Source organism: Flavitalea flava, assembly GCF_054461575.1.
Map to the genome: position 1 here is coordinate 1 of NZ_JBTLQH010000014.1, position 115,343 is coordinate 115,343.

At 45.7% G+C, this 115,343-nt stretch carries 91 protein-coding genes (1 of these 91 running past the window's edge); 50 read left to right on the plus strand and 41 right to left on the minus strand.

The annotated features are described in order from the left end of the window. Positions 1-534: polyprenyl synthetase family protein (locus ACX0G9_RS14335; RefSeq protein WP_459065608.1), on the minus strand; the 534-nt coding region annotated here is incomplete at its 3' end. A gap of 208 nt (positions 535-742) precedes the next feature. Between ACX0G9_RS14335 and ACX0G9_RS14340 the strand changes: the two genes are divergently transcribed. The 8 genes from ACX0G9_RS14340 (at position 743) to ACX0G9_RS14375 (ending at position 7,982) form a co-directional block, all read left to right on the plus strand. Next, entirely contained in the window at positions 743-2,416 is a 1,674-nt protein-coding gene (locus ACX0G9_RS14340) for an OmpA family protein (protein WP_459065609.1), read from the plus strand. 208 nt (positions 2,417-2,624) lie between these two features. Next, entirely contained in the window at positions 2,625-3,440 is an 816-nt protein-coding gene (locus ACX0G9_RS14345; protein ID WP_459065610.1) for an outer membrane protein assembly factor BamD, read from the plus strand. Beyond that, positions 3,415-3,756 carry a DNA-directed RNA polymerase subunit omega gene (locus ACX0G9_RS14350; RefSeq protein ID WP_459065611.1) on the plus strand — a complete coding sequence of 114 codons (342 nt, stop codon included), beginning with the start codon at positions 3,415-3,417 and terminating at the stop codon, positions 3,754-3,756. Before ACX0G9_RS14345 ends, ACX0G9_RS14350 begins: the two co-directional genes overlap by 26 nt. A 78-nt stretch (positions 3,757-3,834) precedes the next feature. After that, the gene (gene coaBC, locus ACX0G9_RS14355; RefSeq protein ID WP_459065612.1) at positions 3,835-5,031 is read left to right on the plus strand and encodes a bifunctional phosphopantothenoylcysteine decarboxylase/phosphopantothenate--cysteine ligase CoaBC; all 1,197 of its coding nucleotides are present in this window, start codon (positions 3,835-3,837) and stop codon (positions 5,029-5,031) included. Beyond that, the gene (gene porD / locus ACX0G9_RS14360) at positions 5,024-5,965 is read left to right on the plus strand and encodes a type IX secretion system protein PorD (protein ID WP_459065613.1); all 942 of its coding nucleotides are present in this window, start codon (positions 5,024-5,026) and stop codon (positions 5,963-5,965) included. The genes coaBC and porD overlap by 8 nt, the downstream gene beginning before the upstream one ends. Further along, complete coding sequence (locus ACX0G9_RS14365; RefSeq protein ID WP_459065614.1) at positions 5,962-6,564, plus strand: DUF4296 domain-containing protein; 603 nt, start codon at positions 5,962-5,964, stop codon at positions 6,562-6,564. Before porD ends, ACX0G9_RS14365 begins: the two co-directional genes overlap by 4 nt. A 30-nt stretch (positions 6,565-6,594) precedes the next feature. Next, positions 6,595-7,293, plus strand: coding sequence for a CoA transferase subunit A (locus ACX0G9_RS14370; RefSeq protein WP_459065615.1), 699 nt, complete (start codon positions 6,595-6,597; stop codon positions 7,291-7,293). Positions 7,294-7,325: 32 nt separating this feature from the next. Continuing rightward, entirely contained in the window at positions 7,326-7,982 is a 657-nt protein-coding gene (locus ACX0G9_RS14375; RefSeq protein WP_459065616.1) for a CoA transferase subunit B, read from the plus strand. A gap of 9 nt (positions 7,983-7,991) precedes the next feature. Here the strand turns inward: ACX0G9_RS14375 and ACX0G9_RS14380 are convergent, their stop codons facing one another. From ACX0G9_RS14380 to ACX0G9_RS14400, 5 genes are all read right to left on the minus strand, one after another. Beyond that, positions 7,992-8,681 (minus strand): hypothetical protein, encoded by a 690-nt coding sequence (locus tag ACX0G9_RS14380; protein WP_459065617.1) that lies wholly within the window; start codon positions 8,679-8,681, stop codon positions 7,992-7,994. A gap of 114 nt (positions 8,682-8,795) precedes the next feature. After that, positions 8,796-9,446, minus strand: coding sequence for a response regulator (locus ACX0G9_RS14385; protein WP_459065618.1), 651 nt, complete (start codon positions 9,444-9,446; stop codon positions 8,796-8,798). A 157-nt stretch (positions 9,447-9,603) separates the two neighbouring features. Continuing rightward, complete coding sequence (locus ACX0G9_RS14390; RefSeq protein ID WP_459065619.1) at positions 9,604-10,449, minus strand: sensor histidine kinase; 846 nt, start codon at positions 10,447-10,449, stop codon at positions 9,604-9,606. Positions 10,450-10,511: 62 nt separating this feature from the next. Then, complete coding sequence (locus tag ACX0G9_RS14395) at positions 10,512-11,114, minus strand: hypothetical protein (protein ID WP_459065620.1); 603 nt, start codon at positions 11,112-11,114, stop codon at positions 10,512-10,514. A 108-nt stretch (positions 11,115-11,222) separates the two neighbouring features. Beyond that, a complete protein-coding gene (locus ACX0G9_RS14400) occupies positions 11,223-11,597 on the minus strand; it encodes a hypothetical protein (RefSeq protein ID WP_459065621.1) in 375 nt (124 codons plus the stop codon). 883 nt (positions 11,598-12,480) lie between these two features. On the opposite strand from ACX0G9_RS14400, the gene ACX0G9_RS14405 reads away from it, so the two are divergent. The 4 genes from ACX0G9_RS14405 to ACX0G9_RS14420 all read left to right on the plus strand — a co-directional run bounded on the left by ACX0G9_RS14405 (position 12,481) and on the right by ACX0G9_RS14420 (position 16,797). Then, a complete protein-coding gene (locus ACX0G9_RS14405) occupies positions 12,481-13,140 on the plus strand; it encodes a response regulator transcription factor (protein ID WP_459065622.1) in 660 nt (219 codons plus the stop codon). 699 nt (positions 13,141-13,839) lie between these two features. Next, positions 13,840-14,517, plus strand: coding sequence for a response regulator (locus ACX0G9_RS14410; protein ID WP_459065623.1), 678 nt, complete (start codon positions 13,840-13,842; stop codon positions 14,515-14,517). Further along, the gene (locus tag ACX0G9_RS14415; protein WP_459065624.1) at positions 14,489-15,364 is read left to right on the plus strand and encodes an aminotransferase class IV; all 876 of its coding nucleotides are present in this window, start codon (positions 14,489-14,491) and stop codon (positions 15,362-15,364) included. Before ACX0G9_RS14410 ends, ACX0G9_RS14415 begins: the two co-directional genes overlap by 29 nt. 71 nt (positions 15,365-15,435) lie before the next feature. Continuing rightward, positions 15,436-16,797, plus strand: a complete 1,362-nt coding sequence (locus ACX0G9_RS14420; protein ID WP_459065625.1) for a cryptochrome/photolyase family protein — start codon at positions 15,436-15,438, stop codon at positions 16,795-16,797. Here ACX0G9_RS14420 and ACX0G9_RS14425 read toward each other — a convergent pair. Next, the gene (locus ACX0G9_RS14425; protein ID WP_459065626.1) at positions 16,783-17,643 is read right to left on the minus strand and encodes a 1,4-dihydroxy-6-naphthoate synthase; all 861 of its coding nucleotides are present in this window, start codon (positions 17,641-17,643) and stop codon (positions 16,783-16,785) included. The two genes, ACX0G9_RS14420 and ACX0G9_RS14425, sit on opposite strands and share 15 nt — an antisense overlap. Before the next feature lie 24 nt (positions 17,644-17,667). Next, on the minus strand, positions 17,668-18,363 hold the full coding sequence (gene mqnB / locus ACX0G9_RS14430) for a futalosine hydrolase (RefSeq protein ID WP_459065627.1): 696 nt from the start codon (positions 18,361-18,363) through the stop codon (positions 17,668-17,670). 205 nt (positions 18,364-18,568) lie between these two features. On the opposite strand from mqnB, the gene ACX0G9_RS14435 reads away from it, so the two are divergent. From ACX0G9_RS14435 to fabD, 4 genes are all read left to right on the plus strand, one after another. Next, entirely contained in the window at positions 18,569-18,976 is a 408-nt protein-coding gene (locus tag ACX0G9_RS14435; RefSeq protein WP_459065628.1) for a 6-pyruvoyl trahydropterin synthase family protein, read from the plus strand. Between the two features lie 9 nt (positions 18,977-18,985). Next, on the plus strand, positions 18,986-19,399 hold the full coding sequence (locus tag ACX0G9_RS14440; protein WP_459065629.1) for a 6-pyruvoyl trahydropterin synthase family protein: 414 nt from the start codon (positions 18,986-18,988) through the stop codon (positions 19,397-19,399). Between the two features lie 80 nt (positions 19,400-19,479). Then, positions 19,480-20,076 carry a GTP cyclohydrolase I FolE gene (folE, locus tag ACX0G9_RS14445; RefSeq protein ID WP_459065630.1) on the plus strand — a complete coding sequence of 199 codons (597 nt, stop codon included), beginning with the start codon at positions 19,480-19,482 and terminating at the stop codon, positions 20,074-20,076. Between the two features lie 251 nt (positions 20,077-20,327). Further along, entirely contained in the window at positions 20,328-21,218 is an 891-nt protein-coding gene (fabD, locus tag ACX0G9_RS14450; protein WP_459065631.1) for an ACP S-malonyltransferase, read from the plus strand. A 10-nt stretch (positions 21,219-21,228) separates the two neighbouring features. Here fabD and ACX0G9_RS14455 read toward each other — a convergent pair whose 3' ends face one another. Genes ACX0G9_RS14455 through ACX0G9_RS14465 form a run of 3 tightly spaced genes read right to left on the minus strand, consistent with a single transcriptional unit; the run spans position 21,229 to position 23,937 of the window. Beyond that, positions 21,229-21,681, minus strand: a complete 453-nt coding sequence (locus ACX0G9_RS14455) for a GNAT family N-acetyltransferase (protein WP_459065632.1) — start codon at positions 21,679-21,681, stop codon at positions 21,229-21,231. A gap of 6 nt (positions 21,682-21,687) precedes the next feature. Further along, positions 21,688-22,929 (minus strand): trans-sulfuration enzyme family protein, encoded by a 1,242-nt coding sequence (locus ACX0G9_RS14460; RefSeq protein ID WP_459065633.1) that lies wholly within the window; start codon positions 22,927-22,929, stop codon positions 21,688-21,690. Positions 22,930-22,941: 12 nt separating this feature from the next. Next, a complete protein-coding gene (locus ACX0G9_RS14465) occupies positions 22,942-23,937 on the minus strand; it encodes a beta-ketoacyl-ACP synthase III (protein WP_459065634.1) in 996 nt (331 codons plus the stop codon). A 97-nt stretch (positions 23,938-24,034) separates the two neighbouring features. Between ACX0G9_RS14465 and ruvA the strand changes: the two genes are divergently transcribed. Next, on the plus strand, positions 24,035-24,619 hold the full coding sequence (ruvA, locus tag ACX0G9_RS14470) for a Holliday junction branch migration protein RuvA (RefSeq protein ID WP_459065635.1): 585 nt from the start codon (positions 24,035-24,037) through the stop codon (positions 24,617-24,619). 43 nt (positions 24,620-24,662) lie between these two features. Beyond that, positions 24,663-31,934, plus strand: coding sequence for a T9SS outer membrane translocon Sov/SprA (gene sov / locus ACX0G9_RS14475; protein ID WP_459065636.1), 7,272 nt, complete (start codon positions 24,663-24,665; stop codon positions 31,932-31,934). A 21-nt stretch (positions 31,935-31,955) separates the two neighbouring features. Here sov and ACX0G9_RS14480 read toward each other — a convergent pair whose 3' ends face one another. From ACX0G9_RS14480 to ACX0G9_RS14510, 7 genes are all read right to left on the minus strand, one after another. Beyond that, entirely contained in the window at positions 31,956-32,795 is an 840-nt protein-coding gene (locus tag ACX0G9_RS14480; protein WP_459065637.1) for an alpha/beta fold hydrolase, read from the minus strand. Continuing rightward, a complete protein-coding gene (gene lnt / locus ACX0G9_RS14485; protein WP_459065638.1) occupies positions 32,788-34,506 on the minus strand; it encodes an apolipoprotein N-acyltransferase in 1,719 nt (572 codons plus the stop codon). The genes ACX0G9_RS14480 and lnt overlap by 8 nt, the downstream gene beginning before the upstream one ends. Positions 34,507-34,588: 82 nt before the next feature. Next, positions 34,589-36,097: an IMP dehydrogenase gene (guaB, locus tag ACX0G9_RS14490; RefSeq protein WP_459065639.1), complete on the minus strand. Its 1,509-nt coding sequence runs from the start codon at positions 36,095-36,097 to the stop codon at positions 34,589-34,591. 272 nt (positions 36,098-36,369) lie between these two features. Further along, complete coding sequence (gene dprA / locus ACX0G9_RS14495; RefSeq protein WP_459065640.1) at positions 36,370-37,545, minus strand: DNA-processing protein DprA; 1,176 nt, start codon at positions 37,543-37,545, stop codon at positions 36,370-36,372. A gap of 85 nt (positions 37,546-37,630) precedes the next feature. Next, positions 37,631-39,562 (minus strand): OmpA family protein, encoded by a 1,932-nt coding sequence (locus ACX0G9_RS14500; protein WP_459065641.1) that lies wholly within the window; start codon positions 39,560-39,562, stop codon positions 37,631-37,633. Between the two features lie 72 nt (positions 39,563-39,634). Beyond that, on the minus strand, positions 39,635-40,261 hold the full coding sequence (locus ACX0G9_RS14505; RefSeq protein ID WP_459065642.1) for a 7-carboxy-7-deazaguanine synthase QueE: 627 nt from the start codon (positions 40,259-40,261) through the stop codon (positions 39,635-39,637). A gap of 62 nt (positions 40,262-40,323) precedes the next feature. Beyond that, the gene (locus ACX0G9_RS14510) at positions 40,324-41,208 is read right to left on the minus strand and encodes a bifunctional 5,10-methylenetetrahydrofolate dehydrogenase/5,10-methenyltetrahydrofolate cyclohydrolase (protein WP_459065643.1); all 885 of its coding nucleotides are present in this window, start codon (positions 41,206-41,208) and stop codon (positions 40,324-40,326) included. A gap of 210 nt (positions 41,209-41,418) precedes the next feature. On the opposite strand from ACX0G9_RS14510, the gene ACX0G9_RS14515 reads away from it, so the two are divergent. From ACX0G9_RS14515 to ACX0G9_RS14525, 3 genes are all read left to right on the plus strand, one after another. After that, complete coding sequence (locus tag ACX0G9_RS14515) at positions 41,419-44,478, plus strand: SusC/RagA family TonB-linked outer membrane protein (RefSeq protein WP_459065644.1); 3,060 nt, start codon at positions 41,419-41,421, stop codon at positions 44,476-44,478. A gap of 35 nt (positions 44,479-44,513) precedes the next feature. Continuing rightward, a complete protein-coding gene (locus ACX0G9_RS14520) occupies positions 44,514-45,965 on the plus strand; it encodes a SusD/RagB family nutrient-binding outer membrane lipoprotein (protein ID WP_459065645.1) in 1,452 nt (483 codons plus the stop codon). 117 nt (positions 45,966-46,082) lie between these two features. Beyond that, the gene (locus ACX0G9_RS14525; RefSeq protein WP_459065646.1) at positions 46,083-46,397 is read left to right on the plus strand and encodes a DUF3467 domain-containing protein; all 315 of its coding nucleotides are present in this window, start codon (positions 46,083-46,085) and stop codon (positions 46,395-46,397) included. Positions 46,398-46,420: 23 nt separating this feature from the next. Here ACX0G9_RS14525 and radC read toward each other — a convergent pair whose 3' ends face one another. Continuing rightward, on the minus strand, positions 46,421-47,113 hold the full coding sequence (radC, locus tag ACX0G9_RS14530; RefSeq protein ID WP_459065647.1) for a RadC family protein: 693 nt from the start codon (positions 47,111-47,113) through the stop codon (positions 46,421-46,423). A 130-nt stretch (positions 47,114-47,243) separates the two neighbouring features. On the opposite strand from radC, the gene ACX0G9_RS14535 reads away from it, so the two are divergent. From ACX0G9_RS14535 to ACX0G9_RS14565, 7 genes are all read left to right on the plus strand, one after another. After that, a complete protein-coding gene (locus tag ACX0G9_RS14535) occupies positions 47,244-47,453 on the plus strand; it encodes a hypothetical protein (RefSeq protein WP_459065648.1) in 210 nt (69 codons plus the stop codon). A 171-nt stretch (positions 47,454-47,624) separates the two neighbouring features. Next, on the plus strand, positions 47,625-48,659 hold the full coding sequence (locus ACX0G9_RS14540) for a ribose-phosphate pyrophosphokinase (RefSeq protein WP_459065649.1): 1,035 nt from the start codon (positions 47,625-47,627) through the stop codon (positions 48,657-48,659). Between the two features lie 65 nt (positions 48,660-48,724). Next, the gene (locus ACX0G9_RS14545; RefSeq protein WP_459065650.1) at positions 48,725-49,393 is read left to right on the plus strand and encodes a 50S ribosomal protein L25; all 669 of its coding nucleotides are present in this window, start codon (positions 48,725-48,727) and stop codon (positions 49,391-49,393) included. A 140-nt stretch (positions 49,394-49,533) separates the two neighbouring features. Next, entirely contained in the window at positions 49,534-50,112 is a 579-nt protein-coding gene (gene pth, locus ACX0G9_RS14550; RefSeq protein ID WP_459065651.1) for an aminoacyl-tRNA hydrolase, read from the plus strand. A 161-nt stretch (positions 50,113-50,273) separates the two neighbouring features. Beyond that, entirely contained in the window at positions 50,274-50,885 is a 612-nt protein-coding gene (locus ACX0G9_RS14555; protein WP_459065652.1) for a fumarylacetoacetate hydrolase family protein, read from the plus strand. A gap of 27 nt (positions 50,886-50,912) precedes the next feature. Next, positions 50,913-52,979: an alpha-ketoacid dehydrogenase subunit alpha/beta gene (locus ACX0G9_RS14560; protein ID WP_459065653.1), complete on the plus strand. Its 2,067-nt coding sequence runs from the start codon at positions 50,913-50,915 to the stop codon at positions 52,977-52,979. 268 nt (positions 52,980-53,247) lie between these two features. After that, positions 53,248-53,469 (plus strand): hypothetical protein, encoded by a 222-nt coding sequence (locus ACX0G9_RS14565; protein WP_459065654.1) that lies wholly within the window; start codon positions 53,248-53,250, stop codon positions 53,467-53,469. A gap of 90 nt (positions 53,470-53,559) precedes the next feature. Here ACX0G9_RS14565 and moeB read toward each other — a convergent pair whose 3' ends face one another. Genes moeB through ACX0G9_RS14580 form a run of 3 tightly spaced genes read right to left on the minus strand, consistent with a single transcriptional unit; the run spans position 53,560 to position 56,424 of the window. Continuing rightward, positions 53,560-55,011: a molybdopterin-synthase adenylyltransferase MoeB gene (gene moeB / locus ACX0G9_RS14570; protein WP_459065655.1), complete on the minus strand. Its 1,452-nt coding sequence runs from the start codon at positions 55,009-55,011 to the stop codon at positions 53,560-53,562. A gap of 5 nt (positions 55,012-55,016) precedes the next feature. After that, positions 55,017-55,484: a M67 family metallopeptidase gene (locus ACX0G9_RS14575; protein ID WP_459065656.1), complete on the minus strand. Its 468-nt coding sequence runs from the start codon at positions 55,482-55,484 to the stop codon at positions 55,017-55,019. 1 nt (position 55,485) lies between these two features. After that, complete coding sequence (locus ACX0G9_RS14580; RefSeq protein ID WP_459065657.1) at positions 55,486-56,424, minus strand: PLP-dependent cysteine synthase family protein; 939 nt, start codon at positions 56,422-56,424, stop codon at positions 55,486-55,488. Between the two features lie 344 nt (positions 56,425-56,768). On the opposite strand from ACX0G9_RS14580, the gene rpiA reads away from it, so the two are divergent. The 3 genes from rpiA (at position 56,769) to ACX0G9_RS14595 (ending at position 59,460) form a co-directional block, all read left to right on the plus strand. Further along, positions 56,769-57,455: a ribose-5-phosphate isomerase RpiA gene (gene rpiA / locus ACX0G9_RS14585; protein WP_459065658.1), complete on the plus strand. Its 687-nt coding sequence runs from the start codon at positions 56,769-56,771 to the stop codon at positions 57,453-57,455. A gap of 76 nt (positions 57,456-57,531) precedes the next feature. Then, positions 57,532-58,299, plus strand: coding sequence for a DUF3050 domain-containing protein (locus ACX0G9_RS14590; protein ID WP_459065659.1), 768 nt, complete (start codon positions 57,532-57,534; stop codon positions 58,297-58,299). Between the two features lie 15 nt (positions 58,300-58,314). After that, positions 58,315-59,460 carry a metal-dependent hydrolase gene (locus ACX0G9_RS14595; RefSeq protein ID WP_459065660.1) on the plus strand — a complete coding sequence of 382 codons (1,146 nt, stop codon included), beginning with the start codon at positions 58,315-58,317 and terminating at the stop codon, positions 59,458-59,460. A 4-nt stretch (positions 59,461-59,464) separates the two neighbouring features. On the opposite strand, the gene ACX0G9_RS14600 is transcribed toward ACX0G9_RS14595, so the two are convergent. Both ACX0G9_RS14600 and ACX0G9_RS14605 read right to left on the minus strand, forming a co-directional pair. Beyond that, positions 59,465-60,664, minus strand: a complete 1,200-nt coding sequence (locus tag ACX0G9_RS14600; protein WP_459065661.1) for a phospholipase D-like domain-containing protein — start codon at positions 60,662-60,664, stop codon at positions 59,465-59,467. A 52-nt stretch (positions 60,665-60,716) separates the two neighbouring features. After that, entirely contained in the window at positions 60,717-61,292 is a 576-nt protein-coding gene (locus ACX0G9_RS14605; protein ID WP_459065662.1) for a hypothetical protein, read from the minus strand. Between the two features lie 260 nt (positions 61,293-61,552). On the opposite strand from ACX0G9_RS14605, the gene ACX0G9_RS14610 reads away from it, so the two are divergent. Further along, positions 61,553-63,922 carry an ABC transporter permease gene (locus ACX0G9_RS14610; protein ID WP_459065663.1) on the plus strand — a complete coding sequence of 790 codons (2,370 nt, stop codon included), beginning with the start codon at positions 61,553-61,555 and terminating at the stop codon, positions 63,920-63,922. Between the two features lie 36 nt (positions 63,923-63,958). Here the strand turns inward: ACX0G9_RS14610 and ACX0G9_RS14615 are convergent, their stop codons facing one another. Both ACX0G9_RS14615 and ACX0G9_RS14620 read right to left on the minus strand, forming a co-directional pair. Continuing rightward, complete coding sequence (locus ACX0G9_RS14615; RefSeq protein WP_459065664.1) at positions 63,959-66,355, minus strand: helix-turn-helix domain-containing protein; 2,397 nt, start codon at positions 66,353-66,355, stop codon at positions 63,959-63,961. A 29-nt stretch (positions 66,356-66,384) separates the two neighbouring features. After that, a complete protein-coding gene (locus tag ACX0G9_RS14620) occupies positions 66,385-68,640 on the minus strand; it encodes a S9 family peptidase (protein WP_459065665.1) in 2,256 nt (751 codons plus the stop codon). Positions 68,641-68,736: 96 nt separating this feature from the next. Here ACX0G9_RS14620 and ACX0G9_RS14625 point away from each other — a divergent pair, with 96 nt between their 5' ends. Both ACX0G9_RS14625 and ACX0G9_RS14630 read left to right on the plus strand, forming a co-directional pair. Beyond that, positions 68,737-70,191, plus strand: coding sequence for a sialate O-acetylesterase (locus tag ACX0G9_RS14625; protein WP_459065666.1), 1,455 nt, complete (start codon positions 68,737-68,739; stop codon positions 70,189-70,191). Between the two features lie 71 nt (positions 70,192-70,262). Next, positions 70,263-71,894, plus strand: a complete 1,632-nt coding sequence (locus tag ACX0G9_RS14630) for a PKD domain-containing protein (protein WP_459065667.1) — start codon at positions 70,263-70,265, stop codon at positions 71,892-71,894. Between the two features lie 20 nt (positions 71,895-71,914). Here the strand turns inward: ACX0G9_RS14630 and ACX0G9_RS14635 are convergent, their stop codons facing one another. From ACX0G9_RS14635 to ACX0G9_RS14660, 6 genes are all read right to left on the minus strand, one after another. Then, positions 71,915-72,859, minus strand: coding sequence for a hypothetical protein (locus tag ACX0G9_RS14635; RefSeq protein ID WP_459065668.1), 945 nt, complete (start codon positions 72,857-72,859; stop codon positions 71,915-71,917). A 25-nt stretch (positions 72,860-72,884) separates the two neighbouring features. Then, positions 72,885-74,045, minus strand: coding sequence for a toxic anion resistance protein (locus tag ACX0G9_RS14640; protein ID WP_459065669.1), 1,161 nt, complete (start codon positions 74,043-74,045; stop codon positions 72,885-72,887). A gap of 80 nt (positions 74,046-74,125) precedes the next feature. After that, complete coding sequence (locus tag ACX0G9_RS14645; protein ID WP_459065670.1) at positions 74,126-74,680, minus strand: TerD family protein; 555 nt, start codon at positions 74,678-74,680, stop codon at positions 74,126-74,128. Continuing rightward, positions 74,670-75,515 carry a phosphoribosyltransferase family protein gene (locus ACX0G9_RS14650; RefSeq protein ID WP_459065671.1) on the minus strand — a complete coding sequence of 282 codons (846 nt, stop codon included), beginning with the start codon at positions 75,513-75,515 and terminating at the stop codon, positions 74,670-74,672. The genes ACX0G9_RS14645 and ACX0G9_RS14650 overlap by 11 nt, the downstream gene beginning before the upstream one ends. Beyond that, a complete protein-coding gene (locus ACX0G9_RS14655) occupies positions 75,515-76,222 on the minus strand; it encodes an HAD family hydrolase (protein ID WP_459065717.1) in 708 nt (235 codons plus the stop codon). Before ACX0G9_RS14655 ends, ACX0G9_RS14650 begins: the two co-directional genes overlap by 1 nt. Continuing rightward, on the minus strand, positions 76,213-76,887 hold the full coding sequence (locus ACX0G9_RS14660) for a TerD family protein (protein WP_459065672.1): 675 nt from the start codon (positions 76,885-76,887) through the stop codon (positions 76,213-76,215). Before ACX0G9_RS14660 ends, ACX0G9_RS14655 begins: the two co-directional genes overlap by 10 nt. A 451-nt stretch (positions 76,888-77,338) precedes the next feature. On the opposite strand from ACX0G9_RS14660, the gene ACX0G9_RS14665 reads away from it, so the two are divergent. Next, entirely contained in the window at positions 77,339-79,735 is a 2,397-nt protein-coding gene (locus ACX0G9_RS14665; RefSeq protein ID WP_459065673.1) for an ABC transporter permease, read from the plus strand. Between the two features lie 71 nt (positions 79,736-79,806). Here ACX0G9_RS14665 and ACX0G9_RS14670 read toward each other — a convergent pair whose 3' ends face one another. Continuing rightward, positions 79,807-81,393 (minus strand): Na+/H+ antiporter, encoded by a 1,587-nt coding sequence (locus tag ACX0G9_RS14670; RefSeq protein WP_459065674.1) that lies wholly within the window; start codon positions 81,391-81,393, stop codon positions 79,807-79,809. A gap of 141 nt (positions 81,394-81,534) precedes the next feature. Beyond that, positions 81,535-85,635, minus strand: a complete 4,101-nt coding sequence (locus ACX0G9_RS14675; RefSeq protein WP_459065675.1) for a two-component regulator propeller domain-containing protein — start codon at positions 85,633-85,635, stop codon at positions 81,535-81,537. Positions 85,636-85,989: 354 nt separating this feature from the next. Here ACX0G9_RS14675 and ACX0G9_RS14680 point away from each other — a divergent pair, with 354 nt between their 5' ends. Then, positions 85,990-86,412, plus strand: coding sequence for an SET domain-containing protein (locus ACX0G9_RS14680; protein WP_459065676.1), 423 nt, complete (start codon positions 85,990-85,992; stop codon positions 86,410-86,412). Between the two features lie 27 nt (positions 86,413-86,439). Here ACX0G9_RS14680 and ACX0G9_RS14685 read toward each other — a convergent pair whose 3' ends face one another. Further along, complete coding sequence (locus ACX0G9_RS14685; protein WP_459065677.1) at positions 86,440-87,576, minus strand: amidohydrolase family protein; 1,137 nt, start codon at positions 87,574-87,576, stop codon at positions 86,440-86,442. Between the two features lie 211 nt (positions 87,577-87,787). Here ACX0G9_RS14685 and ACX0G9_RS14690 point away from each other — a divergent pair, with 211 nt between their 5' ends. The 10 genes from ACX0G9_RS14690 (at position 87,788) to ACX0G9_RS14735 (ending at position 103,924) form a co-directional block, all read left to right on the plus strand. Further along, complete coding sequence (locus ACX0G9_RS14690) at positions 87,788-88,465, plus strand: M949_RS01915 family surface polysaccharide biosynthesis protein (protein ID WP_459065678.1); 678 nt, start codon at positions 87,788-87,790, stop codon at positions 88,463-88,465. A gap of 77 nt (positions 88,466-88,542) precedes the next feature. Then, positions 88,543-90,648, plus strand: a complete 2,106-nt coding sequence (locus tag ACX0G9_RS14695; RefSeq protein ID WP_459065679.1) for a carboxy terminal-processing peptidase — start codon at positions 88,543-88,545, stop codon at positions 90,646-90,648. A gap of 83 nt (positions 90,649-90,731) precedes the next feature. Beyond that, positions 90,732-91,769, plus strand: coding sequence for a thioredoxin-like domain-containing protein (locus ACX0G9_RS14700; protein WP_459065680.1), 1,038 nt, complete (start codon positions 90,732-90,734; stop codon positions 91,767-91,769). A 26-nt stretch (positions 91,770-91,795) separates the two neighbouring features. Next, entirely contained in the window at positions 91,796-92,968 is a 1,173-nt protein-coding gene (locus ACX0G9_RS14705) for a redoxin domain-containing protein (RefSeq protein ID WP_459065681.1), read from the plus strand. Between the two features lie 247 nt (positions 92,969-93,215). Next, complete coding sequence (locus ACX0G9_RS14710; protein WP_459065682.1) at positions 93,216-93,740, plus strand: RNA polymerase sigma-70 factor; 525 nt, start codon at positions 93,216-93,218, stop codon at positions 93,738-93,740. A 61-nt stretch (positions 93,741-93,801) separates the two neighbouring features. Then, positions 93,802-95,046, plus strand: coding sequence for a FecR family protein (locus ACX0G9_RS14715; protein ID WP_459065683.1), 1,245 nt, complete (start codon positions 93,802-93,804; stop codon positions 95,044-95,046). Positions 95,047-95,095: 49 nt separating this feature from the next. Continuing rightward, positions 95,096-98,716: a SusC/RagA family TonB-linked outer membrane protein gene (locus ACX0G9_RS14720; RefSeq protein ID WP_459065684.1), complete on the plus strand. Its 3,621-nt coding sequence runs from the start codon at positions 95,096-95,098 to the stop codon at positions 98,714-98,716. 19 nt (positions 98,717-98,735) lie between these two features. Further along, a complete protein-coding gene (locus ACX0G9_RS14725; RefSeq protein ID WP_459065685.1) occupies positions 98,736-100,241 on the plus strand; it encodes a RagB/SusD family nutrient uptake outer membrane protein in 1,506 nt (501 codons plus the stop codon). A 75-nt stretch (positions 100,242-100,316) separates the two neighbouring features. Continuing rightward, positions 100,317-101,222: a hypothetical protein gene (locus tag ACX0G9_RS14730; RefSeq protein ID WP_459065686.1), complete on the plus strand. Its 906-nt coding sequence runs from the start codon at positions 100,317-100,319 to the stop codon at positions 101,220-101,222. A gap of 68 nt (positions 101,223-101,290) precedes the next feature. After that, positions 101,291-103,924, plus strand: coding sequence for a M1 family aminopeptidase (locus tag ACX0G9_RS14735; RefSeq protein ID WP_459065687.1), 2,634 nt, complete (start codon positions 101,291-101,293; stop codon positions 103,922-103,924). Between the two features lie 9 nt (positions 103,925-103,933). Here the strand turns inward: ACX0G9_RS14735 and ACX0G9_RS14740 are convergent, their stop codons facing one another. The 4 genes from ACX0G9_RS14740 to ACX0G9_RS14755 form a co-directional block, all read right to left on the minus strand. Continuing rightward, the gene (locus ACX0G9_RS14740; RefSeq protein WP_459065688.1) at positions 103,934-104,437 is read right to left on the minus strand and encodes an OsmC family protein; all 504 of its coding nucleotides are present in this window, start codon (positions 104,435-104,437) and stop codon (positions 103,934-103,936) included. A gap of 60 nt (positions 104,438-104,497) precedes the next feature. Further along, positions 104,498-105,130 (minus strand): DUF4242 domain-containing protein, encoded by a 633-nt coding sequence (locus ACX0G9_RS14745; RefSeq protein ID WP_459065689.1) that lies wholly within the window; start codon positions 105,128-105,130, stop codon positions 104,498-104,500. A 135-nt stretch (positions 105,131-105,265) separates the two neighbouring features. Beyond that, positions 105,266-106,375: a nickel-binding protein gene (locus ACX0G9_RS14750; RefSeq protein ID WP_459065690.1), complete on the minus strand. Its 1,110-nt coding sequence runs from the start codon at positions 106,373-106,375 to the stop codon at positions 105,266-105,268. A 133-nt stretch (positions 106,376-106,508) separates the two neighbouring features. Beyond that, on the minus strand, positions 106,509-107,669 hold the full coding sequence (locus ACX0G9_RS14755; RefSeq protein WP_459065691.1) for an OmpA family protein: 1,161 nt from the start codon (positions 107,667-107,669) through the stop codon (positions 106,509-106,511). 137 nt (positions 107,670-107,806) lie between these two features. On the opposite strand from ACX0G9_RS14755, the gene ACX0G9_RS14760 reads away from it, so the two are divergent. After that, positions 107,807-108,019 carry a YwbE family protein gene (locus ACX0G9_RS14760; RefSeq protein ID WP_459065692.1) on the plus strand — a complete coding sequence of 71 codons (213 nt, stop codon included), beginning with the start codon at positions 107,807-107,809 and terminating at the stop codon, positions 108,017-108,019. A 36-nt stretch (positions 108,020-108,055) separates the two neighbouring features. On the opposite strand, the gene ACX0G9_RS14765 is transcribed toward ACX0G9_RS14760, so the two are convergent. Next, complete coding sequence (locus tag ACX0G9_RS14765) at positions 108,056-110,431, minus strand: ABC transporter permease (protein ID WP_459065693.1); 2,376 nt, start codon at positions 110,429-110,431, stop codon at positions 108,056-108,058. A gap of 173 nt (positions 110,432-110,604) precedes the next feature. On the opposite strand from ACX0G9_RS14765, the gene ACX0G9_RS14770 reads away from it, so the two are divergent. Together ACX0G9_RS14770 and ACX0G9_RS14775 are read left to right on the plus strand one after the other, a co-directional pair. Next, positions 110,605-110,940 (plus strand): putative quinol monooxygenase, encoded by a 336-nt coding sequence (locus ACX0G9_RS14770; RefSeq protein ID WP_459065694.1) that lies wholly within the window; start codon positions 110,605-110,607, stop codon positions 110,938-110,940. A 34-nt stretch (positions 110,941-110,974) separates the two neighbouring features. Beyond that, positions 110,975-111,790 (plus strand): helix-turn-helix domain-containing protein, encoded by an 816-nt coding sequence (locus ACX0G9_RS14775; protein ID WP_459065695.1) that lies wholly within the window; start codon positions 110,975-110,977, stop codon positions 111,788-111,790. A gap of 112 nt (positions 111,791-111,902) precedes the next feature. On the opposite strand, the gene ACX0G9_RS14780 is transcribed toward ACX0G9_RS14775, so the two are convergent. Beyond that, positions 111,903-113,324 carry an AAA family ATPase gene (locus tag ACX0G9_RS14780; protein ID WP_459065696.1) on the minus strand — a complete coding sequence of 474 codons (1,422 nt, stop codon included), beginning with the start codon at positions 113,322-113,324 and terminating at the stop codon, positions 111,903-111,905. A 412-nt stretch (positions 113,325-113,736) separates the two neighbouring features. On the opposite strand from ACX0G9_RS14780, the gene ACX0G9_RS14785 reads away from it, so the two are divergent. Further along, positions 113,737-115,343, plus strand: the 5' portion of a protein-coding gene (locus ACX0G9_RS14785) for an ABC transporter permease (RefSeq protein WP_459065697.1). The gene runs 784 nt beyond the window's last position; 1,607 of the gene's 2,391 nt are visible here — the first part of the coding sequence; it begins with the start codon at positions 113,737-113,739; its stop codon lies beyond the right edge, outside the window.

Genomic DNA, 115,343 nt, shown 5'->3' on the forward strand with positions numbered 1-115,343 from the left:
TGCACAGGAAGAGGCGAGCAGAGAGGCTGTCTTATTCCGGATGATCTCAAAATATACGGTTTCGCTCAGGTTAAGCGATCTTGATTTTTCAATTTGCAGCAGCTCTCCCTCACTCATTTTCCTTACTGCGTCTGATAGAAGCTGTAATATCCTGAAATCGTTGTGGTCCAGGGAAAGCAAAAGTCCTTTGGAAAGCAGATAATCCCCTACCAGAACGGAAATCTTGGTTTTCCATAACGCATATGTGGAGAAAAAGCCTCTTCTTTCGAGCGATTCGTCCACCACATCATCGTGTACCAGGGTTGCCGTGTGTAGTAATTCTACGAGGGAGGCTGCCCGGTAGGCAGATTCTTTGATATCGCCGCACAATTTAGCAGAAAGTAACACGAACATGGGTCTCAGTTGTTTCCCTTTACGGTTGACTATGAATCGCATGATCCTGTCCAGCAAGGGAACCTGGCTTTTTACCGCCTCTTTGAATTCTTTTTCAAAAATGAGCAGTTCTTCACGTAGTATGGCTTGTGCTATTTTCATGTAAATGTGAACAGAAGGGCAATATTACTACTTTGACAATATTTTCTACGGAAAGCATCGAATTTTAAATTTTGCTTGTCTAACGGTTGGGTTAATACAATTTTAATTTTATATGTATTGTTAAAAAAATTTGGTTTTTGCTCGCCAATCTCTAAATTTGCACTTATTCTTCTCAGGTTTAATTCATTCATTCACATAAACTTCAGTTATGGCAAGTAAAAAATTCACTCTTTTAATTGGGTTACTATGCCTGTTTCTATCATACTCGTTTGCCCAGGTGGGTAGCAGTTATGATGTGCGGGACTCCTCTCTTATTCCTACCAAACGACTCGCTCAGCACAATGAATTCCTAAACAACGCTTATCCCTTTCCTGCGAAACCACGGAATGAATGGGAGATAGGTGTTAAAGGCGGCATGGCGACCGGCTTTACGAGTGTAAGAGCCTGGGGCCCGACCGGCGGCTTTGGGTTTCATGTACGCAAAGCGTTAGGCTATGTATTTTCTATCCGGGCAGAGTATGACTGGCTGAGGCTGAAAGGTCTACAATACCAGCCAACCGACTCTTACGGAAAGAATGCCATTCTGAATGGATACTATCCCGTGAATGCGTTGGGTAACAAGCCGCAAATTTTTTATAACTACCGGTCCACCGTTCATGAGCTTTCCCTTCAGGGGGTTGCCAGCCTGAACAATATCCGGTTCCACCGGGCTAAAACCAGTTGGAATGCCTATGTTTTCGGCGGTATAGGAGCTATGACTTACAGCACGTTCTACAAAACATTGAATGATGCCGGGACTCCTTACGATTACTCTGCGATTCTGGCAAAATATGGTGTGAATTTTAACTATAAAAACAGGAAAGATATCAGGAAGGACCTGAAAAGCCTTTGGACCGGCTCCTGGGGAACCATGGCTCCCAGGGACGATACCCGAAAGATAGGTGGTGTGCCTCTTAGTGCAGTAGGGGTATTGGGTGCTGGTTTCCAGTTTAAACTCAACAACCGCGTTAACCTGGCTATCGAGGATAAATTCACGTTCACAACCACTGAATTGCTGGATGGCCAGCAATGGCAGGCAAATTATACGCCAGGGGCTACCAACAGCATCGCTGCAACGACCTCCAAGGACCGTTATAATTTCGTATCCATTGGTTTGAACTTTAATATCGGCAAACACGCAGTTGAACCTCTTTATTGGCTCAATCCCCTGGATTACGCTTACAACGAGATCAACGCTCCACGCCATATGAAACTGCCCAAGCCTGTTCTGGATGATGCAGACGGGGATGGCGTTACAGACCAATTCGACCTGGAACCAAATACACCCAAAGGTTGCCCTGTCGATACGCATGGTGTAAGCCGCGATACAGATGGTGATGGTGTACCGGATTGTAAGGATAAAGAACTTATTACTCCGACTCAATGCCAGCCTGTAGATGCCGATGGCGTTGGAAAATGCCCTGATCCTCAATGCTGTAAAGACCTGAAAGCCTACATTGATTCCAATGGCGTAGGTGGAAGAAGCAAATGTAATATCGGCGATTTGCCAAACATTGCTTTCAAGGGAAGATCGGTTACCCTCAGCAAGGATGCTAAGGCGTTGCTCGCCAGCACAGCAGAAAAACTGCGTAATAGTCCGAATTGTAAGGTAGCTGTTATCGGTTATGGTGAATCCAGCAAGGCTGCTCAGCAGTTAAGTTGGGATCGTGTTAACTCTGTAATTAACTACCTCGTTGAAAAAGAGGGCATTAGCTCTGACAGGTTCATCTTCCGCTATGGACAAAGCGGTGGTGATGAAAATACCGTGGACCTGAAAGATGGAACTGGGGAAGAAGGACCGAACACCGTTCCTGCTCCGCATCCTAACTTAAGGAAAAAATAAAGATAAGTCCTTTATTTTAAGCATATTATAAGACAAATACCGGGTTATTTAACCCGGTATTTGTCTTTTTAAGGCCGTAGGTTTTTTTAAAATGAAAATTTTTTCGGGTTTTATTAACGCTCTTTTTTTGGGTTAAATGGCAATTTCTTTCATATTTGTCCAGATTCTTGAAAAACCCTTAAAAAAAACCTTAATTTTGCAGGCGTTTATGCGAATACTTACTGTACTACTTTTTGGGATTGTTACATTTAGCTCTTGCTCAAACTTTTCAAAGGTTCTGAAAAGCAATGACTATGACTATAAGCTGCGTATGGCTGACAAGTATTATGCGGCCAAGGAGTATAATCATGCCCAGCAACTGTTCGAAGAGCTGTTCAGGGTCTTTAAAGGAAGCGAGCATTTTGAGGATATCTATTATAAATTTGCTTATTGCGCCTATTATTTAAAGGATTACGCCAATGCCGAAAACCTGTTCAAGGGTTTTGTAGAGGTGTTCCCCAATAGCGCCAAAGCGGAGGAGATGGACTATATGCGGGCCTTTACCTTCTACAGGCAATCGCCAAAGGTGGAACTGGATCAGACGAATACGACCAAAACGATTGGTTTCATGCAGGCCTTTATTAATACGCATCCGGGATCCCCCAAGGTAAAAGAGGCTACAGATATCATTGACAAATGCAGGGCTAAGCTGGAACTGAAAGATTACAAGAGCGCATCCCTGTACTTTGATCTTGGTTTGTTCAAGGCAGCCGGTGTGGCGTTGACCAGCCTAATGAACAGTTATCCGGACTCTGAAAAAAGCGATGAATACAAGTACCTGATGATCAGGTCTTATTATCAGTTTGCTTTGCAGAGTATCGAGGAAAAGAAAGAAGACCGGTTTGGCCAGGTAGTTACACAATGTAACGAGTTCATCGACCGTTTCCCGGAAGATAAACTCCTTAAGAGTGTACAGGAATATCTGAATTTATCTCAATCTAATATTAAATTGGTAAAAAATGAGCAGGTTAAGAAGGCAAGTTAATGCAAACACTACGAATGTAGTGGAAACGAAGAATCTTACCGACATCAAAGCTAAGACGGGGAATCTGTACGAGTCCATTGCCATTATTGCCAAAAGGGCTAACCAGATCAATATCTCCCTCAAGGAGGAATTGCATAATAAACTGGAAGAATTTGCCAGCCATACCGATAGCCTTGAAGAAATTCATGAGAACAAGGAACAGATTGAAATTTCCAAGGCCTACGAAAGAATGCCCAACCCGGCATTACTCGCTACAACGGAATTCATGGAAGACAAGATCTATTATCGTAAGAATGAAGATGATCTGTTTAAATAATAGGTATTGACATTTTTTGATAGGGTTTCGATAAGTATACCACCGGTTTGCTGATCGAAACCCTAATATTTTATTCTCATGTTCCAGGGAAAAAAAATTTTGCTGGGTGTTACAGGAAGCATTGCGGCTTACAAGTCCCTGTTGCTCATCAGGCAGTTGATAAAAGGAGGGGCATCCGTCAAAGTTATCCTGACCCCTTCTGCCCATGATTTTGTTACACCGCTCTCCTTAGCAACATTATCTAAAAATCCTGTTCTCACCGGTCTTTTTGAAGAAAATACCTGGGCTAACCATGTTGAACTGGGGAGGTGGGCGGATTTGATGCTGATCGCTCCTTTAAGTTGTAATACCCTGGCTAAAATGGCACAGGGACTTTGTGATAATCTTTTGCTCGCTACTTATTTATCAGCCACTTGTCCGGTGATGGTTGCCCCTGCTATGGATGAGGATATGTGGCATCATCCTGCTACCAAAGCCAATATTGATCGGCTGAAGACTTTTGGCAATATCGTAATCCCGGTTGAAAAAGGCGAATTGGCGAGTGGTCTCCACGGGGACGGGAGAATGGCGGAGCCGGAGACCATTCTTTCCTTTATAGAAGAACATATAACGCAACTTAAGGACCTTGAAGGTAAAAGAGCCCTGGTTACCGCTGGCCCAACCTATGAAGCCATTGATCCTGTACGTTTTATTGGCAATCATTCTTCAGGTAAAATGGGGCTGGCGATAGCCATTGAGCTGGCAAAAAGAGGGGCACATGTTGATCTTATATTAGGGCCAACTTCACTTGACACAAATTACCCTGGAATAAAAGTTTTCCGCGTCGTTTCGGCTGAAGAGATGTATGATGCTTGCATAGAGAGGGCCCCAAATACCGATATCGCGGTAATGTCTGCTGCTGTCGCAGATTACTCCCCTGTCCTGAAATCCAAAGAAAAGATCAAAAAGAATAACGATATCTTCCAACTGGAGCTTAAAAAAACAAAAGATATCCTCAAAACGCTCGGTGGCCAAAAGAAGCAGGGGCAGGTGCTGGTCGGGTTTGCCCTGGAGAACACCGGGGAAAGGGACTATGCCCTTGAAAAGCTGAGAACCAAACACGCTGACCTGATTGTCCTGAATTCTCTGAATGACGAAGGCGCCGGTTTCGGGTATGATACCAATAAGATCACTATTTTCGAAAAGGACGGAACAGAACTCCCTTATGAGCGTAAAAGCAAGCAACAAGTAGCCAGGGATATCGTTGATAGGGTGGTAAAAGCCTTGTATGCGTAAAATTTATCTTATGATCAGAGGTTATCTTTTGGGGATGCTTTTTTTGGGCATTGGGGTATCTTCTCTGCAGGCCCAGGATTTACAGGCGAATATTACTGTGCTGGCGGACCGGGTACCAGCTACTACTGATCGCAAGATCTTCCAAACCCTCCAGTCTGCCCTGAATAACTTTCTGAATAACCGGAAATGGGCTAACGAATCTTTTCAGACAAATGAACGGATTGCCTGTAATTTTTTATTGAATATCAGTTCGGCCGGCGATAACAATACTTTTACGGCTACGTTGACCGTTCAGGCCGGGCGACCGGTCTTTAATTCTACTTACCAGAGTCCTCTTATCAATTTTAATGACGGATCCTTTAGTTTCCGTTATGTGGAATTTCAACCGCTGGATTTTAACGAAAGCAGGGTACAGGGGTCGGAACCCTTCGCGGCCAATCTTACAGCCGAATTCGCCTATTATATTTATATCATCCTGGGTTTGAATTTTGACTCCTATTCCTTACGGGGAGGCGATCCCTATTTCCAAAAGGCATTGAATATCGTCAATAACGCTCCTGATAGCAGGGACATCTCCGGCTGGAAAGCTTTTGATGGAATCCGGAACCGGTATTGGCTGATAGAAAACCTGACAAATAGTAAATACACCCTTATTCATGATGCCTTTTACAGCTACTACCGGTCGGGACTGGACCAGATGTATGATAAGGAAGCGGATGGCAGGACTTCGGTATTAAATGCCTTGAATATGTTAAATACGATCAATACCGAAACGCCGAATACAATGATCATGCAATTCTTTTTCCAGGGAAAATCCGGCGAATTGGCGAAGATATTTCAGAAATCTCCCCCGGATGAAAAAAGCCGTGCTCTGGATCTCCTGACCAAATTGGATATCAGTAATATAAGTAAATATAAACAAAGCCTGCAATGAGGAGATTCGTCAGCCTGATATTGATTCTTTTGGCAGTGAGCTGTACGGATAAAGATAAGACCCCTTCCGGGATCATTCCCCGTGAAAAAATGGAAAAGGTCTTGTGGGATATGATACAGGCTGATCAATATTCGGCATTGTTCCTGGCAAAAGATTCTTCACATATCAATGTAAAGGCGGAGACACAAAAGTTATATCAACAGGTATTTCAATTGCATGAGGTTTCCCGGGAAGAATTCAGCAAGAGTTTTCAATATTACCTGGAACGTCCGGGCAAGGCGAGGAGTATGTTCGATAGTTTACTGGCCGAAGGAAACCGTCAGAGAGCCGAAAGTTATAAAAATCCTGCGCTCGCACCCAGGGCTCTTCCCTCCGCACCTGTTCCTTCCCCTTCCATACCCGCACAGAAACCCCTACAGAAGCCAATACAGAAGTCCCTACAAAAACCCGTACAGAAACCAGTCCTTAACCCGATAATGCCCGGAAAACTTAACAGACCTGGTATCGGACCACATATCCGGAATGGTTCCACAAGCCCTAAAACAAATCCTGCTACTCCCTCGTCTGTTCCTGCAGGGGAAAAGACGAATATTGGTTAATTGTATTTTTATAATCCTAAATCTTGCCAGATGAATAAAATCGTTAAGGGCGCCAATGAAGCCATATCGGATATCCGGGAAGATGCCGTCATAATGCTGGGCGGCTTCGGATTGTGCGGCATACCGGAAAATTGTATTGCGGCCTTAGCCAGGAAAGGCACGACCGGGCTTACTTGTATTTCCAACAATGCCGGCGTGGATGAATTTGGCCTTGGTCTGTTATTGCAAACCCGCCAGATCAGGAAGATGATCAGCTCTTATGTGGGGGAGAATGCAGAGTTTGAAAGACAATTGCTGACTGGTGAATTGGAAGTTGACCTCATACCCCAGGGAACACTCGCTACACGTATTCAAATGGCCGGGATGGGTATTCCCGCCTTTTTCACACCTGCCGGTTATGGCACTGAAATAGCCATTGGAAAGGAAATAAGAGAATTTGAAGGGAAGCCATATCTCATGGAGCACGCTCTTCATGCCGATTTCGCTATCGTCAAAGCCTGGAAGGGTGATGCTTTCGGTAATCTTGTTTTTCGCAAAACTACCCGCAACTTTTCTACATCGATGGCAAAGGCCGGAAATATTACTATAGCCGAGGTGGAACATCTTGTGGAACCAGGAGAATTGGATCCGGATCAGGTACATGTGCCCGGTATTTATGTTCACCGGATCTTCCAGGGAAGCGGGTACGAAAAACGTATCGAGCGAAAAACCATACAGTTTTCAAAATAGAACCTCATCATTTCATCATATAATAGCAAATTATGGCCTTGGACAAATTTGGTATTGCACAACGGATTGCCCGGGAATTAAAAGACGGGATGTATATCAACCTGGGAATTGGTATACCGACATTAGTGGCAAATTATATCCCTGAAGGGATCTCCATTATGCTGCAATCGGAAAATGGAATGTTGGGAATCGGCCCCTATCCTACTGAAAGCGAACTGGATGCCGATCTGATCAATGCAGGTAAGGAGACGGTGACGATATTGCCAGGCGGCGCCTTTTTTGACAGTGCGGAGAGTTTTGGAATGATAAGGGCCGGGAAAGTGGATCTGACCGTGTTAGGCGCTATGGAGGTGTCCGAGAACGGCGATATCGCCAATTGGAAAATACCAGGGAAAATGGTCAAGGGAATGGGGGGAGCGATGGATCTTGTTGCCAGCGCCAGGAATATAATTGTTGCCATGCAGCATACGAATCCCAAAGGCCAATCCAAGTTGTTGCGTGTATGTTCTTTGCCGCTGACCGGCGTAAAATGCGTTAAAAGAATAGTAACGGATCTCGCTGTTCTGGATATCACCGCTGAGGGATTCAGGCTGATTGAGCGTGCTCCGGGTGTTTCGGTTGCGGAAATTAAAGAAAAAACCGCAGGCAAATTGGTGGTGGAAGGAGATGTGCCGGAAATGCGGTTTTAAGTTTTTTTATCAGCCGCCTGTACTATCCGTCTGAATTGCTTTCTGTGGTGGAAACAGGACGGCCAGGATATAAAAAACATACCGGATTATACTGGCAATGATTAAAAGGGTCATTTTTTCGGCATTCGGAAAAGAGGTGATGGAAAAGGGGCTGGTCCATTCCAGGAGAATGAAAAGAAAAAAGTAGAATAAAGTCCCACCTGCGATCCAGAATAAGGGGGAGTCAAAAATAAACAGATCGGTGGACCGGACAAGGGGGGGGAGAATTAGCAATATCACCCCGATCAGGAAACCGTTCTGCAACGTGCTCAGCTCCATACTTTCATATCCCCATCCTTTTACCGAAAAGTAAGTTATGGTCCCTGCCAGGAGAGCTGCGCCAAGAATATTCAAGGCTTCTTTTAGTTTCCCTTTGAGTGTGGTTTTGAAAAGTTGAAAAAGGAGAATTAATTCGGCCAGGGAGAAAATATTGGTTGTAATTGTTTGATTATCATTATTTAAAGAGGGGGTGCCCCGGACAAGCCCTTCCAGGAAATTAATAAGGCAGATCACCATCAGGAAATTGAGTGGTTCCTTGCCGAAATTTTTTCGTAAAGCCAGAAGGGCTACCGGTATAAGCGGAAGGAAGGTGTTTACTATCAAAAAATAATCCGCAAAATTATTGCCGGTTTTGAACATAAAGCTTTTTTGTAGCTGCATAACCGGTCTTTCACAGAGAGGATAACCTGGGGGAAACAATTAGGAAGCCAATTTTCCTGATTGGACGTTAGTTTGGGTCTTAAGTAGGATAATGGATGAAGTGGCAGGATTATGTCAATCGATCAAATTGTTCTTTACGGCGAAAAACACTAATCCTGCCGTGTTTTTCGCGCCAAACCGTTCCATCAACCGGTCTTTGATAGCTTCAACCGTTCTGGGACTGACATCTATTTTCTGGGCAATCTCCTGAGCGGTAAATTCCATACAAATATATCTCACTACTTCTCTTTCCCTGTCATTCAGGGTGATCTCGATATTCAGACTTGGGATTATCTTTGTCCGGGTATGCGATTTTTTCAGCAAAATACGATTCACGAAATTATTCAGGTAATAGCCTTTTGTAGCTACTTCTATGATGGCTCTTTTAATTTCTGCCGGGTCCGCGCTTTTAAGCAGATAACCATTTGCTCCGATTTCCATCATATGACTTACAAAGCGTTCATCTTCGTACATCGTAAGCGCAATTATGTGGATGGATGGGTATTGTTTGGCAATGATCTTGGTCGTTTCTATTCCATCTTTGAGCGGCATCCGGAGGTCCATCAGGACGACATCCGGTTCTGAGGCTGCCAGGCCATCCAATAATTCCTGGCCATTTTCGGCTTCCTGTACAAATTTTATGGCGCTATAGGGGCGTAAAGAAAGGATGACACCCTTACGGAATATCTTGTGGTCATCGGCTATTGCAACTTTAATTACTCCCATAGGTTATTGTGGCCTTTCAAAGGAAAAAAATTCATTGGAAAATGATGAATTATTTCCTTTTAGTTTAATGTCGGATCTTCAGAAGGTAAACATTATTCGTTCAAACGAACCTGGTTCGCCGCCTAAAGATAGGGATAAATCTCATTCCTGTCGGGGCTCATTCCTGTTCGGGAAGCTTATCCTCGTCTTCTTTAGTCAGTTCAATAGTTACTTTATAATAGGTCTGGGACATATCTTTTTCAAAGAAGATCTTTCCATGCAGGACCTTTAACCTGCTTTGAATATTCTTGAGGCCGAGGCCGACATTGCTTTTATTCAGTTTGATAAAGTCTGTTTGGGTGATCCCGCGTCCATCATGATGCAAACGGATAAAAAACTTATTTCCGCTGGTGTTTTGGGTAAGGTGGATGAAGCTGGCATTACTATGCTTGAGTATATTATTCACCAATTCCTGGATCACCCGGAAGATGATCAATTCATTCTCCGCCTGCAGACGTTCCCGGTAATCATGAAAACGGGAGCTTGCATTCATGCTTCCGGACCCGCTTATCTTTTGAAAAAGGTCATTTACTGCTGATTCCAGTCCGAAATTCTTTAAAGTCGGCGGCATCAGGCTGTGGGAAATATTACGGATCAGTTGGATGGTATCGTCAATGATCTGTTTGGCGTTATAAATACTTTGCAATTGCGTCGTCTTGTCCAGGTTAACGAGGTTTTCATTTAAATAGAGTCTGGCGGTGGCGAGCAGGGGGCCCGCGTCGTCATGAAGATCGGCGGCAATACGCTGGCGCTCCTCTTCCTGAAGACGGATAGAGGCATTCAGGAGCAGTTTTTGCTGATCGTATTCCATCCTTTGCAAACGCAACTGGTAACGGATAACCTTACGTTGATGAAAGATGATAAATACGATCAGGCCGATCGTAAGTGCCAGCATGCCGATCGTGCCAAAAAAAAGCACCTGAGAAACACTGCTTCCTGGATTAGTGACTTGTAAGAGTATCATGTATGTGTCGTCCAGGGACGGTTGGGTTAGGTTTTAAGGTTTTCATGCAGTCCGGCTTTCATTTACAGTTCGCCATATAGATTGTCCATGGAATATTGGGGTTTTTTGCTTTTTTTCATGGCAAACGAAATAGTGAAAAAAGCATTTTTCAATATATTGAAAATATTGTTAATACTCCAGTAATTTGAATGTTCCTGTTTGGTAAAGGTTGCAGCGTAAAGAAAAAGAAAAAGGGTAGAAGAAAAATAGATGAGGAAGGCTATGATGATCCAGAACTTTTTTGAATAATAGATATAGAAGACCGCCGGATCCTTGATCTGTTCATACAAAAAGAAAATACAATACACGATGATCAGTATACTTTCCAAAGAGGCAGTCAGGGAATCGAAATTTTCGGTTTTTCTACCTGAAAAATTAAGGATCGCCATTATATAAAAAATCAGGGACCCCAGTATCAGTATGTATTTAAGGATCTTTTCCGAAAAGGAGGAATAAAAGAACAAGGCAAAGAGTGTGTATTCGAGAATGGTAAAGGAACCATAGATATAAAAGGGATTGATCCTGGTTTTAAGGGAAGAAAAGGTTAGGTCGGTAAAAAAAGAGACAATGCAGTAAAAAAATATTACCCATAAACCTCCATTTTTATTCCGTTTCAGGAAGGACAAATAGAAGATTATGGGTAATATCCCCGAAAATCGGCTTAACGTTTGGAGCAAGGGCCTTTAAATTTTATCAAATATAAAAGGCATTGGCCTATAATCCAAGCAAAAACTTTATCTGCCGAAGATCCAGGTTAAAAGGTCCCAACCGCCGTCTCCGGTCCTGTCAGCAACGATAGCAGGGATAGTGTTCAATGAACCGTTTTCTGCAACGACCACTTTTTTCACGATATCCTTTCCTGAAGCATCGATTCCAACATAAACCAGGGTTTTCCGACCATCTTCGTTAATGGCATTGTAGAAACGGATTCCTGCGCAATCAGGCTGGGCAAGAATCTGCTCAATAATGTTCCTACCGATATGGAAAGCAGTTACCTCGTTGGAATTGGCTGCGGCATAAGTCTTTACAAAATCCGTGGCGAGTTCAGTGCTGATTTCTTCGCCGACAGAAGCATAGTTCGTTTTAGTGAGTAACTCTTTTTGCATCATTGTAGAAAGTTTTTAGAGGTTTTAAATTTTTTAGTTTGTAGGACTAAATAACCCCTAAAAAAAAAGATAGACAACGGCCAAAATTTATGGTAAAATGCTTTAAATTGCCTGTAATTCAATTCAGTATTGTGTTTGAGGGGTTTTTACCAGGGGTTTTACTAAGTAAAAATAGAGTATTTTCACGCGATAATATTAGTATTTTTACTATCGTAAAACTAGTAAATCGCACAGAAGGAAGTTCGTAAAATTTCGATTATTCACAATTTTAGGGCCAAATGTGAATAAGTTTACCGGAAAGTGGTATATCAAAAAAAGAGCCTTAAATGGAGAAAAGGGAGTTAAAATGGAGACAAGCCGGGCTGTAAAATCCGGGTACCCGGTAAAAAGATTTTAGATCGATGGAGGGATAATACCGCAGGGTGTGGTGGAATCGTGAAATTTAATTCTTATTTTATCGTTCTAATTATCCGGTAATCCCGCAAATTCCAGAAATAATTGGTTTTTTCTATAAATGCACCTGGGCCTGTAGCTATAAAAAAAGAGGAGAAGTTGACTGATATTGGATTTTACTGTTCGGTTTTCAAGGATATCGAAATTTTTTACTGGACGGTAATTGGACATTGGATGGTTTGGGATATGATCCGAATCAATCAACTTCCTGGACAAATGTAGCAGATAAGTGTTTGTCAGACAATAGGAGAACTGCCCATTTTCATTTATTCGGAAATTACTTCCCATTTCGTAAAAATTCTAAAGATATAATTGGTAGTTTCCCGTACATTATGAAATTCCCGGTACATATTACCGGGAAATAGAAGCGATATAAATCTGATTATCAACGAAAATTGTTACCTATACCTATTAATTTTACAAACCTGCCGGCATGACTCCTGAATTAGTAATCAAAGTATCGATTGCGGATGATCATAAGATCTTTCGTGATGGTATAAAAATGGCTTTGAAAAACAAGGAATATCTACGAATCCTTTGGGAAGCTGAGGATGGCAAGGACCTGGTGCATAAGATGCAGATGAAACGGCCTGATGTTCTGCTGATGGACATCCGGATGCCTGAAGTAGACGGAATTAACGCTATCGGACTGATCAGGAAAGAATATGAAGAGGTAAAGATCATAGTGCTCACGATGTACGACGACCAGGAAATGATCTCTAAAATGATGGAAATGGGGGCGAACGCCTATTTGACCAAAACTACAGACCCGGACGAAATATACCAGGCCATTCTGACCTGTATGAATGATGACTTTTATTTCAATGACCTCGTAAATAAGGCAGTACTGTCCAAATTGCAAACCAAAAGGCAGGTCAGGCAATTTTACCCCAGCCCCATAAAATTCTCCGAAAAAGAGGTGCGCATCTTAAAACTCCTGGCCGAGGACAAAACTACCGAGGAGATATCCAAGGAGGTTTTCCTCAGCACCCGGACGATCGAAACTATTCGCCAGAATATGAAGACAAAGATCGGGGCCAAGACTATTGCAGGACTGATCATTTATGCTATGCGCAATAAACTGATCGATTGAAAAGCGCGGTTACCGGCATCATTTGAAGGGCATCATTTGAAGGAAGACCTGTCCATCAAAAAAATTGCCTGTTTTTCTGCATGCCGCTGCCCGAGGGCAAAACAGGCAAAAAAACAGGCAAACCATTTTACAAAACCATCAAAACCAGAAAGTAACCAAAGACAGCAAGGCTTTACGAGATTTGGATTTTCACAGGAACCTGGATCACTGATAAAACAGGAAACAGGAAATTCGTTTGTCACAGGTCCGGAACCGATCAAAAGCCGGAATCCATGATATATTGGATATTCGAAACGTTCAGAAAAGGAAAAGAAGTTGATTGACATTGGATTTTGCCGGGTTTCATAGAATATTGAAAATCGGTTGGACGGTTTCATGGACATTGGATGGTCTGAGGTTGCTAATCCTCGTCAATCAACTTGCATAACAAAAATAGTTTTGCCTGTTCAAGGGCGCAAGAGCACAATTGCTCAATTTTAATAATGCAGGTTTTACGGTTATATTTGGTAGAAAGGCGTTCATTTACCCAGTAGAAATACCCTTTCATTATCGTAAAAAAACGGCTTATCTTCGTTTTTCCGTATATTCCGAAATGAGGTTATTCCGTAAATACCCTATAGTAAGTATCACCCTTTTTGTTTCATTTTGCAGGGGGTTTGAGCAGGTTCTCCGACTCTTCTTTGTAAAATACAAAACCGAATGAAAAAACCAGAGTTGAATCAAACCATCAAAGTGGCCATTGCAGACGATCATGCTCTTTTCAGAGCTGGTGTGAAAACGGCTCTTGCCGTAAAAAAGGATGTTGAACTGATTGCAGAAGCGGACAACGGAATGCAGTTGCTAAACCTGCTCAAACATGTCGAACCAGATGTCATCCTTCTCGATATACAAATGCCGATCATGGATGGGATCCAGACCTTGCCGGAAATCCGCAAGGAATATCCCCATGTCAAGGTGATCATCCTGTCCATGCATAATGATCACTCCATGATATCCAAGCTAATGGAGATCGGAGCCAATTCCTATCTTACAAAAAATTCCGACAGCGAGACTATTTACCAGGCAATAAAAACTTGTTACGAGCAGGAGTTTTACTTTAATGAATTGACTAACAAAGCTTTGCTTACTGGTCTGCGAACAAGGCGACCAGAGATCGGAACACCCCAGGACGTAAATCTTACTGAAAAAGAATTAACTGTACTTAAATTGATGTGCGAAGAAAAGACCACCAAGGAAATTGCAGATATCGTAGATATCAGCCCCCGAACGGTAGAGGCCATTCGCGATAAACTCAAGACCAAGACAGGAGCGAAATCCATGGCAGGCCTTGTCATGTATGCAGTTAAAAATGGTATTATCGAACAAAGCCGGTTTTAGCGGAGTGACTACTTTTGTTGATTTTAATGGTACGCTCACCCCTTCCCAAAAGGCGATCCTCACGGCTGAAAACCGGAGTTTCCGTTATGGGGATGGTCTTTTTGAAACCATCAGGGTCAGTAATGGCCAAATCCTGCTCAAAGAATATCATTTTGAAAGATTGCTGAAAGGGGTGAAACTTCTTCAATTTAATCCCTTACCAGGATTTACACGGGAAATGCTGGCTGACCGGATATTGGAATTATGCAGGAAAAACGGGCATATTGCCGGAGCCAGGGTCCGTCTCGTGGTTTACCGGGGAGATGGGGGCTTGTACGAATTGGAAAATAATATTCCCCACTACCTTATTCAATCCTGGGAATTGCCGGCCGAAAAAAAACAGCAGGAGGCCGAAGGCTGGAAAATTACCGTTTTTTCCGAAGGACGGAAGGCCTGCGATGTTTTTTCCCATCTCAAATCCAATAATTTCCTCCTCTATGCGCTTGCGGCCATTTATGCCCAAAAAGAACAAGCCAATGATTCCCTCGTCCTGAATAGTCATGGCAGGATTGCAGATACTACCATCGCCAATCTCTTTTATATTAAAAATGGCAGGATAATCACTCCTCCTCTTTCAGAAGGATGCGTTGCGGGCGTTATGAGACGGTTCCTGGCAGAATCGATACAAAAGGAAGGAATTTACCCATTGGAAGAAAAAGAGGTGACTATTGGAGACCTGGAAGGCGCTGATGAGGTTTTCCTGACAAATGCCATACGTGGGATAATCCGGGTAAGCTCTTTCGGAGAAGTAAAATACACCCGGGAACTAACCGATGCCCTTTGCCGTAGATTTACTCCTGATTACTGATCCGATTGGTCGTTTAATTCCGGCCGATCGCTGGTAAATTTCCGGCATGTCGCTTGTAAAATAAATAGTATATGAAACCGTGGGTGAGCATTTTCTGGTTCCGCAGAGATTTGAGACTGGAGGATAATGCAGGTCTGTATCATGCCTTAAAACATGGCTCAGCAAACAAGGTTCCTGTAATTCCCCTATTCATTTTTGACCGGAATATTCTGGACAAGCTGGAGGAAAAAGCAGATAGAAGGGTAGCCTTTATCCATGCCGCTCTGGAGGATATGCAGGAAACACTTTGTCGTTCAGGTGCTTCATTACAGGTAAGTTACGGAACGCCGGAAGAGGCATTCAGGGATTTATTGTCCGAATACCAGATCGACCAGGTATTCACCAATCATGATTATGAGCCTTATGCCCGGGAAAGGGACCGGAAGATCGGTGACTTGTTGAATAGGGCAGGTATTCTGTTTCACACGTATAAAGATCAGGTTGTTTTTGAGAAAGGGGAAGTTTCGAAAGATGACGGGACACCCTATACGGTGTTTACTCCTTACAGCAAAAAGTGGAAATCCTTGTTGACTGATTTTTACCTGAAGGCCTATCCGGTCAGAAAATATTGGGATTATTTCTATCGTCAGGCAGCCCGACCCATTCCCAGCCTTTCATCAATGGGTTTTAACGCCGGATCTTTTTCCGGATCCCCGGATGGAGTTTCCTCCGGTTCTTTCTCTTTTCCTTCAAAAGAGCTAAAAAGGGACATTATAAAAAAGTATAAGGAGCAAAGGGATTTTCCCGGCATTCAGCAAGGCACATCCAGAATGGGTGTGCATTTACGTTTTGGAACCCTGAGTATCAGGGAATTGGTCAGGGAAGGATCCCGTTTAAGTGAAATATACCTGAATGAATTGATCTGGCGGGATTTTTACCATATGATCCTCTGGCATTTTCCTGCGGTTGGTCAGGGTAAAGCGTTTAAACCTGCCTACGAATGGATAAAATGGAGAAATAAAGAGGACGAGTTTGAAAAGTGGTGTAATGGGCAGACAGGCTATCCTATTGTCGATGCAGGTATGCGGGAATTAAACGCCACCGGCTTTATGCATAACCGGGTCAGGATGATCACGGCTTCTTTTCTTACCAAACATTTATTGATCGACTGGAGATGGGGCGAGGCCTATTTCGCAGCCAGATTACTGGACTTCGACCTGGCTGCCAATAATGGCGGCTGGCAATGGGCGTCCGGAAGCGGATGTGATGCCGCTCCCTATTTCAGGGTCTTTAATCCTTACCTTCAAACGCTGAAATTTGATCCGGACCTGAAATATATACGCCGGTGGGTGCCGGAATGGGAGGAGTTCGGCTATCCTCCTCCTATGGTGATACATGAAGAGGCCAGGAAAAGGGCCCTGGAGGTATATGGCATGGCGTTAAAAAAAAGATAGCCTTTTTTCCCCGGAATGGATCTCCGAATAGGTTTGAAGCAGGCGTTGAATAGCCTTTTTTCCTTCATCGCCGAGAGAAAGGGAATAATCGTTTACATAAAGATCGATATGTTGCCGCATTACGGTTTCATCCATTTCCTGGGCATGCTCCTTAACATAAGCGGGCAGCTCCGGATAATGTCCGAAGGCATATTCCAGGCTTTTGCGAATGAGCCGGTTGATTTTTTGGGATAAGCCGGGCTCCAGCCCTTTGCGTAATACGATTCCACCAAGCGGAATGGGGCAGCCTGTCTCTTCTTCCCAAAAGGCTCCGAGGTCCAGCAACTTTACCAGGCCTTTTTGTTGATAGGTGAAACGGTTTTCATGAATGATAACGCCGCAATCCACTTGTCCAGCCAATACGGCATCTTCGATAGCGGAAAATAGCATGAATTCCTTGTTTTTTGCTTCCGGAAAGGCCAGGGAGAATAAAAGATGGGCGGTAGTTTGCCTGCCGGGGATGGCGATCTTATAACCGTCCAAACCCGACTGTTGCCCGGCAGCCTGTGGAGTCGCAGGAGTCGCCAAACCTGGCAAGGGAGTCCGGGCGATCAGGAGTGGGCCCACTCCTTTACCCAAGGCTCCTCCGGCATCCAGCAACTCGTATTTATCCAATATAAGCGGTAACACCGCATAACTTATTTTTGAAATGGCCAAACGTCCTTCCGATGCCCATTCATTGAGTGTCTGAACGTCCTCCAGCAGCACTTCGAAATCAAGGCCTTCCGTATCGATCTTTTTATTCACCAGGGCATCGAAAATAAACGTATCATTCGGACAGGGGCTGAATCCCAGGGTAAATTTCATTTGTATTTTTTTAAAAAGTCAGGGTCATTTCCTCAGGGTCATTGGATCAAAATCATTTAAATCCAGGGTTTTTAACAACCGGATCAATTTCTCATTCAATTGCCGAATGGCGGTTGGAATGTCCCATTTTGATTTATCTCTCTCTCCAATATCGTTCGAGACGGCCCGTATCTGCACAAATGGAATATTTTCTTTCAGACATACAAAATGAAGTGCCGCCCCTTCCATGCTTTCAACAACCGGCCGGTTATTTTGTTGATACCACCCGATCCGGGTAGGGTCGGTCGTAATTTCATTGACGGTTATGCCCTTTACCTGCTCAAGGCCGCAAAATGCCATCAACCGGGAATATGGATTCAATAATCTTCCCCCGGAAAATGGTGGGGCGTCTTTATCTGTTAAACGAAGATCAAAAAGGGTTTTGAAGCGTTTTTCTTCCCATACCCCCAGGTCTGCCAGTTCTTCTTCTTCAATAAGGACCAGCTCTCCGGGTTTTCTGCCTGTAAAACAGCCAGCGATGCCTGCCTGTATGATCAGATCCGGACGGTTCTGATTGATTTGATTCGTAAGGGACCAGGTAGCCGGGAGAGAGCCGATCCCTGTGATGAGGACGGTTGTTTGCAGCCCATCCTGCCCCTCATGCCGGGAAGAGTTGCCTGCCAGAAAATCCATAGCAGGCTGAATTTCAAATGTTGTGGCGGCTGCCAGCAATATGTGCATAGTGCAAATATCCGGAATCATTGACATTCATGAACGAAGTATTAACTTTGCGGAAATTTTTTAGGGTTAGGGGAGGATTTTTTATAGTAGCGGACCTAACTGAGCGAAGCGAAGTTTTGCCGCTGGCTGAAAGCCCATCATAAGCCGTGCACCGGGGATGGGTTAATTTTCAGGATAAACCATTCCCGGTGCATAATTTTGGCGTATGGTGTATTTGACCCGGATAGAACATTTTAATGCAGCCCACCGGCTGTTTAATCCAGGCTGGAGTAAAGAGCAGAATGATGCCGTATTTGGTAAATGTGCCAATGAGAACTGGCATGGGCATAATTATGAATTATATGTAACGATCAAGGGAGACCCGGATCCCGACACCGGTTTTTTGTTCGATGTCAAGAAACTGAGCGAGATCATAATAGATCGTGTCATCGGGAAGCTGGATCACCGGAATTTGAATATGGATGTTGACTTCCTGACGGGACAGCTTTGTTCAACCGAAAACCTGGCTATCGGCATCTGGAAACAATTGCAACCGCATTTGCCGTCGTCAGTACAATTGCATTGCATAAAGTTGTATGAGACACCCAGAATCTATGTGGAATATTTTGGTTAAAATCTTCTTATGAACAATAAAGTAGCGGTTTTCCGGAAAGAACACTTTAATGCAGCGCATCGTCTATATAATCCTTCCTGGGACGACAATAAGAATTTTGAGGTGTTCGGAAAGTGCAGCTATCCCAATTTTCATGGGCATAATTATGAGATGATCGTAAAGGTGACCGGTGAACCCGATCCACAAACGGGTTATGTGATGGATATGAAAATTTTATCGACTTTAATAAAAGAGCAGGTACTGGAAAAATTCGACCATAAAAACCTGAACCTGGATACCATTTATTTTAAGGAGATGAACCCGACGGCAGAAAATATTGTTAAAGTGATTTATGATCTGCTTCGTAAAAGTATTGAACAGCGGTTAGATCTTCAGGTGCGTCTTTATGAGACAGAGCGCAATTTTGTGGAATATCCTGTTTAATATTGAATACACTGGCTTATAAATCGGCATCACATAAATCGGCATCATTTAAATTGGCATCATTTTTTTAAATTCCTCACATGGCTTATAAGAAGGTTGAACAGTATGATGAGCATATCACGGCAGGACTTATGGAAAATTACCGGCAATCCCTGGATTTACTCGGTGAGGATGCCCAGCGCGAAGGGTTGTTAAAAACTCCGGAACGAGTGGCAAAAGCCATGCAGTTCCTTACCCAGGGTTATGAATTGGATGCAAAAGCCATACTGGACTCCGCCAAGTTCCATGAGGATGTCAGTGAAATGATCTTAGTGAAGGATATCGAACTCTATAGCCTTTGTGAACATCATATGCTGCCATTTTTTGGTAAAGCGCATGTAGCTTATATTCCAAATGGTTGGATCACCGGATTAAGTAAGATCGCCAGGGTGGTGGATGTGTATTCGCGTCGTTTACAGGTACAGGAGAGATTGACAACTCAAATCCTGCATGCTATAAAGGACTCCCTGAATCCATTGGGAGTGGCAGTTGTCATCGAGGCCTCCCATCTTTGTATGATGATGCGGGGAGTGCAAAAACAAAACTCGGTCACCACTACTTCCGCCTTTTGGGGCGAATTTGAAAAAAACGAGACCCGAAGCGAGTTCACCAAACTTATCTCTGCAAAATTGCATTGAGTCCTTCCCTAAGGAAGTTTAGGTTTTTTGTACAGGAATTAAGAAAGATTTTCTTTGTTGAATCGGGTCTTTGTGGCATATTTGTTTAAGCGAACCAAAGGTTCGCTCCGCCGTAACCGAGCAAAGCGAAGGTTACGAGCGAGAAGGAGCGAGGAATGAAGCTCCAGCGAAGCTCCCATCATTAAATGTATACCGGGGATGGGTTTCTTTTTAGCGTAAGCCATTCCCGGTGTACATAAACCCTTATGAGTATGAAGCATGGTTATGTTTTCCCGGGACAGGGATCGCAATTCCCGGGAATGGGAAAAGGTCTTTATGAGAATAGCGCTTTTGCAAAAAAATTATTCGAACAGGCAAATGAAATTCTGGGATTCAGGATTTCAGATATATTATTTTCAGGAACTGAGGAAGATCTGAGGCAAACCAATGTGACCCAGCCTGCGGTTTTTTTACATTCGGTCATTGCTTTTAAAGGAGTTGAAAATAATAAGCCCGATATGGTTGCAGGGCATTCGCTTGGAGAATTTTCCGCGTTGGTCGCAAATGGAGTTTTAAGCTTTGAAGATGGATTGAAACTGGTATCCGTTCGTGCGAAGGCCATGCAGAAAGCATGCGAAGCCGGCCCTTCCACGATGGCTGCCGTATTAGGATTGGAAGATAGCAAGGTCGAAAGTATTTGTGCGGAAGTCCAGGCAGAAACCGGGGAAATCGTGGTTCCTGCCAATTATAATTGCCCGGGTCAACTGGTGATCAGCGGCTCGGTAAAAGGTGTGGAGACCGCATGTGAACGATTAAAAGCAGCCGGTGCCAAAAGAGCTTTATTATTACCGGTGGGAGGGGCCTTTCATTCTCCCCTGATGGCCCCGGCCAGGGAAGAATTGAAAACAGCGATCGAACAAACTACCTTTTATAGCCCAACCTGTCCGGTATATCAAAATACCGTGGCCAAAGCAGTCGTAAGTAAGGAAGATATCAAAATAAACCTGATCGATCAGTTGACAGGTGCGGTGAAATGGACGCAGAGCGTTCAGGCGATGATTGCAGACGGAGCTTCCCGTTTTACGGAAATAGGCCCTGGTAAAGTATTGCAGGGGTTGATCCTGAAGATCAATAAAGAAGTTCAGGTGGAAGGGGTCAGTTAAGCGGCGTCAGTTAAAGACCCACCGAGCAATTGATCCATTCCGGATCGAACTTTGTTGGATACTTTTTGTAAAAATTAATGGCCGGCTCGTTCCAGTCCAATACCTGCCAGGTCATTCCCTGGAAGTTTTTTTCGTTTACCTCCTCCAGCAAACGATCAAATAATAATTTACCTAATCCTTTTCCGCGCATTTTATCAGTGACCAGCAGATCTTCCAGATATATGCGTTGCCCTTTCCAGGTACTATACCGGATATAATACAAAGCGAACCCCTCCACCTTGCCGTCAACATCGGCTACAAATGCCCACCAGACAGGAGTCGGCCCGAAACCGCTATCTGTGAAATGCTCCAGGGTGACCGTTACTTCCTGTGGCGCTTTTTCATAATCGGCTAATTCCCGGATCAGCTCCAATAATCTGGGACAATCATCTTTTACGGCTTGGCGGATGAATATATTTTCCATAATTGTTTAGTCGGTAGTTAGCAAGGCCTGGTCCAGGTCAGCCAGAATATCTTCTATATTTTCCATGCCCACGCTCATACGGATCAGGCCATCGGTAATCCCATATCTTTCTCTCAGTTCTCTGGGTACGCTCTTATGCGTCATGGAAGCCGGGTGACAAAGCAGGGTATCACAGGTTCCTAATGAAACAGTGCGGGTACACATGCGTAATCTGTTCATACAGCTGATCCCAGCCCCGAGACCTCCCTTTAATTCAAAACTCATCATCGCTCCGGGATGCCGCATTTGTTTTCTGGCAACAGCATAATCAGGGTGGGAGGGCAGGCCATTGTAATTAACCCTGGCTACCGAAGGGTGTTTGTCCAGGAAACCGGCGACCTCCATGGCATTCCGGCAATGCCTTTCCATTCTTAACTCCAGGGTTTTCATCCCATTGACCAAAAGAAAGGCATCGAAAGGATTGCTATTCCCGCCCAGCGTCTTATATGTAACATAGGCCTTGGTTTTCATGAATTCCAGGTCACGGCCCAATAAAACTCCGCCAATCGCAGTCCCATGTCCGTTCAGGAATTTCGTGGTGGAGTGAATGACAAAATCCACTTCATAACGAAAAGGCTGTTGCAGATACGGGGTAGCGAAAGTATTGTCGCAGGCAACGATCAGACCGTATTTCCTGGCTATTTTACCCAGTTCTTCAATGTCTACACATTGAATAGTAGGATTAGCGGGAGTTTCCAGGTATAACATCCGGATAGAAGGATCTGCTTTGATCGCCGCCTCAGCTACTATCGGATCACGCAGATCGGTGATGACGGAAGAAATACCTAAGGCCGGCAGTAAATTCTGAAGGATCTCCTGTGTGCCGCCGTAAAGAGAATAATGGGAAAGTACCTTATCGCCCGCTTTCAGGTTCATCAACAGCAAGGTACTGATAGCCGCCATACCGGATGAATGGAGCAACGCCTTAAGGAGTAAAGGCTGGCCATCCTTATCCGTCAGGCCAAAAGCTTCCATGGCTGCTATCTTATCTTCTGCTTCCGTAAAGGTGGGGTTGCCCCATCTGGTATAAATATAACCTGGTTCTTCTCCTGAAAAACGCCGCATGCCTTGCTCGGCATCATCATATACAAAAGTACTGCTGGCATAGATCGGGGTCAGATGTGCGTAGAGTGGATCCTGCGAGTGCCCGCCATGGATGGCCAAAGAACCGAAGCCCTTAAGGGGAAGGCCGGGAAGTTTGTCAGTCATAAATAGTTTGTTTTAATACCCCCATTTCACCAGCGTCGCGCCCCAGGTAAAACCACCACCAAAGGCAGCCAATACCAGGTTGTCTCCTTTTTTCAATTTGTCCTCCCAATCCCAGAGACATAAGGGGATGGTACCGGCAGTGGTATTTCCATATCGATGTATATTCACCATAACCTTGTCTTCAGAAAGACCTATTCGGGAAGAGGTAGCGTCGATAATACGTTTGTTGGCCTGATGGGGAACCAGCCAATTGAGGTCATCTGCTGTAAGATGATTACGTTCCAGTAATTCTGCACTGACATCAGCCATCCCTTTAACGGCGAACTTAAATACGGCCTGGCCTTCCTGGTAGATAAAATGTTCTTTGGCCGCAACGGTCTCATTAGATGCCGGACGTAGCGACCCTCCGGCTTTCATATGGAGATGAACCCGTCCGCTGCCATCACTTTTCAGAATGCTGTCCAATACACCGAATCCTTCGTAGTTTGGTTCTAAAAGAACACCGCCGCCGCCATCGCCGAAAATAATGCAGGTAGCCCGGTCACTGTAATCTACGATGCTGCTCATCTTATCGGCGCCGATCACCACTACCTTTTTGAACCGGCCGCTTTCGATATACATGGCACCGGTGGTAAGGGCATATAAAAAACCCGAACAGGCAGCGCTCATATCGAATCCCCATGCATTTTTTGCGCCTACCTTATCACAAACGATATTGGCAGTGGCGGGGAATAACATATCGGCCGTTACGGTAGCAACGATCAGACAATCGATTTCTTCCGGACTGATACCTCTTTTCTTACAGATTTCCTGTACAACAGGTACACAAAGGTCGGAGGTAGCCTTGCCGTCTCCCTTCAGTATCCTTCTTTCTTCTATTCCCGTACGGCTGCGGATCCATTCGTCATTCGTGTCTACCAGTTTCTCGAGGTCGGCATTTGTCAGTCGGTCTTCGGGTACATATCCACCAATCGCGGTTATTGCAGCAGTCATTTTCTGGCTTATCATAAATTCCAATCGGGTTTGAAAATATTTTTGCAAAGGTGGGGAAAAAAGTTCATAGTTTCGGGTTTGTAGTTTGTAGTGAATCCCAAGCACGACTGTTATGATTGCATTTTTAAGAGGAGATTTTGTCTATAAAAGCCCGGCCTTGGTGCATGTTGATGTAGGAGGGGTTGGGTACGAGTTGCAGATAAGCCTGAATACCTATTCCAGGATCCAGAATCTGGAAAAGGGCATCTTATTGACCTATTTTCATGTCCGAGAAGACGCTCAGATCCTGTATGGTTTTTTCGACCTGGCAGAAAAAGAGCTGTTTATTATCCTGCTGAGTGTTTCCGGAGTGGGGGCTTCTACAGCCAGGATGATGCTTTCCTCCATGAAGCCGGAAGAGATCACCCGGGCCATTTTGCAGGGTAATGCCCGGCAATTGGAATCTATCAAAGGGATCGGGAAAAAATCCGCGGAAAGGATCATCCTCGAACTGAGGGATAAAGTAGGTAAAACCAAAGGCGAAACAAATATTTCATCCCTGATAAACAATACCTTGGAACAGGATGCGTTAAATGCCCTGATTACCCTTGGCATAGCCAGACCCGCCGCAGAACAAGCCATTAAAAAAATTATCAACGAGGGACCTGAACCCGGGAAGGTGGAGGATATTATTAAGAAAGCTTTAAAAATCTTGTAGCCTATCGGTTTTGATCTCTACTTAACTAATTCTTGAGGAAAGTTTGACTCGCTACTTGTTTCCGTTTATACTGGTAACGGTATTCATTACCGCCGCTTCAGGGGTGTTTTGCGCCCCCATAACTGCGTATGCCTACCAGACTCCACAGACCCCACAACAGGTTCCACCGCCGCAGACACAGCAGGCCTCACAGCCCCAAAAAGGGGATACAACCATACAGCCAGGCTCCGATACCACCAAAAAAACGACCGTCATTAAGAAGGATACATTGATTTTCCCCATCTATGACCGTCGTGGAGACCCCTTTTCCAACCGTAACAAAAATCCTTTTGACCTTAAAGACCCGGTAAATATCAAAGATTCCATACAGTATGATCCGGTAACCAAACAATATTATATTATTGAAAAGGTTGGTAATCAGTACTATAGGAAGCCGACCTATCTTACTTTCGAGGAGTTGATGCAAATGCAGGCCCAAAGCTCGGAAGAAGACTATTTCCGCAAGCGTGCCGATGCCCTTAGTGCTCTTAATAAAAAATTACTCCGTCCCAAACTGGCGGTAAGTAACAGCCTGTTCAACAGGATTTTCGGAAATGGGAAGATCGATATCAGACCCCAGGGGAATGTAGATATAATGGCAGGTTATCAGGGGCAGAATGTCCAGAACCCGACCTTGCCTGAAAGCGCCCGGAAGACAGGTGGCTTTGATTTTAATATGAATGCCAATCTGAATGTGATCGGGAATATCGGGGATAAACTGAAACTCCCCATTTCTTATAACACCCTGGCGAATTTTGACTTTGAGAATCAACTTAAACTGGATTATACCGGGGGGGCGGACGAGATCATCAAAAAAATCGAGGCCGGTAATGTATCTTTTACGACCAAAAGCACCCTGATCGGCGGGGCCCAGTCCTTGTTCGGGATCAAGACCCAGTTACAGTTCGGTAAACTTTCCGTCACAGCGGTTTTAGCCAATCAGCGGTCCCAGAAACAATCCGTCTCTTCACAGGGCGGGACGGCCGTTACCTCCTACTCTTTCAAGGCGGATGATTATGAAGAAAACCGCCACTTTCTCCTGGCGCAATATTTCAGGAATAATTTTAATAAGGCTATGGCCAAATTGCCCGTCGTCAATTCCCAGGTCCAGATCCTGCGGGTTGAAGTTTGGGTGACCAACCGGGCCGGCGTCGATACGGGGTCAAGGAATATTGTGGGGTTGATGGATCTGGGGGAAAGCAGTCCCTACAATCCGGGTATTAAGTCAAATACCGCCCAGCCATATCCCTTCAATGATGCCAATTCGGAGTACAGAAGTCTTATCAATGATCCTTCCAGCCGAATCCCTTCACAGGCGGCTAATAAACTGAATTCGCTGGGACTGACCCAGGTACAGGATTTTGAAATGGTGTACGCCCGCAAACTGAGCAGCAATGATTATTATTTTAATCAACAGATAGGATTTATCTCTGTAAACCAAACTCTTCAGGCCAATGATGTGCTGGCGGTTGCCTACCAATATAGTTATAACGGACGCATTTACCAGGTAGGAGAATTCTCGCAGGATGTCCCGCCCGATACGGCTGCAGGAACAGGGGCCGGTTCTCAAAAGGTCTTATACCTGAAATTATTAAAAGCCACCTCCCAGCGTACTCAACTGCCTTTGTGGAACCTGATGATGAAGAACGTGTATGGGCTAAAGACCGCCAGTGGAAGTTATCTGTCCAATATCTCCCAGGCCGGATTCCAGTTCAATATACTATATGATGAACCGAGCAAAGGGCAGAAAAGATATTTGCCGGAAGGCCCAAAGGCGGAAGTCCCCTTGTTGACTGTACTCAATCTTGACCGGCTAAATACCCGTAATGACCCTCAGCCAGATGGAGTCTTTGATTATCTGGAAGGGTTTACTGTCCTTTCACAGCAGGGAAGGATCATCTTTCCTTTGTTGGAGCCTTTTGGTAAGGATCTCGAGGCTATTGCTTTTCAAGGCGCATCACAGACGCTGAAGGATAAATATATTTATTACCGGTTGTACGATACGATCAAGGCCGTGGCTCAGACCTACGCGAATGTCGACAGGTATATCCTGAGCGGGGTGGCAAAGGGACAGGCAACCTCGAGTCTTCAATTAGGAGCGTATAATGTGCCGCAGGGGTCGGTATTGGTTACTGCCGGCGGCCAGACGCTCAGAGAGAATGTGGATTATGTGGTAGATTATAACCTGGGAACAGTTCAGATTATCAACCAGGCGATCCTGAATTCAGGGGTGCCGGTAAATGTATCCTATGAGAACAATGCCAATTTCGGTTTGCAGCAGCGGAGTTTTATGGGGCTGCGGCTGGATTACCTGGCTAAGAGCACGGCCAAAGAATCGTTGTCTATAGGAGCGACGATGGAAAGGTTGAACGAGCGCCCTTTTTTCAGCAAAACGAATTATGGCGAAGACCCCATACGCAATACCATGTACGGAGTGGATGTCAATTACCGGTCCCAGGTGCCGGAACTGACCAGGCTGCTGAACAAACTTCCTTTTTATACGACAAAGGAAATGAGTATGATCAATGCTTATGGAGAAGCGGCTATTTTAAAGCCAGGGCATCCGCCTCAGATCGGTAAAGGGAGCAGCGGGGCCGTTTATGTAGATGATTTTGAAGGCTCTACCAGCGCCATCGATCTGCGTTTCCCACTGACAAGCTGGGCCTTGGCTTCCACTCCCCAGGGCAACAACGGCCAGTTCCCTCCCTTGTTCCCGGAAGGAAGCCTGAAAGATTCCCTGGATTATGGATATAACCGGGCAAAATTAGCCTGGTACAATATCGAGCCTACGCTTCAGGACAAAAGTAATTCCAATAACCCCGACCGGTACGAGAATGCCCTGTTAGATCCCCGGATCGCTCCCATCAATGTCCAGCAACTTTTCCCGGAACAAACAGTTCAGACCGGACAAGCCCAGCTAATCACCTTCGATATGGCCTATTATCCTACCGATAAAGGACCATATAACTTTGATTTCAGGGCTGGAAGCGTTGATAATACGGGAAAGCTGCTTAATCCCAAGAAACGTTGGGGGGGTATTATGCGTGCCCTGGATCAGACGGATTTCGAAACCAGCAATATTGAAGTGCTCCAGTTCTGGATGCAGAATCCTTTTCTGACCAATCCAAGCAGTACAGGTGGGCAATTGTTTTTTAACCTGGGAAGCGTATCCGAAGATGTGTTACGTGATGGAAAAAAAGAATTCGAGAATGGCCTGAATACCCCCAACATAAATTCGGCTATCGATAGCAGTTCCGTATGGGGCAGGGTGCCCGCCAATCCGATACAGGTCACTACCGCCTTCAGTAACGATGCTTCCGACAGGCCTTTCCAGGATGTCGGTCTCGATGGTATGGACGATGCTGCGGAAAACAGAAAATTCCAAAACTACCTGGGAAGGCTTGCTGCAACCTATGGTATTGGTTCCCAAATCTATCAGAACGCCCTGGCCGATCCTTCGAACGATAATTTTACCAATTATCGGGATTCCAGATATGATGCCTCCCGAACCGGGATATTAGGTCGTTATAAGAATGTCAACAATCCGCAGGGGAATTCGCCCATTGCCACGGCCGGACAGACTACCATCACCGCCTATACCTTATATCCCGACCAGGAAGACCTGAACAGGGATAATACGATGAATGAGCTGGAAGAATATTTCGAATACAAGGTGAACCTGGTACCGGATAGCCTTAAGGTCGGTCAGAATTTTATTACGGACAGTACGAGCTTTACTCCAAGCGGGGGGGCCAGGCAGACCTGGTATCAATTCAGGATACCGATATCCGAATACTACCAGAAAGTGGGCAATATTCCGGATTTTAAGTCCATTCAGTTCATGCGGATGTATCTTACGGGATTCAGCGATTCGGTCGTATGCCGTTTTGCCAAACTCGAACTGGTCCGGAATTCGTGGAGAAGTTTTAGTTACAAGGTAGACACTACCGGTCAATATGCGCTTTTGCCGTCCAACAGCATCACCACCTTAAACGTTACGGCTGTTAATATCGAGCAGAACAGTTCGCGGACCCCTATCCGTTATGTAACCCCTCCGGGCGTCAATCGTCAGCAGGAACTAAGCAATAATAATGTAAATCTCCTGCTTAACGAGCAGGCGATGAGCCTCCAGATATGTAATTTGTTGCAGGGTGATGTCAGAGGAGTATATAAAACAACGATGCTCGATCTGCGCAGATACGGAACAATGGATATGTTCATACACGCAGAATCGGCAGGGGGGCCGGATGTGATGCAGGATGATGACCTGACTGCCATCATTCGTTTAGGGAGTGATTTCGTCAGCAACTATTATGAGATCAGGATACCCTTGAAAAAGACAAAATTCGGAGCTACCCTGGATACGGATATCTGGCCGGATTCCAATAACCTCCATCTTTCCCTTGACAGGCTGATTCAACTAAAGATCGACCGGAATAACTCAGGGGTAAGTAATTTATACTTTAAAGAAACCGACCCGAACGGAAGGACCTTTGCGATCCTGGGTAATCCAAATCTCGGGGCGATCGAGGCCCTTTTTCTGGGCGTGCAGAATACAAGGGTTCCCAATATTTGTACGGAGGTATGGTTCAACGAACTTCGTTTGACGGATATCAGCCAGAAGGGAGGATGGGCTGCAGTAGGTAAGGTCGATGTAAAACTGGCCGATCTGGGAACGCTTAATTTATCGGGGAGCAGACGAACGGCCGGTTTCGGGTCGATCGATCAAAGTACGAACCAACGTTCCCTGGATAATAATTCACAGATAGATGCAGCGGCTACCCTGGAATTAGGAAAGTTATTGCCAAAAAAAGCGGCCATGTCCATACCGGTATATGCAGGTCTTACCAAGACGACGAGTACGCCGGAATATGACCCTTTCGATCTCGATATTAAACTGAACAGCAAAATCAAAGGAGCCCAGGCGGCCCAAAAAGACTCCATCCGGGAACAGGCGGTCGATCAAACCACCGTGCAGACCTTGAACTTTACGAATGTCCACAAGAATAATACCAGCGGCAAGCAGTTGAAAGTCTGGAGTGTGGAGAACTTTAATGTCAGTTATTCCTATACCCGGTCGGAGCATCACAGCCCTCTGGCAGTGGAAGATGAACTGGTCACCAATAAGGCGACCCTGGCCTATAATTATACACACACCGCCAGGTTCTGGGAGCCATTCCGTAAAAAAATAAAATCCAAATCTCCCTGGCTGGCCCTGATCAAGGATTTTAATATCAATCCCATGCCTACGGTACTGGGCTTCCAGTTTAATATCGACCGGCAATTCGGTGCATTCCGGTCCCGGAATATCGGTGGCCCTAAAAACCTGCTGCCTGAGACCTATAATAAATTCTTTACTTTCGACCGGTCATATACGTTACGCTGGGACCTGACACGATCTCTTGCCGTTGATTTTTCCGCAACCAACAGAGCCTGGGTGGATGAAGACAGTGGTCGTTTGGATAAGTCGGCCCGCCACAGAATGTGGGACAATTTTTGGAAAGGCGGCCGGACTATCCTGTATACGCAGACGGCCAATGTAAGTTATACGCTGCCTACCAGTAAATTTCCCCTGATTGACTGGACGACGATCCGTGCGGGTTATTCTTCTTCGTATACCTGGACCGGGGCTTCCCAACTGGCAAAGACCCTGGGTAATTCCTTACAAAATACCCAGCAGCGTTCTTTGCTGGCCGAGCTGGATTTTACCCGGTTGTACAGCAAATGGAAGTTGTTGAGAGGGCTGGATCAGGCACCTGCCAGACCCAATCCCAACGGAAGAAACGGACAGGATACTGCCCGCGGCAAAAAAAGCCTGCAACCGCCTTCGGCCGGGTTGACCGGAGTTCCCAAGGCTTTAGCCAAGATCCTGACCTCTTTAAAACATATCACCTTCAACTATTCGGATAATTCTTCTTCTTCGATCTATGGATTTTTGGACAGTACGCGGGTATTGGGTATGAATTTCCGTTCTATGCAGCCAGGATGGGGTTACGTTTTTGGAGGCCGTCCCGATACGAACTTCGTGAACAGACTTGGGAAAAGGGGACTGCTGAGCATGGACACTACTTTTAACAACCAGAATACGATCAGTTATGCACAGAAGATCACGGCAACGGCGACCCTGGAACCGGTCCGCGATCTGCATATTACGATCAGTTTCGATAAGACCTTCGGTAAGAATTATTCGGAGTTATATAAGGACACTGCCGGTGGTTCGGGTCTGGCAAGGCTGAACCCCTACATGGCCGGTACCTTCAGTATCAGTTTTCTTTCGTTCCAAACCTTATTCGAAAAATCCAAACCGAACGAACTCTCCACCACCTTCCAGAAGTTTGAAAATTACCGGTCGGTCATATCCTCCCGTCTGGGTAATATCAATCCTTATACGGGCGGAGTGGCGGGAACAGATGGGTTTTCAAAAGGGTATGGCAAATATGCCCAGGACGTTCTGATCCCAGCCTTTATCGCTGCCTATACCGGCAAGAGCCCCTCTACTATTGCCCTGATCAATGAAAGCGGCGGAGGAGTGACTTCCAATCCCTTCTCGGGATACCTGCCAAAACCAAACTGGCATATTACCTATAATGGATTAAGTCATCTGCCGGGTTTTGATAAGATCTTTACCAACTTTAATATCACCAACGCTTATACGAGCACGTTAAGCATGAACAGTTTCGTCTCCCAATTTAATTATGCGGATCCTTTGGGGTATAGTCAACCAGGTTTTATCGATACTCTGAGCGGTAATTATGTTCCTTTTTTCCAGGTCCCTAATATTACTATTTCCGAACAGTTCTCCCCCCTTATCGATGTGGATATGCAGTTCGTCAATCAGATGCAGGCTAAGATCGGTTTTAGCAAGTCCCGTCAACTGAGTCTGAGCCTGATCGATTTTCAATTAAGCGAAACACGTTCGACGGAGATCACCATCGGGGCCGGATTCCGCAAACGCGGGGTGAAACTTCCCTTTAAGGTTAAAATGCCCGGGCAGAGCGAATCGTCCAAAAAGCTGCAAAACGATCTTACTCTCAGGCTGGATTTCAGCATCCGGGATGATGCTACCTCCAGCAGTTACCTGGATCAGAATGCTTCCCTGCCAACGGCCGGGCAGAAAGTAGTGACTATTTCACCGTCTATCGATTACGTATTGAATAACCGGATCAACCTGAAGCTCTATTTTGATCAACGGAGAACGAATCCAAAAATATCCACTACGCCTCCGATCGTGACTACCCGCGGAGGGTTGCAGATCCGGATATCACTGGCACCATAAATTTCATTGATACCCTAAATATTATTGGCCTTTTAAGGTCGGTTGTAAAAAATCGTCTAAAAAAAGATTGCTGGCTGTGCTCTCTTCCAGCATGCCCATATGTCCGGCATGGGTGAGAATATGAATAAATGCCAGTCCGGGCATATGACTTTGCCGGAGACTATGATCCAGCGGAACGGAATTATCTCCTTCACCGATGATGAACAGAACAGGGCCGGGGAATTCTCTTAATACAGTGGTGCGGTCCGGTCTGTAGATCATGGCTTCATAATAGGCAACCAGGGAGTCGGGGTTAAAGCCGGAATAACGATCGATCAGAGCGGTTATGATGTCTTCCTGCCGTTTGCGGGAAGCCTCTGCAAATAAATTTGGGATGGATTGCCGGATAAATGGAGCAGAGCCATTTTTTCGGATAAATTCAATTCCTTTTCGCCTGGCTGTTATTTTTTCCGGCGTGTCGGCGTAGGCAGTGGAATGAAAAAAGCCCAATGCCACTAACTGACCGGGGTATTTTTCTGCAAAAGCCAGGGCAATATAACCACCCATACTATGCCCGATCAGGATACAGGGGCCGGTATTTTCTGCGTCAAGAATGGCCTTTATTAGATCCGCCAATTCTTCCATGGAGGTTTCAGCCCCTGTCTGTGAATTTTTCACCTGTATGGGAGAGGATCGTCCGCAGCCAGGTAGATCAGGTATGAAAAGGCGGTAACGATCTTTCAGGTAATCCACCTGGTTGTCCCAGATCCGGTTATCTTCCGCAAAGCCATGAACCAGCAATACGGGAAATCCCTGTCCTTCCACACGATAGAAAAGTGTTGAGGTTGATAAGGGAGAACCATACTGAAGAGTCTTATTCATTTTTTTTATTGCCTTTGCCGTTATTACCCTTGTTTTTATTGCCCTTATTTTTATTGGCCTTATTAATGCCCTTAATCCTGATGATCAAGACCAGATTCCACCCGATGAGCAGAACCGTCAGGATTATGGCGGCCTTGGAAATAAGATCTCCAAACCGGACATAAAAAGTAAGGGATTTGTTCGCCGGAACTTCCTGTTTAATAACCGCTACCTGATCCCAGGGACGCGGATCGATCACATTGCCGGTTGGATCGATGACGCAGGAGATACCGGTATTGGCGCTTCTTACTACCCAACGATCCGTTTCGATGGCCCTCAGCCGGGCATAGTTTTTATGTTGCCGGTAACCTGGCGTATTGCCCCACCAGCCATCATTGGTAATGACAGCAATAAGGTCGGCGCCGTTGAGAATATATTTCGACATAAATTCTCCATAGATACTTTCGTAACAGACGGCTGGGGCGACCCGGTAGGAATTATTGTAGGTATTCAGTACCGTCCTTTCCGATTGTTTGGTATATCCGCTGGCGGTGCCTCCGAATTTCTCAAACAACGGCGTCATAAAGGTCAGAAAGGAGGGAAGGGTTTCTACACCCGGAACCAGTTTGGATTTATGATAGATCTGAATATTAGCGCTGTCCATCAGGGCTGCGCTATTATAAGTATCAGCATACAGAGCCGAAGTGTCCTTGTGCGGATCGTTTTCGTTGGGCGGGACCTTAAAAGAAGTTGTGGTTTTATTCCGACCGTTATAAAAACGATATCCTTCTATGCCGGTCAGCAGATTAAGACCGGGGTGTTTTTTCAGGAAAAACCAGGCCGGGGCAATGAAAAAATTACTTTTCACCTCATCCTCGTTGATGGAAACGGGAACAGCCGTTTCCGGCCAAACCACCAAGGCCGTATTACTGTCTATTTGCGATTCGCTCAGCCGGATCAGTTTTTGTAATTGAGCTTCCTGCCCGCCTGCCACAAACTTTTCATTATAAGGATCGATATTTGGCTGGACAATGACGATATTTTTGGCCGGTTGCCGAATGGAGGAATTGGCTTGATGAAGAGAAGAAGCTACCACTTCTTTTTTATTGTATAACAGCAAATAGGATAATAAAAAGGGGATGATCAGCATCGCCGCCAGCGTCCGGACAGGAAGACTGAAAAAGGGGCCGGACGATTCCCTTTCCTGTTGCCTCTTTCGTAACAAAAGGAAAACCGCGAGGTTCACCATCCATATCCAGAGTGTACCGCCACTGGTTCCTGTAAAAGCATACCACTGCACCCAGGCGGGATGGGTCGCGAAAACATTTCCCAGGGTGAGCCAGGGCCAGCTTAATTCCCAATTGAGATGGATATATTCAAAGGTCAGCCAGAAAAGGATAAGGGCCGCATAACCGGCTTTTTCACCCATTCTCTTTTTTACGTTATAGAAGCCGAGCCAGGGAATACACATCAGTAAGGAATTCGCCAGGATGGCCGCTATTCCACCCGGGACGGTGGAAATACATACCCACCAGGTCGTGGCGACATTCCAGACCAGCATGGAAAGATAGATCCATCTGAAAAACACTGCCCGTCGGGTAGTCTGCCGCTCAAGCTGCAACAGGGGAACGAAGGCGATAGAAATCAAAAAAGTTAAGGGCGAAACGGGCCAGGCAGCAAATAACAACACCCCGGACAGCAGGGACAACAACAGGGGATGATATTTTTTCAAATCTTAAATATTTGGGTAAAAATAAAATTTAATAGTCATCCTCCCTGCCGGATAGTCAATAAATCTATGTGAAATCGGGTAATTAGCGGCGGCTATAATTCGGTGCTTCTTTGGTGATTTCGATGTCATGCGCATGGCTTTCTTTCATGCCGGCATTGGTTATCTTTATAAACTGGGATTGTTGCTGAAGGGCGCGGATGTCTTTTGCCCCACAGTAACCCATACCTGCCCGAAGACCACCTACGTATTGCTGTACTACCTCGTTGAGGTTTCCTTTGAAGGCGACTCTTCCTTCGATCCCTTCCGGAACAAGTTTGCGGATATCGTCTTCCACGTCCTGGAAATAACGGTCGCTGCTGCCCTGGGCCTGGGACATGGCACCTATAGAGCCCATTCCGCGATATTGTTTGAATTTGCGGCCTTCGTAAATGATGGTTTCACCCGGGCTTTCCTGTACTCCCGCAAACACGCTGCCCATCATGACCACATTGGCGCCTGCAGACAGGGCTTTGACCATATCGCCGGTATATCGGATACCACCATCTGCGATCAGTGGGATATTTCTTGCATTTAATACTGAAGCGGCTTCCATGATCGCGGTGATTTGCGGAACTCCGGCGCCTGCAACAATGCGGGTGGTACAGATCGATCCGGGACCGATCCCGACTTTTACTGCATCGGCTCCTGCATCGGCCAGCGCTTTGGCGCCGGCTGCCGTACCGATATTCCCTGCGATGACCTGCAGATTTTTAAAGGTTTTTTTCAATGTTTTTAAGGCATTTATCACACCTATATGATGTCCGTGAGCACTGTCCAACGTTACGATGTCCACCCCGATCTGCTGCAGGGCTCCTGCCCTGTCCAGAAGGTCTTTGGTAATTCCCAAAGCCGCACCAACCAACAGCCGTCCATAAGTATCTTTTACCGCATTCGGGTAGCTGGTCAATTGTAAAATATCGCGGTAGGTGATCAGACCGATCAGCCGGCCTTGTTTGTTTACAACCGGCAATTTTTCAATCTTATACTTTTGCAGGATCTTTTCCGCCTTTTTCAGATCCGTTCCTTCGGGAGCCGTGATCAGGTTCTCCCTGGTCATTACTTCGCTTACTTTGCGGCGTTTGTTGTCTTCAAAACGAAGATCCCTGTTGGTCAGGATACCGACCAGCACCTTATTATTATCGATTATGGGAATACCGCCGATCTTATTTTCCTTCATCAGCCTGAGCGCATCTCCGATAGTTGCTTCTTCATGAAGGGTTATAGGGTCGATGATCAGACCGCTTTCGCTGCGTTTAACCTTACGCACCTGTTCCACCTGTTGTTCGATGGTCATATTCTTATGCAGGATACCGATGCCTCCTTCCCTGGCAAGTGCCATGGCCAGGGTGGCTTCCGTTACCGTATCCATGGCCGAGGACAGCATGGGAATATTCAACGTGATCTCTTTGGTGAGTTTGCTTCGTATATCCACTTCACGGGGCAATACCTGGGAAAACGCAGGTAAAAGCAGCACATCATCGAATGTGAGTCCTTCTCCAAAGAATTTTGCGGGGGATTTTGCTTTACTGACGGGGGAAATTATTCTTGCCATGTGCAAAGGTAGGGCAGAGGGTTTATTCGGTCCAAATTTTTGTTGAATCAGTGGAAGGATGGGCTGGTGGCGGGTATCGGACTGAGATTAGGAAGGAATAGGAAAAGGGGCAGAGGGGGTGGGGGGTAGGTATATGTTTTTTTGGGGGGCTGAAAAAGAAAGGTTGAGTTTTTTTCAAGTCGTTGAAAAAGAAGTTGTTATAAATTTGCCAAACCTGCCTTATTTAAATTCAGTATAACTCCCTGAGAAATTCATTTAGCTTCATGGGAAATTCATATAAGTTCCTGAGATTTATGTTTCAGACTATACATTTTTCCCGGTAGCGACCTGATCAGTTCCTTCAATTCAAGGGTAAGCAAGGCCAAGGCTGTTGCGCCATTGCTCAAGTTTCCCTGTACCAGGAGATTATCGATCGACATACTGCCTTTTTGCTGAAGCAGCCGATAAATTAGATTTTCTTCATTTGACAAAGCCGCAATTTGATCCGCCGTAGGCTCTGTATGATACCGCAAGGGCTCTGCATGATTTCGGAAGGAATCTGTTTTTTCGGAAAGGATATTGGTCCCCTCTGTCCAGTTCATTTCTTCCAGGAATTTTGGAGCGTTGATAAACATTCTTGCATTGCCCTTACCGATGAGGTCATTACAGCCGGAACTCCGGGGATCGGTAACCCTTCCGGGGAAGGCGAATATTCGTTTTTTATAGTCAATTGCATTTTGAACCGTAAGCATACTTCCGCCACGCACATTTGTTTCCACAACGATAAGCACATCACAGATACCGGCCACGATTTTGTTGCGTTGAGGGAAATGTACTTGTTCGGCATTCGTATGAAACCCGAATTGGGTCAACAATCCGCCACCTTCTTTGATCATTTTTTTTGCCAGACCCGTATGTTCCGCAGGGTAGATCTGATTAAAGCCATGTCCTAAAACTGCTACAGTAGGAATATGGCTGTCGAGGGCGGCCTGGTGCGAGGCCGCGTCAATTCCAAAAGCCAGACCGCTGACTATCAGCAAACCGGGGATCTGCAGTTCTTTTAAAAGGGATGTTATTGCCTGTTTGCCATATTCGGTGGGACTACGGGTGCCCACGACCGAGATGATCTTTTGGGTATTCAAATCGGCATCCCCTCTGAAGAATAATATAGCGGGAGCTTCTTTTATCGGTAATAATCTCCGGGGGTACTCTTTATCCGTGAAAAACAAACAACGCATCTTATATTTTTCCAAGATACGCAGTTCGTTTTCCAGGCTATGGAAATCCCTGAACGCTGCGATCGCTTTAGCCTTTGCCGGCCCCACTCCATTTATCTTTTGAATCATTTCCGGTGCTTCACGGAAAATTGCCTCCGCTTCCCCGAAATGATTAAATAATGTTTTCGCGAAGACCGGGCCAATTCCCGGAACCCGCGTTAGTGCCAAACGGTATAATAATTCCTTTTCCATACGACGGCCATAAATGTAAACCAATTGCAGGCAGTTGCAAATGAATGGGGGAAACTTTGGTGGGTGTGCTACTTTGAATGTGCTACTAACGGCTAACTACCTTCATTTCGGTACGGCGGTTTTGGGCCCGGCCCTCCGGACTGGCATTTTCTTTAATGGGCTGCGTATCCCCCCAGCCCTTGTAAGACAAACGGGCAGAAGCTATTCCTTTGGAGATAAGATAAGCTGTTACCGCTTTGGCCCTGTTCTCCGACAAACTGATATTGTCTGCGGATTTTCCTGTATTGTCCGTATGACCGTTGATCTGGATTTTAAGGGTCGGATTGTCCTTCATCAACTGAACCACCTCATTTAATTCCACCTGCGACTCGGACTTTAATTCAAATTTATTGAGGTCGTAAAAAATATTCTTCAGCACGACGGTTGCGTTGGCTTCAATAGGTTGAAGGGGAATGTCGATCGTATAAGTGGTATCGTTCTGTTGACCGCTGAGGGGAAAATTTTCGGAAAAGAACAGGTATCCTTTCCGGTTTACATTGAAGGCATAGTCTTTTCCTTTTGGAAGGGTGATCAGGTAATTGCCCGTCTCATCCGTTTGTAATTTACTGATCGTTTCCTTAGTAGAAAGATCGGTCAGTTCGACACTGGACGGAAGGCCTTTTTTATTGGATCTGTCGAATACTTTTCCTTTTACCCAAAGGGTCTGTGCGGGACGAATATCTTTACGCAATTCAAAAGAATAAAGATCCAATCCACCGCGGCTATCTGCCCGGTCACTGGCATAGTAGGCCGTTCGGCCATCAGCCGCAATGACCAGGCTGCCTTCGCTTTCGATGGTATTGATCGGGTATCCCAGGTTTTCAGGCTTGCTCCAAACTCCCTTTAATCCCTTCCTGGTTACGAACAAGTCCTCCATTCCGTAACCGGGGTGACCATCGGAAGTGAAATATAGACTCTGATTATCGGCATGTATAAAGGGTGTAGCATCATTGCCCGATGTATTGATCACCGGACCGAGGTTCTCCGGTTCAGTCCACCGCCCATTCAATTTGCGGTGACTAACATAAATATCATTACCTCCGTATCCTCCCGGACGGTTGCTGACAAAATAAAGATCTCTTTTGTCGGGGGATAAGGACGGAGCCGATTCCCAGAATTCGGTGTTGATACTATCTCCCAGGTTTTCGGGCGTGCTCCAGCCATCGGGCGTCAGATAGGATATATATAGATCGCAGCTACCAAATCCGTCGGGAAAATTACATCCGGTAAAAATAAGCCATTGGCCATCCTGGGAAATATTCTGTGCTCCTTCATTCTCATTGGTATTGATATTCCCGGGAAGACTGAAAGAACGGCTCCAATGGCCGTTTACGCGGTCGGATTCATAGAAGTCTTCATTGATATGTTTGACCCTGCGCGTATAAATCAGGTTATTGCCATCAATAGTAACGGTTGGGTAATATTCGGAAACTTCGCTGTTAATGCTATCGCCCATGTTTTGCGGCTCGAATTTATAATCCGTGGCCTTGTGGGTTTGTGCGTAATCCAGGGCAAAACGGTAACATGCCTTTCTGTACTCGCCCGATTTACGGCTGGTCTCATTCAGACGGGAGTCGGTGAGAAACACATTAATGGCCTGCAGAGCCTTTTCGAATTCGCCCAATCCTGCGAGTATAATAGAATAAGGAAGGTTAAAATCCAGAAAATACAAGCTGTCGATGGCTTTTGCTTTTTCAAAATTAACGAGGGCCTCCGGGTAGTTTTTCCGGAGCTGGTACATTCCGCCAAGTGAGAGGTATGCGTCTTCGAATGCAGGATCGATCCGGATGGCCTGTTTTAAAGCTTCGATACCCCCCTTAAAATCATCATTCTGAGCCAGTTCCAGGGCCTTCGAATGGAACTGTGCCGCCTTTTTATTCACTTTTTCAGGATCATATTGGGCGTAGGCTGTCCGGGTCATTAATAAAAGGATAACCGCCAGAACTACGCAGAACAGGATCGTGAATCGGTTTTTCATAGAAGGAAATTACAAATCAAATGCTGAAACAAATGCTAATCACTATTCTAAAACGAAGGTTATAACAATTTATTAGGGCACATGGATATACTTGTGCAACTGAAGGGAAAATTCCCACTTAGGGTTGTTTTTGATATAGTCGATGATAAGGGCTGTTGAGGTATCCGACTTGCTCCATTCCGGTTGGAGGAAAAGTTTGCAGGTTGGAGCAACGAGGGCGGCCCATTGCTCGGCCCACTGGAGATCCGATTTGTTGAAAATTACAACTTTCAGCTCATTGGCCAGGGGAAGGATCTCCGGTAAAGGAGCCTTGAATTTTTTTGGTGAGAGACAGATCCAGTCCCATTCACCGCTCAGGGGCCAGGCTCCCGAAGTTTCAATATTGGTGGTAAAGCCTGCCTGGTATAGTTGATGGGTCAGCGCCGTACAATCATGCATCAGCGGTTCCCCTCCCGTAACTACGGCAAGCCGTCCCGGGAACGCACTGGCTGCGGCCACGATATCTTCTACCTGTAATTTCGGATGTTTGGCCGCGTCCCAGCTTTCTTTTACGTCACACCAGACGCAGCCCACATCACAACCGCCAAGACGGATGAAATAAGCCGCTTTTCCCTGGTGAAAGCCTTCCCCCTGGATCGTATAAAACGCTTCCATGACAGGTAAGCTCCCAGCTTGTCGATCTGTTGAGGCGGTTTCCATGTATTAAATTCAATAATTTATAAAAAAGCATCTTTCGGTTAACATTCTACAGGAAAGATCCATCAGGCCGTTTCGTTCCTTTCCTCACAGGCCATAAAGGTATTTTTCAAGAGCGCTGCAATGGTCATAGGGCCTACGCCACCGGGAACGGGGGTGATGTAACTGCTTTTTGGAGCAACTCCTGCAAAATGAACATCTCCTTTTAAGGCAAAACCGCTTTTTTTAGTGGAATCGGGGACCCTGGTGATTCCTACATCAATGATAATGGCCCCATCTTTTACCATATCGGCGGTAACAAACTCCGGCTTGCCTAATGCAGCTACAATAATATCGGCCTGCAGGCAAAGTTCCTTGAGGTTACGGGTTTGCGAGTGGCAGACGGTTACCGTACAATTGCCGGGATTCGTATTGCCGTTGAGTAATATGCTGATCGGTCTTCCCACAATATTGCTGCGTCCCAGGACCACGGCGTTTAAACCTTTGGTGTTAATTTTATAATGTTCCAGCATCAGCATGATACCATGCGGGGTAGCGGAAACAAAACCCGGCAGTCCCTGAACCATTTTTCCTGCATTGATGGGATGGAAACCATCTACATCTTTGGTCGGATGGACGGCATTGATCACTTTTTCTTCCGAAATATGTTTGGGCAAAGGCATTTGGACCAGGATTCCATCTATGTCCGGATCATTGTTAAGGTCTTCGATGGCCTCCAGGAGCTTGTTTTCACTTATACTTTCTTCGAGCCGGACAAGGGTTGATTTATACCCTATTTCCGCGCATGCTTTTACTTTAGCACCTACATAAGTTTCACTGGCTCCGTTATTTCCTACCAGAACGGCTGCCAAATGAGGTGTTTTTTTGCCTTCTGCCACCAATTGAGCCACTTTCAGGGTTAATCCTTCCTTGATCGTCCTGGATACGAGCTGTCCGTCTAATAATTGCATGGCGCAAAGGTAGTATTCAGAGACGATTGAAAGACCAAAATCAGGATTTCAAAAATTCGTTACTGCAGGAAAAAATGCTTTTAAAGGCCAATCGTGCAGCAATTTTGGCCCTGGACCTGTCTTTTTGTTAAGTTTTCAGATTTTAACTTTTCTTTTTGAAATATGTTAAAATCGTTATTTTTGATTCTACACATAAATTCACTGTCACACATGAGAAAATTTTTAACGCTCCTAATGGGGCTGGTACTATGTACTTTATTTGCATTTTCCCAAACAAAATCAATTACGGGTAGAATTACAGATCAGCAGGGACAACCTGTTCCGTTTGCCACCGTACGTGTGAAAGGGGCCAGACAGGCTGTCAGCGCGGATGCAGATGGTAATTTTAAGATCAATGCCGCCACTGCCCAGGTCCTGGTGATCTCAGGGACCGGTTTTGTGGCCAAAGAGTTTCCGGTAGGAACCGAGGCCGTTCTTAATATCCAGATTTCCCGTCAGAATACGGCCCTGACGGAAGTGGTCGTAACCGCTTTGGGCATTAGAAAGGACAAACGTCAGATTACCTATGCCACCCAGGAGGTAAAAGGTTCGGCCCTCGTAGATGCCAAGCAGGATAACCTGGTAAATGCCTTAGCCGGTAAAGTTGCCGGTGTCCAGATCACCAATTCCAGCGGTATGCCCGGAAGTTCTGCCAGGATCACTATCCGGGGAACCAGTTCCCTGGTGGGTGAGAATCGCGCCCTTTTCGTAATCGATGGTATCCCTATGTTGGATGTAGAGGAAATGAGCCCCGACAATTCCTTGTTTGCCGGTGGCGCCACCAACAGAGCGAGCGATATCGATCCGAATATCATCGAAAGCATCACGGTGTTGAAAGGCGCAGCGGCAACAGCCTTATATGGTTCCAGTGCCGCCCGTGGAGTAGTCATGATCACCACCAAAAACGGAGGTTATGGCAAATCCGGCAAACCGAACTTTTCGGCCAGTACGAGTTATTCCATTGAAAAGCCGAATTTCCCCGAATTTCAGAGCAAATATGCGCAAGGTTCGGCCGGAGCATACATCGATGGTAATAATGGAGGTAAAGGGTCCGGTTCATGGGGTCCATTGATCGATACCCTTAAAGTCGGAGGGATTCCCGTTAAAAAAAGAGATAACGTAAAGGACTTCTTCAAGACCGGGCATACTACCGATAACAATATATCGGTTAGCGGGTTTACCGACAGGTCTAATTACCTGGTGTCTTATTCCTATGTCAAGACCGATGGTACTGAGCCCAGCACCAATTACAAAAGACACGCGTTATTTGCCAAATACACGACCAAACTGCTGAACAATTTAACCCTGTCCACACAGTTCAACTATATCCATTCGGATAATCACCGTTTGCAGGAAGGAAATGGACTGGAAAGCCCCTTATGGACCATTTATGCAGCTCCTATTTCCTGGAACCCTCTTCCTTACCTTAATCCGGATGGAACCCAGCAGCTTTACCGGGCAGCTAGGAACAATCCCTATTGGCTGGTGAACAATACCGGGATCAATGATAAGGTCGACCGTATCATTCCGGTGATCAACCTGACTTATAATCCCCTAAGCTGGTTAAGTGTAACCGAAAGGCTGGGGGGGGATATGTTTGTAAATAATACCAGTTATTATGAAAATTCAGGGGTTGTTTCCAGTTATCCGAACGGAAGGGTCTGGGCCCGCACCAACCAATACCAGCAATTCAATAATGACCTGATCGTTGAAGCCAAAAAGGATCTCAGCGACAAATTATTCATAGATGTGCTTGTGGGAAATAACATTTTCAGCAATTATAACAATACGAACTTTGTACAAGGGGTCGGATTGTCAATTCCCGGATTTTATAACATCAGCAATACCAGCAATGTTTCCTCCTCCTATAACATTTATAATACCCGGAAAATTGGATTCTATGCACAGGCAACTGCGGAATACATGAAGATGATCACGCTTAGTCTGACAGGCCGCTATGACGGAAGTTCGGTGTTATCACAGGACAAACAATTCTATCCCTATGGTTCGGTGAGCGGAGGTTTTATCTTTACGGAGGCCATGGGTATGGCAGCTAATCCGGTCCTGAATTTTGGTAAATTAAGGGTTTCCTATTCCATTGTAGGTAATGACAATGTTGCTCCTTACTCGCTGAGTAATCCATATTATCAAAGTTCCGGCACTTATTCCATCGGAAATATCAATTTCCCCGTAGCCGGGCAAAATGGATTCCTGTTGACCACCCAATATGGCTTCCCGCTTAAAAATGAGACGGTAAAAGAATTTGAAACCGGGATCGAAACCAAATGGTTCAAGAACAGGGCATCCCTGGATGTTACCTATTATGACAAGAAAAGTTTTGATCTGTTAACGCCGGGAACCCCCTTTGCGCCAGGGACCGGGTTTTCAACCGCCAATCTCAACGCCGGAGATATGTATAACCGTGGCGTTGAAGTCGTTTTGGGTGTTACGCCAATAAAGACCAGGGACATTAATTGGGAAATTACGGTGAACTGGAGCAAGGTAAAAAATATGGTGACCCGACTGGCTCCCGGAATTACGGAAATCCAGTTTGCAGGGTTTACCCATCCGGGTATTTTTGCTTTTGCGAACAAACCTTATGGTGTGATCTATGGAACTACCTTCCTTCGAGACAGTCTTGGACGCCTTTTATTAAGTGATAAATTTTATCCGCAGCAGAATACAGGTAATTTACCTATTGGAAATGTTACCCCCAAATGGATAGGTGGTTTGACCAGTATTTTTACTTACAAAGCCTTTAGCTTTGGGTTCACCCTGGATTACAAACATGGAGGAGATATCCTGAACCTGGATAATCATTACCTGTTCGCCTATGGAACACCTAAAGTAACTGAGAACCGCGGGCAGATGCATGTATTCGATGGTATCGTCGAAAGCACCGGAAAAGTAAATACTACAGCAGTCGCCCTGAACCAGAACTATTATCAGAATATTTATTCCCTGGCAGATGAGACCTCTGTAGAGGATGGATCTTACCTGAAATTACGTCAGGCATCCCTGGGCTACAATTTCGCGCCCACCTTACTGAAAAAAACTGCTTTTAAAGGATTGGCTCTTACAGTAACGGCCACCAATTTTATCCTGCATAAAAAGTATACAGGATCCGATCCTGAGGTCAGTCTGAACGGAAGCGGCAACGGCCAGGGGTTTGGTAATTTTACCATTCCTTCCAATCATAATATTATCGTAGGCTTAAAAGCATCTTTTTAAAAGCATTGTTTTACGTAATACCAAAAAAAAGTAAAATGAAAAGAATAAATATATTCTCTCTGTTATTGGCCGGTTTCCTGATCGCAGGTACCGGTTGTAAAAAATTCCTGGATGTCAATAAAGATCCTAATCATCCGTTGACCGTCAGCGAGTCATTAGTATTGGGCCCCGTTGAATTAACCACGGGTACACTGGTAGTTGGAGGGTTTGCGGGAACGACCACCGCATATTGGATGCAACAACTATCACAGAATCAGCAGGCGCCCAATGTGGAAACCTATCTGATACAGGCTATCGACCCGGATAACACCTGGAGTTTTTATCTTTACCCGAATATATTCGAGAACCTGGATGTTATGATCAAGGAAGCGGAAAGCCAGGGGCATCATGAATATGTTGTCATCGGCAAGGCTTTATTCGCCTATAATATGGCCATTACCACGGATCTTTGGGGAAGCGTACCCTTCTCACAGGCCTTACAACCAACGGCCGTCCCAAAACCAAAGTATGACAGCCAGGAAGATATTTATAAAGGCATTCAATCCATGTTGGATAGCGCCTTATATTATATCAGTCAGCCTGCAAGCGCGATCGCACCCTCGACCGATGATTTTATTTACGGAGGGGTAATGGACCAATGGAAAAAATTCATCTATACCTTAAAGGCAAGATATGCGCTGCGTTTAACCAAGGCTCCCGGTCATACAGCTGCCGCACAGGCTGACGAGGCCCTGGCTGATCTGGCTAATGGCTTTGGTTCGAATGCTGATAATGCAGCCATTTCTTACCCCGGAAGTGCCCAGGCGGAAAATCCCTGGTATGAAAATACATTACCCGGCGCAGGCGGGGTCGTTATGGCTAAATCTTTTATGGATTCTTTGATCTTCCGTAATGATCCGAGATTACCGGTCATTGCCGCCAAAGGGAAAAATGGTACGTATAATGGACGGGCATCCGGAGCAGACCCTGCTCTTTCTCCCGATCCTGATGTTTTTTCCTCGATCAATACTTTTTACGGAGGGTATCAGCCAACCGACGAGAACAATACGGATGGTACGAAGGCTCCTCTCTTCCTGGCCACCTATAGCGAAGCCTTATTCATCAAAGCTGAAGCTACCTTTATAAAGAGCGGTGCTGCAGCCGCAGCTCCCATTTACAAGGCTGCTATCGTATCTCATATGAACCTTTTGGGAATTACTAACCCGACTGTTCAGGATAATTATTATAATTCAAGACCGGCCCTGACGGATGCCAATGCCCTGCAACAGATCATTTCCGAAAAATACGTGGCAGATTTCCTATCCCTGGAAACATACAATGACTGGAGACGTACCGGTTTCCCGGTCCTGACCAAAGCGCAGAACTCTTACAATGGAACGGATATTCCCCGGAGATGGCCTTATTCCTTTACGGAATTGCTGACCAACGCTCAGCCCGAGCAAACGGGAGTTACCCTGGCAAGCCGTGTATGGTGGGATGCACAATAAGCCGGATGGACTATACTTATTAACACGATCAATATCGATCCAAAACGTTTTAGAAATACAAAAGGCGGCTGTTTGGCCGCCTTTTGTATTTGTTTTACCTTGCCCCTAAATTATTGTATGCCAGATAGCCAGCCACCCAATAGTCAGTTGAATATAGAGATCAGCGAAGAAATTGCAGAGGGAGAATATGCGAATCTTGCCATCATTACCCATTCCCATGCGGAGTTTGTGATAGATTTTGTCAATGTGATGCCGGGTACTCCCAAGAGCCGGGTGAAGTCACGGATTATACTGACCCCTCAGCATGCCAAACGGTTCATGAAGGCGTTGACAGAGAACCTCAGTCGTTTTGAAACGGCCAATGGTAAGATACAGGACCTGGAAGAAGTTCAATTGCCGCTGAATTTTGGTGGTCCCACCGCGCAGGCATAATTATTACCAGGGCAGAAGATCAGTTAAAGGACTCCTTTGTCCGCAAAACTGAAATGTCCTTCCTCACTGACGATAAAGTGATCAAGTAACCTAATATCGAAAAGATTGGCTGCGTCCCGGATCTTGATGGTTAATTCCTCATCCGCTTTACTGGGCACCAGGCTCCCGGAAGGATGATTATGGAAAAGAATAATACTGACAGCCTCTTCTTCCAGGGCTTTTTTCATGATGATCCGGGGATCTGCGACGGTAGATGTAATTCCTCCCCGGCTGAGAATCTCCAAATGTTTTACCTTGCCAGATCTGTTCAGGAAAACCACGCCAAATACTTCATAGCCGAAATCCCGTAACAGGGTTTGGAGATAGGCCGCCACTTCTTTGGTGTCCCTGATAACCGGCCGGTCAAGAAAAAGGGTGGACTGTCTTCGTCTGCCTAATTCCAGAGCTGCTGCAATGGTAATGGCCTTTGCCTCCCCAATCCCTTTGATTTTCATTAATTCCTGGAGGGAAAGTTTGCCTAGTTCCTGCAAATTATTTTTTCCAGCCCTCAACACTTCCCTGGCCAATTCAAGGGCGCTTTTTTTGGGGGTGCCCGCACGGATCAAAATGGCTAATAGTTCAGAATCACTCAGTGCCTGCGGACTTTTACTGAGTAATTTTTCGCGTGGCCGATCGTCTTTTGCCCATTCCTTTATTGAGTATTTCTCCCCTTGCATGAACCAAGATTAGGCATTATTTTCGATATTCTAAGGGGATGTTAAAATATCCTTTTAAGTGTTTCGTTAGTAGACAAAGTATAGCCTTTTTTGACAATCGTACTCTTTTGAAAACTCAATCTAAGATCCAATGAAACGTACCACTTTTAACGCAATCGGCGGCTGGCAACCTTTTCTTTTCTGCATAGGCATGTATGTTGTCGCCCTGTTCTTCTCCATTTTTGTTTGTTCCTCTATTTTTTATGTAGTTAATTCCAAATCCGCCCCTAAGGAGGCCGAGAAAGCTTCCCTGACTGTTTCGGCGGGTGCCAGACAGCAGCTGGCTTCTGTTAACCCTTAAATTGTTTCTGCCTATACGTATTAAAATTTTACTTCAAAAGCTTATTGGGGTTGACTATTATGGTCGACCCCTTTTTTGGGTCGTACTCCTTGGAACCTGTCCTTTGAACCTGTTCCCCTTTTGACCTGTTCTTCCAGGGCCCGTGCCCCATTTCTATATTTTGAATTGGACATGGTCACTATTTTTTTACCGGCCGCGGTTGCTATTCTCTTTTCCATTATATCTTCTATATCTTCGCTGCATATTTCACTTTTTATGCAGCATACCGCCAAGATTTTTTCCGGTACCGGATCTCAATATCTGGCCGAGAAAATTGCCCAGCAGTTCGGGCATCCATCGGGGAAAATTACGATACAGCATTTCAGTGACGGGGAGATCCAGCCGATCTTCGATGAAAGTATACGGGGAGATATGGTTTTCCTGATTCAAAGTACTTTCGCCCCGACAGAGAACCTGATGGAGCTATTATTAATGATAGATGCCGCCCGCAGGGCTTCCGCCTATAAAGTGGTTGCCGTAATCCCCTATTATGGCTATGCCCGGCAGGATCGAAAGGATAAACCCCGGGTAGCAATTGGTAGTAAGTTGATAGCCAATATGTTAGTCGCTGCAGGGGCAGATCGGGTCATCACGATGGACCTCCACGCTCCCCAAATCCAGGGGTACTTTGACATCCCGGTGGATCACCTGGACAGTTCGGCCATTTTTATCCCTTATATTGAACAACTTAAAGTGGAAAACCTTACCTTTGCGGCCCCCGATGTGGGAAGTGCGAATCGTATCCGGGAAATTGCCACCTATTTCAGCGCAGAAATGGTGATTTGTGACAAACACCGGAAAAGGGCAAATGAGATAGCCAGCATGGTTGTCATCGGTGATGTGACGGATAAGGATATCGTTTTGATCGATGATATCTGTGATACGGGGGGAACTCTGGCAAAATCTGCTGGTCTCCTGAAAGAAAAAGGCGCCAGAAGTGTCAGAGCTCTTTGTACGCATCCTGTGTTAAGTGGGAATGCCTATGCCAATATTGAGAATAGTGTGCTGGAAGAATTAGTAGTATGCGATACTATCCCGCTGAAACAGGCAAGTCCGAAGATCAAAGTATTAAGCGTAGCGGAACTATTCGCGGTAGCTATCCGTAATGCACATGAGAACAGAAGTATTACCGGCTTGTTTATTCACTCGCAATTGCGTAATAAATAAACAACAGGTAAAGGACATAGGGAGATAGACAGAGGAAAACGCGTCATTATTTAAACAAGCATATCATGAAAACGATTACAATCGAAGGACAACTCAGGACCGACCTAGGCAAACAAGCCGCCCGCCAAATTCGCTCTGAGGAAAAAGTGCCCGGTGTAATTTACGGGGGTGCAAAGGAAGTGAATTTTTCAGCTCCTGCGACATCTTTTAAGACACTGGTGTATACGCCGGATTTCCAGTTAGCGGAAATTAAGGTGGAAGGAAATGCCTACAGATGCATTTTAAAGGACCTGCAATTTGACAAGGTCAGCGATGCATTGATCCATGTGGATTTCCTGGAACTGGTGGAGGACAAAAAAGTGGTCGCAACCATTCCCATTAAATTTACCGGGGCTGCAAAAGGGGTGAAAGACGGCGGAAAGCTGATCACCAAGATAAATGCATTAAAGGTAAAGACCTACCCTAAGTACCTGAAGGAAAATATTGAAGTGGACCTGACCACCTTGGAATTAAATGGAAACGTACGTGTAGAGGATGTGAAAATAGAACATTTTGAGATCCTGAACTCTCCCCGTATTCCTATTGCCTCCATTGTGCTGACCCGTCAACTGAAACAGGAGGAAGCCGGAACTCCGGCTGCCGGTGGTGCTAAGGCTGCGCCTGCCGCCGCTGCCGCTGCAAAACCTGCCGCTGCAAAACCTGCCGCTGCAAAACCTGCTCCTGCAAAAAAATAAGAAATTGGTTGGCAGAAAACCCGGTTAATGTTTAACCGGGTTTTTGCTATTATTCAGGAGCAATTATGCCTGCTCCCTGCCTGATATGTGCGGCGCCTTTATTGTTAAAACCCCTCACCGGGTAATCTTAAAATCCCTTTATGGGTAAGTTCCTGATCGTTGGCCTGGGCAATATAGGATCAGAGTATACCGGAACCCGGCATAATATCGGCTTTGATGTAGCAGATGCTTTAGTGAACAAACTGGGAGGGCATTTCAGCCTGGAGCGGTTAGCCGAAATGGTGGAGGTCAGGTGGAAAGGAAGCGGGTTGATCTGCATCAAACCCACGACCTATATGAATCTTAGCGGCCGGGCCGTGAAATATTGGATGGATAGGGAAAAGATCCCAAGGGAGAATATCCTCATCGTGCTGGATGATCTGGCCCTTCCCCTTACCCGGTTCCGCCTGCGGCCCGGAGGCAGCGATGCCGGTCATAACGGGTTAAAAAGCATACAGGAGTCTCTGGGAACCGATGCTTATCCAAGGCTGCGTTTTGGCATTGGTAATGAGTTTTCCAGGGGGCGTCAGGTGGATTTTGTGTTGGGAAAATGGGAAGAACCCGAATTACCCCTGGTGAGACTAAAGATCGAAAAGTCGGTCGAATTAATCGAAAGCTTTGCCACTAGTGGAATTGAACGAACTATGAACCAATTCAATAAATTAGATTTTACACTATGATTTGTAGTTTGGAATCTTTATTTTCGCAGTAATATTGCGTTCATGCTTAATGTATGACTAATCTATTTTGATATTCGATATGCCTATGTAAGTACCCCGTTGCCTTTTCAGGCAGAATGTAACTGAATCAAGAATTTTCTATTTAAAAACCCTGATTGAATATGAAAATATTCTGTGTTGGCCGTAACTATGTGGCTCATGCCAAGGAGTTAAATAATGAAGTTCCGGACGAGCCTATCATATTTATGAAGCCTAAAAGCGCATTGCTGCAGGCACATACGCCGTTCTATTATCCGGAATTCACTAACGAATTGCACTATGAGGCTGAATTAGTGCTTCGTATCTCCAAGAATGGTAAGTATATACAAGATCGTTTTGCCAGTAAATATTACGATGCATTGACGGTCGGCATCGACTTTACTGCCCGTGATATCCAGAACGAGCTTAAGGAAAAAGGTCTTCCCTGGGAAAAAGCCAAAGCCTGGGATAATTCCGCCGCCATTGGAAAATGGATCACTATTCCCAATATTAAGAATAAAAAGGACCTGAATTTCTGTCTGTACAAGAACAAAGAATTGGTACAGCAGGGTAATTCCAGTCTGATGATCAACAGTTTTGACAAAATAGTGGCCTATATTTCCAATTATTTTTCCGTCAATATCGGGGACCTGGTATTTACCGGTACTCCGGCAGGTGTGGGAGAGTGTGTGGTTGGTGATGAGCTCGAGGGATTTATTGAAGACGATAGTTTATTGACCCTGGAAATAAAGTAACCGGCTTCCACTCATATTTGCTTGTTCATGATCACAGCTGAAATTTTATTCCGGGCCTACCGGCTCATGTGTACAGCAAAGGAAATGGCTGTCACTTATGAGAGCAACCGCAGCATTTGCAAATATGTTCATTCCACTTCAAGAGGCCATGAGGCCATACAATTAGCTACCGCTTTTCATCTTCAACCCTGTGACTGGGTAAGTCCTTATTACCGGGACGAAAGTTTGTTGCTTGGACTCGGTTTTGAGCCGTTCCAGTTAATGTGTCAATTGCTGGCCAAGGCCAGTGATATTTTCACCGGCGGCAGGGAATATTATTCGCATCCTAATTACAAAGGACCCGGAAAACCCGGTATTATTCATCAAAGCAGCGCCACCGGCATGCAGGCTATTCCAACTACCGGGATTGCCCAGGGACTGGTTTATCTGGAAACCATCGGTTCTTCTTTGGTACGGAAAAGCGAAGGAGGTGAATCTCCTGTTGTAGTCTGCTCTCTGGGTGATGCAAGTGTTACGGAAGGTGAGGTCAGCGAAGCTTTTCAATTTGCCGTTCTGAATTCTTTGCCCGTTATTTACCTGGTCCAGGATAATGACTGGGGAATCAGTGCAAGATCAGAAGAAACACGGGTGATGGATGCCTATGAATATGCAGGAGGGTTTAAGGGAATGGGGCGTTTACGGGTCAATGGCACTGATTTCCAGGAATGTTATGAGGCCATGGACCGGGTAATAAGTGATGTCAGGAGAGGAAGACGTCCATACCTGGTACAGGCTAAGGTTCCTTTGCTTGGGCATCATACCAGTGGCGTGAGGAAAGAATTTTACCGTAGCCCGGAAGAACTGCAGGAGCAATCTTTGCAAGACCCTCTTCCAAAGTTGCGTGCCCGTTTACGGGAGTTAGGAGTGGAAGAAGAGCAATTGGCAGAGGTGGAAAAGGATGCTGCTCTGTTTGTTGCGGAGCAATTCGAAAAAGCGCTCGCTGCACCCGACCCTGATCCATCGACAGTGGAAGATTTTATTTTTGTACCTACTCCGGTAACGGAAGAGAAGGGAGAGCGATGTCCTGCCAAAGGGGAAAAGGTAATGATGGTTGATGCTGCATTATTTGCCATCCGGGAGATTATGGAAGACTGTCCTGAGGCCTTATTATATGGACAGGACGTAGGCCGGCGCCTGGGGGGGGTATTCAGGGAGGCTGCGACCCTGGCCGAAAAGTTCGGTGATCACCGCGTATTTAATACCGCCATCCAGGAAGCATATATCATTGGATCCACAGTCGGAATGAGTGCTGCCGGCGCCAAACCAATCGTAGAGGTTCAGTTTGGCGATTATATCTATCCCGGCTTCAACCAGCTGGTTACGGAAATCTCCAAATCCTGTTATTTGAGTTGCGGGAAATTTCCTGTACAGACCCTGATCCGGGTGCCTGTCGGCGCATACGGCGGCGGAGGGCCCTACCATAGCGGTAGTATGGAAAGCACCCTGCTTTCGATCAAAGGAATAAAAATCGTCTATCCTTCCAATACGGCTGATATGAAAGGGCTGATGAAGGCTGCCTTTCTCGATCCCAATCCTGTAATCATGCTGGAGCATAAAGGACTTTACTGGAGTAAGGTGCCGGGGACCGAAGAGGCAAAGACCATCGAACCTTCGAGAGATTATATTTTACCCCTGGGCAAGGGAAATATTGTTTTGTTCGCAGATCCTGCCAAGGTCAGCAGCGGGGAGACCTGTTGTATTATTACCTATGGGATGGGCGTATACTGGGCCAAAACGGCAGCTAAGGAATTTCCAGGCCAGGTGGAGATCATAGATCTGCGAACCCTGTTTCCCCTGGATGAGGAATTGGTATTCAGCGTAGTTTCCCGCCATGGGAAATGTCTGGTACTTACTGAGGAACAGCAGAACAATTCGTTTGCCGAGGCATTGGCCTGGCGTATCTCCAAAAAATGTTGGTCCAATCTTGACGCACCGGTGGAAGTGGCTGGGGCCCTGAATCTTCCTGCCGTTCCCATGAGCACGATCCTCGAAAATGCCATGTTGCCTAATCCGGCAAAAGTTGCGGAAATAATCGAACGGTTACTGGATTATTAGAACAGGCAGCTTCTTTTGAACGCTGGCCCGGATTATTCAGGATTTATTTTTATAAGTCTATAAAAATAGTAGACTAATTACTTGGAAACCCGGAATCCGGTATTTATCTTTACCATAGTTCCGGAGGCTCTATATTTCAAGATATTTAATTCTCTGATACCCTGGTTGGCAGGCTCGATTTAGATGGAATGGCAGGTGGTTGTTCGTTCCTGATTGTCAGCAGTTGCCAGGGCATCAGGAATGTTTATGTAATAAAACAATTTATTTTATGCAACGCCTGGCACCTGTCTCCTTTTTTCTGATTGTGCTCCTGTTGGCCGTTTTTTCAGCAAAGTTCTCTACCGGGATTCCCGGATCGGGTCCGGGGGCGGTACAGTCATCCATCGCTATAGGCTCCGTTCACCCGCTGAGCGGCTATGATGCAGCAGGGATTGCGGATGGCAAAAAATTGTCCGGGCAATCCGGTAAACCCGAAAACATCCGCCACTAATGGGCCCTGTTTATCGATCCTGTTAATGGATCCTGTTAATGATCCTTTTAATGGACACGATTGGAGCCCGCGTCGCGGGTGATGGTGCTCCTAATATTTTGTCAATTCAGGCTGTACTTCGTCTATATAAGCCAGTATTCCTCCCTTGAGATTGTATAAATTGGTAAATCCGAATTTTTCCTCCAGTTCGCGAATGGCTTTGGCGCTGCGCCCTCCCATCTTACAATGAACAACCACTTTTTTATCTGTCTGGATCTTTTCGCTGTTGTCCGCTATCGTTGCGAGCGGAATCAGTTCTCCGTTGATATTTACGATATCATATTCATGCGGTTCGCGTACATCGATCAATTGGAATTTTTCGCCGGTGACCTGCAGGTCGTACAATTCTTTTGCCGTTATTTCTTTTAACGGTTTTTCTTCTACGGCACGCATTCCGCAGAATTGTTCGTAGTCGATCAAGCCTGTGATAGTGGGGTTCTTTCCATTGATGGGATTGTCTTCCCTCCGTTTGATCGTAAATGTGTTACTCTCGAAATTCAAGGCATCAAAAATATAAAAACGTCCGGAGAGGGTTTCTCCTACACCGGTGATCACCTTGATGACTTCCAGGGCCTGCAGGCTTCCGATAATGCCCGGTAATACGCCTAAGACTCCGCCCTCTGCACAACTGGGAACCAAACCGGGAGGTGGGGGGGTAGGGTAAAGGTCACGGTAATTAGGTCCTGTAATTCCCTGCTTATCCTTATAATTAAATACGGAAACCTGTCCTTCGAATTGAAAAATGGAAGCATATACATTCGGTTTGCCGGATAAAACCGCTGCATCGTTAACCAGGTAACGGGTAGGGAAATTATCCGTTCCATCAGCGATCACATCATATTCCCGTATGATTTCCAGTGCATTCTGAGAGTTAAGATGAGTGTTGTAGATCTGAAGACGGATATAGGGGTTTAAGGCTTCCAGCCGTCTTTTGGCTGCTTCTACCTTAGGTTTGCCAATCTCATCGATCCCGAAAAGAACTTGTCTTTGCAGGTTGCTGTCGTCGACTACATCAAAATCAACGATTCCGATGGTGCCTACGCCTGCGGCCGCCAGATATAACAATACCGGGCTGCCCAGGCCGCCGGACCCGATCACCAATACTTTTGCCGCTTTTAATTTTTGTTGCGCTTCCATGCCGAACCCCGGGATAATGATATGCCGGTTGTATCGCGCGAGTTCTTCCTTAGAGAAAACCGATTCTTTGGTTCCCGACCCATTTCCCGCAGGCGCTCCGCCCGCAATGGCCGGAACGATGCTGATCACGGTATCTTCTTTGACGATGGTATTTTCCTGTTGAAGGTCCCGGATATCGTCACTGCCGACAAAGACATTGACATAAGAACGGATTTTTCCTGCTTCATCCAGGAGATGCTTTTTCAGGTCAGGAAAGTTGTGGGTCAGTTCTTTTACTGTATCCTGGATAGTACCCGCGCTGACTGCCAGCCGGGCGGTGTTATTCGTGAATTTCCGTAAAGGAGTGGGGATGATGACAGTAGCCATTTTGATTATTCTTTTATAAGTGATGGGATCGTATTTGTGTTATTATCGATGAACAGATGTTCGGTTATTGCTTCTTCTTCAAATTGTTGCTCCTCGTTCAATAACCAGGAACGTTGGGTAATGATCTCTTTGTTCATTACCGAAATGATCAGATAAGAGAAATAGGGCTGGGCTGCCTTGCGGTCATGTTCCGAAGGTATGGCCGGATGGTTGGGATGTGAATGATATACCCCTAGTAAAGAGAGATCATTATCCAATGCCTGTTGTTCGGCACGCATATAATCGAAAGGAGAGATCTCGAAACGGCGTCTTTTATCCCCCTCTTTGGAGTTGTCCACTACCAGCATTTGGGTAATGATCCTTACCCCATTTCCATCTTCCCTTCCGAAAAGGAAACCGCAACATTCATCCGGAAAGGTATTGACGGCATCTTCGATCAGGCTTTTGTTTACAGAAGGTTCGATAATGAGCATGTTAAATTATTTTTTGAATGATTTCGCTGTATTTTTCTGCATTGTCGGGTAGCACCGTGACCAGAATGCCTTCTTCCAGTGTTTGGGCAATACGCAGGGTGCCGGCCAGATTGGCTGCTGCAGAAGGACTGAGTAGCAAACCTTCCTGTTGGTAAACGGTTTTTATCATGGCATGTGCTTCTTCCGTACTGACCTCTGTATTTTCATCCGCAACTGTTGGGTCATAGATGGCAGGAACAAGGGCCGTCTCCAGGTGTTTCCATCCTTCCAGTCCGTGCAGGGCAAAATCCGGTTGCAGGGAGATCAGCCGGATGGAAGGATTTAATTCTCTCAAACGCCGGCCTGTACCCACGAATGTGCCGGTAGTCCCTAATCCTGCCACAAAATGCGTGATACCGGGAACTTCTTCGAAGATCTCAGGGGCGGTGGAATAATAATGTGCTTTCCAGTTATATTCATTCTTATATTGATCTGCATAAAAATAACGGCCCGGATTTTCTTCTGCCAGGGCCTTTGCTACTCCCTGCGCTCCGTCCGTACCTTCAAAACGGGAGGTCAGTATCAACTGTACCCCAAGGGATTGAAGTATTTCCTTACGTTCCCGGGACGCGTTCTCCGGAAGGCATAAGGCTACGGGAATATTCAGTTCTTTTGCGATATAAGCATAGGCGATGCCGGTATTACCACTGGTGGCATCTAATAAGGTCTGACCGGCATCCAGTTCACCCTCTTCAATCGCATGACGGATAATATTATAAGCAGCCCTCGCCTTAACACTTCCTGATAATTGCATCCATTCTTTTTTGGCATAGATCTGTATCTTCTTTTTTTGCGCCAGCCAGGTAAATGAGTGCAAAGGAGTATGGCCGATCCTGGCTCCAAGAGATCGGACGGCTGCGATCAGGTCGTTACTCACTCTACTTTCTGTTGTTGTTTGCATCTCTGATTTTAAATAAAAAAAGCTCCACTGGTGGTGGAGCTTTTAAATATGTTTACACATTTTTTTTATTCAGCTTATAAGAGGTCATCCTCCACCAAAATAACCATGGTTGGCTTACAACAACAACAACAATTTCTATGGAGGTATACCTGGTTCATTTGATAGATAATATTACAAATATAGGATATTCCGTCTTATTTCCTACCGGACCAGTGGGAAATACCCCAAAAATGGGCCCCGGCCCTTCCGGAATAAGAGGAAAAAGACGCCCGGATCGCGCATAAATAATTGATTGTTATTTATATTGCTGCTTTATTTTGAACCACCTCAACTTTTAAAAAATTATGGAAAATTCAGCCCTAAACGGTAAGAAAATAGCCGCAGGAAAAGCCATAGAATATATCCGCGGAGGCATGACCCTTGGTCTGGGTACAGGTTCCACGGCATACTGGGCGATCCAGGGAATCGGGGAGATGGTAAAGAATGGCCTGGAAACAAGAGCGATAGCTACTTCCATGCAATCGGAAGCACTGGCAAGGGAGGTGGGTATACCGCTGGTGACATTCCCGGAGATCGATCATCTGGATATTACCATTGACGGGGCAGACGAAGTAGACGAAGAGCTTAATCTGATAAAAGGAGGAGGGGGTGCCCTTTTGCGGGAAAAAATCGTTGCGGCAGCGACAAAATTCTATATCATTATAGTAGATGAAACCAAATTGGTAGATAAATTGGGCAAATTCCCCCTGCCTGTTGAAGTAGCTCCTTTCGGATGGGAACTTACCCGGCGCAAACTCGAAGCGCTGGGTTGTAAGCCGGCACTCCGGATGGCGGATAATAAGGTGTTCCTGACGGATAACAGTCATTATATTCTTGATTGCGCCTTCCAACGTATCGCTGATCCGGCGTCATTACATGAACAGGTCAATGGTATTACCGGCGTGATGGAAAATGGTTTGTTCATCAATATGGCGGATATTGTCATTGCCGGCTCCACCTCAGGAGCTACAAGAGTAATTAAGAAAAAATAAGTTGGAAAAAAAGTCACGGGAACAGGTCATGGAAAAGTGATAAAGTAAAAGCGGTAAAGTAAAGGAGGTAAGTGATATGAATAAACATGTAGCCTTATTAAAAGAAAAGATCGGGCCGGTTCGCACCCGGCTAATGGAGCACCCGGTTTACCATAGTATCCGCGGGTCGGAAGAATTGCGCCGTTTTATGCAGGTGCATGTATATGCCGTATGGGATTTTATGTCCCTGCTCAAAACCTTGCAAAAGGCGTTGACAGCGGTAAGTATTCCCTGGACTCCCAAGGGAAAAGGCAATACGCGTTATCTGATCAATGAGATCGTCCTGGGTGAAGAGAGCGATGTGGATGAAGAGGGAAGACGGACCAGTCATTTTGAACTTTATCTGCGGGCTATGGAGCAGGCAGGAGCCTCTACCGGACCGGTAAAGGCACTGATCGGCGCTATTGAAGAAGGACAACCAGTAAGAGAAGCCATATCCATGAATGTCACCGATCAGGAGATCTGCGATTTCCTGCGGTTTACTTTCGATGTGATCGACTCCGGGAAATTGCATGCTGTGGCATCTGTTTTTACCTTTGGCCGGGAAGACCTGATCCCTGATATGTTCCTGCAGTTCGTAAATGATTTTTCCAAAGCAGCACCCGGGGAACTCACTATTTTCAAATATTATATGGAGCGCCATATAGAAGTGGATGGCGGTCATCACAGCATCCTGGCTACAGCTATGCTGGAAGACCTATGCGGGGATGATGTGCAGAAATGGGAGGAGGCGGCCTCTTTCGCCATTGCCGCCCTGGAATGCCGTATCGGTTTGTGGAATGCGGTAATGAGGTCGATCGGATAATATTGAAAGACAGAGATGGATACAATCACACACATAGTTTTGGGTGCGACCCTGGGTGATGCGATCTTAGGGAGAAGACTGGGAAAAAAAGCCATGGTATTAGGTGCGGTGGCTCAAAGTCTCCCTGATATTGATTTTGTAGCCTCCTTTTGGTTGGATACGCCGCATGATGTATATGCGCATCGCGGCATTACTCATTCTCTATTGTTTGTTCTTGTGCTGGGTTTGCTGTTAGCGGGAGCTTCCGCCTGGAAATATAAAGAATATCCCATAAGCCGGCAACGATGGCTTTTTTTCTGGAGTCTTCAACTGCTGGTACATATCGTTCTCGATGCTTTTAATGCTTATGGTACAGGTTGGTTCGAGCCTTTCAGTCATCACCGTTTTTCTTTTAACGTGCTGTTTGTGGCAGATCCGTTTTTTTCGGTTTGGCTGGGTATTTCCTTTCTGGCTCTGTTGATCCTGAAAAAGGATAATCCTGCCCGGAAAGGCTGGATAGGGTTCGGACTTATCCTTAGCTGTAGTTATCTTGGCTATTGCATTATCAATAAAAACAGGATCGCATCCGCGGTTCAAAAAGAGTTGCAAAGACAACAGATCACCGAAACCCGTTTTTTTACTACCCCTACTCCTATGAATAGCTGGCTCTGGTATATTGTTGTTGCAGATCAACATGGATATTATACCGGGTACCGGTCTGTATTCGATAAGCAGCCCACTATCGATTTTCATTATTTTCCCCGTAATGATTCTTTATTAACGCCCTTCCGGAAAGACGAGGGCGTTAGACCCTTATTAAAATTCTGCCAGGGTTATTACACGATTGACCGATGGAAGGGGGGAGGGCTGGTCTTCAACGATCTCCGGTTCGGACAGATAAAAGGCTGGGAGGACGGACAAGCTCCATTTGTATTTCATTATTTCCTGGAGCACCCGGATGACAATACGGTGATCGTGCAAAGGGGACGGTTTGCCGGTTGGAACAGACAGACAGTCAGGGATTTTATCAAAAGGATCGGGGGAATAAAGATCAGGAGGAACCAGACACCGGAAATCTACCGGGAAATGGAGAAGGATCGTAAAGATCAGGAAAAGGATGCTAAAGAAAATACTGAAAAGGAAATGGGAAAAAATGGAAAGGAGCAGAAGGGTAATAAATGAATAATCAGTCAACGGATTCCTTTTCCTGCTTAAAATAAAAAGTGAAAAGAAAGAAAAGAAAACGGATCGTCTCATAGGCGACCTTTTGCAGGAAACGATGCCATAGGGTATTATGACTGAAGAATGACTCCTGCGTGATCTTTACGCAATGGTCACGGATAATCCCGTCCATTTCTTTCTGGACGCTTGTGGCAAAAGGGGTATTCCGTACATCCATATTTAATTCCACACTCGCATAAGCACTGATCTTATTTACATTGTATGAACCGACGGTCATCCAGATCCCGTCATAGGTCGCCATTTTTCCATGAAGTATGGTATCCTGGTATTCGTAAATTTCAATATTGTTACGGAAAAGCCAGCGGTACATGTATTGTTCGGCTAATCTGGAGATCCTTATGTCCGATACTCCTGCAATGATTATTTTAATAGAAACCCCTCTTTTTGCCGCCAGGGACATATTTTTTCGGAATACAGGACCCGGAAGGAAATAACTGGACATAATGGTAATGCGGGATTGGGCATTTCTGAACATTTCCAGGTAACTTCCCGAGATCTGGTTTTTTGCCTGCACCCAGTCATTACGTCTGATCCGGACCATACACTCTTCGGGTGTTACTATGCCCGGCACCCAGTTCTTAAATCCTTTTTCCAGCCCGGTTCCTTTTTTCCAATACGACTTTGCCCACATGTCCCTGCATATAATATGCAGTTTCAATGCCGCTTCTCCTTCGACAAGCAAGGCTCTGTCCAGCCAGGCTTTTATATCACCTACATCGTTATACCGGTTGCTGATATTGACTCCACCAGCGAGTCCGTATGACCCGTCCGTTACCAGGACTTTATGGTGCAATCTGCGCCCGAGATAAAAATTACGGCTTTTCAACAGGGGCCAGAACCAACGGAACCGTATGCCGGCATTTTTCCAGTTTGTTATAAATGCCTTGGGAAGATCCTGGGACGCATAACCATCCAATAAAATAAAGACGGCTACCTTTCTTTGGGCGGCACGGATAAGGGCATCGCTTACCTGCCGGCCTGTTTCGTCCTCTTCATAAATATAAGTCTGTAAATGAATGGAGGATTTTGCCTGATCGATCAGTTCTATCAATACAGAAAAGTAATCCCGGCCGCCATGGACCAGTCTTACTTTATTGTGATGGGTATAACCGGCTAATAATTTAGGCGTTCTTTTTCTTGCCATGGATGGATCAGATCAGGAACCCTAAAGATCGGAAAAATTAAGATCGGGAAAATTAATTATTCACCGTTCTTCCTTTAAGGGTGCGCGTTTTCCGCTCTATCTTATCTATTTCGTTTTTGCGGACAACCAGGGTGACGGATGCGACATCCGGGCAGGAAGCACAGCGGGCCCGGAATTTATTGGAGTCAAAGGTTACCGCAGCGGTTCCATTCCTCCATTCTGTTCCGTAAAGCACATATTTATTGTAGGTATACCCGCTGCCTGGGCCAAAAGCGAGATCATTATTGCCTTTCTCAAAACTGACCATCAACTTGTCATTAGCCGCGTTTTCGCATATCCCCGGGGTGAAGGCCGGAACGATGACCTCATTGATGAATTTTCCGTTTTCCAGTTTCACGACGCCGGAACTGACTACCATTTTTTGATCTCCCAGGTTCCTGGACAAGATCAATTTCTGATCGATATAGAATTGTACCTGTTTCAGATCGATACTATCCCTTTCCAATCGTTCTTTTAAATCCTTCGTAAAAGGAACATAACTATCCCTGGAAGTCTTTCTGGAACTGCTGCAGCTAAATAATAAGGTAAGGGACACCAAAGAAAGGAAAACCGCGAAAAATGGTCTCATAAAATAGTTTTATAGTTGCTTTGCCTTGTTTTGCAGATGATTTGACTTTTTTAAGGACCAATAGTTTAGTGGAGCCCCTGGAATTGGCAAAATACATGCTAAAATGTTCAGAATCAACAAATATTTTTGTCGGAATCCGTGCAACATTTTTTTCTGTCCGACCGACCTTAATTCCGGACCTTTTAAAAAGGGGAGTTTCGAATTAGTTATTTTTACAATATTTTATCTGCCTGCCTGTTGGCCAGGAAAAAGCCTGAATTATGCTAAGGAATTTCTTTAAAGTAGCCATTCGCAATCTGTGGAAGCACAAAGGATATAGTTTCCTGAATATATTTGGCCTGGCCATGGGAATGTGCTGCAGTTTACTTATCCTGCTTTGGATCAGGGACGAACGAAGCGTAAACGCTTTTCATGCCAATTCCGGGCGCCTGTACACCATTTATGAAAGGCAATATTATGACGGGAAAATAGAATCGGGTTTTTATACACCGGGGCTTTTACCGGCTGAGCTAAAAAAGATGCTGCCGGAAGTAGAAATGGCTTCCGGTTTTAGCTGGAGGGATAAAAATACTTTTCAGGCCGGCGATAAAATAATAAAGGAAGAAGGCAGCCATGCCAGTGCCGACTTCTTTGCCATGTTCAGTTACCCTTTATTGCAGGGGACCCCGGCCACAGCACTTGCCACTCCGTTAAGCCTGGCCATATCCCGGAAAATGGCAGCTGATTTTTTCGGGTCTCCCCGGGAGGCTATCGGTAAAACGATCCGGTTCGAAAACAAAAAGAATTTCACGGTTACGGCTGTGTTCGAAAATCTGCCGGAAAACACCTCGGATAAATTTGATTATATAATCAATTGGGAAGGTTTCCTGGAGGACAACTCCTGGGCAAAGGGATGGGGAAATAATGGCCCCCGCACCTTACTTTTATTACGCCCCGATGCAGATCCTGCCCTGGTGACCCGAAAGATCACCAAATTTCTTGATAATTATAACAAAGAACAGGACAAAGGATTCCGGATTGAACTGGGCATGCAACGATTCGACTATGTTTATCTGCATTCCAATTTCAAGAATGGGCAGCCTGCTGGCGGTCGCATTGAATATGTCCGTCTGTTCAGTATTGTCGGCATTTTTATCCTGCTCATCGCCTGTATCAATTTTATGAACCTCACTACCGCGCGTTCCGTAAAAAGAGCCAGGGAGATCGGCATCCGGAAGGTAGTAGGCGCCGTCCGGCCTGCTCTCATCCGGCAATTTCTCAGCGAGGCGGTGCTTTTATCCTTTTTTTCCATGATCCTGGCGATCGGTTTGGTTATACTGGTACTGCCAGCCTTCAACCACCTGACCGGTAAACAAATATCCTTTCCTTACGGAACTTCTTCTTTCTGGCTAAGCCTGGTTTCTCTTACACTGATCACAGGAGCAATATCCGGAAGTTATCCGGCCCTTTTCCTTTCTTCCTTTCAGCCGATCCGGGTATTAAAAGGATCTATGAAATTTTCCTCCCCGGCAGCCTGGTTCCGCAAAGGCCTGGTGGTATTCCAGTTCATGCTCTCTATTCTTCTGATCATCGGAACAATCGTCGTTTCCCGGCAGGTGGGTTATGTCCAGACAATCAATCTTGGTTATGACCGGGAGAACCTGGTGTATATTCCCCTGGAAGGAACCCTGACGGAAAAATATCAATTATTTAAAGCTGAGGCAGCACGTATCCCGGGTGTCAGGGAAATAACCCGTATCTCCCAGGCGCCAACTTCCATAGAAAACGGAACAGGTGGAGTGGAGTGGGATGGGAAAGACCCTAATTCCAAACCCATGTTCACCAATGTATCGGTTGGGTATGATTTTGTAAAGACGATGAAGCTGAAACTGATCGCGGGCAGGGATTTTTCCAAAGATTTTGCTACGGACTCCGTAGGGTATTTGCTGAATGAAGAAGCGGTAAAAAGAACCGGTTATAAGGACCCAATCGGTAAACCGCTTACGTTCTGGCAGAAAAAAGGCAAGATCGTTGGCATACTAAAAAACTTTCATTTCAATTCCATGCATGCGCCGATTAATCCCCTTATAGTGCGTCTGCGGGAAAAAGAAGAATGGGGAAATGCACTTGTCCGTACGGAAGCGGGGAAGACCCGGCAGGCTATCGCCGGTTTGGAACAGCTTTGCCGGCAGTTAAATCCACAATTTCCCTTTAGTTATCAGTTTTCCGATGAAGAATATCAGAAATTATATAAGAGTGAGGCCATCGTAAATAACTTATCCAATTGTTTCGCCTGCCTGGCGATCTTTATTTCCTGTCTGGGTTTATTGGGGCTGGCCATGTTCACGGCAGAACAACGGACCAAGGAATTTGGAGTACGAAAAGTGCTGGGGGCAAGCGTGAGTTCACTATTCACTTTGTTATCCAAAGATTTCCTGGTACTGGTCGGGATAGCTTTTCTGATCGCCTCCCCTCTGGCCTGGTGGGCCATGAATAATTGGCTGCAGAATTTTGCCTATCATATCAGTCTGGAATGGTGGGTGTTCCTGATGGCCGGAATGATGGCTTTGTTTATCGCTTTATTGACGGTAAGTATACAGGCTATAAAAGTGGCTGTCGCCAATCCGGTTAAGAGCCTCCGGACGGAATAGTACCCCCCCTAAAGGGGAGTTGTATAAACCTGGTGATCAGGGATTGCTTTTCTGTGTTTTCTCTGTATTATGCCGAAGGAACTGAAGTACAGCTCTTATCTCACCAAAGGTATACTGGTCGCCTAATTTTGATTTGACAGGCCCCAGAGTGTCGCCGCCGATCTCTTCAATGGCTGCTATTATGGACGCCATTTTGGTTTCAGGAACCAGTTCTTTTATATCGATCTCCCCGGTAGGAATAAAGGAGGCGAGGTGGCTTTCTACCGTTGTTACCGCCAGTCCCCTGCGGGTAGCGATCTCTGCCATGGAAACGCCTTCTTTATATAATCCCAGACTTATACGGTGCGTACTTCCTTTCTGAGGTTTGCCAGTGAGGGATATGCCTTTCTCCTGGCCAGGTCTTTCCCCTGAAACAGATGACCCTTCACCCGAAACGAACCCTTCTGGAGAATGCTCCGTTTCCATCTTCATTTTTTTCTCCTGCAGATCTGCCAGCAAACTTGTCGTATCTGCTCCTTCCAACAGACCGGTAACCATTTGCAAGGCATCCCCTATTTGTTGTTTTTTCCGGGTAAGGATGATTTTTATTTCCTGTAAGGTCTCTGCATATTTTTTCCCCTTTTGTTTTAACCGGACGGCTTTCAGATGCTCCTGCAAGGGAGTAAGCATATCTTCTTCCAACTCCTTTAAAAAATATTGCGATCCGGCCTGCATTCGTTGATGCAGTTGCCGGTAGCCGTCTTCGGCTGCGGTGAGTAAAAGGTGATCGAGCTGTCTGGAGAATTTAAGGGCCGTCTCCTGCTGACTGGCAGCTTTATCCAGCCAGACTTTGGCCAGTTCCATCGCTTTTATTTTGTCCGGGATCTGTCTGTGGGAAGATTCCTGCTGATTGGTCTGTAAAATATCGGCTATTTTGGTCCAGTCAAAAGACCTGACCAAAGAGTGGCTGATATAGGCGATCTGTTCGTCCCGTAATTGTGTTTCCGGAATTCCTTCGGCCAGACTGCTTTCCATAAAGCCGATCACTCTCGGATCGGTGCTAATGCAATGGGGAAGAATGCGGGAACGTAAAACCAGCCCATCGATGGAGGTAAGCCTGCTCAGCGCTACATAAACTTGCCCCGGAGCAAAAGAGGAGCCTGCATCTATAACTGCTTTTTCAAAGGTCAGCCCCTGGCTTTTATGAATGGTGATAGCCCAGGCGAGACGGATAGGGTATTGCGAAAAAGTTCCCAGTTCTTCCTCTTCTATTTTATCTTTCTCTTTATTGTAGTTATATCGAATGTTCTTCCAGGTTTCCTTTTCCAGGGTCAGTTCATCAGGTCCGTCAGGAAAAACGAGGACGATCTTTTCCGGGGACTTTTTGTCCCGGGATCCTGGATCCTTTGAATGCGTATCTTTTGAATCCGCATCTTTTGAGGTCTTGTCCTTTTTTTCCCGGATGATCCTTTTGACAGTACCGATCTTACCATTGTAATAACGCCTGGTTTCACCCTTATCATTTTTGATAAGCATGACCTGTGCCCCTTCTTTTAATTGAAGGGATTTTTCCGCAGGGAAGGCTTTATCATTGAACTCCCCGGTTACAGAGGCTTCGAAAGCGTATTGCTCTCCCTTCAATTTGCTTAGCTCTGTTTGGTTGATGCCATCCGCTTTGGCATTATGCGAGGTGAGTGTAATATAGTTCTCCCGTTTGGGCGCTTCAAAATCCGGCTGATAATAATCGTGCAGCTTATCCAGGTCGCGGTAGGTTGCGCGGTTATTACGGATATTATTGAGGATATCTATAAAAGATGTTTCGCTCTGGCGATAGATCTTTTGGAGTTCCAGATACAGCGGAGGAGCCTGAGCGATCACCTGTGCGTCAAAAAAGAAAGGACTCTTGTAATGTTTCTGCAATAACTCCCATTCTTCCCTGGATACGACAGGAGGTAATTGAAAAAGATCCCCTATATAAAGGACCTGCAGACCACCAAAGGGTAATAAAGGCTGCTGGCGGAAATGACGCAGGATGGTATCTACGGCATCCAGCGTATCGGCCCTCACCATACTGATCTCATCAATAACCAATAATTCAAGTTCCTGGAGCAATTCCCGCTTGCTGGTATTGAACCGGATATTTTTAAATAAGGTATTCTGATCGGAATAGGTGGGAAATTCCTGGTTCTCCGGGTTCCAGCCTGTTTGCTGAACAGGGATGAAGGGGCCAAAAGGCAATTGAAAAAAGGAATGCATCGTAACGCCGCCAGCATTGATGGCAGCTACACCGGTCGGTGCAACTACCGCCATTTTTTTAAAACTATTCTCCCGGATATATTTGAGAAAAGTCGTTTTTCCCGTTCCGGCTTTACCGGTCAGAAAAAGAGGCTTGCCAGTCTGATTGACAAACTGTACGGCGAGTTGAAAGATAGTATTGCTGGTATCGTTAAGCATACGGGAGGTGCAATTTAGGTAAAACCACCTTACGGGCAAATCCCTTTTAGGTACTGCTCCAGATACTGAAAGCCCACTTTTGCGATCAGGAGCGCGCTGGGCCAGTTGTAGGCGGCTCCATGCGCACCAGGAGGATAGATCCTCAGATCGGCATCTTTGCCGGCATTGGTAAGCGCAGTCAGCAATTGCATCGTATTGGCGGGGTGAACATTGTCGTCGCTCATCGAATGGATCAGCAGCAGGTGATCTTTAAGATTGCCTGCGTGTGTTACCGGTGCGCTGTTCTTATACCCTTCTGTGTTGTCTTCGAGCGGGGCCATATAACGTTCTGTATAAACATTATCATAGAGACGCCAGTCAGTAACGGGAGAATTGGCGATTCCCACTTTAAATACGCCAGGATGGGTCAGTAAAGTATAGGTTGTACTATATCCTCCGTAACTTCCTCCCATGATCGCCATTTTGGCGCTGTCGATATAAGGGAGGCTGGATAAATAATGAGCTGTTTCCACAAAATCATGACTTTCCCATTTGCCTAGTTGTTTGTACACCACCTTCATGAATTTACTGCCATAATTGGCAATGCCCCTGTTGTTCACGTCCACCACGATATAACCGTTCTGGACCAGCCATTGCTGCCAGCCATTGGCTGAAAAACGGTTAAATACCCCATGTGATTCCGGGCCGCCATAAACGGTCATGACCACCGGATATTTTTTGGCCGGATTAAAATTGGATGGTTTGATCATGTATCCATCCAGATCGACTCCATCTGTAGTTTTGAAACGAAATAGCTCCTGGGGAGAATAGGTATGTGTTTTAATAAAATCAGTGACGGACTGATTTGTTTCCAGGCTTTTTAACAATTTGCCCTGCCCGGTGAACAATCCCACCTGTAACGGAGAATGTACATTACTGTATTCGTCGATATAATAACCGGTGTTAGGAGACATGTTTATGTTGTGAAAGCCCTCCACCCGGGTCAGTTTTTCTTTTTTGGAGCCATCATACCGGATGGAATATAATTGTTGTTCCAGGGGGGAGGCTTCTGCGGAAAGATAATAAATGGATTGGGTGATTGGGTCGATGCCTGTTACTTTAATGAGGTCCCAGTCGCCTTTGGTGACCTGGCTGATCAAATGGCCATCATATCCATAATGGTAAATATGATAATACCCGGAACGATCGGATACCCAGAAAAAATCTTTGGATTTTTCCGGGAAGTAAACCATGTCGTTCACATTGGTGTAAAAATTAAAGATAGCCACCCATGTGTCATTTTTTTCTTCCAGGACGACCCGGTGCCCTCCGGTTCTTACATTAAAAAAATACAGTTTCATATGATTTTGCGCCCTGTTCAGGGTCATTACGGCCAACTCATCCGGGTTGCTGGTCCAGTAGATCCTGGGAATATAAAAGTCGCCGGTCTCGTCCGTGGTTAACCAAACCTTTTTCCCTGAACGGACATCCACTACGCCGATCTTTACTTTGGGGTTGGCATCACCGGGCTGAGGAATAGGGATCTGGATCTGCTCCGGATGTAACCCATCATAATTGGTCATTTGAAAAACAGGAACAGGACGTTCGTCAAACTGCCAGAAGGCAATGAATTTATTATCAGCAGACCAATTCCAGGCCTGGGCCTGACCGAATTCCTCCTCATATACCCAATCGTAATGTCCGTTGAAAATACTGTTCTCCCCGGTTGAATCGTCGGTCAATTGTCGTTCGGTTCCTGTGGAAAAATTATAAACAAACATATTCCCTCCTCTTTCCATGCCAACCATAGAGCCATCCGGAGAAAGCTCGGCGGTGCGGGCATTCGTGGCAGCCTGTTTGAGCTGTTTGGTGTCAAGATCATAAATATAATAATCGGAGATGCCGGATTTCCGGTAAAGACGCCTGAAATTAGTCTTAAAAACCAGGTGCCTGGAATCATGCGACCATTGAAAGGATTCATAGGTAAAGGGTTTATCCGTACCCGGGAAATTCATACCCTTATTCGTAAAAACCAGTTCTTCTTTCTGGGTCCAGATATCCAAAGTATGAATTTCATGGTTATTGTCGATAAAGGAAAATTGCTCGCCGTTCCTTATCCAATTGACGCTTTGGGGGCCGGATTTGCCCCTTAATGAGGGTGTGGATCGTAATGCTTCGGCTATGTCGTTGTAGGACTGTTTGTTCTGGGCTTCGAGCCGGAGACATGACAGAAGCCCTGATAGAAGTCCCGACAGGCAAAGGAGGGCAAAAAGACCAGGGATAAAAAAATTGGGTTGCCGGTTCATAGTTGAATTTTGTTATATCGTCAAACCTACATTAAAATGGCCTGTTTTTATTTGTTCCGGGAAAAATATATCTTACAAGGTCGAAAATCAAATAGTATGTATAAAGGCTCTGTTAGTATATACAAGGACTCAGGTAGGATGTATAAATATTTTTTTCTCTTGCTGTCCATGGTTACCGGTCTCGTTTCTTATGCGCAGATCCGGTTACCTTCGGTCATTTCCAGTAATATGGTCTTACAACAGAAGAGCAAGGTAAGATTGTGGGGTTGGTGCGAGCCCGGCGAAACGGTTAATATAACAACCTCCTGGAATAACAGGGTCGACTCGGTTAAAGGGAACAGGGATGCCCAATGGCAGATCAGCATTCCAACACCTGAGGCCGGCGGCCCCTATACGATCACCCTGAAAGGTTATAGTACGATCATGCTGGAGAATGTTTTGATCGGGGAAGTGTGGATCTGCTCGGGGCAATCCAATATGGAAATGAACGAGACCTGGGGTTTGCCGGATGTCAGGGAAGCTTTGCCAGGTTGCGCTACCAACAATATCCATTTTTTCCAGATCCCCAGAACGACTTCAGACTTTCCTCAGGGGGATTGTAAGGCCAGTTGGGTAGTCTGTGATTCGGTTGCCCTAAAGAAATTCAGTGCGGTGGGTTATTTTTTCGGGAAAAAGCTGAATAAGGAACTGAACGTGCCCATCGGGCTGATCCAGGCAGCCTGGGGAGGGACGGCAGCAGAGGTGTGGACGCCTGCGGATCTGGTGAACGGAGATGCCCTGTTAAAAAATGCTGCGGACAAACAGGTGCCCACTGACTGGTGGCCCTATAAACCGGGTTCCGCTTATAACGGAATGATAGCGCCGGTTACTTCTTACAGCATTGCCGGGGCAATATGGTATCAGGGCGAAAGCAATACCGTAGTCCCTCAGGCCTATGGGAAGTTATTTACAACCATGATCGGTGCCTGGCGAAAGGCCTGGAATAAGGATCTTCCTTTTTATTATGTGCAGATTGCACCTTATGCCTATGAGACCTGGAAAACTGCCGGTTTGTTGCGGGAGCAACAGGCGGTAAGTATGAAGCTGGAACATACCGGGATGGTCGTGATCAGCGATATTACGGGTGACACTTCGGATATCCATCCGAAAAACAAACATGATGTAGGCTTACGTTTGGCCAACTGGGCTTTGGCAGAGACTTATCATCTGGCTGCCGGGACGGATCCTAAAGATGCAACAGCCTATAAAAGCCCTGCCTATAAAATGATGGAAATAAACGGCGATAAAATAAAACTGGGTTTTGAAAATGCCGGTAACGGGTTGATGGTAAAAGGCCCGGTAATAAAGGAAGTTTATATGGCAGGGGCCGACAGGGTCTTTTATCCGGCGCAGGGCAGGATAGAGGGAGGGCTTCTCGTCGTAACTTCACCTTTGGTAAAAAAACCGGTTGCTGTGCGTTACCAGTTTGGTAATGCCGCGATCGGGAATGTATTCAGCAAGGAAGGATTACCGCTGGCACCTTTCAGAACGGATGATTGGACGGTAAAATGATGGGAGAATAAAATGTGATAGGAGAATAAAATGATTGGACAGTGAAATGATTTTCGATAAAATTTATTAGTATGCAGGGAATCAAATCTATTAATAAAAGGGGATATCTGGTCAGGGGTGTATTCAGGGGCGTAATAGTGCTCCTGGCATTCGGTTTTTGCAGCTGTGAAGGTCATTCACAACCTTTGCCTCCGTCTAAAGGACCTTCTACTACTCAGGAACTCTCTGCATCCCAAGGGCTCTCTCCGTCCCAGGGAAAAAACCTGGTTGTTACGAAAGTGGCGATTACCGAATACAGGACCGGCTATCTGTATAGTGACAGCAATTTTTATTCTTTTTACAACGGGGATTTTATACAATATGATTTTAATGACCGGAAGATCGTGGATGTCGCTACTGGATTTAATCTTTTATTGGCGCTGGATGACGAAGGGTTCGTATGGTCTACCCGGATTACGGATGCGATCTGCACCCGGATCGATAAGGACAATACGGGCGCCGCGTTTAACGGGAATACGGCCATCTTTGGTTTTGGCAATACCCACACCAGCATTCGGGCTGATGGGAGTCTTTGGTATTGGGGGGAGGATTTTTATAATTTATACCACAGCACCGGAAAAATAAATATAGAACGCCCGGTCCGGATCTCTCCCAAAGGAATGAAAGTCAGGAAAGTGGTAATGGGCAATAAATTATTGGTGCTGACCAGGAGCGGAGAGGTATGGGATTGGAGCATAGGAGGTGGGTTAACCCCGGTAAAACGGGTGGTTCCAAGGCCTGCCATCGATATTTTCGGATCGAACTTCGCTTACCAGGGTTGCATCATACCAGAACCCGGTGGCAACCAGGGTGGCCAGCTTGCCGGTTATCCTTATATCTATGGAACGGATTTTAGTTTCTGGGGAGGAAATGACGCCCTGGAACAACCCACCTCTATGAAGGAATTATGGAAAGTCAGGTCTCCCATAAAAGAGATTGCCGCCAGTAGTAATACCATTCATTATATCGATGTGGAAGGCAGGATGTTTGGAATGGGAGATAACTCACAAGGTGAAGTGGGTAATGGGGTAGAGTTGGTCAATCAATCCACTTATGCAAAGCCGCATTCCTGGACATTTAATAAAGGGGAAGCGTATACGGGCGCGCCCCCTGTACAGATTGGCGCCGGGATAAAATGGAAAAAACTCTTTTCCAATAATTTTATTTCCTTTTATAAATACGCACTGGATGAAAAGGATAACCTGTATAGTTGGGGAAGAAATAAGGCATTAGCCCTTGGAAACGGTTATCTGAATATGCAGGAAGCTACTTATCCCAATGCGATGGATGTGCTGGTCCCCACGATCGTGCGCCCCATATCTTCCCGGTTCCAGACCTATACTTTCACCCCACCTTCGATTTCGGCAGGCCCTGAACAAACGGTCAAGGGGTCTTCTGTCACGCTCAAAGGATACGCAACTCCGCCACGGCTGATAAAAAATACGATCGTAGCCGCCAATGGAATAGATACGATCGGTTATAAGATCGTGTCCTATAAATGGACCCGGGTAAGCGGCCGGGGGGGAATCATCAATTCTCCGGATTCCGCAACGACTACTGTTACAGGGTTGACACCGGGTGTTTATATATTTAGTCTGAAGGCCACCGATAACAATACGGGAACACAACAGGCGCTTGTGACCATAACGGTTTCCGGACGATGATCCCGGAGCTGGCTATTTGCTTATATGCTGTCGGTCCTAAGCATGGTCTTTAGAATATTGGCCTGCACATCGAAATCGCTGTTTTCCAGAAAATTGATCTCCCCGATCTTTTTATTCGATTCGGTGAGCAGATGCCGGATATCGGCGGGGATAAAGGTTTTGGTGACCCCTATGCTGCTTTCCAGTTTGTTGTTTTTATCGGTTAATTCCCGGATGATCCTTGCTTTTTTCGAAAGGGTATTGGACCAGTCGATACCCGAGATTTTGGAAAGGTCGCAGAACAGGAACAGGTTGCTGCCCGGGTAATACATAAAATACCGCTCCTCCTCCATGAATTTATAGATTTCCACGATCTGATTGCCCGCCTTTAATCCGTAGAAAAATTCGGTTTTGAATTCATTTTTACACAAATGCCCCATTAGTTTTTTTTGAATGGTGGCATAGGTATGGATATAGACCTCAGCTGGATTGTACCCGATCAGTTCTCCCAGGGTTTCCGGGGATATATCGTAAAAGAAATCCTGGGAAAAGCGGGCGCTGAAGGCATTGATGTTTTTGGAGAAAGGATATTCTTCCGCATCGCTGGATAAAACCTCATATAGTTTCCGGAGGGACAAGTTCATCTTCAGGGACTGTCTTTGCCTGTCCAGTTTGAAATTGGCCTCCGTATAAACAGAGTCGTTCAATTTCTCCATCAGATCCCTGTTTATCTGGATCTCATCGTAAAGAATGTTCTCGTTCTTTTCGTTGTTCTTTTTTATTTTTCTCAATAATTCAAGGATGCTTTCAGTAAACTGGAGATGGAAAAGATCTAGTTTATTGATGTCCAATTCCTCGTTGCTCTCAAATAGTTTATGGATTACCTGGCTGCGCAGATAGATCTTATAGATCGCTTCATCCCCGAAAAAAACAGAGAGCAATTGAAGTTTGCTGATTATCCTGGTAGAGTCATTTAATATTTTCAAACGGTTTTCATCCATCTCTCAGACTCTAGTTGATATTGGTTACGTTCTTCTTTAGTTCGGTTTCCAGATTTTGTAATTCGGAATTAAGGGCGACCCGGTTCTGATTGCCTTCTTCGTGTATTTTCTTGACTTCATTCAGGGTTTCGATCAGCGATTGCGTGGTTTTTTTCAGGGTGTCTATGGAGACGACGGTCTTCTCATTTTCCCTGGCTACATCGATACTGTTTTGTTTGAGCAGATCGGCATTCTTTTGCAGGATCGTATTGGTGGTGTCCGAGATCTTCTTTTGCATTTCCACATTGGCTTTCTGTCGTTGAAGGGCAACCGCGATAGTCAATTGATTTTTCCAAACAGGAATAGTGGTAGAGGTAATGGACTGGGCTTTTTCCGCAATAGAGGTGTTGTTGTTCTGCACGATCCTGATTTGGGCCAGGGACTGCATCATTATAAAACGTACCGTCTTCATGTCCGCGAGTCTTTTATCCAGACGGTTGACATAATCCCGCATGTCGGCTATCTGGTAATCGTTATAATTGGAAGGATTCGCTTCCATCTGGGCCAGATTATCTTTTAATTCGTTATACTTCAACTGGCCCGATATGATCAGGTCCTCCATTTGTTTGATGTGTTCTACGTTTGAGTCGAACATTGTCTGGAGAGAACTGTTGTCCTTTATCGAGTTCAGTCTGCCCGCCTTTATTTTGTTGGTTATTTTGTCGATATTTCCTACGACGGTGTCATATTTCTGAAAAAGTTTTTTGGCGTCGAAAATGAGCGTTTTCAGAAAGGGGATTTTGGAAAGGAATTGTTTGACGGGCCCCTGGTTCAATTCGTCGACATCGATATAATTCAACTCTGACAGCAGGTCATTGATCAAACCGCCGACTTCCCCTGAATTATAGGTCCGGACAGAGGTTAAAAAATCATTGCTGTACTTTTCCATCGAATTCTGTACATCACTGCCATAGTTGATGATCGAGTTGGCATCGGAAGGGTTAAGACCTTTACTGATCTCGTTGAACCTTTTGGCGTCGTCCTGTGAGACTACGGAGAGGTCGACATTCCCCTCCTTGTCCAGCCTTACGGCAGGGAGAGATGGGTTCGTGCCGGAAGGGTTGTTGTTGGACAGGGTTGTATTTGGTGGATTCGTATTTGCTGTATTTGCCGGATTCGTATTTGTTTCCATGAATTGTCAGGTTTATGGGTGTTGTAATGAATGTGGTAATGAGTATTCCAAAAGTCTTTTTGCGAGGGTGTATTGTTTTATTAATTGTATTTATTCAGATAATCCTGTAATCCGCCTTTCATGCCTGCACCTACGGCCTCGAATTTCCAGTTCCCGTCGCGAAGGTAGATCCTTCCGAATTCAACCGCCGTTTCGATGGAGAAATCCTCATCCAATTCGTATTTCAGCAATACTTCATTGGTGGCCGAATCGAATATGCGCACAAAGGAATTCCGAACCTGTCCGAAATTCTGTTTGCGGTTCTCTGCTTCATGGATCGTGACTACAAGGCAAATTTCGCTTACCTGGGCATCGATCTTTGAAAGGTCAACTTTTATTTGTTCATCGTCACCATCCCCTGCTCCGGTAAGGTTATCCCCGGTGTGCTCGACTGCTCCATCAGGAGATTTCAGATTGTTGTAAAAAACCAGGTTATTATCGGACAGCAGTTTTTTATTCGGACCTAAAATGAAGGCAGAGGCATCCAGGTCGAAGCCTGAACCGGTGGCCGTAGTATTGGTGTCCCAGCCTAATCCAATGGTAAATTTGGGAGAATTGATCGCCTCGCGTTGTCCTTTTTGCAGGTTAATCGCCATGTTGTATTTTTTTAGTTTTTTTTGTAAAAAGATGGTTGCTGATAAAATCCAGGTTCCGGGAATAAGCTTCGATGTTGTGATAGCTATTGCCCAAAGCCATATTGTACAAGAGATTGACAAAGTCTTCCGTTTGGACCTGTATAAAAATGCAAAACGCCTCAAATTCGTAATGAAGCAGGTATTTTACAATACGTGTATTGATTTGAAAGGAATCATCATTGATGATCTTTTCCAGATCGAATATGCTCTTTACAGCGTGATAGTTTAACTGGTTCTCAATATTCGGATGGATATCCCTGTTCACCAGTTCCGCGAAATAGAGCATATGTATGTCACTGGACAGGTCATATTCGTTTGCCATCTTAAGGATCATTCGTTCGTGGCTTCCGGTTATCTTGATATCATCCAGGAACAGAAGGGTCTTTCCCTGCAGGAATTGTCTGTCGATATGGAACGAATCGTTGCCGATAAGGCGCAATCTTTCTTCCGCGCTAAGTTCCCCATAATCTTCTTTGTAGGTAATAGTCCTATGTACTTTTGTTTCCTGTACGACCGGAAGGCCCTTTTCGGCCAGCCATTTGTTTAAGCGGAAGATAAAATGATCCTTCATGGCAAAGGTCGCGGTAGGGATAAAAGAATAGGGACTCGACAGAACCACTATCTGTTCTGCAATTGGATGGTGAATCAGGTGTTGGCGGATAAATCCTTCACCCAGGGCCGTTCCGAATTCCCTGGCTACAAGGCCATCTCCGAATTTAAAACGGCTGTAGTCATCCGGGTTAAAGCCGCAATGACGGGGATCGTTGATTTTATGTAAAGAATAGGTCGTTCTCATTAATTAACGAGGCTTAATATACTTTTATCATTTGAATTTATCACCAGGGCGGATATTCCAGCGGCGATAGCCCCATCTCTATCCGCCTTTTCGTTATCTCCGATATGAACGATCTCCTGCAAACTGGTCATCCTATCTGATTCCGGCCGGAAAGAATGTATCTTGTCGAGCATTATCGTAAACAGGACTTTATTCGGTTTGGATAATCCCTCTTCGTCCGAATAAAGCTGGAAATCGAAGATCTGATCTAATCCCAGCTCCGGCAAGATCTTACGTAAAGTCCTTCCTTTAATAAAGGCAGTATTGCTCAATAAACTAAAAGTCGGATCCCTCTTTTCTTTTAATTGCCTGAGTACCTTGAGGGTCTGCTCATCAAAAAGATGTGGCCGGTATGTAAAAAAAAGACCCTCCATATCGTCGTACAATTTAGTGAGATCTATGCCGGAAAATGTATGGTTATAGTCATTCATGATACTTATGACCATCAGGTACATTTCTTCGGCGTCTATATTTTTTCCTGTTTTTTCATTTATGGCATTACATAACAGATCAACCTGTCGGAAAATAGCAGCAATTTCTTCAACTGTCTTATTTTTTTCATTAAAATTTTTATGAAAAAAAATCGCCTTTTCCCGTTTGAATAAAGGGTTGGATCTTATCAGGGTCATCCATAGGTCGAAGGAATAATGTTTGTAGATCAGGAGTATTTTTTTAAAATGTCAATAAAACTATCGGTGGGGTAGGGTTCGCCCAAGGCCCGGAACTTCCAGGTGCCATCTTTACGGTAGACCTCGGAAAAAACCATGGAACACATATTGTTATACGTGGCATCTCCCGACAGGCTGAATTTTACGATTTCTTTTCCCTTGTTATCCACTGCGCGGATAAAGGCATTATCGATCATACTGAAGTTCTGATTGTTCTGCCGGCCGTGATAGATGGTGACCAGAAAAACAATTTTCTGATACCGCTGATCGAGCGCATCCAGTTTGACAATGATCTGTTCATCGTCTCCATCGCCTGCACCAGTGCGGTTGTCCCCGGTAAGCCAGATATTGCCGGAAGGATGTTTCTGGGAGTTGAAATATATAACGTCGCCTCCATACCAGCCGATGCTTCTGCCATTTACCTGTTCGGTTCTTCCCGGATCAACCACTTTGTCATTTCCATCCAGCAAAAATGCAACGGCATCCAGATCGTATTCCGCCTCCTCTTTTGCTCCTCCTATTAATTTGCCCAGGAATCCTCCACCCCCTGATTTTTTACGGATATCCCAGCCTAAGCCTATTGTAACCGATGAAAGATCATAGGATTCTCCGTTTGCGTTTTTGCGAAGGTCGATGGTTTGCCCTTTAACTAAATTTATGGCCATAATGGTTTTGTTTGAACGGTTTTTTTAAATATAGCGCTATTTAATAATCTGTTTGGGTGTTTTTGACAAGCACTGCAATATTGAAATATAATAATGAACTTCAATAATGAATAACAATACAGATAACAAGATAAGAAGGCAAAAAGATAATATTCAAGGCTTTTTTTATGCGGTTTGGGATGAAAAACATCTTTTGTACTTAATGCACTGATAATCAATAGATAATTCGTTTTGGTCTTTAGTTATCAAACTGTTATATCCATTTATAAGCGGAGTAAATCCGATTTTTTTGATCCCTGACCGGACTGTCCTTTTTCTTGCATCGATACCGGACAGTCTGCGGAGACAATTACCTGTAAAAATAATTGATAATCAATAGAATAGCAAATTGGCATTTTCTTGGTTGCAATAAGAGATGTGTCCGCGTGCCTGGTTTACTTAAATTTCATCCATGTTCACTAATTATCTTAAAATCGCCATTCGTAATCTTTTCCGCAACAGGCTGTTTACCGGTCTGAATATTTTTGGGTTGGCTACCGGTATGGCCTGTAGCATCCTGATTTTTTTGTGGGTACAGGATGAATTAAGTTATGACCGGTTCAATGCGAATTCCGGCCAGATCTACCGGATGACCACGCGGCTGTCAGGGGTCGATGCAGCGGTTGTTCCCGTACCTATTGCCATGGCGGTAAAAACACAAATTCCGGTTATTAAAAGGGTCACGCGTCTTGCTGCCTTACATGGAATGGTTACCGCAGCGAACAGGAAATTCGATGAAAAAAATATGTATTATTCGGATTCGAATTTTCTGAGGATATTCAGTTACCCGCTAATTAAAGGTGATCCGGCAACCTTATTATCCCAACCTGGCGTCGTTGTGCTTACGGAAAAGGCCGCCAAAAAATATTTTGGCGGTACGGAGAACGCGATGGGAAAGACTATTCATGTCGATAATGATATCAAAGGGAACGATCTGATCGTCAACGGCATTCTAAAAGATATTCCACGCAATTCGCATTTGCAGTTCGACCTGTTGCTCCCCATTTCGCTTTATGAAAGAACGATCAATCAATCCGAGACCTGGGGAAATTACGATGTATATACTTATCTGCAGTTCGACGATCATTTTTCTGCGACACCTGCTGTCCTGGGAACCGTCGAACAGCAGATCAACGATGTTCGCCAAAAAAATGATAATACCAAAACAAGAGGCGTATTTTTTCTTCAGTCTCTGACGGATATTCATTTGCATTCCCATTTATTACTGGATGTAGACGGGCAGGGAAATAACCAATACGTGCGAATATTTTCGCTGGTTGCGCTTTTTATCCTGTTGATTGCTTGTATAAATTTTATGAACCTGTCTACGGCATTGTCGGGAAGAAGGGCAAAAGAAGTCGGTTTACGAAAAACTGTTGGGGCTTTACGGGGTCAGTTGATCCTGCAATTTATCAGCGAATCGGTATTGCTGTCCTTTATTTCCCTGATCATCGGGGGCGTTCTGGCAGTGTTACTGTTGCCTTTGTTCAATGATCTGGCTTCCAAGTCTATCTCCATCAGCCTGCTGAATGTACGGATCATTGGCGAGCTATTAGGTACGGCCGTTTTGGTCGGGCTGATCTCAGGGAGTTATCCGGCCTTATTCTTATCCTCCTTCAATCCCGTGAAAGTATTAAAAGGAGTAAAAGTACTGCATGGAGGAAAATCTTTTTTCAGGAATGGGCTCGTGGTCATACAATTCTCCATTTCCGTCATCCTGATGGTGAGTACCCTGGTCGTTTATAATCAGCTCCGGTTCATCCGCACCCGGGATATCGGTTTTAATAAAGAGAATCTTTTATATGTACCTATGCCGCAGGTTGGCGATCTGGTAAATAATTACCAGGCGGTGAGGTCTGAAATAAAACAAAACCCGGCCCTTTCTGACTTTACTATTGTGAGTCACCTGCCCACCTACCTTACCACCGGAACGACTTCTGTAAACTGGACCGGTAAAAATCCCGGGGACCAGATCATCTTTCCGCAACTTTGGATCGACGATAATTTTATAAAGACTTTCGGCATGAACCTGGCGACAGGAAGAACTTTTTCAAACGATTTTAAGGCGGATGAAAATAATTTCGTCGTCAACGAAACGGCATTACGAACCATGAAAATGAATCAGTCGAATGCTATCGGTCAAACGATCTCCGTGAATGAAAGAACAGGAAAGATCATAGGGGTGGTAAAGGATTTTAATTTCAAGCCAGTGCAGCAACCGGTCGAACCCCTGATCCTGAAGAATGGAAGTTCAGGTCATTTAAGCGGCAATGCGGGTTTTGTCGTTATTCGGACATCTACGGCCAGGGTTCAGGATAATATTACGCAGGTAAAAAAAGTCTTCCAAACTGTATATCCCGACCTACCCTTCTCCTATGGATTTTTAAATGAAGATCTCTCCAAACTTTATGTGGCCGAGCAAAGGATGGGTAAATTGTTTAATGTGTTTTCCGTATTGTCCATTTTGGTTTCCAGCCTGGGCTTGTTTGGTCTGGCTACTTTTGCCACTCAGAAACGTGTCAGGGAGATCGGAGTCCGGAAAGTATTGGGTGCCAGTGAAGCGGGTATCGTTACTTTGTTGTCAAAAGATTTTATTAAATTAGTACTGATGTCCCTGGTAATTGCCTTTCCATTGGCATGGTGGAGTATGAGCAAATGGCTGGAAAATTTCGTCTATCATATCCGGATTAGTTGGTGGATGTTTGCCCTGGCAGGTGCAATAGCCATTGTAATAGCCTTTTTTACCGTAGGATACCAGTCCGTAAAAGCAGCGATCGCCAACCCGGTAAAAAGTCTCAGAACCGAATAGTACCGGACCGAATAGTGCCGGCAGGAATAGGGTTTTCTACCGGATACCAAGTGGTTCTTTATTGATACCACTTACAGGGCTTCGTACCGCATATGTATCTTTTCTTCTTCCAGATCCAGTGACCGGAGATAGTTGCGGATAACTGTATCGTCCGTACCGTCTTTTCTGTTTAATTCATGAAGGAGCGAACGTTGTTCCTCCAGCAATTTTAAATAGACCTGGCGGAAGTTTTCCTGTTCAGCGACTCCGGCAGTGTCCTGTACGGAGCGTTCCCGTTCCAATTTTGCCCTGAGTTCCTGTAATCCTTCGTTTCTTTTCAATAATTCCGAATGCTGCTCTTCTATTACCTTCAGACTGCGTTCTGCCATTTTTCTTCTCAACAGCGTGTGTTGTTCACCGGCAGGCAATTGATGATCCGGATCTTCCAGTTTTAGCCATCTGATCAATACCGGCAAGGTTAATCCCTGCAATACCAGGGTCACCAGGATGACGACAAACGTTATAAAGATAATTAAAGGCCGATAGGGAAAAGGACTGCCGTCACTGAGTTTAAGTGGAATAGATAAAGCGGCTGCCAGGGATACCACGCCCCGCATACCCGCCCAGCCAAAGATCAATGGCGCTTTCCACCCCGGCCGGTTATCCGCCGTTGTTATATACCGGCTAATGAACACGGTGAACACGGAAGCTCCCTGGCAACATAGGATACGGGTCAGCATCAAAACAAATGAGATCAGCAAACCATAACCAATCGCTTTGGGAAGGCTTACCGATCCTAATTCCCCTACAATGACCGGCAACTCAAGCCCGATGAACATAAATACCAGGCCGTTCAGTACAAATCCAAGTGTGGACCATACATCGACTCCCTCCAGACGGCTGCGGTAATTCAGGAACAAATGGCTTCTTGCCGAAAGAAAAAGGCCTCCGCTCACTACGGAGAGAACGCCGGAGAAATGAAAAAATTCTGCCGCGATATACATCAGGTAAGGTGCGGTGAGGGTGAGTACGATATCGATATTTGTATTGGTAGGGAGCCATTTATGAATGGCATAATAGATCAGACCGATCACAATCCCTGTCAGGATACCCATCACGATGACCACCACAAAGCTGAGGGCGGCCTCATGAAAGATAAACCGGCCCGTGTCCACGGCAACCAGGGCAAACCGGAAAACGATAAGACTCGATGCATCGTTCAGCAAACTTTCCCCTTCGATAATGGAGGATAACCTTTTGGGAACCTTAACATATTTCAGCACGGAGGTGGCAGATACCGCATCAGGGGGAGATACGATCCCGCCGAGCAAAAACCCCAGTGCCATCGTAAAACCGGGAAGAAAAGTACTCGATACGACAGCTACGACCAGGGAGGTAAAGATCACGATCAAAAAGGCAAAGCTGGAAATGACCCGTCTCCATTTCCACAGATCCTTCCAGGAAGTATTCCACGCGGCTTCATATAACAACGGAGGCAGGAATATGACAAAAATCAATTCAGGGTTAATGGCTATGAGCGGGATACCGGGGATAATGCTCAATATCAAACCTCCCAGGACCAATAGGATCGGATAAGCAATCTTCCATTTTTGAGCCAGCATAATCATGCCAAGGATGGCGAGGATTAACAGGATGTACTGGAAAAAGGTTTGCAGCATAAGGATCGATTTTGAGATTCATTGATTGGCACAATCGTTCATGACCTTATCCGGGCCATTTTTGGCTTTATTGCCATTCTTGGCTTTATTGCATGGATGTATTACCGGCAAGTGGATGTTGTAAATATATAATTTAGTTCATTAACGGGGAGTGGAGACCGGAGCCCATTTCTTCAGTATGGCTATCAGTTTTTCCAATTGGAGGGGTTTGCTGATATAGTCATCCATTCCCGCTGCCAGGCACTGCTGTCTGTCTTCTTCCTGGGCGTCTGCGGTCAGGGCGATAATCGCAGGACGTTCTTTATACCGGCTGCGAATCAAACCAGTAGCTTCGAGACCATCCATTACCGGCATTTGTACATCCATCATGATTACATCAAAGGAATTTTGAGCAAGCTGATCAAGCACTTCCTGTCCATTTTCCGCCAAAGCAGGAGTATAACCTAATTTTTGCAAAATATGGGTGATCAGTTGTTGATTGACCGGGTTATCCTCGGCTATTAAAATGCGCATTGGGAATGATCCGGCGAAGGATTCGGATAGTTTCTGCGGATGTTGTGCTTCCGCGGTCACCGCGGCTATGTTCCCTTTTAGTAACTGGCTAATATTGCGCAGGAGTAAATGATGTTTAACCGGTTTGTGCATAATGGCCTGGAACAGATCGGCGTATTTACTTTTGGTTTCATTACCTACGGAACTCAGCAGGACAATGGGAACGGGATTATTCAGTCCACGTATATTTTTGGCCAGTGCGATCCCATCCATACCTGGCATATTCAGATCGGTGATCAATAGGTCGACGGGGCGCGTTTCCAGTAATTGAAGCGCTTCCCTTCCCGAGCCTGCCAGCAGGGGTTTGAGCTTCCATTGTAATAAGAGGGTTTTCAGGATTGTCCGGTTGGTGGCATTATCATCTGCTACCAGCACCGTTTTTCCTTCCAAACTGATCAGCTGGCTGGGAAACTGATTTTCCAATAAAGACTTTCCTTGAGTAACCCGGATATTAAAAGAAAAGGTAGTGCCAATACCTTCTTTACTTTTTACGCCCATTTCTCCCCCCATCAGCCTGACGAGTTTTTCACTGATGGCCAAACCAAGCCCAGTTCCTCCATATTTACGGGTGGTGGACGAATCCGCCTGTGTAAAAGCCTTGAACAGCCTGCCTATCTTATCATCCGGGATACCTATTCCCGTATCCTTTACTTCAAATTCAAGGACCATATCCTTTTCTCCCGGCTTTTTAGATCGGCGGACCCCAACATATATTTCTCCCTTCTGCGTGAACTTCATGGCATTGCCTACAAGGTTCATCAATACCTGTCTTAACCGCAGATCATCCCCTTGAATATGATCCGGCACGTCCTGCCCGATCTCATAAACAAGCTCGATCCCGGTTTTTGCTCCCTGTCCGGAAAAAACATCCAACACTTCTTCAATGGATTGCCGCAGATCAAAATCATGGATATCCAGTTCCATGCTGCCTGCCTCTATTTTCGAAAAATCAAGGATATCGTTAATGACGGACATCAGACTTTCTCCGCAGGAACGGATGGTCGTTGCGTATTCTTCCTGTTCTTCGGTCAGATTGGTTTGAAACAGAAGGGAGGACATGCCGATGACCCCATTGAGCGGTGTCCGGATCTCATGACTCATCGTGGCCAGGAATGCACTTTTGGCCCGGTTGGCCGTTTCGGCCTGAAGGGTCCGTTCGGCTACCTGCTTCTCGAGAATTACCTTTTGTTTTTGAATGCCCCTGATCCTTAGTTTATAAATTACATATAACGATCCGGTTAAAAACAGAAGGACCCCGAACCTGAACCACCAGGTCTGCCACCAGGGCGGCCATATGACCAGTTTTAAGGAGAGGATACTACCGGACCAGGCGCCGGTGTTGTCTTTTCCTTTGACCTTGAACGTATAGGTTCCCGGATCAAGATTGGTGTAAGTTGCCGTATGACGGGTTCCCGATTCATTCCAATCTTTATCGAAACCTTCCATCATGTAGGCATATTGTTTTTTGCGGAACAAGGTATAATTAAGGGAGGCAAATTCAAAAGAAAGAAAGGAACTGGAATAGGGTAGGGTAATCTCGCGGGTGAGCGCAATATTCTTTTTCAGCGGAGATGGATCCTTTTCATCCCGGGCAATCGGCACATCTTTGGTGAACAGCTGGAATTTGGTCATGATCAGAGGCGGTTCAAACCTGTTCTCCCGTATACTATCCGGATACAGGACATTGAATCCGTTGGCTCCTCCAAAATAGAGGGAGCCATTGAGGCTTCTGATGGCCGAATGAGGTTTGAATTCGTCGCCCTGCAAACCATTGGAAATTGAAAAATTACGAAAGGCACGGGTAGCCGGATTAAAGCAGGATATACCTTTGAGCGTAGATACCCAGATATTTCCAAGAGAATCCTGCAATATTCCCATGATCGTATTGTCCGGAAGACCGTCTTCGGTAAAATAGGATGTTATTTTGCCGGTGCCATTGTCGCTGCAATTCAGACCGGACCCGGTACCTATCCAGATATTACCCCGGTTGTCTTCCAACAGGCAATTGATGCTGTTACTGCTAAGACCGTTGCGTGATCCGTCATGCGCAAAATGGCTGAAGGTCCATGCCTTTTTTTCCAAAAGATCAAGGCCTTTATCAAAGGTTCCTATCCAGAGTCTTTCTTTCGAGTCCGCCAGCATACATTGTATACGGTCACTGCTGAGGCTCCCTGTTTCATGGCTGTAATGACTGAAGGTATGATTAGAAGGATGGTAAAGGTTAAGCCCCATTCCATACGCTGCGATCCAAAGATTTCCTTCTTTGTCTTTTGTTATTGCATTGATATTATCGCCGCTGATCGTGGTATTATCATCGGGATTATTTTTGAACAAACGGATAACCCGGTGTTGTTTGTCCAGAAGGTTAAGACCAGACCCTACGGTCCCTGCCCAAAGATTTCCTTCCTTATCGGTTTCCAGACTTAATACAAAATCACTGCTAATCGTATTCGGATTGTCCGTTTCGTGCCTGAAATGAGAGAAAGTACCGGTAGAGGGATGAAAAAGGTTAAGCCCTCCTCCATCCGTTCCTATCCAGATATCTCCCTTTGCGGCTTCTGTAAAAACAAGGATATTATTATTGCTGACCGAAGTGCCGACCATATTGTGGCGGTAATGTGGAAAAAGATAGGCATCCCGGTTGCTGAAATTGATCCCGCCGCTATAGGTCCCTACCCACATATTGTCATGTCTGTCTTTGTACAGGGAATAAACGGAATTATTGCTTAGCGAGGAGTTATCTATATCATCCTGGGCATAGGTCCGGAAATTTTCTGTCCGGGGATCGAAGATGCTCAGCCCTCCATTTTCAGTTCCGGCCCATAAGTTTCCTCCCCCATCCTCTGTCAGACAAAGGATCATATCCAGCGCTATACTGTTAGGATCCCTGGGATTATTCCGGAAATGCCGGAAAGTGACTTTTGCCGGATCAAAAAGTTCCAGTCCTCCCCCCCTTGTCCCTGCCCAGATCCGTCCGTGGCTATCTTCCAGCAAACAATGGACGTTGTTATGGGAAAGGGAGTTTTTATTATGTTCGTCATGCTGAAAACGTCTGAAGGTCCGGGTGGCTTGTTCCCAGAGATTCAGTCCGCCCCTGAAGGTAGAGACCCAGAGTCTGTGTTTGCTGTCTTCCAGCACGTCTGTTACATTGTTGTCGCTAAGACTTCCCGTTCTTTCGGGTTCATTACGGAAAGAAGTGAAATTTCCCGTTCCGATCTCCATTTTGTTCAATCCGCCGTTTTCCGTGCCGATCCACAGATTTCCTTCCCTATCTGTACGCACGCAATTGACAAAATCGTCGGAAAGGCTGTTTTTTCTATTTACGCGGGTATAGTGTGAAAAATTAGCTTTTTCCTGGTTAAACATGTTGATACCGCCACCCCAGGTTCCGATCCACAGATTTCCATTGGCATCCTCTGCCAGGGATTTTATATAATTATTGGAAAGACTGGCCGAATCTTTGGGGTCGTTGCGATAAACCGTGAATTGATAGCCGTCGTACTTATTAAGGCCGTTCTGGGTTCCGAACCAAATAAATCCCATTTTGTCCTGCAGGATACAGGTCACATTACTCTGGGAAAGACCATTATTTGTGCTTAGGTGTGAAAATTTTATGTTGCCCGATTGTGAATAAACAAGGCCAGGTAAACAACAGATCAACAGGATAACCACCAAACGGACTAAAGACATGGATATGGATATGGATTTAAGCACAAAATGGATAGGTCAACGGGTAAGGCATAAGGGGCCGATAGGATGAGGTTACAAGGTTTTCCGGTACAATATAAATGAAAAGCGCAATAATCTGCTGTATTACAGTCATTTCATACCGGTTGGTAAACGTCTCTGCGGGGAAAATATTTTGCAGGATCCTTGCTTTTCCCGGTCTTTATTCTATATGGGTCTAAATTATTGATTTTAAGAGTTTAAGTAGCTCACCCGATTAAACACCCAATAGACAGGGAATTCTATTTGGGATGCCTGTTTGTATTATCTTCGGACATTTTATTTCCGGATTATTTTTTCCGGTACATTTTCAATGGCATGGCACTACTCGAAAAACAACTCCGTATCAAGGCTTCCCTTCTGCCAGGTGCAGGAAAAGGGCTCTTCACTACAGAACCTATAAAAAAAGGTACCCGGATCGTGGAATACCTGGGCTTCGTGGCTCCCTGGCAAGATACCGATGATTACAACGGCACTAATGGATACATCTATTATGTCAACAAACTCCATGTGATCGATGCCCGTAACCATAAAGAAGCCCTGGCCCGGTATGCCAATGATGCCAAAGGCATTGCACGCGTGAAAGGGCTTCGCAACAATTGTTTTTACCGGATTGAAGGCCTGCATGTCTATATTGTAGCGCTGAAAGCCATTCCTGCAGGAAACGAAATCCTCGTGGGGTACGGGAAAAGCTACTGGGAGGCCATCCGCCACAATATTAAACATGGGTTCCTGAAGTGAATCGTACTAAGTTTATATTTTTTGGGGTTATTGGGGAAAAGCAACCTTATCCATTCCGGGAAGAATCCGGAGGGCATTTTTATAATATACTTTTTTCAGGACTTCATCCGGTAAGGCCAGGCCATACATGCGCCAGAAGGCATGATATTTTTTGTGATAAGGGAAATATTCATCTGCTGTTTCCAGTACCCTGAAATAGGTATTGTATTCGGATGGCACCCAGGAATCCTTTCCAAATAGGATCCGGTCCTGATATTTGATAAAAAAATCCCGCGCTTGTCTGGGTTGTCTTCCCAGTTCCGCAATAATAGCCGCTATCTCGACCTGCACATTCGGGCATTCATCCAGTAATTTTCCCAGCGAAACAAGATCATTGGCCAGCCATCCGAAATGGGCGGCAATAAATATCGTTTTGGGGTGGGCCCGGAATATATGATGCTGCTCTTCGATGATGGTCTTCCAGGATGCGGGGTTGGCATTTTCCTTTTTACGACCTGGATGGGTCTTTAGTTCCAGCCAGCGCTCGTTGTATTTATCCATCGGATCCCAGAAGGAAGGCGGGTCGGCGGAGTGGATCAGCACCGGAATATGAAGCGACGCGCATTTCTCCCAAATGGCATCCAATCCGGGATCATCGACGGGTATCCTTTTTCCTTTGAGATCCAGGAATTCCATACCCAGGTCCTTATAGATCTTGAGCCCTTTCGCCCCATTTCGCACATCGGTCTCCAGTTCTGCCACTGCACGGGCGGTCCAGTCCTTTTGCCCGTAATGGGCAAAAGAGATATTGGTGAACTGAATAAACCGGTTGGGATAATGAGCCCGTATATTGACTTGCGCCTTTTTAAAATAAGTGGAATCCTGGACATCGAAAATGCCATTCGCCTCTTTATATCCCCGGCCACTCAGGTTATTCATGATGGCCATATTGAGTTTGTCCATTTCCTTAACCAGGTCGCCGAGATTTTGTGAGGGCATATCCCATTGGTGGTTATGGATATCGATAAAAGGATACTTCGCCCGGGTAATAATATGCGCAGGAACGACCAGCGTGGATTTCGGATCGTATTCTTCAAAATCCATCTTTTGTGCCCTGGCCAAAATACACAGGAAAAGGGTTGGCAGGATTGCTAATAGCAGGCTCCGCTTGGTTATAGTTGACATTGATCTAAATTAACTATTAAATGTAAGATCAGGTTTCGTTTGAAAGCTGTTTTCTACCTTTTATCAAATACGTCTTTTTTGTAATACAATAATAAATTCACCTGGTTTAAAGATCCTGACGGAAATGGAGTATGTCTTCATCAGAAATAATTTTAACTAAACAGTTCTATCCCTTTCGTAATTCAGGCAGATAATCTAAATTTCGCCTCTTATGTATTCAACAATTTTCAGCAGCCCTATTCTTCTTTTTCTGACCTTCTTTACACCGAATTTTCTTTGTGCACAAAAGATTGGTCCAGGTTACGAAATATTATCCCGTACTCAAATAACGACCTTGCTAAATGACTCGGTTAAAAAAGAGTTTAAAATTAATTATCCGGTCTTCCGCGTTTACAAATATGAAGACAAATCAGGCCAATATCTTTGCGTATTGTCTGAGAGTAATGATTCGATTGCGAAAGGGGAAGATAAAGTCGACACCTTTAATCATTCCATAAAAGCGATTAATCTGAAAATCGATAATAACCGGCTGTCTAAAACCTGGGAACTAAATGACTTCGTTAATATGCATGAAAATGGAGAAACCTCCATTTGGTTCTGGACCAGTTATTTTTCCTTTAAAGATTATGATGATGACGGTTTAATCGACCCTGTTCTTGTATATGGAACATCGACAGATAATGGGTATGACGATGGCAGGATCAAGTTTATCATTTATTATAAGGGGAAAAAAATTGCGATCCGCCATCAGAACAGCACTTTGGATGTAGGAAGGAGGACCGAGGCCGATGCTTCCTATGCTTCGCTGCCCAAAAAATTGAAGGATGATATTCAAGTAAAGATGGAGTTGATGAAGAAACAGGGGAAGGCAATTTTTTATAAAATTTAGAAGCCGGTCTTCACCCTTTTTCCCAAAACGGTTGCCTTTGATGAAGAACACTCTTCATCTTTAACCAAAGCAACAGTATGGCCATGCGGACCATTACCTTTTTGTTTATTTCGTTAATTTTTACCCGGTCTGCTTTTGCAGGTAACGGCAGCGACACAGGGCAGGTGATGGAAACGAGAAAGGCGACCCTGAATGCGGTCACCATGGATCTGGAAGATGACCATTTTTCGACGCCCCGTATCAATGACACCTATTCCCGGATGGTCTGGAAAAGATTTCTGTCCACCCTGGACAGGGATAAGGACGTTTATCTCCTCACCGACATCCGTCGTCTTCAGACTTATGACACGCAGATAGACGACGAAATGCACGCCTCCTCCACCGCTTTTTTTGATACGGCTGTAGGCCTGTATAAGACGCGTCTCTCGGAGATCATGAAGATTTATTCGAAACTGCTGGACAGACCTTTGGCCGCGAAAAACAATTTATTGAGCATAAAAGAGGGGAATTCCATCGATTTTCCAGCGAATAATAATGACCGGGACAGGATCTGGCAGCGCCGAATCAGGATACAGGTATTGAACAAACTGGTTGAACTGCAGGCTTTCGATTCCACTTCTTCCTTTCAGCAGTTGGAAAAAAAGGCAAGGGAAAAGGTACTGCAAGCACTGAATACGAAATTTCACATGGCGCTTTCCTCCGCAGGGGAAGACGATCAGTTCAGCCAGTATATTAATGTTATTACCAGCTGCGTGGATCCGCACACCACTTATTTTCCTCCTTTGATATCCAGATCGGTGACAGAACAACTTAGCCGGCGTTATTTCGGCCTGGGCATGGAACTGAATGTTGCCGACGGACCAGTCATCATACAGCGGCTGTTTCCTGGGGGAAATGCTTTTAAAAGCGGTCTGCTCCGGGTTTATGACAGGATAGTGGGCGTAAGCAATGAAAAAGGAGAAATGACAGATGTCTCGGAAATGAGTTCGACCGAAGTTACCCGTATGATCCGGGGCGACAAAGGCACTTCCGTCCGTCTGCTGATTGACAGACCGGGTTCCGGCCGCAGTACGGTTGAACTGGAGCGGGGGGAGATCATCGATCAACAGACAGGGATCAGGAGCGCGATCATCAGCCGGGGAGGCATGGCATGGGGATATATTTATCTGCCGGAATTCTATGAGGACGTCGCTAAAGCCGATGGTCCGCATTGCGCCAGGGATATTGCTGAAAAGGTGAAGGAACTGATCAGACAAGGTGCAAAGGGATTGGTGTTCGACCTGCGGAATAATCCCGGGGGCTCCCTGAACGAAGTGGTACAAATGGCGGCCTTGTTCATCCCCACGGGTCCTGTGGTTCAACTAAAAGGAAAGGGGGGGATACAGGGAATGGGAAAATACGGCGATACGGCAAAGGCGATATTTGCCGGTCCCATGACGGTCCTGGTCAATGAATCCAGCGCCTCTGCTTCGGAAATATTTGCCGCTGCTATGCAGGATTACAGACGGGCGGTCATTATAGGAAGCCCGACTTTTGGGAAAGGCACGGCTCAGGAGAGCAGGGCACTGGGTAAAATAGGAGACAAACGTAAAGGCATCCCGAATATCAGTTATGGTTCTATCAGACTGACGACGAAAAAATTTTACCGGATTACAGGAGACGCCACACAACTAAAAGGGGTTATACCCGATGTGATCATACCCGACGGACGGGAATACCTCCCGATCAGGGAGAAGGATGGATTTGCGCCCCTGGAATGGGACCATATCGAAGCCCTCCCTTTCTCTCCCTGTCCCATGGCCGGATACGAAAATGCAGTCAGTAAAGCGATCACCCGGGTAAGCAGGGACAGCGCACTGGTGGCGGTAAGTCAGCAAACGGCATGGCTTAAGGAACATGCCGAAGGGCCATTTCCTCTTGACTTCCAGCATTACCGGAAGGAAATGGCGGCAATCAAAACACACCGGCAGCAATTAGAAATCTTATTGAAATTGCCGGTCGGCCAGGGTCTTGATTTTCACGGCATGGAACAGGATAGTTCAACCTCATCGTCTGCCTCCGGCCCCATCTCTGCCAGGCCGGGTTTATTTCAGCAACAGGACGCAGCCCTGTCCCGCGATGTAACCTTGATGCAGGCATTAAAAGTCCTGGAAGACATGACGGATGCCGTTAAAAAAGAGTAACCCTAAAGAATGGGTAGCTCCAAAGAGAGTACCCCCAAAAGATGATAACGCGATTTTTCTACCCTTAAAAGTTAACGTTCCTTATGAAGAAATCAGGCTGGTTTTTGTCACTCCTTTTCGCCTACTCCGGGTATGCGCAAGAAAAATTACATCTGAATGCTGAGATCTCGGGCCTTCCCAATGATTCGGTAGTCTACCTGACAGGTTTTGCGGGAGAAGACTTCGATTCAACCTATGTAAAGGATCACCGGTTCCGGTTCGACAGAGTTCTGAAGGAAGGAGGCGATGTGTATACAATCAAGGTCGGTAAGAACCAAACACCCGCCACTTCCATCACCCTTTACCTTGGACCGGGGGAGGTGCATATCAAGGGCAACTGGTCTGATCCTGGCAAGGCGGTTATAACAGGCAGCTCTTTTGTCAGGGAATGGAAAGAAGTACAGGAAATGAAGCGTACAATGGCTGCAACCGATGGCGATAAGACCAGCAGGCAAAAAAAGCTGGCGGAGCTGGGTAAGCATTGGGTGAGCGCACACCCAAATTCAGGTGTGAGCGCCTATGTCATCGAAGCCTATATCAGTCTGGCGATTCCCAGGAATGAAACAAAAAGCTGGGTGGAAAAACTGACACCGGAAGCCCTGAATAATGCGATTGGCAAAGAACTGAAATACCGGCTGGACTCGGACATCGTTGTAAAGGCCGGACACCAGGCACCCCTCTTCTCTGCTCCGGATACCCTTGACCGGCCGGTAGCTCTCTCCGCGTTCAGGGGCAAATATGTACTGCTGGATTTCTGGGCGAGCTGGTGCGGATCCTGCCGGGAAATGAATCCATACCTGGTGGCCATGTATAACAAATGCAAAGACCGGAACTTCACGATAGTAAGTATTTCCATCGACCAAAGCAAAAAAGCATGGCTGGACGCTGTCCATAAAGATGCGCTGCCCTGGACGCAGGTGCTCGAACCTCCCGATTACGGTGGCAGGATCAAACGACTTTATCATATCATCGGCGTCCCGGCAAATTTCCTCATTGACCCCAACGGCCTTATCATAGGAACCAATATCGCCGAAATTAATATACTCGAAGGCCTGATGCTTACACACGAAAATGTAAATTAAAAACAATCAAACTAAAAATCATCTTTATGAAGAGAATGCTGCATATTTTATCACTGCTATTCGTTTGCGCAACCTACGGTCATGCCCAGGAGAACCTGGTCCTGAACGCTACCATCGACGGTATGCCCAATGATTCGACCATCTACCTCTACGGGTTTCGGGGTGAGGACTCGGATTCTGTCCTGGTGAAAAACCATAGTTTCCATTTTGACAGAAAACTAAAAGATGGCGGGGATGTGTATGTGCTGAAATTCGGGAAAGGTCCGGAGCCATCTGCTGCGCTCTTAACTTACCTGGGCCCGGGGCAAGTCACGATAAAGGGATCCTGGCCGGCTTATGATAAATCAACTATCACAGGCCCGGCATTCATTGAAGAATTTAATGATGTCGACAGAATGATGAACGATTCTCTCCTTTTCAGCCATGGTGATCAGGACCTGGCAGCCGAAATGGCAGAAGCGCAACAGGTAGGGGATAGGAAGAGGTTTAAGGAATTGGAAGCCGCACAGTATAATCAGAAATTGATGCTGATGGAGCTGGGTAAGAAATGGGTAATGAAGCATCTGAATTCCGGTGTCAGCGGATATGTTATTAATGTGACGATCAGTTCGCAGGCTTCGGCAGAAGAGACCCTTGCGTTGATTGGCAAACTGACGCCGGCAGCTCAAAAAAATGCCTATGTAAGGGTGATGCGCCAACAAATCGGAGATATCCAGGCGCATGTCTTGTCCGGGATGCCATTATTTGCTTATGCGGACAGCCTCAAGGCCGGGAAGATGCTGGCTCCCGTGTTCACATCCTCCGATACCCTGGGTCGCCAGGTTTCCCTGGCGGATTTCAAGGGGAAATATGTGCTGGTAGATTTTTGGGCCAGCTGGTGCAAGCCTTGCCGGGAGGCCAATCCGGGTTTAAAAACCATGTACGAAAAATTCAAGAACAAGAACTTCACGATCGTGGGTATTTCCATCGATACCCAGAAGGACGCCTGGATGAAAGCCATTCACCAGGATCAATTACCCTGGACGCAAATATGTGACCTGGCCGGAGGTTTTACCGGTAAAACTGCAGCGCAATACCAGATAGGGTTTATTCCGACCAATTACCTTGTCGATCCACAGGGTAAGATCATCGGCTCTTTTATCAAGGATGCGGAGACGCTGGAAAAAGTCCTGCGGGAGCATGGTGTTAACAATCTGTAAACGATGGAAAATAAATAACCGTTCCCGTATAAAATTACAACTTGCCTGCCCGGACTTTTGTCCGGCAGGCAAGTTTATTTCTTTGAGAAGACTTCTGATTTCATTACATTTGAAAAATACCATTCTCCTTATCGTATTCGTTCGGCTGCTTGTCCATCATGAGATTTTTTTAATTAACTGTTCAGAGAAAATTGCCTGATCGTCCGAGGTGCATGAGAAGAACCTACATATAACCGACCCTGCAGTAATGGAAGCCTTATTCCGCGAGCACTACCAGGCTTTATGTCTATCCGCTAATTTTATTGTTACAGATGCAGAGGCAGCGAAGGATATCGTTCAGGAATTCTTCTGCTATTGCTGGAACAAAAGGGGGCAATTGGGCCTCATTCACAACTTCCGGCATTATGCGTCCAGAGCGGTGAAAAATGCTTGCCTCAACTACCTTAAGCAATCGAAAAGAAATATCCCGTATGACAATCTGTTTGGTGAGGCACTCTCCACAGATGAGGCTGCCGACAGGGAACAGCAACAGACCCAGGCTTCCAGGGAACAGGCCCTCTGGTCGGTGATCGCACGCCTGCCTGAACAAAGACGCATCATATTCCTGTTAAGCAATAAGGATGACTTGTCTTATGCCCAGATTGCCAGCCGCCTAAATATTTCGGTCAATACGGTAAAAACCCAGATCCGCCTGGCCTACCAGTTCCTGCGGCAGGAATGCGCAGGGCTGTTGCTGGCCTGGATTGTAATTTTTATAAACAATTTTCTGTGACAGATTCACCCTATTTGAAGCATGGGTTGCCTTATTACAGGAATGAACATTACCCCATCGTATGGAAATAAATGATAACAGCGGGATCCGTTGGGATAAGCTGGAAGAATTGCTGAAGAAGTCTTCGCTTCCACCGGAAAGTACGGGTGATCTTTCCGAGGAAGAAAAAAATGCATTGCTCTTTCTCAGAAGGACCAGGATACTCTTGCAACAACCGGATGCGGATCGGGAGTTCCCTGTGGATGCCGGATGGAGCAAGGTGAAAGATCATATCGATGCCGGAATACCTCAACGGGCAATGCCTGTTCGACGGATCCAGCGGTTTCTGTATGCCGCCGCCATTTTATTGCCGGTTATGCTGGCAGGTCTGTATTGGTGGGGCAGACAACATGAGTCTATACAAGGGAACCATACAGGTTCCACCGCATCGGGCGCTGTGGCCGATCTGCCGCCTTCCCATGGTGTTCAGCTGATCCTAGCCGGTGGCCGCCGGGTAGGATTGGACACCGCACAAACCTTGAAGGAGCAGGATGGCGCCACTATCCGGGCCGGTAAGGGCATTGTGTCCTATGAATCTGCCGTTGCAGGTGCGGATGCGGGGGAAAAAAGAACTGCTGGGGACGAACCTTCCTCCCCGGTCGTATTTTTCAATACCCTGGAAGTTCCACGCGGCAACCAATCCAGGTTAATTCTGCCGGACGGGACCAAAGTATGGATCAATGCGGGCTCCAGGCTGACCTATCCGACCGTCTTTACCGGGAGCACCAGGGAACTGACGATGGAAGGCGAGGCCTTTTTTGAAGTGAGTAAAGACGAGGCTCATCCATTTATCGTACATGCCAAAGATATGTCCGTTAAAGTATTGGGTACGGCCTTCGATATCAATACCTATGATCCGGTTTTGCTCACCACGCTTACAGAAGGTAAGGTCAACGTAAGCGAAGCGGAAACGGCGGTTATACTGGAGCCAGGTGAACAGGCACTTTTTGAAACGGGAAAGAAGACAAGCCTTAAAAAAAACAAGGTAGATACTTATCTTTTTACCTCCTGGAAAGACGGCATCATTTTTCTGGAGGATGCTTCTTTCCAAAAGATCGCAACACAATTGGGCCGTCAATATGATTACAACCTGGTTTTCGACGATCCCGAACTGGCCGATCTTCATTTTACGGTAAATATGAAGGCACCGGAAAAATTGCAGGAAGTACTGCATACGATTACCAGCACCATTGAGGGAGTCGGTTTCGAAACGACCGGAAGAGAAGTGCGGTTCTTCAAAATTAATCGTAACCCAAACAAACACTAACCAAAACAGGCCTTATCCACCTTTTATTTACTTAAAAACTGCTTAAGAAATGATCGACTTATCATTCTTTGCCATTACCTGGCAAAGGGCCAGGCTATCTTTGCCCGTGATATTTTTGCTGATGAGTATGGCGTTCTGCTCCGCGTTGCGGGCTCAGAATAAGCCCGTTGTTAATCCCCTGGATAAAAAGATCAGCTTTTCGGTCACCAATATGCCGTTCCCCCAGGCCGTGAAATTATTACGGGATCAGGCCCGGCTTGCCATTACCGATAACCTGGAGACGCTCAAAACCCAGCCGAATGTGACACTTTCGGTCACCAATGAGCCGGCACGTAATGTACTGGCAAAAATGCTGGTCCATACCAATCTGCAATATATTGAAGGAACGGATGGTTCGGTCATGATCATTCCCCGTAAAAAAAACAGTGATCCCGTCAAAGGGGAAACCTGGATCAATATTTCCGGGCTGGTAACGGACAATAAAGGCAATCTACTGGCCAATGCCAGTATTGAACTACGCGTGGGCGATGAGCACGTCGGTGCCAGAACTGATGAAAAGGGGGGCTTTGCGTTTGAGGCGCCTATTGGGGCGCATTTGAAATTCAGTTACCTGGGCATGAAGACTACGGAACGTATTGTAAGAAACAGCAGTTTGATGCGTATTGCGTTGGACTCTGCCCCACAGGAAATGACAGAATATGTCGTCAACGGTTACCAGCGGGTGGACAAACGCCTGCTGGCCAGCTCCACCTTCACGCTCAAGCCGGAACAATTCCTGGAGCCGGGAGCCCACACGGTCGACCAGATGCTGCAGGGAAAGGTGCCCGGTCTGATGGTCATCAACAATTCAGGCAGCCCCAGTTCCACACCTACGCTGCGTATCCGCGGCACCAATACCCTGCTGGGCACCACGGCCCCGATCTGGGTAGTTGACGGCATTATAAAGAATGATCCCGTCGAACTTACACCGCTGCAAACCAGCGCCGTCCTTGAATCGGCGCAGCAAGCCAATTTCTCCATTGTCGGCAATGCCATCTCCGGCGTCAGTCCGCTGGATATCGAAAGTATTACCTTCCTGAAAGATGCAGCGGCAACAGCGATCTATGGAGTCAGGGCCGCAAATGGCGTAATCATTGTAACTACCAAACATGGAAAGGCGGGCGCCACACAGATGAATTATTCCGTGAACCTGGGTCTGCAAGCCGCTCCTAATTACGGACAGATCAATGGCATGAATTCCAGGGAACGGATCGATGTTTCGAGGGAAATATGGGCAAAGGGAATATACTATCAATTCAATCCTATACCCGCTTCCTATGAAGGTGCGATAGCGGCCTTTAAGGCCCGCCAGATCACACAGGATCAATTTGCCGCTGAAGTCGCCTCCTTTGAGACCATGAACACCGACTGGCTTAAGCTTGTCGCACGAAACCAGTTCAGTGAACAACATCACCTTAGCTTTTCCGGGGGCAGCGGTAAAACTACCTATTATGCATCTTTTGGCTATGATGCCGCAAAAGGAAATTATACCGGCGATAATATGAACCTGTATACCGGGATGATCAATCTGAATTCCAGCCTGAATAACCGGGTAACCTTCAGCATGGGGATGGCAGGAAGTTATCGCGGGGCCAACAGTTTTTATGCCGGCGTTAATCCTTCCGTTTATGCCCTCCGGACCAGCAGAGCGATCTCGGCAGATTCACCCTATGTGACCGGCTTTTCCATAGCCAACCTTAGTACCATCAACCGCCCTTTGCATTATAGCATACAGAATGAGCTTGCGCACACCGGGAATACCTCCAATACGAAAGACTATTCTATTAACGCCAATCTGAATTACAGAATCCTGAATGGATTGAACTATTCAGCGACTATCGGAGGCCAGGCAAACAGCACGACGGCTTTAGGATTTGCGGATGCACAAAGCTGGAATGTTGCCCAGATCAGGGGTTATGATTATGGGAGTGTAGTGAACGGAAGCCAGCAACAGGTAAAATCCTCCCTTCCTTTCGGCGGAATAGCCTATCCCACGACCAATGGGGTCTCCGCTTATACCGTCCGCCATACTTTAAGTTTCGACAGATCACTTTTTGCCAGCCGGGATAATTTTTCCGTTAGCCTTACACAGGAATTCCAGTCCATACACCAAACGGGACAAAGTTCCCTGGAACTGGGCTATTACCCCGACCGTGGACAAACTTATTATTCCGCATATTATAATGCAGGAGGTGGCGCGTATATTAATCCAAATACTACCGTAGTACATACTATAACCCAAACAAACCAGACAACCAATACCTTGTCCTGGCTGGGAATCCTATCCTACAGCCTTAATAAGCGATATATCTTCAACGCAAATTTTCGCACCGACGGGTCCAATCGTTTCGGGCAATATTCCAATCAGCGTTTCCTCCCCAACTGGAGTGTGGCGGGACGGTGGGAGGTTACCCAGGAGCCCTGGTTGCAAAAAAGCAATGTAATAAACGGATTGAGTCTTCGCGCCTCCTTCGGCACACAGGGCAATGTCATATCACAGGTGGGACCCAACCTGATCGCTTCCTATCCCACTTCACCCGTTGATCCCGGCTCAAATGAACTTGTCCTTAACCTCCAAAGTCTGCCATATCCTTATCTCCGCTGGGAGAAAACCATCCAAACCAATTTCGGTGCGGATCTGAGCCTGTTCAATGGAAGGATCAGTATGACCGGCGATGTATGGACGACCCATAATTCCAACCTCCTGCTCTCCCGCAGCCTGCCGGAAGAATATGGTATTCCCAGTATGTTCATGAATTACGGGACAATGTTCAACTGGGGAATTGACCTGTCGGCCAATTTTATTCTGGTGCGGACAAAAAATTTCAGTTGGTCCCAGAATTTCAGTTTTGGCAAGACCTTCAACCAGGTCAATCAGGCGAGCATTACCAATACTTATTCCGATTACCTGAACGGAACGGCTATTATTACAGGTAAACCGGCGGGCTCCTTCTGGTCTTATTCTTTTGCCGGCCTGGATCACAATTACGGATACCCGGTATTTAACAATTTCGGAGCCCATCCCATTCCTTCCAATACGGTCCCTTCCAGCTACCTTACTTATTCGGGTCTCCAAAGACCATTGATCAACAGCGGCACCACAACTTCCCTACGCTATAAGCAGCTGAGCATTATGGCAACGTTTGCCTTCAGCTTTGGCAATACCAAACGCCTGTATCCTATCTATCCGAGCATCGGCGGAGGGGTGGCACTGGCGCCGCCTCCGGAAATGAACCTTGTCAAGGATCTGAACAACAGATGGAAAAATCCGGGTGATGAAATGCATACCAATATTCCCAGCTATTCCAACTACGATGAAACAGGTGGAGGGGTCATATTGCCGGGAGCATCATATAAGAGTTCTCCCTACTCCTTGTATGATCAATCCAGCGCCCGTCTGTACAATGCCGACTTCCTGCGTTGCAATATGATAAGTGTGAACTATAATTTACCTGCCCGGATCATGAGCCGGTGGCCGGTTAAAGGAATGTCTTTAGGCGGAAGCGTTAGCAAACCTTTTGTAATCGCCAGCAAAGCCCTGCATGGCCAGGACCCGGAAATCGACAATACCACCGGACTGGCGATGCCGGTGATCAAGGCATACAACGTCAACGTTTCTGTTTCTTTTTGAGGTACCAAAAATGTTTAAAATGAGAAAGATCATTTCCCTGCTGCTTATTTCCGCGTTAGGTCTTTGTTCCTGCCAAAAATTCCTGGCAGAAAAAAGCCAATCCGAATTTACTCCTGTCACAACAGAGGACTATAGTGAATTGTTGTACGGTTCCGGCTATCCGAATGCCGGGATTGCACTGGCACCTCAACTCTATTTTATGGATGATGACAATCAATCTTATTTTGGGATAGTATCGGATAATTTGCTTTGTATGAAGGCATTGCCCGTCTATTCCTGGCAGCCGGACTGGTACACGCAAATTGCAGCCAATGCCTTGCCTACCGCCGGCACCAATTCCTATAAGACGATCTACGGCCTGATCGTGGGAGCAAATGTCGCCATCCAGGATGCACAAGGGACCGTGGGTACAAAGGGGGATAAAGATTATTTGCAGGGACAGGGCTACGGGTTGCGGGCTTTTTATTATTGGCTGCTGGTCAATCTGTATGGCCGTCCCTACAATGATTCCACTACGACCCCGGATAAGAGCCCCGGAATTCCGCTGATCCTCACACCCAACCTCTCCCAGGTAATGCCGGTACGCAACAGTGTGGCACAAGTATATCACCAGATCGTCGCCGACCTGGACAGCGCCTGTCTGTTGCTGGATCCCGCAAAAAAGACGAGCGATCCCTATCGCATGAATTACCTGGCGGCCCATTTGCTGGCCTCCAGGGTGTTCTTATATACGGAGCAATGGGACAGCGCTGTATACCATGCATCCTATGTACTGAAAAATAACCCACAGCTGCTGAACCTGGGAGACCTCGCCGCAAGCGGGTATGACCCTTTGGCCGGCACCTCCTTTGTCCCGATCATCGGAGTCGGTGGTGTGGAGACACTTTGGACCTATGGCTCGACTTCCGACAATTATAATTTCGCGCAAAGCACGGTGAATTTCAGTCTTTCCCAGGATCTTTTTAACCAGTACGATCCCAATGATCTGCGTACTCAATATTACATCAGCGTGGCTCCACCATTTTTGCTGCCCTATGTATCAGTTCCAACGGTGGAGATCAAGCGCAATTATACCTCCAATACCATTAACCGGGAGACCGGATCCGCTTTCCGTACTTCGGAAGCTTATCTCAACAGGGCCGAAGCTTATGCGCAGCAGGCGCTAAAGGGACAGAACGACAATGCTGCCCAATCTGCCATCAATGACCTGAATACGCTTCGAACCAACCGCTTTCCACAGGCTGCTTTCGTGCCGCTGACGAACGTTGCTCCGGATTCCCTGCTGCAATTCTGCCGCAATGAAAGAAGAAGGGAGCTGTTTAGCGAGACACAGCGTTGGTTCGATCTTCGGCGTTATGGCATGCCCTCCATCACCCATTTCTTTAATAACGGCAATAACACCGTAAAATATGTGCTGAATAGACATGATCCTGAGTACGTCCTTCCCCTGCCTGCCGAGGCGCTGAAATTGAACAGCAGCCTGCAGGATAATCCTGCGGGACCGGTTCGGATGCCTGCGCCATGATAAGACAGGGGCAGGTAGTAAACCTTTTTCATTCACTGTAAACCTTTTCCATTCACCGTAAATCTTTTAGCCAATATGCATTCTTCTACCATATCTAAGCTTAGCGTCAGGACAGGCCTGATAATCTGCCTGTTCATGGTCATCCTGTCGTCCTGCTACAAATCGCCTGTGCTTACCCCGGGAACGGCCAATATATTGTATGCTTTGCCCCAAGGCAATCAGCCGTATGACAAGGATATCGTTGATTTTTACAATACCTATGGCACGTTCATTCTGTACAAATGGACTGCCGCCGATTTTGGATATGGGGTCACCAATGCGGTATTTTTTAACCAAATACAGGCTTTTCCTGCCGACACTAATTATATACAACAGGGCCTGCATTTTCTACACGCCAACCTGCTGGATGTTTACCCAATTGCATTTGTAAAACAAACGATTCCATGGCGGATACTACTGGCCGGGGAGATCGATTCGATTGCGGTCATTAATAGTAATACTGTATATGCTCCACCGACCTATGATACGACACATAATATATCCGTCACCGCTGTTTCAGGTCAGCACCAGATCACTTTGGGTCAGGTGGACAGTATCATGCCCCTGCTCACCCCTGCCCAGGTAGCTAAAGCCAGGGGTTGGCTGAACAGAGCGTACTGGCAACAGGCTATAAGCAACAAGGTAGTGGAGATGCCTCCCTCTTTTGACGCTGTCACCAATTATGCCATCCTGAACAGCAGTAACCATCTGCGCCTTGGGGCATTGTATTATCGCACCGATGGCTCAACGAATGATGCCACATCAGATTTCCTTGATTATATCCAAATGATCACCTCCACCCCTTTCCAACAGATCAGTGATACCTGGTTCACTCCGCAAACGGATACCAATGGCCTCATCAGGATAAAATACAATATTATCGTTCAATACTATCAGGCCAATTTCGGGATCGATCTCCAGGCAATCGGAGATCTTCCCTGAAGAAACCTGCAAGTACCGGTCGTAGACAGCAATACAATTACCCAAATCAATTTATTGTTTACGCCTTTATGTTCAGATCCATTCTCTTAATGGCGGGACTGGCTACCATGGTCGCCCTGAGTGCCACAGGGCAAAAGGTTGACGTCTTGCCTGATACGGCCTGCAACCCCTCCAGCGTGTTCTCACCTGTCTTCCAGGGAGGCTTCAATCTTTTGCGCACAGCCGATGGCAGACCCGGCCCCCGTTATTGGCAGAACCGCTCCGATTACCGGATCAAGGCAATTTTCGATACGCTGACGCGTATGCTGCAAGCCGATGAGTATATCACCTATATTAACAATAGTCCACAATCCCTGCCTTTCCTGTGGATCACGCTTACCCAAAATCGTTTTCGAAAAAATTCCCGCTCGACCCTCCTTACCCCGGTAAGCGGATCACGTTTTGGAATTGCGGAATATACGGAAGGCTATACTTTTCAGCAGGTCGCCTTACAGCCTGGGAAGGGGGCTCCACACATCAATGGCCGACTGACCGCTGCAACAAAAGCCGCTGACAGAAGTACCGCTGCTGCCCTACATTACCAGGTGTTTGATACCTACATGAAAGTGACTCTGCCTACAGCTCTGAAGCCAGGGCAGCGTTGCCGGCTTTTCCTCCGGTATACTTTTCAACTGCCGGCCGACGGATCGGATCTTATGGGGATATTGTCAACCCCCAACGGGAGTGTATTCGAATTTTCCGACTGGTATCCCCGAATGGCTGTATACGATGACCTCCAGGGATGGAATACTGCCAATACATTTTATGCCGATCCTGGAAGCATGGATTATTACCTCACGCTTCCGACGAATATGGTGGCCGGCGCGAGCGGTCAGCTCCGAAATCCATCCGAAGTGTTATCCCCGGTTCAATTACAACGTTTCAAAACTGCACGGCAAAGCGACACACCGGTGATGATCAGGAATGGAGAGGAGGTACGCTCAGGAATGGGACATACTTCCAAGCGCACCCTGACCTGGCATTTTAGCGGGGACAGTATCAGCAGCGCCAATTGGGCAGCAAGTGCCTCTTTCATCTGGGATGCAGCCTGTATACGCCTGCCCGCAAACCGCAGCGCCATGGCTATGACCCTTTATCCGGTAGCCTATCAGAATCCCGGATGGAATGGTTCAACGCGCAATATTAAAAGTCAGATTGAAGCATATTCCCGGCAATGGTGCACCTATCCATTCCCGTCAGCAGTCAATATAGCCGGGCGATCCACCGGTCTGGCCGGAGCCGGTATCGCCTTCGTCTCTGCCGGCACCGGTACCGAAATGATCGGCGTAGCCGCCAAGACCAATCACGAAATGGGACATGCCTGGTTCCCTTTTATTGTTGGTGTCAACTCGCTGCATAACTGGATGTGCGAAGGATTTAATTCCTTTATCAATGATATCAATGGAGACAGCCTGCATATACAGACCGCGTTCAGCCACGATATGGCGATGGATTGGCTGACCAGCGGAACTCCGCTGCCTCCGGTAGTAACGCTTGCTCCCTTCATTACCCCCAACCAGGTCGCTATGGCCGCCTATGTTAAACCAGCGATGGTCCTGCGTATCCTTCGCAATGAAGTGCTTGGCCCGGACCGTTTTGATGAAGCCTTCCGGGGCTTCATCCATGAATGGGCCTTCCGTCATCCCGGTCCCGAAGATTTTTTCCGCTATATGGAAAATGCATCCGGGGAAGACCTTTCCTGGTACTGGCGGAGCTGGTTCTTTAATGACTGGAAACTGGATCAGGCCATTATCTCCGTAAACTATACCGGGGGCGACCCTTCGGGAGGAGTCGATGTGACGATCGGGAACAAAAACAGGATCGCCATGCCTGTTGTGGCGGAGATCCGGCAGTTCAACGGTGTTATTGATCGCGTCCGGCTGCCTGCGCAGATATGGCTGCAAAGTAATACCTGGACCTTCCATTATCCATCCGTCTCGGCTGTCAGCGTGACCCTTGACCCCGATCGCCATTTACCCGACCAGGACCGTTCCGATAACAGCTGGGCAGGCAACCAGGAAAAGAAACCCCTACCTCCCGGTCTTACTCCCGCTGCAGTAGCAGATCGATATCTCGCTGCCATAGGGGGGCGTTCAAAACTGGGGCGGATCAATGAACTTTCCTGGTCCCTGTCCAACTTTGCAGACAAAGGCGGTTTTTATTGCCGACTGCATTATGACAACCCGGAAAACATGGATATGACGTCAGGTTTTCAGGCGGCCCGCCACCCGCGTGACAGTATCCGGGTTCATGACGGCCTTCTCCGCTTATGGTCTTTTGGAACGGAAACATCTCAAGACTCCGCCAGAGAGGCGCGATTAAAATATGCGATCCTTCCTTTTCCCGAATTAACCTGGGAACAACCGGGATACCGCCTTGTCCTTGGTGATTCTATCACGCAGGTCAGTGGTATGGATGCTTATACGATCACCGTTACCACTCCCTTCGGTGATCGATGGCGATCCTGTTATGACCTGCGCTCCGGTCTGAAGATCCGGCAGGAATCCATGACCGGTGAAATAGAGGGCAGCCCCGGAAAAGTAACCGACTACGCGCAATATCTCCCGGAGCAGGGTATTCTTCTGCCGCATACACTGATCATCAATGGGAAGGACCTTTGCGAAATTATGCGCACAGCAAGGATTCAGGTAAGTTTGAAATGATCTGTCGCCCTATACGTTATAGGAGGTTTCAATATTGACCCCCCGGCATATAGTTTGATAGACGACACAATATCTCTCGGTGAGTTTGGATAAACTTGTCATTTGTTCTTCTGTCGCATTGGAATCGAAGTTAAACCGAAGCCGGATCTTTGTAAATCCTACAGGAGCCTCTTTTGAAACACCTAGAGTTCCGCGAAAATCAAGATCTCCTTCAGCGCTGATACTACCATTTTTAATTTCTACGCCAATTGCAGTGGCGACGGCTGTCAACGTGACTCCTGCGCAGGCTACCAGTGCCTCAAGAAGCAGATCTCCCGAACAGGCAAGCATACCGGTTCCTCCGGTTGCGGGATGAAGACCCGCTTCTATAAACGCGCGGCCAGTTTCAACTTTGCAGGATACTCCTTCTCCAATAATGCCTTGCGCTTTTAGCGTTATCAATGCCGATTCAGGTTGTGCTTTATATTTTTCCTTAATTGGCGCTTGTAAGCTTTTTAATTCTGCAGCGTTCATCCTGGTAGATTTAGCCAGCAATATACTTTTTATTACTTATTCTCCTTATAATTCCCTTACCTATTTCCCTTGTTTGACTTTTAGTACGGAAGAAGGAAGTAATCCATGGGCTTCTTTGTGAGTCTGGACAATGGAAGCTGAATCCTTTGCTTCCGAAAGACACATAACCACTCCATTCTTCTCATCTACCCAATAGTTGATAAAGTTTACGCCATATTTTTTCTCTACTGCCAGATCTTTCTGATGTGCTGCTGCTACATCTTTAGCGGTTACCTTTCCAGCCCCCAATTCATGAATGTCCAGATACAAATTCTTTTGATTTTTTATAGCTGCTGCCTGTCCATCCGTTACCATATAGATACCGTCCGGCAATAGCCCATGTGCTTCGGCATGCGTCTTTCTGATGGAAGCCGTATCATTGGATGAGGAGAGACAATATACCAGCCCTTTGTCTTCATCGACCCAATATTTTATAAATTCTACACCGTATTTCTTCTCGACCGCCAGATCTTTGGCATGCGCTGCAGCAACATCCTGGTATTTAACCTTACCAGCCCCTAAATGGTGGACATCTATAAAAAGATGCCTTTCGCCTGTATTATTCATTGAATCCGCCCCATTTGTCTGAGCTGATGAATAGAGTGAAAAAAGGCCGAAAGCGGCCAATAGGCTCATGGAAAATGAAACTCTCATAATGATGATTTTGTTTTTTGATAAAATTGTTTGTCTTTACCAAAACTACAAACCTATGCATTCGAAGACTGAAACATTTGAGTCAAATGCTGGTAATTTTGATTCAAGCGGGCTAATTACCCAAAACCGGGATTGTTACCAGGTCTTGGCAGATAGGTAATCAGAAGGTGAGTGGCCATATCGCCTTTGAAAACATTTTGAAAAATAGGAGGGGCTGGTAAACCCTGTTTCAAAGGCAATTTCTGAAATGTTACCATTATTTTTATTCAACAAGGTCAAAGCTTCCTGTAACCGGTATTCCTTAATAAATGTATTTGGGGATTGACCTGTCAGTGAATTCATTTTTCTATACAATTGCGATTTGCTGCATCCCATTGGTTTGCTGAAATCATCTACTTTGAAATCCGTGTCGCTCCAGCTGGATTCTGTATAATCCATTAAAAGGGTCAGGAATTGCTCATCTGTCTGCGTAAGCGCTACTATGATCCTTCCTTCATCTAAATGAACCGGATTCTCGCTGTTATATAATCCTTTAACTTCGGATGAAACGATAATTTCTCCTTTAACAATCTTAGACATCCTTTCCGCTAATTTTATCGCGTCCTGGAATATGAGTTTCTTGTCGGTCACCGGCATCCCGGCGCATAAACCAATCTTTAAAAGGACCTCGTTATTATTGATATCGTTCCTGAAATCATTAAATACTGCCCGGATGTCCAATGCCGCCCGGACGGCTTTTGAGGCTGATGTAAAAGAAGCTAAAAAATGGTTCCCGGATTGTTGGACAAGTTTGCCCTCATAAACGTTTATCAGGTTTGGGACCGCGTTATGGTAGGTATCCAATGAGGTTTTAAATTGAGCATAATTATTTTGTATGAGCGGCAATCCTTTTACCTCTATGACCATAATTATTCTGAAGCCAGGGTCCTTAATAATATTTAAGGCAGAGTTCTGTGTGTTTTCAGGATCTTCAATTCTGCCTAAAAATGATTCTACGATTCCGGGATCTACTTCTATTACCCTGTGCGGAACCTGGCCATGTGCCTTGTTGTGCATTTTTTGAATCGCCTCCGCATCGGGCGCCTCGATTAAACAGAAGGCCGTTTTTCTTTTTTCATCAAACCAATACGTTAACCCTGTGCAGCCAAACTGGCCCTGTATTTTTAAATCTTCCTGATGTAATTGAGCGATATTTTCTGCTGTAACTGATTCAGAAACATCGTGACGGTCCATATAAATTGGCATACAAATATCTTTACCTGTTTTGCTCAAATAATTAGAGCATGGCAATGATAAATTAATAAAAAAACAAGACTCTCCTGATTTTAAATTCGAAAGATTTAAAATTCAATGACTTACGTGCTTTTGGTCCTGTGTTCTATTCGTGGAAAATATAAATTTCTACCCTTCTGTTCAGGTCTTTTGTCGGGTAATCCCTGGATTTCCCCCTTCCTTCCGCCTCCAGCAGGGCAGGAGGGATGTTGAATTTCGACGACAGCAGGCGGGCGATTTCACGGGCTCTTTTTTTGGAAAGATCCAGGTTGTAGGTTTCCGAGCCGGTATCATCCGTAAATCCCACCACTTGTATTTTTTTTATACCTGGCCTGGTCAGAAGGCTTCGGTATCGCTGTAAGGTGTCCGGGTTTTGAATCAGGTATTTGTCGAAATCAAAATGGATATTATGGATGACAATGGTGTCAGTCTTCGGAGGGGATAGGATTTTCACGGGAGTTTGTTCCGGAGCTACGATTCTCCTTACACTGGTATCTGGCGGAGTATCGGAGATACCAGGGCCCGGTTCCCCTGGATCGTTATCGGAATGTCGCCAGGTGATTGAATACAAAGAGTCTTTTATTTTCTGATAGTTTTTACAGATTGTCGTCTTCATCGGGACCACCGAAATATCGTCTACCAGGAAATCGATGGTTGGGTGGGGCCAGCTCCGTTGTTCCATGATGTCGGCGTTAGGGGTCCGGACGAAGTTGCCGACGATCAGCATGGAGGAATTGGCAGTGGGGACGAATTCTTTTTTGATCTCAAACCAACCGTTCTTCAAATCCTTAGTCGGTGCACCCGTGAAAGAAAGGTAGTTTCGGGGTTGTAAGACAGAGTCTCCCTGGACAAAAACAAAACGGCCGGTAAACCATAGACCTATGTCTCGCAAATTGGGGCAGATGGGGCTAAGCTCCGTTTTGTTACCCGGACTGGCGATCTTTAGACTGACCGTGTATCGTTCCCCTGCCTGCAGGGGGCATAAGAGCATGGTTTCCCAATACTGACGGTTGACGGTTTCCCGGCTGGCGGCTACGATCTGCAGATGTCGGCTACCCGTTGCGGAAGGGAATCGGGGAAAGTAACCTGTAGTAAGTTTGCGGCTTAAAAAGAACCAGGCTGAGGGGCTGCATGGCTGATCGAATTCGCTGCAGGTATTGACGTCTTCAAAGGAAGGATTCGGCACGAGGTTCTGGCCCTGCATGTTATGACCAAACAGGAGAATAAAGAGGGCTGGCAAGGCTGCATGACGAAAAAAGGTTGGCATATTGAGCACAAAGAAATCAGAGGTTGAAGATAGGAATTTTGGCCGGTTCGTTACCGGTCGTTTCCATATGGATAAAAATAGTAATTGGATGGTAGGTCTCTCTTCAATAATTTTACTTCATATAAACAGAATACACTATGAATGGCCAAAATAGAAAAGATATTTACCCGGGGCAGGAAGTGGCTATTATCCTTAAAAAAGATCAGCGAAAGGGTAAATTAACATATGGCATTGTCAAGGAATTGCTAACATCAGCATTGTATCATTCAAGAGGTATAAAGGTTAGGCTGGAAGATGGGCAAATAGGCCGGGTGGCTGAGATAGATGTGACTGATCCGGATGGAGATTGAAAGACAGTTCAATTCCAAATGACTGATTTCCATTCTTTATTCCGTTCTCAGACTCTTTGCCGGGTTCGCCAGCGCAGCCTGTACACACTTAAAACTGACGGTAATCATGGCAACAAACATCGTAGTTGCACCCGCAGCCGCAAGCACCCACCAACTTATGTCGGTACGGTAGGCATAGCCCTGTAAGAAGTTGTTCAGCCCATACCAGGCCACCGGGAAGGCTACGGCTGCGGCTATCATCACCAGCACCAAAAAGTCCTTTGAGAGCAGGGTTACAATTTGCAGGATATCGGCGCCCAGAACTTTGCGTAAACCAATCTCTTTCACCTTGCTTTCGGCCGTAAAGGTTACCAGCCCGAACAAACCCAGGCAGGATATTAATATAGTCAATACAGAAAAACAATTAAACAGTAGACCCACGTGCCTATCGCTTTTGTATAAATCGTTAAACTGGCTGTCCAAAAAACTATAGTCAAAGGCATAGTCCGGATTATAGTTTTTCCACAACCTTTCTGTGGCCGCCAATGCTTTGGTGGTTTCCTTGCCGGTTGTTCTTACATACATTTTCCCCCGCCAGTTCTTGTCGTATTGAATCAATAACGGGTGTATCTGGCTGTGCATGTCCTGATAATGAAAATCTTTCACCACTCCTGCAATCATCCCTTTTATCCCGTGAAAGGTAAAACGTTTGCCTACTGCGGGTTCCTTTATGCCGGTTACTTTAATAGCAGTTTCGTTCAGTATAAAATTGCTGCTGTCGGCATTTGTGCCGGTAAAACCTTTGCCTTCCACAAGCTTTATGCCCATCACCTCCAAAAAATTTCTTTCCACCGGCATCTGGCCAATGGTAAATGATTGCTGGTCCGATCGCTTGCCATCCCAGTCGGCATCTGAACTGCCGGTTCCGCTATTGATGATGTTTACACCCGATTCTGTAACACCTAGTATGCCAGGTTGTTGTAATAGCTGGGCTTTTGCGGCCTCATAATGGCTGTCAATGTTGCGCATGAAGAAGGAGAAAATATTCTCCTTGTCGTAACCCAGATTTTTTTCGCGTATATATTTTAATTGTTTGCCAATGATGATGGTGCTTGAGATAAGCAGGATGGAAAAACTAAACTGCACCACCACCAGCACTTTACGGAAATTTCCTTTGCTGCCAATTCCGCTTAACTTACCCTTCATTGCTTCCAATGGCTTGAAGGACGACAGCGTTACGGCAGGATAAATGCCCGCCAGCAGCAGTGTTGCCAGCAGGGTAAGGCCATATACTGCCAATACATTTGGTGCCCAGGGTTTGAAAACAATATTTTTGCCGGAAATATTATTGTACAAGGGCATTACCAGGTAAATAAGGCCGGTTGCGCATACAAGAGCAATGAAAAAGGTGAGCAGCGATTCGCTTAAGAATTGCAGAAAGAGCCCGGCCTTGCCCGCGCCAACAATTTTGCGCAGGCTTATTTCCTTGCTGCGCTTCATAGCCCTGGCAGTAATAAGGTTAACATAATTTATGCAGGCTATCAGCAGCACTATTACAGCCACTATAAAAAAAACCTTCACGATCATCATACCCTGCTCTGTCCCGTCCGAAGCATACAGGTGAATTTTGGTAAGCGGGTTTAACAGGTAAACAAGATTTTTGTTAAAGTCGATATTTTGGTTGCGGCGGTGAATCGCGCCAAGTTTTTGACCTACGGCGGAAGAGTTGGCATTTGGCTTTAACAATACAAACGTTTCATAATTGTACTGGCCCCAGTTAGCGTCAAGACTTTTAAAGTAGCCGGTAGTATCGTATTCCTGTTTTAGCTGCAGAAAATTAAAAGCTATATTGAATTTTACTGTTGAATTTTCGGGCATATCCTTCATCACACCCGTTACCTGGTATATTTTTTTGTCGTCGGCCTTTAATACCTTGCCCATAGGGTCTATATCGCCAAAAAGTTTTTTTGCGGTAGTTTCAGACAATACGATGGAATGTGCATCCGTAAAGGGTTGCTCCGGGTTGCCTTTAATAAGCGGGTTAGTAAACATGGTGAAGAAGGACGGGTCAACCAGGCAGTTATTCCATTCCGTAATTTTTTTTCCGTCATACTCAAAATAGGTAATATCCCATTTGGTTGTTATCCGGCAGGCATTTTCCACTTCAGGAACTTCCTTTTTGGCGTAACCGGCAATGGGAGCAGGTGTGTTGTCCCAAATGGTGGAGCTACCTACACCGCCAAACTTTGGCGACAATCTATAAAGACTCTCCGAATGTACATTAAACCGGTCATAACCCAGCTCATCATTTACCCAAAGCAATAACAGTATACTCACCGCAAGACCTGCCGACAGGCCGAAAATGTTTATAAATGAATACGTTTTGCTCTTTCGCAGGTTGCGAAAGGCTATTTTGAAGTAGTTATTGAGCATATAAAGCAGTCTTAATATTGCAGATGATTGGGTCAGGCAGCCGATCAGGTCAGGCGGCGCTCTTTAAATAAGGACACCAAAAACATACCGTTGTTGCATGCGCGGAAAGATCAATGGTTTTTTACTATTCTCCGGGTTAAAGGATGCCTAGTTTTACAGTAAATTTAAAAATCATGGAAACAACAGTCAGACAAGAAAAAGACCAAAAACCACAACTAGGATTTCTTATTCAGTTTGAAGCAAAAGACGGCAAAGCTGAAGAAGTAGCACAGGCCATGCGGAATGCCCTTACGGTTATTGAAGAGGAAACAGGCACCATAGTCTGGTTTGCGTTTCGTACCAGTGAAACCGGATTCGGTGTATTTGACGCGTTCTACGATGAACAAGCAAGAAACGCCCACTGGGAAGCAGGAAGTAAGGGCCTGGAAAAAATAGCTCCCTATATAGATCAGGCTTCATTAGTGATAAAAAAAACCGATATTGTACAGGCAAAGCTCAATCAAAAATAATAGGCGGGTCCATGTCCGGTAAAAAGTATTCCAGATGATTATAAAATGTTATAGGCCCACTGGGATTTTAGAAAGTTTTATTGAAAGTTTCCTTTTTGTAAAAAGTGGATCGGCAATTTCGCATAGTTTTTATCCTGAGACTTCGGTCGTCCTGTCATTTACGCTTAGCGGCAAACATCATTATACACTTAATAATACGGAAAATAATATGCCTCCGGTTGCTGTAGCAGGGATCAGGAGAACACACAAGGAAATGCATCTCTCAAAAGGTACCGAAACACTTTTGGTAAAATTTAAGGAAACAGGAGCGGCATCCTTCTTTACCCAGCCCATCCATGAGTTTTTTCAGACCAGTGTATCGCTAACCGATATTTATCCCCGGCAATCTATAACCAATTTGCAGGAAAAATTAGCGAGAGCACCAACAGATCGACTTCGGCTGGAACGTTTACAGACCTTTCTTTTATCAGCGTTTACCAACAAAAAGCCAGACCCCTTGGTTGTGGCTGCAGTTGAAAGAATCCACTATTTTAAAGGGAACATAAAAATACAGGAATTATGCCTGGACCTGAATATTAGCCTGGACGCGTTTGAGAAGCGATTCAGGAGAATTGTAGGTGCCTCACCAAAACAGTTTTGTTTTATTATCAGAATGAAAAATGCAGTTGGGGCCTTAAACAGACTGAAAAAACAGTACATCGACGTTGCCTTTGATCTTGGCTATTTTGATCAGACGCATTTTATAAAAGACTTTAAGCTTTTTACCGGACAGACGCCTTCCTCTTACTTAAGATCAGAAATAAGCAGGCAAATTCCGCCGATTAAAACAACTGCCACCATTTTCTTTTAGCAGTAAGAGGTAACAGCCCTTTAGAAACATAATATTTTTTCAGGGACGCTAGCAGCACCTATTTGAAAGTCTGTTGCATCAGGGTAATAACAGGGTAAATGAGCAGCTAATATTAATCAAACAAGGTGTCCATCTTTAATTCGTGTTGCACAAGCGTATCAGAATAATTGTTTCTGGTAAGCCCCCACGTTGTAATCAGCACGAGACGAACTGCTTTTTTTGTTTGGGTGACTTCTTTAAAAACACCGATCTTTCTTTTCAGCTCTTCCGCGTAACTTTTGCTGATAGCAAAAGAATTAATTGAAAATTTCATTTCGCAGATGTTGATTACTCTGTCTGCACGATCGATCAACAGATCTATCTGGGCACCTGATGTATCCGTAACGCCGGACCATGCCGAAGCTTCGGTCCTTATTCCGGCAATACTTAACCCTAGTTTTATTTTGGAGATATGTTCCAGACAAACCTGTTCAAATGCATAACCGGCCCAGGTGTTTTGATTAGGGGTATCCAGTTGACTGATCCAATAATCCTGATCGGATGGTGCAAAGCCTTTAATCCATCGAAAATAAAAAAGAGAATAAAAATCTATCAGCTGGTAAATACTATTTTTTTCTTTTTTTCCAAAAGCCCTGTATTTTCGTATAAAATGACTTTCTTCCAGTTCCCGTAAAATGCGGGTTGTTCCTCCGCCGTTAGGCATTTTGGATAGTTTGATTATTCCTTCTCTGGAAAGCCCTTTTGCTTTTTTACTCAATGCTTCAACAATCTGAACATGCCCTTCCGCTTTCTGGAACAATGAATGGTATAGATTATCGAACTCGACCCGTAAAATCCCTGTTTCAGTAAAGCAGAGTTGGTCAATATTTTGAGCTGCACTTAGTTTTTGATCTATCTGCGACAAATAAAAGGGGATGCCTCCCATCACCATATATAACTGGACTATCTGATATCTGTCAAAAATAGCGCCGCGGCTTTTAAAAAACTGCTCACATTCTTTTAGTGAAAAAGGTTGTAACTGAATTCTGTCTGTTACACGGTTATGAAGTCCTCCTCTGCTATTTAGTATCTTACTGATGATCCAGCTTGCCTCCGAACCACATACGATTAGAAGGATATCTGTTCTTGCGCTGGCCCAGGAATTCCAGAAATGCTCCAGGGCTGGCAAAAAGCCGGAGCCTGCCGTGTCCAGCCATGGCAGTTCGTCCAGGAACACTATTTTTTTTTCACTTTTCTTTGATTCCAGTAACGTGGAAAGCTGAGTGAATGCTTCCAGCCAGCTTGTTGCCAGCGGCCTGTCTATCGACGAAGTATCGTATCGGTTTAGCGCAAGATGGAAGTTTGATAATTGGGTGGCCGTATTGACATTGGCCATACCGGTTACCTGAAAATCAAATAAGGGAAAGGCATTTCTTATGAGGAATGTTTTTCCTACTCTTCTTCTACCGTATACAGCAACGAATGAAGAACCTCTGTCTTCAATAAGCTTCTTCAATCTGGCTAATTCTTTTTGTCGACCGATAAATGTCTCCATGTTCTGATTTGGCTATAAGTCACCCAAATATACCACTTATAGCCAAATGTAAGGTTAGATTTGGCTATAAGTGGGCTAAAATATGTAGTTATAGCCAAATGTGGATCGAGTAGGGAGGAAATAGATGCGGAAAAAGCCTACTAAAACAATATCTGATTGTTCCTAAAGAAAAGTCCATATTAAATTGAATTTCAAATTATTATGGAGCTTTGTAGCGCGATTGAGACAATTATCTAACCAGATTATGCTTGATTTGCTGGCATTTAGCGAATTGCCCGGATGACCAGATGAAGCTATTCTTTTGCATATAATCGAATCTTTTGATGATCACGATATATGGAATCTTGTGGTTTTTGCATCCATATTAGTGATTTGAGTTAGTTCAACTGGGCTTAACCGTATAAAAGATTAAATGTACAGGCACAATTTCCAAATCCTTTTTAGGAATTATAGAAGGTATAAATCCACTTTTGTTATCAATCTAATTGGCCTTTCCGCTGGTCTGGCCTGCGCTCTATTGATTTATTTATGGATTAGCGACGAATTGGGTTTTGACAAATTCCACCACTATGACAGCCGTCTTTACCAGGTAATGGTAAATGAACGCCAGGGTGATCGGATCAATACCTCGGATGGAACAAGCGGCCTTTTTGGTGAGATCGTAAAAAATGACCTCCCCGAGGTGGAATACGCTGTAACGACCACGCCCTCTAACTGGTTTCGGAAATTTAATATCAACTATCGGAACAGCACTTTGGGCGCGATAGGCAATTTTGTCGGTAAGGATTATTTCAATGTGTTTTCCTATGAATTGCTGCAAGGCAATAAGAATAGCGTATTGACGGATAAAAATTCGATCGTGATCTCCAGGGGGCTGGCTGAAAAATTATTCAATACGATGGAGGATGTTGTCGGTAAAACGATCGAATGGGAATGGGCATCTATTTCAAAACAGGTCACCATTACCGGAGTGGTCAACAATTTTCCGTCAAACTCCACCTATCAACTTGACTTCGTATTATCTCTCGATTCATGGAAGGATATAATGGCGCCTGGGGAAAATAGCACCAGTGGTCCGACCACCGGCCCTTTCACTACTTTCCTTGTCTTGAGAGATCATACGGATATAAAAGCGTTTAATGATAAGCTAACAAATTTATCTGATGTCAAACTCTACAAAACGCCTGCGATTCTTTTTTTGAGGAAATACTCGGACGGCTATCTGTATGGCAAATATGAGAATGGAATTCAGGTAGGGGGAAGGATCGAATATGTAAGGCTTTTTTCAATCATAGCCTGTTTTATTTTGCTCATTGCCTGTATAAACTTCATGAATTTATCTACGGCGAAAGTGACTGGTAGAATGAAGGAAGTTGGTTTAAAGAAAGCGCTGGGGGCAAACAGGCGTGTCCTTATTTTTCAATTCATGGGGGAGTCGGTTTTGATGAGCCTTCTGTCCCTTGTCTTTGCACTTGTGCTTGTAAGTGTTTTTCTGTCGAAGTTCAATGAAATCACGGGGAAACATCTTACATTAAGTCTTGTCGCCAGCCATGGTTTGCCGATCGTCGGTATTGCCCTATTTACCGGGGTTATCGCAGGTTGTTATCCTGCCTTGTATCTTTCTGGTTTCAAACCCGCAATTACGTTGAAAGGGAAGTTCAGTATGTCTTCAGGCATTAATGAGTTATTCGTACGGAAAGGCCTGGTAGTCCTGCAGTTTGCATTGTCACTTATTTTTATTGTTTCCGTCATCGTAGTGTATAATCAGATAAAGCTTGTTCAGAATAAGAGTCTTGGTTATGATAAAGAGAATGTTATTTATTTTGAGATGGAGGGGAAGGTGTCTACCAATTTGGAAACTTTTCTTTCTGAATTGGGACGCATACCGGGTGTTGTCCGGACGTCCAGTATCATGAATTCGATTGTTTTGCCAACCTTTACGCCGCTGCCAGGGGTGTATTGGGATGGAAAGAATATAGACGGTAAGATACGGTTCAATCAAATGCCTGTTAATTATGA

Coding starts and splice junctions, on each gene's coding strand:
- ACX0G9_RS14500 (WP_459065641.1), bottom strand. CDS start 39,562: ATGAAAAACCGATTCACGATCCTGTTCTGCGTAGTTCTGGCGGTTATC.
- ACX0G9_RS14695 (WP_459065679.1), top strand. CDS start 88,543: ATGGCCATGCGGACCATTACCTTTTTGTTTATTTCGTTAATTTTTACC.
- ACX0G9_RS14610 (WP_459065663.1), top strand. CDS start 61,553: ATGCTAAGGAATTTCTTTAAAGTAGCCATTCGCAATCTGTGGAAGCAC.
- ACX0G9_RS14510 (WP_459065643.1), bottom strand. CDS start 41,208: ATGCAATTATTAGACGGACAGCTCGTATCCAGGACGATCAAGGAAGGA.
- ACX0G9_RS14745 (WP_459065689.1), bottom strand. CDS start 105,130: ATGAGAGTTTCATTTTCCATGAGCCTATTGGCCGCTTTCGGCCTTTTT.
- ACX0G9_RS14380 (WP_459065617.1), bottom strand. CDS start 8,681: ATGCAGCTACAAAAAAGCTTTATGTTCAAAACCGGCAATAATTTTGCG.
- ACX0G9_RS14350 (WP_459065611.1), top strand. CDS start 3,415: ATGAGCAGGTTAAGAAGGCAAGTTAATGCAAACACTACGAATGTAGTG.
- ACX0G9_RS14735 (WP_459065687.1), top strand. CDS start 101,291: ATGTTCAGATCCATTCTCTTAATGGCGGGACTGGCTACCATGGTCGCC.
- dprA (WP_459065640.1), bottom strand. CDS start 37,545: ATGGAAAAGGAATTATTATACCGTTTGGCACTAACGCGGGTTCCGGGA.
- ACX0G9_RS14425 (WP_459065626.1), bottom strand. CDS start 17,643: ATGAAATTTACCCTGGGATTCAGCCCCTGTCCGAATGATACGTTTATT.
- ACX0G9_RS14505 (WP_459065642.1), bottom strand. CDS start 40,261: ATGGAAACCGCCTCAACAGATCGACAAGCTGGGAGCTTACCTGTCATG.
- ACX0G9_RS14465 (WP_459065634.1), bottom strand. CDS start 23,937: ATGATAAGCCAGAAAATGACTGCTGCAATAACCGCGATTGGTGGATAT.
- ACX0G9_RS14595 (WP_459065660.1), top strand. CDS start 58,315: ATGGATACAATCACACACATAGTTTTGGGTGCGACCCTGGGTGATGCG.
- ACX0G9_RS14640 (WP_459065669.1), bottom strand. CDS start 74,045: ATGGAAACAAATACGAATCCGGCAAATACAGCAAATACGAATCCACCA.
- ACX0G9_RS14435 (WP_459065628.1), top strand. CDS start 18,569: ATGGTGTATTTGACCCGGATAGAACATTTTAATGCAGCCCACCGGCTG.
- ACX0G9_RS14400 (WP_459065621.1), bottom strand. CDS start 11,597: ATGATGCAAAAAGAGTTACTCACTAAAACGAACTATGCTTCTGTCGGC.
- ACX0G9_RS14555 (WP_459065652.1), top strand. CDS start 50,274: ATGAAAATATTCTGTGTTGGCCGTAACTATGTGGCTCATGCCAAGGAG.
- ACX0G9_RS14715 (WP_459065683.1), top strand. CDS start 93,802: ATGGAAATAAATGATAACAGCGGGATCCGTTGGGATAAGCTGGAAGAA.
- rpiA (WP_459065658.1), top strand. CDS start 56,769: ATGGAAAATTCAGCCCTAAACGGTAAGAAAATAGCCGCAGGAAAAGCC.
- ruvA (WP_459065635.1), top strand. CDS start 24,035: ATGATTGCATTTTTAAGAGGAGATTTTGTCTATAAAAGCCCGGCCTTG.
- coaBC (WP_459065612.1), top strand. CDS start 3,835: ATGTTCCAGGGAAAAAAAATTTTGCTGGGTGTTACAGGAAGCATTGCG.
- ACX0G9_RS14680 (WP_459065676.1), top strand. CDS start 85,990: ATGGCACTACTCGAAAAACAACTCCGTATCAAGGCTTCCCTTCTGCCA.
- ACX0G9_RS14755 (WP_459065691.1), bottom strand. CDS start 107,669: ATGCCAACCTTTTTTCGTCATGCAGCCTTGCCAGCCCTCTTTATTCTC.
- ACX0G9_RS14765 (WP_459065693.1), bottom strand. CDS start 110,431: ATGCTCAATAACTACTTCAAAATAGCCTTTCGCAACCTGCGAAAGAGC.
- ACX0G9_RS14750 (WP_459065690.1), bottom strand. CDS start 106,375: ATGCCAATTTATATGGACCGTCACGATGTTTCTGAATCAGTTACAGCA.
- ACX0G9_RS14600 (WP_459065661.1), bottom strand. CDS start 60,664: ATGGCAAGAAAAAGAACGCCTAAATTATTAGCCGGTTATACCCATCAC.
- ACX0G9_RS14415 (WP_459065624.1), top strand. CDS start 14,489: ATGGTATTATCGAACAAAGCCGGTTTTAGCGGAGTGACTACTTTTGTT.
- ACX0G9_RS14345 (WP_459065610.1), top strand. CDS start 2,625: ATGCGAATACTTACTGTACTACTTTTTGGGATTGTTACATTTAGCTCT.
- ACX0G9_RS14480 (WP_459065637.1), bottom strand. CDS start 32,795: ATGAATAAGACTCTTCAGTATGGTTCTCCCTTATCAACCTCAACACTT.
- ACX0G9_RS14460 (WP_459065633.1), bottom strand. CDS start 22,929: ATGACTGACAAACTTCCCGGCCTTCCCCTTAAGGGCTTCGGTTCTTTG.
- ACX0G9_RS14420 (WP_459065625.1), top strand. CDS start 15,436: ATGAAACCGTGGGTGAGCATTTTCTGGTTCCGCAGAGATTTGAGACTG.
- ACX0G9_RS14520 (WP_459065645.1), top strand. CDS start 44,514: ATGAAAAGAATAAATATATTCTCTCTGTTATTGGCCGGTTTCCTGATC.
- guaB (WP_459065639.1), bottom strand. CDS start 36,097: ATGGCAAGAATAATTTCCCCCGTCAGTAAAGCAAAATCCCCCGCAAAA.
- ACX0G9_RS14580 (WP_459065657.1), bottom strand. CDS start 56,424: ATGCAAACAACAACAGAAAGTAGAGTGAGTAACGACCTGATCGCAGCC.
- ACX0G9_RS14705 (WP_459065681.1), top strand. CDS start 91,796: ATGAAGAGAATGCTGCATATTTTATCACTGCTATTCGTTTGCGCAACC.
- ACX0G9_RS14760 (WP_459065692.1), top strand. CDS start 107,807: ATGAATGGCCAAAATAGAAAAGATATTTACCCGGGGCAGGAAGTGGCT.
- ACX0G9_RS14630 (WP_459065667.1), top strand. CDS start 70,263: ATGCAGGGAATCAAATCTATTAATAAAAGGGGATATCTGGTCAGGGGT.
- ACX0G9_RS14710 (WP_459065682.1), top strand. CDS start 93,216: ATGGAAGCCTTATTCCGCGAGCACTACCAGGCTTTATGTCTATCCGCT.
- ACX0G9_RS14390 (WP_459065619.1), bottom strand. CDS start 10,449: ATGATACTCTTACAAGTCACTAATCCAGGAAGCAGTGTTTCTCAGGTG.
- ACX0G9_RS14615 (WP_459065664.1), bottom strand. CDS start 66,355: ATGCTTAACGATACCAGCAATACTATCTTTCAACTCGCCGTACAGTTT.
- ACX0G9_RS14625 (WP_459065666.1), top strand. CDS start 68,737: ATGTATAAAGGCTCTGTTAGTATATACAAGGACTCAGGTAGGATGTAT.
- ACX0G9_RS14340 (WP_459065609.1), top strand. CDS start 743: ATGGCAAGTAAAAAATTCACTCTTTTAATTGGGTTACTATGCCTGTTT.
- ACX0G9_RS14545 (WP_459065650.1), top strand. CDS start 48,725: ATGAAAACGATTACAATCGAAGGACAACTCAGGACCGACCTAGGCAAA.
- moeB (WP_459065655.1), bottom strand. CDS start 55,011: ATGGCTACTGTCATCATCCCCACTCCTTTACGGAAATTCACGAATAAC.
- pth (WP_459065651.1), top strand. CDS start 49,534: ATGGGTAAGTTCCTGATCGTTGGCCTGGGCAATATAGGATCAGAGTAT.
- ACX0G9_RS14775 (WP_459065695.1), top strand. CDS start 110,975: ATGATTATAAAATGTTATAGGCCCACTGGGATTTTAGAAAGTTTTATT.
- ACX0G9_RS14375 (WP_459065616.1), top strand. CDS start 7,326: ATGGCCTTGGACAAATTTGGTATTGCACAACGGATTGCCCGGGAATTA.
- ACX0G9_RS14515 (WP_459065644.1), top strand. CDS start 41,419: ATGAGAAAATTTTTAACGCTCCTAATGGGGCTGGTACTATGTACTTTA.
- ACX0G9_RS14365 (WP_459065614.1), top strand. CDS start 5,962: ATGAGGAGATTCGTCAGCCTGATATTGATTCTTTTGGCAGTGAGCTGT.
- porD (WP_459065613.1), top strand. CDS start 5,024: ATGCGTAAAATTTATCTTATGATCAGAGGTTATCTTTTGGGGATGCTT.
- ACX0G9_RS14660 (WP_459065672.1), bottom strand. CDS start 76,887: ATGGCCATAAATTTAGTTAAAGGGCAAACCATCGACCTTCGCAAAAAC.
- ACX0G9_RS14385 (WP_459065618.1), bottom strand. CDS start 9,446: ATGGGAGTAATTAAAGTTGCAATAGCCGATGACCACAAGATATTCCGT.
- ACX0G9_RS14440 (WP_459065629.1), top strand. CDS start 18,986: ATGAACAATAAAGTAGCGGTTTTCCGGAAAGAACACTTTAATGCAGCG.
- ACX0G9_RS14560 (WP_459065653.1), top strand. CDS start 50,913: ATGATCACAGCTGAAATTTTATTCCGGGCCTACCGGCTCATGTGTACA.
- ACX0G9_RS14670 (WP_459065674.1), bottom strand. CDS start 81,393: ATGCTGCAAACCTTTTTCCAGTACATCCTGTTAATCCTCGCCATCCTT.
- mqnB (WP_459065627.1), bottom strand. CDS start 18,363: ATGCACATATTGCTGGCAGCCGCCACAACATTTGAAATTCAGCCTGCT.
- ACX0G9_RS14540 (WP_459065649.1), top strand. CDS start 47,625: ATGGTCACTATTTTTTTACCGGCCGCGGTTGCTATTCTCTTTTCCATT.
- ACX0G9_RS14725 (WP_459065685.1), top strand. CDS start 98,736: ATGAGAAAGATCATTTCCCTGCTGCTTATTTCCGCGTTAGGTCTTTGT.
- ACX0G9_RS14675 (WP_459065675.1), bottom strand. CDS start 85,635: ATGTCTTTAGTCCGTTTGGTGGTTATCCTGTTGATCTGTTGTTTACCT.
- ACX0G9_RS14370 (WP_459065615.1), top strand. CDS start 6,595: ATGAATAAAATCGTTAAGGGCGCCAATGAAGCCATATCGGATATCCGG.
- ACX0G9_RS14525 (WP_459065646.1), top strand. CDS start 46,083: ATGCCAGATAGCCAGCCACCCAATAGTCAGTTGAATATAGAGATCAGC.
- ACX0G9_RS14590 (WP_459065659.1), top strand. CDS start 57,532: ATGAATAAACATGTAGCCTTATTAAAAGAAAAGATCGGGCCGGTTCGC.
- ACX0G9_RS14700 (WP_459065680.1), top strand. CDS start 90,732: ATGAAGAAATCAGGCTGGTTTTTGTCACTCCTTTTCGCCTACTCCGGG.
- ACX0G9_RS14645 (WP_459065670.1), bottom strand. CDS start 74,680: ATGGCGATTAACCTGCAAAAAGGACAACGCGAGGCGATCAATTCTCCC.
- ACX0G9_RS14685 (WP_459065677.1), bottom strand. CDS start 87,576: ATGTCAACTATAACCAAGCGGAGCCTGCTATTAGCAATCCTGCCAACC.
- ACX0G9_RS14720 (WP_459065684.1), top strand. CDS start 95,096: ATGATCGACTTATCATTCTTTGCCATTACCTGGCAAAGGGCCAGGCTA.
- ACX0G9_RS14455 (WP_459065632.1), bottom strand. CDS start 21,681: ATGGAAAATATATTCATCCGCCAAGCCGTAAAAGATGATTGTCCCAGA.
- ACX0G9_RS14620 (WP_459065665.1), bottom strand. CDS start 68,640: ATGAACCGGCAACCCAATTTTTTTATCCCTGGTCTTTTTGCCCTCCTT.
- ACX0G9_RS14730 (WP_459065686.1), top strand. CDS start 100,317: ATGCATTCTTCTACCATATCTAAGCTTAGCGTCAGGACAGGCCTGATA.
- ACX0G9_RS14780 (WP_459065696.1), bottom strand. CDS start 113,324: ATGGAGACATTTATCGGTCGACAAAAAGAATTAGCCAGATTGAAGAAG.
- folE (WP_459065630.1), top strand. CDS start 19,480: ATGGCTTATAAGAAGGTTGAACAGTATGATGAGCATATCACGGCAGGA.
- ACX0G9_RS14690 (WP_459065678.1), top strand. CDS start 87,788: ATGTATTCAACAATTTTCAGCAGCCCTATTCTTCTTTTTCTGACCTTC.
- ACX0G9_RS14770 (WP_459065694.1), top strand. CDS start 110,605: ATGGAAACAACAGTCAGACAAGAAAAAGACCAAAAACCACAACTAGGA.
- ACX0G9_RS14575 (WP_459065656.1), bottom strand. CDS start 55,484: ATGCTCATTATCGAACCTTCTGTAAACAAAAGCCTGATCGAAGATGCC.
- ACX0G9_RS14740 (WP_459065688.1), bottom strand. CDS start 104,437: ATGAACGCTGCAGAATTAAAAAGCTTACAAGCGCCAATTAAGGAAAAA.
- ACX0G9_RS14535 (WP_459065648.1), top strand. CDS start 47,244: ATGAAACGTACCACTTTTAACGCAATCGGCGGCTGGCAACCTTTTCTT.
- ACX0G9_RS14665 (WP_459065673.1), top strand. CDS start 77,339: ATGTTCACTAATTATCTTAAAATCGCCATTCGTAATCTTTTCCGCAAC.
- ACX0G9_RS14410 (WP_459065623.1), top strand. CDS start 13,840: ATGAAAAAACCAGAGTTGAATCAAACCATCAAAGTGGCCATTGCAGAC.
- ACX0G9_RS14650 (WP_459065671.1), bottom strand. CDS start 75,515: ATGAGAACGACCTATTCTTTACATAAAATCAACGATCCCCGTCATTGC.
- radC (WP_459065647.1), bottom strand. CDS start 47,113: ATGCAAGGGGAGAAATACTCAATAAAGGAATGGGCAAAAGACGATCGG.
- ACX0G9_RS14405 (WP_459065622.1), top strand. CDS start 12,481: ATGACTCCTGAATTAGTAATCAAAGTATCGATTGCGGATGATCATAAG.
- ACX0G9_RS14565 (WP_459065654.1), top strand. CDS start 53,248: ATGCAACGCCTGGCACCTGTCTCCTTTTTTCTGATTGTGCTCCTGTTG.
- fabD (WP_459065631.1), top strand. CDS start 20,328: ATGAAGCATGGTTATGTTTTCCCGGGACAGGGATCGCAATTCCCGGGA.
- ACX0G9_RS14605 (WP_459065662.1), bottom strand. CDS start 61,292: ATGAGACCATTTTTCGCGGTTTTCCTTTCTTTGGTGTCCCTTACCTTA.